This is a genomic window from Bradyrhizobium manausense (assembly GCF_018131105.1).
Lineage (GTDB): Bacteria > Pseudomonadota > Alphaproteobacteria > Rhizobiales > Xanthobacteraceae > Bradyrhizobium > Bradyrhizobium manausense_B.
On sequence record NZ_JAFCJI010000001.1, the window covers coordinates 2,765,549 to 2,880,322 of the forward strand.

The following is a 114,774-nucleotide window of genomic DNA, read 5'->3' on the forward strand; positions in this document are numbered from 1 at the left end:
CTGCGGGCAGAGGATCGAGACCTTGATGTTGTCGGCCTTGTGCGAGATCGCGAGGTTCTCGGCAAAGCCGACCGCGGCGTGCTTGGTGGTGGAATAGGCGGGGCTGCCGACCTGCGACAACAGGCCTGCGGCCGAGATCGTGTTGAGGAAATAGCCGCCGCCGCGCCTCTTCATGCGGGGGATGAGATGCCGCGCCGCATAGACATGCGCCATGACATGGATCGCCCAGCTGCGCTGCCATGGCTCATCGGAGGCGCCGCCCGCATTGACCGACATCGGATCGAAGCCGCCGCCGATGCCGGCATTGGAGCAGAACAATGCGATCGGGCCGAACTGTCGCTCGGTCTCCTCGATGACGTGAGAAATATCCTTTTCCTGTGCGACGTCGCATTTGAAGGCGGCACCATCGACCGTCGCGGCGACCGCCCTTGCATTGGCCGCGTCCATGTCTGCGACCACGACCTTGGCCGCGCCAGCCTTGTGAAAGGCCTCGCACAGCGCCTTGCCGATTCCGTTTGCGCCGCCCGTGACGACCACGACCTTGCCGGTCACCTGCATGCGACGTCTCCTCTTGTCTTATACCGCGCCGCTTGTCTCGCTGCGCGGAAGCTGCTCAGCTCAACACGAGGTCGAGCACCGCGGTATAATGGCATGCCGCGCCAGCCAAGACAAAGCCGTGCCAGATCGCATTCTGGAAGCGCAGCCGACGCCAGGCGTGGAAGATCACGCCAAAACTGTAGAGCAGTCCGCCGGCAAGGATGAACCCCAGCGCCAGCGCGGGCAACGCCCTGACCACGGGTCCGTAGAGCATCACGCCGCTCCAGCCCATCGCGAGATAGATTCCGACCGCGACACGGTCGAACCGCCCGGGACAGAGAAGCTTCAGCACGATGCCAAGGATAGCCACGCACCAGACGCCGGCGAGCAGCACCAGCGCGAAGACACTGTCCTTCACCTCCAGAATGAACGGCGTGTAGGTCGCCGCGATCAAGAGATAGATCGCGGAATGATCGAAGCGGCGCAGCAGCCATTTGGCGGGCGAGACCGGCCAGAGATTATAGGTCGCCGACAACACCAGCATCGACATCAGTCCGGCGACATAGACCGAGACACCGAGAACGTTGGTCGCATCGGCATAGACCGCCGTCAGCACCACCAGCACGGTCGCGGCGATGATGCCGGCAAGCACACCGATGCCATGGACGATGCCGTCGGCGATCAGTTCGGCGCGATCGTAATTCCAGCCGATCGCGTCGGCGGCGGCGTGGACGGAATTGGATGCAAGTTGCTTCAATCTGAAGACGGTCATGGCAATCCGCTCAACGTGGCAATGCCCTCGTGCATGGGTCTGTCGGGACCGGCGCGTCGTTCAATCCGCTGATTTGCCGACAAAGGCGGTGGAAGTATGAAGCTTGATTTTCCTCACGCAATTGCCACTTTTGTGAACGGCTTCACTGTTCCGCCCGCCCCGGATTAAATCACGTTCATATGGCATTCAGTTTCCAGGATATGGTCGAGGAGGCGCGCCTGTCGGCCCGGGCGCTGATCGACTATGGCGAGCACTTCTTCAACCCGACGGTGCGGCTTGGTGTCACCGGCCTGTCGCGGGCCGGTAAGACCGTATTCATCACCGCGCTGATCCACGGACTGACGCGCGGCGGCCGGTTTCCGGTGTTCGAGGCCTATGCCTCGGGCCGGATCGCGCGGGCGCATCTGGCGCCGCAGCCTGATGACGCCGTGCCGCGCTTTTCCTATGAGAGCCATCTGCGCGCGCTGATCGAGGAGCGGCGCTGGCCGAGCTCGACCGTCGACATCAGCGAGCTGCGCCTCGTCATCGATTACCAGCGCCTGAACGGCGCCGACCGCACACTGACGCTCGACATCGTCGACTATCCCGGCGAATGGCTGCTTGATTTGCCGCTGCTTCAGAAAAGCTACGAGCAATGGTCCGCCGAAAGCCTGGCGTTGTCACGCGAGGCGCCGCGCGCGCATCTTGCTGCGGACTGGCACGCGCATCTGGCGACACTCAAGCCCGAAGCCCGCGAGGACGAGCAGGCGACACTCACCGCCGCAAAGCTCTTCACCAGCTATTTGCGCGCCTGCCGCGACGAGCGGTTTGCCATGAGCCTGTTGCCGCCCGGCCGCTTCCTGATGCCCGGCAGTCTCGCCGACACGCCGGCGCTCACCTTCGCACCGCTCGACGTGCCCCCAGGCGGACAGGCGCCGGAGGGATCGTTGTGGGCGATGATGGTGCGCCGTTATGAGGCGTACAAGGATGTCGTGGTACGGCCGTTCTTCCGCGATCATTTCGCCCGGCTCGATCGCCAGATCGTGCTCGCCGATGCGCTCGCCGCATTCAATTCGGGACCCGAGGCGCTGCACGATCTCGAAGCGGCGCTATCAGGAATTCTGGATTGCTTTCGCATCGGCCGCAGCACGTTTCTCTCCAGCCTGTTCCGGCCACGCATCGACCGCATCCTGTTCGCGGCGACCAAAGCGGACCATCTTCATCATTCCAGCCACGACCGGCTCGAGGCCGTGCTGCGCCGCGCGGTCACCCGCGCTGTCGCGCGCGCCGACGACACCGGCGCGCAGATCGATGTCGTCGCGCTCGCTGCCGTCCGCGCCACGCGCGAGGCTCAGGTTGCGCATGGCCGCGACAAATTGCCCTCGATCCTGGGCACCCCGGCTGCCGGCGAAAGCGCGAACGGCGAGTTCTTTGACGGCACCACCGAGGTCGCAACCTTTCCGGGCGATCTGCCAGATGATCCCGAGCCGCTCTTTAACGGCACGGAGGCGTTCCGCGGGCTCTCCACCCAGGCCGCCGAGCGGAGCGATTTCCGCTTCCTGCGCTTCCGCCCGCCCAAGCTCGAACGCGAGGGAACGAACGAGCCCGCGTTGCCGCATATCCGCCTCGACCGTGCCTTGCAGTTCCTGATCGGAGACAAGCTCGCATGAACGACCGATCCCAACAGCGGCGGCCGGCAACGTTCCGGCTCGACAATCCCGATGTCGTCGTGACCGAAGCCGACGAAACCAGCCGGCTCAGCCGCGCCACCATTCAGATCACGCCGGAACACGATCCTCAGGCGCTGCCGGCGCCGATTGAAACAGCGCTCCCCGCACGGCGCGGCTTTCCCTGGGGCGCGCTGTTCTGGTCCGGCGTTGCCGGCCTGACGCTGCTCGGCACCGGGCTCGGCGTCGTGCATCTGATCGAGGATCTGTTTGCGCGCAGCGAGAGCCTCGGCTTCGTCGGGCTCGCACTCGCCCTGGTCACCACGCTGGCGCTCGCAGTCGTGATCGGGCGCGAGGCGTTTGGCCTCGCACGCCTCGCGACGATCGAGAAGCTGCATCGGCGGGCCGCCGAGGTACTCGCCAGCGATGATCGCAAGGAGAGCCGCGCCATCGTGCAGGACCTGATCGCGATCGCGCACCAGAACCCGCAGCTCGCGCGCGCCCGTGCCGCGCTCGAAAGCCACACCGGCGAGATCATCGACGGCGCCGACATGATCCGGCTCGCCGAGCGCGAATTGATGTCGCCGCTGGATGCGGAGGCGCGGCGGCTAGTGTCGTCGGCCGCGCAGCGGGTCTCGATCGTCACGGCAGTGTCGCCGCGCGCGCTGTTCGACGTGCTGTTCGTGTTCGTGGCTTCGCTGCGCCTGATCCGCCAGCTCGCCCGCCTCTATGGCGGCCGCCCCGGCGCGCTCGGCATGATCCGCCTGCTCCGCCACGTCATCGCCCATCTCGCCATCACCGGCGGCATGGCCGCGAGCGACAGCCTGGTGCAGCAGATGCTCGGGCACGGGATTGCAGCAAAGCTGTCGCAGCGGCTGGGTGAAGGCATGCTCAACGGACTGCTGACGGCGCGGCTTGGACTGGCCGCGATCGACGTCACCAGGCCGCTGCCGTTCGCAGCCCTGCCGCCGCCAAAACTGTCGGATCTCGCAACGGATCTGCTGCGGAAGAAAGAAGAAGAGGAGTAATCCTACGTGCGACACGCTTGCTGCACCCTCTCCCCTTGTGGGAGAGGGTGGCTCGCCGCAAAGCGGCGAGACGGGTGAGGGGTATCTCTCCGCGCACGCAGATTCTGCTGTGCGGATAGATACCCCTCATCCGGCGCTTCGCGCCACCTTCTCCCGCAAGGGGAGAAGGAAGAGGAGCCGCGCTAGGTGAGCGAGCGCTTCTCGAACTTGCCGGCCAGCACGCGCCACTGGAACAGCGGCGAGTCCTTTGGCGGGGAGAGCTCGGGGGTCCATCCGGTCAGCTTGTCGAGCGTGTAGGTATCGATCAGGACGCCGCGCCAGCGACGCTCGACCTGGCCGAGCGGCTCGCGCGTGGCGGGGATCTGCTCCCATAGCGGCGAATGATCGTCGGGCTGGCGACCGATATAGATGCCGGCGTGCCCCTCGATCCGGTCCATGCCTGGATCGCGGAAATCCTGGAAGCGGCCGCGCTCGTTGATTTCGACCACGGGCACCTTACCGCGGAACAGCCAGCGCATCATGGCGTAGGTGCGGTAATCCGTGGTCGCGATCCAGGTCGCGCCGGTCTCGTCCAGCGCGGCCTGTGCGCGCGCGGCGACCTGGTCGTAACCGGCCTCGGCGCCGATCGGATCCATCTTGCCGAGGAAATTCCAGGGTGCTGCGACATAATAGAGGAACACGATCACGACGAAGGCGATCCCCGACACCAGCGCCGTGTTCACCCAGAAGATGCTCGAGCGGATCGTCCGCGCCGACCAGCCTTCTTTCGGCAGCATCACCAGGTTCACGGCGGCGGCGGCGAAGCCAACCGGCCACATGAACATCGGCCAGGTGTCGCCGACCCTGAGCGTCAGCGACTTGAGGAAGAAGTAGAGGAACGGCACCAGCACCGCCGTCGACAGCAGGATCGCAACCGGCTCGCGCGAGCGATAGCCGCGCCACGCCGTCATGACGAGGCCCGACAGCACCACCGGCAGCATGACGAAGCCGACGAGGCCGAATTGCAGGCCGATATAGTCGCCGATGGTCCGCAGCGAGATGCCGTAATTGGCGGTGGCGCGGACGCCCTGGAATCGGAACGAGGCCCAATCGTGCTGCGCATTCCAGATCAGCACCGGCGAGAACGTTGCGATGGCGACCAATACCGCGAGATAAGGATAGGGGCTGCGCAGCCAGCGCCAGCGCCAATCCGGCACCAGCAGGAACGCGGCGACCGCAGGCGCAAACATGATCGCGGTGAATTTCGACAGCAGCGACAGGCCGGCGAACAGCCCGGCCGCAAGCCACCAGCGGCCGTCGCCGCTTTGCACGAGCCGCACCAGCGACCACATCATCGCCACCGCGAACGGGATCATCACGACGTCGGGCGCGACCTTGGCCATCAACAGGCCGTAATAGAGCGCGGCCTCCGGCATCAGCACCGCGACCACGATCGCGCGCACATCGTGAGTGAGGCGGCGGACGATGTCGGCGAGCAACAGCTGCGTCACCAGCATCGCGACGATGCCGCCGAAGCGGACGCCGAGCACGGTGTCGCCGAAGATCGCGGTACCAAATCGGATGAGCCAGGCGATGCCGGGCGGATGATCGAGGAAACTGAGCGTCGTCTCTTTTGACCAGGTCCAGTAATAGGCCTCGTCGGTACGAAGCTCGATTGCGGAGGCGTAGACGATACGCATCGCCGTCATCGCGGCGATCACCAGCACAGCCATGACGAGCAGCCGGCGCGAGGCGCCGTCGGGCTTTGCGGTGATGGCGGGAGCGATCGTCACGGCGGGCTTTTCCCTGACTTGGGAGGGGGAGTCAATGTGGGCCACCGTCGTCCCCCACGAGGCTTACCATTACGTAACCTTGCCGGTTATGTGATCCCGCAAGGCGTCTATCCGCGGAATTTAACTCTCCGCTGGCTGTTCTCATCAGTGAACTGATACAACCGAATCATGGCCGCGACCGCCCTTTCACGACTGCCCGAACTGATCCGCTCGACCAGCGCGCGGCAGGTCCGGCTGGTCTGCGGCGTCATCCTGTTCTCTTACGTGGTCAGCCATTTCCTCAACCATGCGCTCGGCAATATCTCGGTCGATGCCATGCAGATCGGGGTCTATTACCACACGGTGTTCTGGCAGTTCCTGCCCGTCGCGATCGTGTTTTATGGCGCGGCCCTGACCCATATGGGGCTCGGCGTCTACGCGCTGTATCAGCGCCGCCAGTTCCGCTGGCGGACGATCGAGCCGCTGCAACTCGTGCTGGGACTGAGCATCCCCGCGCTGGTGATGGCGCATGTGATCGGCGTGCGGCTCGGCCAGACGCTGTATGGGCACGAGAAGCTCTATCCGCAGGAGCTCTATCTGTTCTTCGTCGTGGCGCCCGGCCGGCTCTGGACGATGACGATCCTGCTCATCATCGCCTGGGTGCACGGCTGTATAGGCATCTTTTTCTGGCTCCGGCTGAAACCGTTCTTCACCCGCGCGGCGCCGTATTTGCTGGCAGCCGCCGTGCTGATCCCGACGCTGGCGCTGCTCGGCATCTACCAGGGTGGCCGCAGCGTCGCCGCCGAAAGCGATGACGGCGAGTGGCGCACGCATAATTTCACGCAAACTCAGGTCGGCACCGTCGCGGAAGCCGATACGCTCGATCGCATCACCGGCGCCCTCACCATCAGCTACATCGCCCTGCTCGGCCTGGTTCTGCTCGGACGCGGCGTGCGCGGCTGGCGCGAGCGGCGTGGCGGCATGATCGCGCTGTCCTACGGCAACGGCAAGACGGTGCGGGTGCCCAAGGGGCTGTCGGTGCTGGAAGCGAGCCTGCGCCACAACGTGCCGCATGCCAGCGTCTGCGGCGGCCGCGCCCGCTGCTCGACCTGCCGCATCCGCATCATCGGCGATCACGACGCCTTGCCCGCGCCGTCGCAGCGCGAGGCGTTCGTGCTGGCCCGCGTCGGCACCGCCGATCCCTCGATCCGGCTGGCCTGCCAGTTGCGGCCGAACGCCGATCTCTCCTTATTCCAGCTGTTCATGCCGCACATGCTGTCCGCCAATGCGCATGCGTCCTCGCCGGCGAGAATCGGCCAGGAGCGCTATCTCGTCAGCCTGTTCGTGGACATGCGCGGATCGACCCAGCTTGCCGAGAAGCGGCTGCCGTTCGACACCGTCTTCATCGTCAACCGTTTCCTCGGTGCGGTGTCGCAGGCCGTGATCGAGAATGGCGGCCAGCCGAACCAGTTCGTCGGCGACGGCATGCTGGCGCTGTTCGGTCTCGCCAGCGATCCGAAGGAAGCCTGCCGGCAGGCGCTGAAGGCGGTGGCCGGCATCGCGACCCATGTGGACGAGCTCAACGAACTCCTGAGCCACGACCTGCGCCAGCCGATCCGCTTCGGCATCGGCGTCCACGGCGGTGAGGTCATCATCGGCGACATCGGCTACCGCGACCATATCGTCTTCACTGCGCTCGGCGATGCCGTGAACGTCGCCGCCCGCCTCCAGGACATGACCAAGACGCTGGCCTGCGAGGCCATCGTCTCTGAGGAGGTCCGCCGCACGGCCGGCCTTCACGAGGATGCGCTGCCGAAGCAGGAGGTCGCGATCCGCGGCCGCGACGAGCCGATGGTCGTGCGCGTCATCACCGACACCAGGACATTGTCCGCCCTCATCGCCGGCAAAGAGCGCGTCGCGGCGTAAGCAGGGAGCCACGCGCAAGGCGCGCTCCCTCTCCGCTTGCGGGAGAGGTGAGGGAATCATTCCACGTAACACCGGCCTGTTGCAGCGCAACGGCATGGGTTTGCTGCGAAAGCACGAATTGACTTCAGCCAAATGGTTGAGACAGATGTGCGCAGGTCTCGCGGTGATGACCGCGAGCCAACGAAAAGCTCCGGGAGGAGACACCATGTTCGACCGACGCGACCTGCTCAAAGGAGCGGGCCTTGCCGCTATGGCGGCCACCCTGAATTCCACCAAAGCCCTGGCACTCGACACCGTCACCCTGCCCATCGGCAATGGCGAACGGCCGCTGGTGAAGTATCCGCAGAAGCGGCCGTTGATCGGGCTCACCAGCCGGCCGCCGCAGCTCGAGACGCCGTTTGCGGTGTTCAACGACGGTCCGATCACGCCGAACAATGCATTCTTCGTGCGCTATCACCTCGCCGACCTCCCCTACAATCTCGATCCCGACAAGTTCACGCTCGAGATCAAGGGCAAGGTCGACAAGCCGCTGAAGCTGTCGCTGAAGGACATCCGCAAGATGAAGGCGACCGAGATCGTCGCCGTCAACCAGTGCTCCGGCAACAGCCGCGGTTTCTTCGAACCACGCGTCGCCGGCGGTCAGCTCGCCAATGGCGCGATGGGCAATGCGCGCTGGCGCGGCGTGCCGCTGAAGGCGGTGCTGGAGATGGCGGGGGTGCAGGCCGGCGCCAAGCAGGTCGTGTTCGGCGGCATGGACGGCCCGGTCAGCGACAAGACGCCCGACTTCGCCAAGGCGCTCGACCTCGCCCATGCCACCGATGGCGAGGTGATGCTGGCCTACGGCATGAACGGCGAGGATTTGCCGTTCCTCAACGGCTTCCCGCTGCGCCTGATCGTTCCAGGCTATTACGGCACCTACTGGGTCAAGCATCTCAACGAGATCACCGTCGTCGATACCGTCTATGACGGCTTCTGGATGAAGTCGGCCTATCGTATTCCAGACACGCCGGACAATTCGATCGCGCCCGGCACCGCGCCGAAGGCGACGATCCCGATCAACCGCTTCACCATCCGCTCGTTCATCACCAGCGTGACTGATGGTGCCAAGCTGAAGGCGGGCCGCACGACGCTGCGCGGCTTCGCCTTCGACAGCGGCAAGGGCATCAAGGACGTCTCGGTCTCGACCGATGGCGGCAAGACCTGGACTTCCGCCAAGCTCGGCAAGGATCTCGGCAACTATTCGTTCCGCGAATGGAAGCTGCCGGTGAAGCTTGCGTCCGGGCAGATCGAACTCAAGGTCCGCGCCACCAGCAATTCCGGCGAGACGCAGCCGGACACGCCGCGCTGGAACCCGGCGGGCTATCTGCGCAACGTCGTCGAAACCGTCCGCGTCAGCGTGGCCTGAGGGAGAATGATCATGCAGCGCACCGTTCTCCTCGCCATCCCGCTTGCCGTCGCCGCGCTGATGGGGTCGGCCCTTGCCGCGCCGGTCAACTACAAGACGCCGGATGAGACAGCAGCCTTCAAGCCCGGGCCCAATCTCGAGGTCGTGCAGGGCAATTGCGCCGCCTGCCACTCGTCCGACTACATCGCCACGCAGCCGCCGATGAAGGACAAGAAAGCGTTCTGGCAGGCCGAGGTGACCAAGATGATCAAGGTCTATGGTGCGCCGATCGATGATGCCGACGTCTCCAAGATCGTGGACTATCTGGCCGCGACTTATTGACGGTGTCAGGGCCAATTGACCGCGAAACAGGCAAAACCGGCAAAAGCGCTGCGAAGTTGAGCGAATTTCGGCGAAATGCGGATGTGGTTTGATCTACCAAGCCCGCCGCATTCCGCGTATCCTGTTAGGACCGAACCGGCCGGTTGGCGGGGACTGGCGGTTCGTGATCTCGGAGGAAGACCCGCGGAGAAGTCGTGATGGCTAAAGGTACGGTCAAGTGGTTCAACCCGACCAAGGGTTATGGATTTATCCAGCCTGCGTCGGGCGGCAAGGATGTGTTCGTGCATATCTCGGCAGTGCAGAAAGCCGGTCTGTCATCCCTGAACGAAGGACAGACGGTGGAATACGAAGAGATCGCAAACCGGGGCAAGACCTCAGCAGAGAACCTCAAAGTATAAGCCCGCCAGCTTTTTGCTGCCTCCCGGATTGATCCGGGAGCGGGCCAAGAAAATTTTAGAAGACGGCCAGTGCATTCGACGACAGGCGTTGCGACTGCACACAGAGAGCTATTTTCCTGCGAAGACCGCTTGTTCAACGCCGCAGCAATGACAATCGCGACCGCATTTGGTCAGCCCACCGGCAACGGTGCGTCGCGCTTGATCTCTTCCATCACCGCATAGGTGCGCGTCTCGCGAACGCCAGGCATTGCCAGCAGGGTCTCGCCGAGAAAGCGCCGATACGCCGCCATGTCGGCCAGCCGCGCTTTCACCAGATAGTCGAAGCCGCCTGCAACCATGTGACACTCCAGCACTTCAGGTGCGAGTTTCACTGCGCGCGCAAAGCGTTCGAAATTGTCAGGCGTGGTCTTGTCGAGCAGCACCTCGACGAACACGAGCAAGCCCAGCCCAAGCCGGTGCGGGTTGAGCCGCGCCCCATAACCTTCGACAAAGCCTTCGCGTTGCAAGCGCTTCAGCCGCTCGCCGATCGAGGTCGGCGACAGCCCGATGCGCTCGGCGAGTTCGACATTGGCGATCCGCCCGTCTTCCTGCAAAATCGAGAGGATTTTCCGGTCGATGCGATCCAGTTCCATATTTTATGTGGCCATGCCATCAATAGTCTTCATTTTCTAAGGCAAATTTACTATCTTGTCTATCGAACTACGGTCATGCGGGCCTTATCCTGGCTTCAGCCACAGGACACGCCATGCCGAACATCCCGCCGCCCTTCTCTGCCCCCTACGCGCCCGATGATGCCGACATCGCCGCGCGGCTCGTTCCATCCGCGCGTCTCGCCCCGCCGCAGGAAGCACGGATCGATCGCACCGCGACGCGGCTGATCGAGGCGATCCGCAAGCGCGATGATCGGCTCGGCGGGGTCGAGGACATGCTGCGCGAGTTCGCACTCTCGACCAAGGAAGGCCTCGCGCTGATGGTGCTGGCGGAAGCGCTGCTGCGCGTGCCGGATGCCCGCACCGCCGACCAGTTCATCGAGGACAAGCTCGGCGAGGGCGACTTCATCCATCACGAGACCAAGTCCACGGCGTTCCTGGTCAACGCCTCTGCCTGGGCGCTCGGCCTGTCGGCGCGGGTGATCCAGCCCGGCGAGACGCCTGATGGCACCATCGGGCGGCTGGTGAAGCGGCTGGGCGCGCCCGCGGTGCGTACCGCGACGCGCCAGGCGATGCGGCTGATGGGCAATCATTTCGTGCTGGGCGAGACCATCGAGCAGGCACTGGAGCGAGGCAGGCCGCGCTCCGGCCAGCAGCCGCGCTATTCGTTCGACATGCTCGGCGAAGGCGCGCGCACGGCGGCGGATGCGAAGCGCTATTTCGACGCTTATGCGAGCGCCATCGAGACCATCGGCAAGGCCGCGGGCAATCACCCCCTGCCCGACCGGCCCGGCATCTCCGTCAAACTCTCGGCACTGCATCCCCGCTTCGAGGCGATCAGCCGCGACCGCGTGATGTCCGAGCTCGTGCCGCAACTGCTGGACCTCGCGCAGCGCGCCAAGGCGTATGATCTCAACTTCACCGTCGACGCGGAGGAGGCCGACCGACTCGAGCTGTCGCTCGACGTGATCGCGGCAACGCTCGCCGATCCCTCGCTCAAGGGCTGGGACGGCTTCGGGCTTGCGATCCAGGCCTATCAGAAGCGCGCGAGCGCCGTGATCGACTACATCCACGAGCTGGCGCGCGCACATGACCGCAAGCTGATGGTGCGGCTGGTCAAGGGCGCCTATTGGGACACCGAGATCAAGCGCGCACAGGAGCGCGGCCTCGACGGCTATCCCGTGTTCACCCGCAAGGCGATGACGGATTCGAACTACGTCGCCTGCGCCGCGAAGCTTCTGGGCCTGCGCCCGCGCATCTTCCCGCAATTTGCGACCCACAACGCCCTCACCGTCGCAACCGTGCTGGAGTTGGCCTCCGACAGCGGCGGCTTCGAATTCCAGCGTCTGCATGGCATGGGCGAAGCGCTCTACGAGCAGCTTGCCAAGGATCACCCCGAGATCGCCTACCGCACCTACGCGCCGGTCGGCAGCCATCGCGACCTGCTCGCCTATCTGGTGCGGCGGCTGCTCGAAAACGGCGCCAACTCGTCCTTCGTGGCGCAGGCGTCGGACTATCGCGTCCCGGTCCCGGCGCTGTTGAAGCGTCCGGTTGATCTCATCGTCCGTCCCGATCACGCGCATCACGCCAGGATTCCGTTGCCAGGCGATCTGTTTGCGCCGGAGCGGCACAATTCTGCCGGTATCGAGTTCGGCGAGCGCGCGGCGCTCGACCGGTTGCTGACTGAGGTCAAGGCTGCGACGCCCGATCTCAAGCCGGTAGCAGACGCAACGCCGGAGCAGACAGGCACGGCGATCACGGCAGCACGCGCGGGCTTTGCCGCCTGGAGCCGGACGCCGGCGGCGACACGCGCGGCAGCGTTGGAGCAGGCCGCGCATCTCCTCGAGATTCGAGGCGCGCATTTCATCGCGCTGCTTCAGCGCGAAGGCGGCAAGACGCTCGACGACGCGCTCTCGGAGCTGCGCGAGGCCGCCGATTTCTGCCGCTATTATGCCGCGCAGGGCCGAAAGCTTTTCGGCACCGAGACGACGATGCCGGGCCCGACCGGCGAGAGCAACGCGCTCGCCATGCGCGGCCGCGGCGTCTTCGTCGCGATCTCGCCGTGGAACTTTCCGCTGGCGATTTTCCTCGGCCAGGTCACAGCGGCGCTGATGGCCGGCAACAGCGTCGTCGCAAAGCCCGCCGAACAGACGCCGCGCATCGCCCGCGAGGCCATGGCCCTGCTGCACGAAGCCGGCATTCCCAACAGCGCGCTGCACCTCGTCACCGGCGACGGCCGCATCGGCGCCGCGCTGACCGCGCATCCTGACATTGCTGGCGTCGTCTTCACCGGCTCGACCGAGGTCGCGCGTCACATCAACCGGACGCTCGCCGCCAAGGACGGGCCAATCGTGCCGCTGATCGCCGAGACCGGCGGCATCAACGCCATGATTGCGGATGCCACCGCACTGCCCGAGCAGGTCGCAGACGACGTCGTGACCTCCGCGTTCCGTTCCGCCGGCCAGCGCTGCTCCGCGCTCCGGCTGCTGTTCGTGCAGGAGGACGTTGCCGACCGCATGATCGAGATGATCGCGGGCGCTGCGCGCGAGCTGACGATCGGCAATCCCGCAAACATCGCCACACATGTCGGCCCTGTCATCGACGTCGAGGCCAAGCAGCGGCTCGATGCGCATATTGCGCGAATGAAGGGCGAAGCGAAGCTGCACTTTGCCGGCACTGCGCCGGAGGGCTGCTTCGTCGCGCCCCACATCTTCGAGCTGAAGGATGCCAGCCAGCTCGCCGAGGAAGTGTTCGGACCGATCCTGCATGTCGTGCGCTACCGCGCCGAGAACCTCGAGCGCGTTTTGCAGGCAATCGAGCGAACCGGCTACGGCCTCACGCTCGGCGTGCACTCCCGCATCGACGACACGGTCGAAGCCATCATCGACCGCGTTCAGGTCGGCAACATCTACGTCAACCGCAACATGATCGGCGCCGTAGTCGGCGTGCAGCCGTTCGGCGGCAACCGCCTGTCCGGAACCGGACCCAAGGCCGGCGGCCCGCATTATCTCGCGCGCTTCGCCACCGAGCAGACCGTGACCATCAACACCGCAGCCGCCGGCGGCAACGCGGCGCTGCTCGCGGGCGAGGAATGAGGCTCGCCTCTACAGCCACCGCGCTGCAATGAGCCCTGCGCCCGGCGCCGTTGCATCCCGATGAAACATCGGTCTAATGCTGCCATGACTTGGCCTGCGCCAATTCCAGCGCGCGGGAAACGGCAAGAGCGAGGGAGCAACGCCGCGATGGAAAAAGGCATTTTTGCAGGGCTCAAGGTTCTGGACTGCGCGAGCTTCATCGCGGCGCCTGCGGCAGCGACCGTGCTGTCCGATTTCGGCGCCGACGTCATCAAGATCGAGCCGCCCGGCGCCGGCGATCCCTACCGCAATCTGCCCAACCTGCCCGGCTATCCCACCGGCGAGCACAATTTCGCCTGGCTGCTCGAGGCCCGCAACAAGAAGAGCCTCGCGCTCGATCTCTCCAAGCCCGAGGCGCAGGCCGTGCTCTACAAGCTGGTCGAAGAGGCCGACGTCTTCATCACCAACATGCCGCCGCCGGTGCGCGGCCGGCTCGGCATCACCTATGACCATCTCGCCCATCTCAACGACCGGCTGATCTACGCCTCCTTCACCGGCTATGGCGAGAAGGGCGAGGAAGCCAACAAGCCCGGCTTCGACAGCAATGCCTATTGGGCGCGCTCCGGCCTCATGGACCTGGTCCGCGCCGACACCGACACCACGCCAGCGCGCTCGGTCGCCGGCATGGGCGACCATCCCTGCGCCATGGCGCTGTACAGCGCGATCGTCACCGCGCTCTATCAGCGCGAGAAGACCGGCAAGGGCTCGCATGTCGCCTCCAACCTGATGGCCAACGGCGTGTGGGCGGCGAGCGTGCTGGCGCAGGCAAAGCTCTGCGGCGCCAAGTTCGGCGAGCGGCGCCCGCGCGAGCGCGCGCTCAATGCGGTCGCCAACCACTACCAATGCAAGGACGGCCGCTGGCTGATCCTCTCGCTGCTCAGCGAGGAGAAGCAGTGGCCGACGCTGGCCAAATGCCTCGGCCGCGAGGACCTGATCAACGATCCGCGCTTCGCCACCAAGCCGGACCGTCACGCCCGCTCGATCGAGCTGATCAAGATCTTCGACGAGACGTTTGCGACCAGGGATCTCGCCGAATGGCGCAAGATCCTCGACGGCAACGGGCTGGTGTTCGGCATCGTCGGCATTCTGGACGACATTCCGAACGACAAGCAGATGCTCGACAACGAGGTGCTGGTGCCGTTCGAGAACGACACCATGCTCACGATCTCCAGCCCGATCTGGATCGACGGCACCAAAAAGGTGCAGCCGCGCAAACCGCCCGGCGTCGGCGAGCACAGTGACGAGATTTTGCGTGGCGCGGGATACGACGAAGCCGCGATCAGGCAGCTGCGATCGAAGGGGGCGGTGGGGTAGAGCGGGCTGCGAGGTAAGAGGCGTATCGCGCGCCACATACACCGTGTCGTCCCGGCGATGGGGAAATAGCTCGCTCCAGCAGACGCATTGCTGGATTGCTTCGCTGCGCTCGCAATGACGAGGGGGAGCTAGCGCGGTATAACAATCGGCAAAACCCAATGCCGCGTGAGGTCCCATGCCCAGCTATCGCCTTCACTACTTCCCCGAATCCGGCAACAGCTACAAGCTGGCGCTGATGCTGACGCTCTGCGGCGAGACGTTCGAGCCGGTGTGGACCGATTTCGGCGGCGGCGTCACGCGTACGGCCGAATGGCGCAAGTCCGTGAACGAGATGGGCGAGATACCCGTGCTCGAGGTCGACGGCGCGAAGATGACGCAGACGGCCCCGCTCCTGCTGAAGCTCGCCGGGCAATACGGGCGCTTCGGCGCCGAGACGGAAGCCGATGAGTTCGAGCTGCTGCGCTGGCTGTTCTGGGACAACCACAAGCTCACCGGCTACATGGCGACCTATCGCTTCATGCGGGCCTTCACCGAGAAGAACGATCCGCAGGTGCTGAAGCATTTTCGCCGGCGGCTGGAGGACTTTCTCGGCATTCTCGACGGGCATCTCCGGCACAACGCCTTCGCGATCGGAGCCAGGCCGACGGTCGCCGATATCTCGATGATGGCCTATCTGCACTATCCGAGTGACGAGCACGGTTTTGATTTCGCGACGAGCCATCCAGCCATCCACGCGTGGCTCGGCCGCATGGCCGCACTGCCCGGATGGAAGCCGGCCTATGAGCTGCTCCCGGGAAAGCGGATGACGAACTACGCAAAGTAAAGGCGGCTCGCTACTTCAGCGCCAGCCAGCCGAGCGTGAACAGGATTCCGCCGATGATGACGACGACCGCGATGGCGGAGGCGCTGACGCGGATGCTGCCGGCGACCTGCTTGGCTTCCTCATTCTGCGCGATCTCGCGATTGCGCTCCTTGTCGGCGTCGCTGGTATCCGTCATGGATCATCCGAACCGGTTGCTGGCTGGCGCATGATCTTACCGGAAGACCGCTACACACTTTTCCGGATCATGCGCTAGCGCGTCTTGATGAAGCACATGCCAATGCGGCTCGAAGCCGCCGCAGGCTCACAGGTGAGACCTTTAGCACAGGTCCATGACGTAAAGCTCTTATCCGGTGCTCCTGATCCCGCAATTTGCAGGGAACAATGCGCGCCCCAGCCGTCCTGGTATTCGGTGCCGGCGAGCTCCTGGGCCCCGCGGGTTTGCGGCCGGCTGGCAAATCCGCGTGAGAAATCAGGGCGTTTGCCGGCAGCGAACGCAGTCAGGATGTCGCGGCGGCGGAGCTGGTCGCCGAAAAAGTGCGGCGAGGCCGGCACGATGGTGGAATTCGACGCCCCGTCCGTCAGCCAGTCCACACCCGGGAAATGGAAGCCGCCGATGCCGCGGGTCTGATGGCAGCCCGAACAGGTGACATCATTGAGGCGGCGCTGGAAGCCGGCGACCGAGCGGATGTTCTCCATGGTGATGCCTTGCGCGGACGCCTGCTTCAGCGCGCTGACCACATCGTCGTCGGCAAAGAGGGGCTCGCTCTTGCCCTCGCCCTTGTCTTCTCCTTGCACCATCCCGAACTCCGGCTGCAGCGTCGAGGCGTCGAGGCCCGCAGGCGTCGGCGCCACGGCAGCCCTGGCGAGATACTTCTCCGGGATCAGCACGGTGCCGCGATCGAACTCGCGAAGATTCGCGGGGGCAAGCAGCCAGGCCTTGAAGTCACGCCGGAGCGCCTCATCGGCAAGGATGCGGTCGCGATCGATCTGGTTTTCCAGCGTCGATTCCGCGAACGTCCTGGTGGCGGCGTCGTATTTGAACACCTTGAGCAGATAGTCGGAACGGAAATCGTGCAGTGCTGACTTCGGCGCTATCGAGATCTGAATGTTGGTCTCGATGCGATCGATCATCGCATCGTAAGGCGCGGAGCGACTGCCGATCAACCCTTGCCAGTCACCATTTTCGAGCCAGCGCCGCGCGACCTCGGCACAGGTGACCGGCTTGCCGTCCGCATCCGTTTGGCGCACATCGCGCGCCTTCATCACCAGATTGAACGTCATCGGCAGGCGCGTCGCGATGTTGCCGATATCTGGTTTTTGCTCGAACCGCGCCAGGCGATAGATCAGCCGTATCTCGCCGCAGGATTCTTCCGAGACATAGGCACGGTCCATGCGGTTGACGATGCCTGCCAGCACGAAGCGCGTGTTGGCGGATTTCAGACTGAAGCGATCGAACAGCCGGACGTCGAAACCGTCGCCGACGCCGATGGTCTCGCTCGGCGAGGCCTGCTTGTGCTGCACGATGTAGCGATCGAACTCCGCATCGATCGCCGGTAGGATATTCTTGAGCTGCGGCAGCGATGAGAACAGCTGATCGCTGCTCAGCGGACCCTTCGCGTTCCGCTCGGGCTGCAACAGGCGCGAGATTGACAGCGCATCGCTTTGGTCAAGCTTGCGCAGCAGATCGGGATCGGTGATCGCGGTGCCGCGGGTGAGCGGCGCGTCCTCCGCTGCCGAGACCGACATGACGCCACCTAACAACAGAATAGCAGCCAGGAGAATTCGCGGCGCGCGGCTCATTCCTCCACTAACACCGCTGACGACGGCCTATTCAAGAAAAAAGGCGCTTCACGCGGTGGTGAAGCGCCTCTTCGAAATCTGGATATCGGACGCTTAGCGCGCGACGATCAGGCCTTTGGCGGTGACGACGACCCAACGGCCGTCCTGGCGACGGATCGCATCGACGCGGCCGATGCCGGGGATGGGATCGCCGGCATAGACCTCGTACAGGCCATTCCGACCCTCGATCAGCGCGCCGCCATTGGCGACATCGCGCAGCCTCCAGCCCTCGATCGTCGGCAGGCGGCCGACCTCGGTCTTGGGCGCAGCTGGCGCGGGGGCCGCAGCGGCAGCGACCGCCTGGGCCGGGGCCGGCGCGATCGAGCCGGTGGTCTCCTTCGCGGGCGCCGCGGCGGCGGCCTGCACGGGAGCTGCCGGTGTCGTGGCGCGGAGCTTGTCGACGGTCTCGGACAGTTTTGCCAGCTTGGCCATCGGTTCGGCCTGCGCCTTCTCGAGCTTGTCGAGGCGGTCGTTGGCCCGATTGATCTGGCTGAGACCGTTCTTCGAGGTGTGCTCGACATTGGCCTTGAGCGCGACGACGTCGGCATCGATCCGAGCGACGGAGGCGTCCAGCGCGCTGGTATCGGCAACCTGGGCCGGTGCCGGGGTGGCGAAATGCATCATGCCGGCGGTTGCAAGCGCACCGCTGATGGCGCCCACGCAGGCCGCAATTGCCACGACTGCGGCCATCGCGGACAGGCGGCGCTTGCCGCCGGTGTCACGCACCTCGTCCGCCTTCACATGCGGGGCAAACTCTTCGCGGTCCCAGGACTGCTCCGAAGGCGCCATGACGATGAGCTTGCCGGGCTTCGCCTCTGCTTTGGGCTCGGGCCTGGGTTCGGCTTTCGCCTCTAACTTGGGGACCTCGATCCTTGAAGCCTCGACTTTTGGTAGCTCGACCTTCGGAGCATCCGCCTTGACCAGATCAGGTTTGGGCGGCGTCTCGTGGTCGGGGGCGATCGAAGGGGCCTCGATGCCGGCGGCGGCGTTGGCGGCAGTGTCCTGGCCGGCCAGTTCGGGCATGGATTCGCTCACGGCTCAAATACTCCAGTCTGGGTTGACCTTTTGGTAACTTTCATTGCTTGCGAATTCCTTACCTCGGGACCCGCTTACCGAAATTTTAGGAACTCGTCCGGGGCCGAATTGGGTCGGGAAAGTGGAACCGGCGTGGCGCCGTGCAACAAATCGTCAGCCGATGTTGCTCTGCGGTAGACGGCATCCTTAGCCGAAGGGGTTGTTTGCCCGTCATTGTTCCCCGGCTAACATGGGCCGTCCCGTCGGCCAGAAGGCGTTTGGGGGTGCCATGACGATCGAGAAATGCATCAACGCGTTTGATGTGGATGACGTCATCTTCGAGGAAGGCTCGACCGGCCGCGAGCTATTCGTCGTGCTCGACGGCGAGGTCGAGATCGCCAAACTCGACGGCCCGCGCAAGACCAGCATCATCAAGCTCGGCAAGGGCGAGTTCTTCGGCGAGATGGCCGTGATCGACGGCTCGGCCCGTTCGGCGACCGCGATCGCCTCGGCTCCCAACACGCGCGTGATGCGAATCAACCACGCCCGCTTCGTCTATCTCGTCAGCCAGCAGCCGGCGTTCGCGCTGATGGTGATGGACGCGCTGTCGAAACGCCTTCGCGCCTCCAACGCCGTCACCTACCGGGCGGCGCAATCATGAGCGAGCGCAAGCCGACCGCATTCCCGATCCTGATGAAGAACGACACCTGCTCTCTGATCCAGGCAGCCGACGACGTCTACCAGATCCGCTTCTCCAACCGCGCCGCCAATGCCTATCTCGTGCGCGGCTCCGCGCGCACCATCCTGATCGACGTCGGGCTGTCCTCGAACTATCCGGCAATGGTTGAATGTCTGAACTTCGCCGGCTGTCCGCCCGAGAAGATCGACATGGTGGTGCTGAGCCACGAGCATCTCGACCATATCGGCGCGGCCTGGCACTTCAACGAGCGCCGAACCTATGTCGCCGCCCATCGGCTCGCCGCCAACAAGATCATGCTGCGCGACGATTTCTCGATGCTGCGAAAAATGTTCAACGAGCCCAACGTCCCAATCAATATCGACATCTGGCTCGAGGAAGGCAATCTGATCGACCTCGGCAATTTCCGCCTCAACGTGATGTACACGCCGGGCCACACCTCGGCCTGTATCACCCTGTTCGATCAGGACAAGGGCCTGTTGTTCGCCGCCGACACCCTCATGCCCGGCGGCGTGATGGGCGGTGTGTTCGGCTCCGGCAGCATTGCCGACTACATCCAGTCGCTGGAGCGCATCAAGGGGCTGAATACGAAGATCCTGCTGTCAGGACACGGACGACTGTCGGATACGCCGCAGGACGACGTGCGCATCGCCATCGCGCGATCGCACAGTCTGCTGGAAGACACCGCACATTTGTTCGACGCGCTGGACGCACGCTCGAACTTCGAACCGATCATGCAGTCGGTGCGGGATTTGAACAAGCTGGATGATTGAGGCACTTCGTCATTGCGAGGGGCGAAGCGACGAAGCAATCCAGAATCTTTCCACTGAGGCAGTCTGGATTGCTTCGCTGCGCTCGCAATGACGACGGATAGAGCGGTGGACTACATCACCACCGGACTATCCGGCAGCTCGTTCGGATGCGGCCCGCCTGGCGGATAGTGCTTGGCCAGCTCCCGCGACACCGCCGCGATACCGTCGATCACGCCGCGCTCGAACTGGCCGGCGCTGAACTCGGCTTCCATCGCGCGGCAGATCGCCTCCCAGCCGGCGGCGCCAACCTTCGCATCGATGCCGCGATCGGCGATGATCTCGACGTCGCGGTCGGCGAGCAACAGATAGATCAGCACGCCATTGTTGTGCGCGGTGTCCCAGATCCGCAAATGTGAGAACACATCGAGCGCGCGTTCGCGGGCGAGTTGATTGCGGAACAGCGGACGGCCGTCGAGCGCGCCTTCGACGACGAAACGGACCTGGCCGGAATGCGTCGCCTCGCTCCGTCTGATCGCCTGCTCGATGCGGTCGAGCACCGCTTGCGGAAACACCTGCCGTGCGCGCCAATGGTGCTGGAGGAGATGCCTGGTGATACGCCCAATGCCCATGGTTACCAGCTCCCCGAGGCGCCGCCGCCACCAAAGCTGCCGCCGCCCCCGCTGAAGCTGCCGCCGGATGACGAACCGCTGCTCCAGCCGCCGGACGAGGAGCCGCTCGACCAGGACCCACCGCGCGACGATCCCGTCGATGCCGGAAACAGATCGGCGATGAATGACAGCACGAAGCCGATGATCCCGGCGAGCAGGGCCAGCGCGCCGGATCCGAGGATGAGCAACGCGACAAGGCCGATAGCGCCGCCGGTCGCGACCGAGCCCAGCAGCCGCCCCAACAACGCGCGCAGGAATCCGCCGACGACGAGCGAGGCGAACAGGACGACAGGGGCGAGCGGCCCGACGTCATCCAGATTGGCAAAATTCACGCTGCGCGAGGGAACCGGCAACGGCTCGCCGTCGATGACGCGCATCATCCGCTCGGCACCGGCCGAGATGCCGCCGGCGAAGTCGCCGTCGCGGAATTTCGGCGTGATGACCTCGTCGATGATCCGCCGCGATGTGACGTCGGTGAGCGCGCCTTCGAGGCCGTAGCCGACCTCGATGCGCAGATGCCGGTCGTTCTTGGCGACCACCAGGATCGCACCGTCGTCGACCTTCTTGCGGCCAATCTTCCAGGCTTCCGCGACGCGGATTGAGAATTGCTCGATGCTCTCCGGATCCGTCGTCGGCACGATCAGCACGACGATCTGGCTGCCCTTGCGCGTCTCGAAATCGCCGAGCTTCTGCGACAGCGCGGCGACGTCGCTGCTCGACAGCGTACCGGTCCGGTCGACCACGCGGCCGGTAAGCTGCGGCACCGCGACGTCAGCGGCGGCGGGGAAGGTGAAGAGGAGCGCCACCACGAGCCACACACCCAGTGTCATCGCCCGGCTCGTCCGGGCGATCCAGTATTCCAGAGACGCCAGCGAGGTACGGAGAAGCCGCGGCGTACTGGATCCCCCGCTTTCGCGGGGTATGACAGCGGTGGGTGGGGTGAAACCCATGCGTAAACGATGCGCTTACTTCGACGGTGCGGGCGCCGGCGCGTTGAAATCGACCTTCGGCGCGGTCGAGATTTCCTTCTCGTTCTCGACCGTGAAGTTCGCCTTCTCCTTGTAGCCGAACATCATCGCGGTGAGGTTGCTCGGGAACGAGCGGATGGTGACGTTATATTCCTGCACCGATTTGATGTAGCGGTTGCGCGCGACCGTGATGCGGTTTTCGGTGCCCTCGAGTTGCGACATCAGATCCTTGAAGAGCGCATCCGACTTGAGCTGCGGGTAGTTCTCCGTAACCACGAGCAGCCGCGATAGCGCGCTGGAGAGTTCGCCCTGGGCAGCCTGGAATTTCTGGAAGGCCGCGGGATCGTTCAGCACTTCGGGCGTTGCCTGGACGCTGCCGACCTTGGCGCGCGCATTGGTGACACCGAGCAGCACATCCTTTTCCTGCTGCGCAAAGCCCTTCACCGAGTTGACCAGATTGGGCACGAGATCGGCGCGGCGCTGATACTGGTTCACCACCTCGGACCAGTTGGCCTTGATCTGCTCATCCTGGCCCTGGATCGCGTTGTAGCCGCAATTGGTGAGGCTGAGCGAGGCCAGCGCCGCCAGCACGGTCAGGATCTTGCGCATCAAATTTCTCCCGGTGGAATCGAGCGCAAACTACCAGATCGAGTGCATATGACGCCAGATGTCCGGACGTCGCGAAAAGCAGCCGGCTGACGCAAGCCGCTTGCCTATCACCGGGCGACATAGTCAACTCGAGGCAAACAAGGCAAAAATGCAGGGAGGCGGCATGTCCTCGTTCGAGACCATCCTCGTGGAGCGGCCGGAGCCGGCGATCGCCCGGATCGTGATGAACCGGCCCGATGCGCGCAATGCGCAGAACCTGCAAATGACCTACGACCTCAACGCCGCTTTCGACGCGGCGGTGCAGGACGACGCGGTCAAGGTCATCATCCTCGCCGGCAACGGGCCACACTTCTCCTCTGGCCACGATCTGCGTCCCGGCGGCAAGAATGTCGCAGGCGTCGATTTTCCGCCGGTAGGAAATTGGGGCGGCTTTGCCGAGGCGAACGCGCACGGTCGCTTCGCGCGCGAACAGGAAATATACCTCCAGATCACGCGGCGCTGGCGCAATCTCGCCAAGCCGATGATTGCGGAAGTGCACGGCAAGTGCATCGCGGGCGGCTTGATGCTGGCCTGGGCCTGCGACCTCATCGTTGCCAGTGACGACGCGCAGTTCTGCGATCCCGTCGTTACCATGGGCGTCTGCGGCGTCGAATGGTTCGTACATCCCTGGGAGCTCGGTCCCCGCAAGGCCAAGGAGTTTCTGTTCACCGCCGACAGCTGGAGCGCGCAGGAGGCGCATCAGCTCGGCATGGTGAACCAGGTCGTGCCGCGCGCAGAGCTGTCATTGCGCGTGCTGGAGCTCGCGCGCCGGATCGCAGCAAAACCGTCCTTTGCGCTGAAGCTGACCAAGGAAGCCGTGAACCGCTCCGTCGACGTGATGGGGCAGCCCGCCGCAATCGACCAGGCCTTCGCCCTGCATCAGCTCTGTCACGCCCACAATCTTCAGGAGTTCGGCATGGTGGTCGATCCGTCCGGACTGCATCCCTCCGTGCGCAAGCCGGCAGCCGCGGAGTAGCCGCAATGGATCTCAATCTCAGTGACGAGCAGAGACTGCTGCGCGAGAGCGCGGAACGCTTCGTGGCCGAAAGCTACGATGCCGACCACCGCCGCAAGACCGCCAACGATCCGCTCGGTTTCAGCCCGGACGTGTGGAAGCAGTTCGCCGAGCTCGGCTGGCTGGCCCTGCCGATCCCGGAGGAGCTCGACGGTCTCGGCGGCGGCCCTGTCGAGATCGGCATCTTGATGGAAGCCTTTGGCCGCGGGCTGGTGTCGGAGCCGTATGTTGCGACCGTCGTGCTCGGGGCTGCGCTGATCGGCAAATGTGGCAGCACGGCGCAGAAGCAGGCGAGCCTGCCCAAGATCGCGGATGGATCGTTGAAGCTCGCCTTTGCGCATTCCGAGCGCGCCGCGCGGTTCGATCTTGCCAAGGTTACGACGTCGGCGACCAAGACCGCGCAAGGCTGGCGTCTCACCGGGAGCAAGATTGCCGTGCTCGACGGCCATGCCGCCGACGAGATCATCGTGTCAGCGCAACTGCATGATCATCAGGGACCATCGGGGCGGATCGCCCTGTTTCTGATGCCGGCAACGGCGCCGGGGCTTTCGATCTCCGACTATCAGCGGCTCGGTGGCGGGCGCGCCTGTAACATCGAGCTTTCCGACGTGCAGCTGCCGGATGACGCCCTGCTCGGCGACGGCAAGGACGCACTTCCCGCGATCGAATGGGCGATCGATCGGGCCATGGCCGCGCTCGGCGCGGAAGCCGTCGGCATCATGCAGGTGCTGCTCGACACCACGCTTGAGTATACCAGGATCCGCAAGCAATTCGGCCGGCCACTGTCTGCCAACCAGGTGATCCGCCATCGCCTCGCCGACATGGCGATCCAGCTCGACGAAGCCCGCTCGATGGCGCTGCGCGCCGCACTGAAGGCCGATAGCGCGCCGGTCGAACGCGCCCGCGCCGCGTCGGCGGCAAAGGCCAAGATCGGCAAATGCGCGCGCTTCGTCGGCGAGCAATCGATCCAGTTGCACGGCGGCATGGGCGTCACCGAGGAGCTCGAGGTCGGCGCCTATTTCAAGCGCCTCGTCGCCTTCGACACGCTGTTCGGCGGCACCGCGCATCACTATGCCCGCCATGCCCAGCTTGGCCGCACCACCCAACCCGCCTGACCACAGGAGCGCATCATGGACCTATCGTTCAATGCCGAAGAGCGCGCCTTCCAGAGCGAGGTGCGCGGCTTCATCGCAAAAAATCTCACCGACGAGATGAAGCGCGCGACGGCGCTGACGCCGTCTGTGTTCTCCGACCCTGACATCGGCATGGCCTGGCAGAGCGCGCTGCACAAGCAGGGCTGGGGCGCGCCGGGCTGGCCGGTCGATCACGGCGGCCCGGACTGGACGCCGGCGCAGCGCTGGATTTTCGAGAGCGAAAGCGCGCGGGCCGGCGTGCCTAATGTGAATGTGATGGGCGTGAAGATGGTCGGGCCCGTCATCATCGGATTCGGCAGCCCTGCGCAGAAGAATTTCTATCTGCCGCGCATTCTTTCCGGCGAGGACTATTGGTGCCAGGGCTATTCCGAGCCCGGCTCCGGCTCCGACCTCTCCTCGCTGAAGACGCGCGCCGTGCGCGACGGCGACGATTACATCATCAACGGCACCAAGATCTGGACCACGCATGCGCATCACGCCAACCGCATGTTCGCACTGGTTCGAACCAGCGACGGGCCGCGGCAGCAGGACGGCATCAGCTTCATCCTGATCGACATGAAGACGCCGGGCATCACCACGCGTCCGATCCTCACCATCGGTGGCGACCACGAGGTCAACCAGGTGTTCTTCGACGACGTGCGCGTGCCAGTTGCCAACCGCGTCGGCGACGAAGGCAAGGGCTGGACCTACGGCAAGTATCTGCTCGAGTTCGAGCGCGGCTCGGGCATCGCGTCAGCAAAGCTGCGCGAAGGGCTCCGCGCGATCACCGAGCTTGCGGAGTCCGATCTCACGGGGCGCGCCATCGACAGCCCCGATATCGCGACGCGCATCTCCGAGGTCGAGGTCGATATCGACGCACTTGAAATGACCGAGCTGCGCGTGCTCTCGGCGTTGCAGACCGGGCAGAATCCCGGCGCGGTGTCGTCAATCCTGAAGCTCCGCAACAGCGAGATTCGCCAGGCTGTGACGCGGCTCGGTGTCGATGTGATCGGGCACGATGCCCTCGCGGTCGAGCCGATGCGGCCGCTCTACAGGCTCAACCACGAGCCGGCGCTGCCGGAGGACATGCTGACGATGGTGCCGGAATATCTCAACGGCCGAGCCTACACGATCTTCGGCGGCACGTCGGAAATCCAGCGCGACATCATCGCGAAGATGATGCTGGGGATTTAGCGCTCGATCGCATCACACTCCGCCGTCGTCCCGGACAAGCGAAGCGCAGATCCGGGACCCATAACCACAGGGAGATGTGGTTAGGGGGACTCGGAGTTACCGGCTTCGCGCAAAACTCAGCCCTGTGGTTATGGGTCCCGGCGTTCGCCGGGACAGTTGAGTGTGTCGCGACAGCTAGCGTAACAACGCGCTGCGCTTAACCCGCATTCGCGTCCCTGATCGCCTTCCATATCTTCTGCGGCGTCAGCGGCGTGTTGAGCTGGGTGATGCCGAGCTCGGCGAGCGCATCCATCACGCCGTTGGTGACGCAAGGCGGGCCACCGATGGCGCCCGATTCGCCACAGCCCTTGGCGCCGAGCGGATTGGTGCGGCAGGGCGCGGAATCATCCAGCGTCACCACGATCGGCGGCACGTCGTCGGCGCGCGGGATGCAGTAGTCCTGATAGCTCGCGGTCAGAAGCTGACCGTCGGCATCGTACGACACGCCCTCATAGAGCGCCTGGCCGATTCCCTGCGCCACGCCGCCATGGATCTGGCCAGTGACCAGCATCGGGTTCACGGCGACACCGACGTCGTCGACGGTGGTGTAGCGCACGACCCTGGAGACACCGGTCTCCGGATCGATCTCGACCTCGCAGATATGCGTGCCGTTGGGCCAGCTCGGACCATCGACCTCCCCCTCGGAATCGACACTGAGCTTGGCGCCGGTCTCCTTCTCGGCGATGTCGAACAGGCTGATGCGGCGGTCGGTGCCGACCACGGTCAGCATGCCGCCCTGATATTCGATGTCCTCGACCGAGGTCTCCAGCACGTTCGCCGCCTTCTCGCGCGCCTTCTGGATCAGGTCATTGGAGGAGACTGCGACCGCAGTGCCGCCGACGAACAGCGAGCGCGAGCCGACGCTGCCGAAACCCATCGCCAAATCAGTGTCGCCCAGGACGACATCGATCTTGTCCATGGCGATGCCGAGCGTGTCGGAAATCATCTGCGTGTAGGTGGTCTGAAGCCCCTGCCCCATCGCCATGGTGCCGGAATGCAGCACCACACGGCCCTGCGAGGTCGCTTGCAGGGTGACCTTTTCAGTATGCGCGCGGCCGCCGGTCCATTCGATGTAGGAGGTGAGGCCGCGGCCGTAGAGCAGGCCCTTCTTCTTCGCCGCCTTCCTGCGCGCGGCAAAGCCATCCCAGTCGGCAAGCTTCACGGCGCGATCGAGCATGTGCGCGAAGGCGCCGGAATCGTAAACCTGTCCAGCCGCATTCGTGTAGGGCAGCTGCGCGGGCTTGATGTAGTTGGCCTTGCGGATCGCGCGCGGATCCATGCCGATCTTTCGTGCGGCGGCGTCGAACAGGCGCTCGACGATGAACACGGCTTCGGGGCGGCCGGCGCCACGATATGCGCCGACCGGCGCGGTGTTGGTCATCACCGACTTGACCTCGAAATGCACCAGCGGCAGATCGTAGACGCCGGTCTGCACGAACGGCCCGAGCACCAGCGGGATGATGTTGGCCGCGCCCGAGGAATAGGCGCCGGTGCAGCCGATCGAGGTGACGCGATAGGCGAGCACCTTGCCCTTCTCATCGAGCGCGAAGGACGCCGTCGAGGTGAGGTCGCGGCCATGGGTGCCGCCGACGAATTCGTCGGTACGGTCACCGCGCCAGCGGATTTTCCTGTTCAGCTTGGTCGCGACATAGGCGACGATGCCGTCTTCCGGATAGAGATTGGTCTTCTGGCCGAAACCGCCGCCGATGTCGCCAACCAGCACGCGCACGCTGTCCTTGGGACGCTTCAGCACGGCTTCTGCCAGCACGTCGCGGGTCGAGGCCGGGGTCTGCGACTGCACGTGCAGAAGCAGACGGCCGGTCTTCTTGTCGATCTCGGCAATGGTCGAGCGCGGCTCCATGGCCGAGGGCACCAGGCGCTGGCTGACGAGATCGAGCTCGACGGTATGCGCGGCCTTGGCAAAAGCCTCGTCCACTTTGGCGGCATCGCCATAGCTCATTGCGCCGACGATATTGTCGGGCGCCTCCGGCCACACCACGGGCGCGCCGGGTTTTACCGCTTCAACCGGGTCGACCACGGCGGGCTGCACGTCATATTCGATCACGATTGCTTCGGCCGCGGCCTGCGCTTCGGCACGCGACGAGGCCACCACCGCCGCCACGGCCTCGCCGGTGTAACGCACGACTTCATGCGCGAGAAGCCGCCGCGGCGGCACCGTCATCGGCTTGCCGTCGGGACGCTTGAAGATGCTGAGCGTCGGGATGGTGCCGACGTCGTCCTTGATCAGATCGGCGCCGGTGAAGATCGCGGTGACGCCGGGCATCGACGCAGCCGCGCCGGTGTCGATCGAGACCAACTTCGCATGCGCATGCGGCGAGCGCAGCACGTGCAACCACAGCGCGCCGTCCTCCGGCTTGTCGTCAATGAATTGCCCCTTCCCGGTGAGCAGCCGCTGGTCTTCCAAACGCTTGACGGGCTGGCCCGCTCCGAAACGCAAATTGCCGGGAAGAATGTTCATTCCGCTGGTCCTCTAAGCCTCAAAGTGCGGCCGCCTTTTAGCGGATCGAGACAGGCGAGACCAGCCGCGGTTTTGGGCGGAAATGCCGCGATTTCGGCATGGCAGGAGAGACTTAGGCCAGCTCCTTGAGCGCGGCTTCCACGACCTTCCGCGCCTCGGCCGTCAGCGGCGCCTGCGGCGGGACGGGATCGCCGACATCGTAGCCCTGGATCGCGAGGCCGGCCTTGATGCAGGCGGCGAGATTGAAGCGCGCAAAGGCCTCGTTGATCCGCCACAGCCTGCGCTGGAGCACCATGGCCTCGTCCCAGCGGCCGGCCTGGCAGAGGTCGTAGAGCGCCACGCTCTGGCGCGGGATGATGCAGGCCGGTCCCGCCATCCAGCCGAGCCCGCCGATCAGCATCACCGCCGCCGGAATGTGGGCAGAGGCCGAAAACACGCGCAAGCGATCGCCGCAACGGTTCATGATCGACAGCAGCCGCCCGGTGTTGGTCGAAGCGTCCTTGATGTAGCCGATGCGCGGATGTTCGGCGAGGCGTGCGATGACGTCGAGGGTCAGGTCCGAGCGCTGGAATTGCGGATTGGTGTAGATGACGACAGGAATGTCGACGGCATCCGCGATGCTGCGGAAATAGGATTCGATCTGCGCGTCCGCGAGCGGGAAGTAGGCCTCGAGGATCGCGAGGATGCCATTGGCGCCGAGCTTCTGATAGGCCCGTGCCTGCGCCACTGCATCGGCCGTCGAGGTCGACGCGACGCCCGCCACCACGGGCACGCGCTCCTTTGCCGCCTCGATCGTGATCTGCACCACCGCCATGCGCTGGGCGGCATTGAGATAGGCGAACTCGCCGGTCGAACCCAGCGGCGTCAGCCCATGCACGCCGGCGCTGATCAGATCGTCGCAGAGCTTTGCGAGCACGCCCGTTCGTACCGTTCCGTCAGCATCGACGGGCGAGACGAGATAGGGGAAAACACCGCGAAATTCCGACATGGCGGGAATAAATTCCGGGAAGCTTGAGTCTTGTTCGGCAGGCGTGCGATCCAGCGCGTGCTATCACGGGGCACTAGTGCCAGCAAGCGAACCTCGTTCGAGCAACGCATTTGTGGCTTTGGGTCTCCTCGCCGCCGCACTGTGCCCCGGCGTGGCCGAAGCCGGTGAATGCCCCTCACGCCAATCGGAGATCGCGACCGACCGCCCTGACGTGACCAATTCCAGCCTGGTCGTGCCTGATGGCAGCATCCAGATCGAGAACGGCCTCAACACATCGGGCCAGAGCGCCGGCAAGGGAATTGACGGCAGCAACAGCCGCCTCCGTTTTGGTCTCGCGCCCTGCCTCGAAGTGCTGGTCGATGCGCCGAGCTATGTCGGACGTCTCACCGGTACGGTCGACACCGGTTTCACCAATGTCACCCCCGGCGTGAAATGGCAGATCAGCGGCCTGCCTGAGCCGGCGAACCTCTCGGTGGTCGCAGGCGTCGGCCTGCCGACCGGCGCGCCCGCGATATCAGGCGCGGGCTATCAGCCCTATCTGCAATTTCCCTGGTCCTACGAGCTCGGCGGCGGCTGGGGCATCAGCGGCATGTTCACGAGTTTCTTCCGGCCATCGGATCTCGGCAACCACCAGACCAGCGAGGCAACTTTCGTGATCGAGCGGAAGGTGAGCGAGAGGCTGGCGCTGTTCGCCGAATATGTCGGCGACACTCCGTCGCGCGGGGCGAGCACGGCGCTGCTCAATGTCGGCGGCGGCTATCTCCTGAACCGAACCGAGCAAATCGACTTCCACCTGGCCATCGGCCTCAACAGGAACTCTCCGGATTACATCATCGGCGTCGGCTATTCCTATCGCTGGGACAATGTCCTCGGCCCGGCGACCAGACCGCTTCGCCACCCTTAGTCCAGGCCCGCGAGCAACGGCACCCGCGCGCCCCAAGAGATCGATTGTCTCGATGCCGTCTGGCGCGATTTGCGGATTCCTACACGTTCCCGTGAGCGGCTCCCGATCACATGTTCGTCGGCCGCGATCTCAAGGAGGACTGGCCACCCGGCCAGTTTCCTGATCGGCTCCGACATCCCAGATTGGAGGCAGCTTACAGGAGCCTTCCATGACCGACTTCACTCCTCTCACCTCGCTGTCGTCCGCGCTCGCGGATGTCGTGGCGCGCACCGCGCCCTCCATCGTTACCGTGCATTCGCATCGTTCCCGCTCGACCGGCTTCGTCTGGAAGCCGGGCCTGATCGTGACCGCGGACGAGGCACTGGCCGACGAGGGCGACGTCCAGATCGTCCTTGCCGACGGCAGTACGGCTGCCGCCACGATCGTCGGCCGCGACCATACGACCGACGTCGCGCTGCTGCGCGCCGATACCGCCATCGCTCCGGTCAAGCTGGCCGCGACGGTCCCTGCCCTCGGCGCGCTCTCCGTTGTGGTCGCGACCAATCGCGACACGCCGAGCGCAGCGCTCGGGATGGTGTCGGTTTCAGGCAAGGGCTGGCGTTCCCTGCGCGGCGGCGAGATCGATGCGCGGATCGAGCTCGATGTTCGCCTGCGGCCAAGCCAGGAAGGCGGGCTTGCTGTCGATGCCTCGGGCGGGGTCTTCGGCATGGCCGTGCTCGGGCCGCGGCGTGTGCTGGTGATCCCGACCGCGACGATCGAGCGCGTCGCGGCACAGCTCGAGACGCGCGGCCGTATCGCCCGCGGATATCTCGGACTCGGTCTCCAGCCGCTGAGGCTCGACGACGGCATCGGCGCGATGGTGATGAATGTCGACAAGGAAGGCCCCGCGGCCGCAGCCGGCATTCGCCAGGGCGACGTGATCGTGGCTGTCAACGACCAGAAGCTCTCCGGCGTCCGCGCGCTGTTGCGGACATTGGGCCCTGCCAGCGTCGGCCGGGTCGTCGATGTTGCGGTCCTCCGTGGCGGTGAGCCTGCAAGCTTCAGGGTCACTGTCGGCGAGAGGCCCGAGACGTGAGCGACGACAACACGCCAGAGATCGTGCTCTCGCTCGAGATCGACGATCCCGCTCTCGCCGAACGCCTCGCGACGCTGCTCGGCAGTGTCGCGGGGCTTCGTCTTGCTGCACCCGGCGAGATTGCCAATGCGACGATCGTCGCCCGTGATCCGCGCATCATGCCGGAGGACATTCCCCTGACGCAGCGCGAGCTCGACGTGCTGGCGTTGATGGCCGAGGGAGCCTCCAATAAGATGATCGCGCGCCAGCTCAACATCTCCGTGCATACCGTGAAATTCCACGTCGGCTCGCTGCTCGACAAGCTGGATGCCACCGGTCGCACCGATGCGGTCGCGCATGCGGCGCGCCGCGGCGTGATCGAGCTATAGCGCGCTGGGGAAGCTGAGCTGGACCGTCAGGCCCGGCCCGTTGTCGTGCAGCGAGATCTCCGCGCTGTGGAGGCGGGACACCGCGGCGACCAGGCTCAGGCCGAGGCCATTGCCCGGCGTATAGCGGCTCTGCTCGAGCCGATAAAAGCGCTTGAACACGTGATCGTGCTGATCGGCAGCAATGCCCGGGCCATCATCGACAATGGCAATCATCGCGCCCGCGCCGGCATTGCGGCAGGTCACGCTGACCTTCCCGCCCGGGCGACCGTGCTTGATCGCATTGTCGACGAGATTGGCGATCGCATCGAACAGCAGGTCGCGATCGCCGGTTACGGCAACCTCGCGGTCGCCTCCCAGGCTCAAACGCGTGGATACCTGTTCGGCGGCGGCGTCGTAGAGTTCGACCACCTCGCCGGCAATCTCGGCAAGGTTGAGCGCGCGAAACGCGCTGCGGCGGGCGCGGGTCTCGATCTCCGAGATCCGCGTGATGGAGGCGAACATGCCGAGCACGGCATCGAGGTCGACGATGGTGTCGCCGATCAGCACGGCGTCGGCCTCGCTGTTCCGCTCATGGTGATAGGCCTTTTCCAGCCGGCCCCGCATCCGCGTCAGGGGCGTGCGCAAATCATGGGCGACGTTGTCGCTGACCTGCTTCACCTCGCCCATCAGCGTCTCGATACGGTCCAGCATCAGGTTGAGGTTCTCGGCGACGCGGTCCCATTCGTCATGGCTGCCGCGCAAGGGAATACGCCGGTCGAGTCCCGAGAGCATGATGGCACGACTGGTGGCGTTGATCTCCTCGATGCGCCCGACCGTGCGCCGGGTCACCAGCACGGCGGCGACGCCAGCCAGCAGCACGAGCAGCACGGCGACCGCGATCATGGCGAGCTCGAGCATCGCAATGAAGCCGCTGTGATCGCCGGCATCGCCGACCCGGCTTCGCACGTAGGCAAGCGTGCCGAAGTAGACGTACGCCATGATCGCTGCGACGATCAGGCCGAAGATCGCAATTGCGATCAGCGCCAGACGGAAGGTCGATGAGCGAAGCGTGTCAGCCAGGAGCACGGAGGCAATATCCAATGCCGCGGATGGTGTGGATCAATGGATAGGCCTGGGTATCGTCGACCTTGCGGCGGACGCGGCCGACATAGACGTCGATGATGTTGGTGGAGGGATCGAAATGCAGGTCCCAGACGTGCTGGAGCAGCATCGCGCGCGAGACGACCCGGCCCTCGTTGCGCACGAGATATTCGAGCAGTTGAAACTCGCGCGGCAGCAGCGGAATCTTGCGGCCGCGGCGGCTGGCATTGCGCGCGATCAGGTCGACGGCGAGATCACCGACGCGCAAAATAGTTTCCTTGGCGATCGTCTCGCTACGGCGCCCGAGCGCCTCGAGCCGGGCGAGCAGCTCGACGAAGGAGAACGGCTTGACGAGATAATCGTCGCCGCCGGCGCGCAGGCCGCGGACGCGATCGTCGACCTCGCCGAGTGCCGAGATGATCAGGAACGGCGAGGCAATGCCGTCGTCGCGCAGTTGCCGCATCACGGTGATGCCGTCGATATCGGGCAGCATGCGGTCGATGGTGATCACGGCATAGTCGCGCGCAACGCCATGACTGAGGGCTTCACGTCCCGTGGCGGCGAGATCGACCTCGTAGCCTGACGTCGTCAGTTCCTCGGCAAGCTGGCCTGCGGTTTCCGGATCGTCCTCGACGACGAGGATGCGACGATGGCCTCCGGTCATGACAAACTCCGAGCGACAATCGCCACCAGATTATCCCGTTCCGGGGCTGAGCGGAACCACCCGGTGGCGATCGCGACAATGGTGCGGTACGGCGATGCGACTACCAATAGTCCCCGCACACATTGACCCATTGCCACCCATAGGGCGTCAAGCTCCTGCGCCAGCAGCCGTCGTCGTAATAGTTGGAATAGTAGTAGGGCGCGCCGAACACGGCGAAGCGGCGGAAATGATGATGGTGGGAGAAGTAGGCGTGCCGGCCGATGAAGGGCCCGCCGTGCCAGCCTGCACCTGCAAAGCGCGGCCCGATCGCCGCGTGGGCGAAGCGCGCACCTCCGAAGGCAGGTCCACCGACATGGGCGAAGGACGCGCGGCCCATGCCACCGACATGCATGCCGCCACCGAAGCCGCCGGCGTGCATTCCACCGCCACTGAAATGGCCGCCGCCACCCATGCCACCGCCGTGACCGCCGCCTCCGCCGCCGCCACCTCGGGCGAGCACTGGTGAAGCCAGCGCCATCGCTGCGGCGATCGCCACCGCAGTGAGGCCTTTGAGAAGCCTGTTGTTCATCGAAGCATCCTCCGTGCTGCGCGGCGATATGTCTGCCGCACCGGAGGGATCAGAGAGGAAGCAACAGGCCGCTTCAACTTACAAGCGCGCCAGATTCTGACGCCGAATTTAGGAAGTATGCTCTCTCCTCGTCATTGCGAGGAGCTCTTGCGACGAAGTAATCCACTGTTCCCCCCGGAGAGATTCTGGATTGCTTCGCTGCGCTCGCAATGACGACGTGGTTAGAACTCGCACCCCCACGTCGAGCTACTCAACCCTCACGCCCGCTTGCCGCCGTTCTTTTCGGCCGCCCTGCGCATGGCCTCGGCGAGGGCGCCGCCGCCACCGCCGGACGGCTCCTGCTTGCGCGGCGCCGACGAGGTCATTCGCGCCGGATTGCGCGTGTTGTTGTCGCGCTGCATGCCGGGGGCGTCCTTCTTGGCGCCGACCTCGTCGTCGAGACGGAGAGTCAGCGAGATGCGCTTGCGAGCGACCTCGAAGTCCAGCACCTTCACCTTGACGATGTCGCCGGGCTTCACCACCTCGCGCGGATCCTTGATGAAGGTCTTGGACATCGCCGAGATGTGCACGAGGCCGTCCTGGTGCACGCCGATGTCGACGAAGGCACCGAAGGCGGCGACGTTGGTCACCGTGCCTTCGAGGATCATGCCCTTCTGGAGGTGCTTGATCTCCTCGACGCCTTCCTTGAACACGGCGGCCTTGAATGCCGGACGCGGGTCGCGGCCCGGCTTCTCGAGCTCGCGCAGAATGTCGGTCACGGTCGGCAGTCCGAAGGTCTCATCGACGAAATCCTTCGGCTTCAGCGTACGCACGACCTCGCTGGAGCCGATCAACGCCTTGATGTCGCTCTTGGTGGCTTCGAGAATCCGGCGCACCACCGGATAGGCTTCCGGATGCACGCCGGAGGCATCGAGCGGATCCTCGCCGCCGAGGATGCGCAGGAAGCCGGCGCACTGCTCGAACGCCTTCGGTCCGAGCCGCGGCACCTCCTTGAGCGCCTTGCGCGACTTGAACGGGCCGTTGGCATCACGATGCGCCACGATGCTCTGCGCCAGGCCGGAGCCGACACCCGACACGCGCGCCAGCAGCGGCGCGGACGCCGTGTTGACGTCGACGCCGACCGCGTTCACGCAGTCTTCGACCACCGCATCGAGCGACTTGGCGAGCTTGGCCTGGCCGAGATCATGCTGATACTGGCCGACGCCGATCGCCTTGGGCTCGATCTTGACGAGCTCGGCGAGCGGATCCTGGAGACGGCGGGCGATCGAGACCGCGCCGCGCAGAGTAACGTCGAGGCCGGGCAATTCTTCCGAGGCGAATGCCGACGCCGAATAGACCGACGCGCCGGCTTCCGACACCACGATCTTCGACATCTTCAACTCGGCCAGGCCCTTGACGAGATCGCCCGCGAGCTTGTCGGTCTCGCGTGAAGCGGTACCGTTGCCGATCGCGATCAGCTCGACGTGATGCTTCATCGCGAGCCGGCCGAGGGTTGCGAGCGACTCGTTCCACTGCCGCTGCGGCTCGTGCGGATAGATCACGGCGGTGTCGACCACCTTGCCGGTCGCATCTGTGACCGCGACCTTGACGCCGGTGCGGTAGCCGGGATCGAGACCCATGGTGGCGCGGGTGCCGGCGGGCGCGGCCAGCAAGAGGTCGCGCAAATTGGAGGCAAACACGCGGACGGCCTCGGTCTCGGCCGCGTTCCACAGACGCATGCGCAGGTCGATGTTGAGATGCACCTGGATCTTGGTGCGCCAGGCCCAACGCACGGTGTCGATCAGCCAGCGGTCGCCGGCACGCTTGAGGTCGGCGATGCCGAACCGCTTCATGATCTTCAACTCATAGGCGCCCGGCACGCCCGCGGGCGGCACTTCGGCCTCGGCCTGGATCTGGAGGTCGAGAATTTCTTCCTTCTCGCCGCGGAACATCGCGAGGATGCGGTGCGATGGCAGCTTGGTGAGCGGCTCGGAGAACTCAAAGTAGTCGGCGAACTTTTCGCCCTCGGTCTTCTTGCCCTCGCGCACCTTGGAGGCCATGCGGGCATTGGTCCACATCTCCTCGCGCAGCACGCCGATCAAATCGGCGTCCTCGTCGAAGCGTTCGACCAGAATCGCGCGGGCACCGTCGAGCGCGGCAGCCGCATCCGCAACGCCCTTCTCGGCATTGATGAAACCTTCGGCGACGACCTTGGGATCGTTGCCGGACTCCGTCATCAGCTTGACGGCAAGCGGTTCGAGGCCGGCCTCCTTGGCGATCTCGGCCTTGGTGCGGCGCTTCGGCTTGAACGGCAGATAGATGTCTTCGAGGCGGGCCTTGCTGTCGGCGGCGAGAATGGAGGCCTCCAGCGCGGCATCGAGCTTGCCCTGCTCGCGGACTGATTCGAGGATCGCCTTGCGGCGGTCTTCGAGCTCGCGCAGATATACCAGGCGCTCCTCGAGGGTGCGCAATTGCGCGTCGTCGAGCGCACCGGTCGCTTCCTTGCGGTAGCGGGCGATGAAGGGAACCGTGGCGCCGCCATCAAGCAACGTCACCGTTGCCTCGACCTGCTCCGCCCGAACCCCAAGCTCCTGCGCAATTTTCTGGTTGATATTCGCCACGCGAGAATCCCTCTATTTCCCATCCCGCGACGCAAACCGAAACCCGGCCGCGGGACGCCGCTTATGGACCAACCAAGGTTGATTCATCAAGGTGCGGTACGCAACCGTCGACAGAGGATTTTTTTGTCGAACCGATGCGATCCCGCCACAATCGTGGGGATGTCGGCGGGTCCGATTGCCGAAGTTGGGATACCCGCCCCCTCCGCTCGTCGTTGCGAGGAGCCCTTGCGACGAAGCAATCTAGTCTGCCTCCGCGGAGAGACTCTGGATTGCTTCGCTGTACGCGCAATGACGGAGCAAGGGGTCGCACGGTATCCTCCAATGAACACTTCGCGTCGCGGACACAGCGTATCCTTCTCGCGGCGCCTTCCGCCCGAGCTTTGCTCTTCGCTTCGCGCCCTCTCGAATGAAAGGGCGCAGGGAAGGCCGGGTGCCGGCTGGCACCCACGGTCCGCTGTGCGCATGTAGCGCATAAGAACTGCACAGCGGCATACAGGTGAAGCCGAACACACGGCCTTCCCTGCGCAGTGGTTGGACGGCTTATGCCGTGCTCTCCCGGGAGCCGAATTCCTTCTGGCCTCCCTCACCCCGCGAAAGTCGCCGACATCGCGCCGGTTGGCGTCAATGTCGCATCCGCAAGACTTGACCGTAGCGACGACGGTCGGGACCACACGGTTTTGCCGTACGCAAGCCGACCCGCTTCGCCCCAAAGGGGCTTCGCAGGGCTTTGGCGCCGTTCGTACAACGCGGCTTGCGAGATGCTCACGGGGTTCGGCTCAATCCATCGCCCCGCCCTGCACTCACATCCGCGACGGCGCTGCCCACGTCCACCGCGACCCAATCCGCGGCTCGTGACGACGTACGACCGCCCCTTTTGCCGGATCAGGATGGAGGGCATATACGATAAATCCGAATTTCGGTAAAGTGGAATGTTTTTGACGGGCGGGATTGACACGCAGCGAAACAGGGACACTACACATTTGGTGTCGTCCCGGCGAAAGCTGGGGCTTGGCGCTTGACATCCGGCCCGCTTCCACGGCTGGGTGCCCCTTGCCGGACCACCGAACTTCCACGAGGACCATCCATGCGGACAACATCGGTCGGCGTCTTCAAGGTCGCCACCAAGGGCCCCGGCGACGTCTCCGGCCTCATGAGCCTGATCGATTCAGGTGCGATCGATCCCGCCTCCGTCCTGGCGATCCTCGGCAAGACCGAGGGCAATGGCGGCGTCAACGACTTCACCCGGGAATATGCCGTCGCAGCGCTGTGTACGGCGCTGGCGCCGAAACTCGGTCTGACGCCTGAAGAGGTCGAGCAGCGCATCGCCTTCGTGATGTCCGGCGGCACCGAGGGCGTGCTCAGCCCGCACATCACGGTGTTCACGCGCCGGGAGGTCGATCGGCGCCCGGCAGGCATCTCCGGCAAGCGCCTGAGCATCGGCATGGCGCAGACCCGCGATTTCCTGCCTGAAGAGCTCGGTCGTTCCGCACAGATCACCGAGACAGCCCGGGCGGTGCAGGCCGCGATGGAAGAAGCCGGCATCACTGACGCCACTGACGTCCATTTCGTCCAGATCAAGTGCCCGCTGCTCACCAGCGAGCGTGTCGAGGCAGCAGCCGCACGCGGCAACAAGACGGTGACGACCAGCGCCTACAACTCGATGGCCTATTCGCGTGGTGCTTCCGCGCTCGGGGTTGCGGTTGCGCTCGGTGAGGTCGTCTTCGACATCGGCGACGACGAGGTGCTGCGGCGCTACGATCTGTTCTCGAAGGTTGCCTCGACCTCATCAGGGATCGAGCTGATGCACAATGTCGTCATCGTGCTCGGCAATTCAGCGTCGTCGGCGAGCGAGTTCGAGATCGGGCATGCCGTGATGAGCGATGCGATCGATGCGCCTGCGGTCGTGTCGGCGCTGAAGCGCGTCGGCCTCGGCGTCGCGCCGCAAGCGACCGCAGGCCGCGAGCTCGTCAACATCTTCGCCAAGGCCGAGGCCTCGCCGAGCGGCACCGTGCGCGGCCTCCGCCATACCATGCTCGAGGACACCGACATCAGCTCGACACGCCATGCCCGCGCAGCGGTCGGCGGACTGATCGCCGGCCTTGCCGGCACCGCGGCTGTCTACGTTTCGGGCGGCGCAGAGCATCAGGGACCTGCAGGCGGCGGCCCGGTTGCGGTCATCGCGCGCCTGTCCTAATGACGCACCGACCTCTCCGCCCGGCGCAACCCTGCCCTTCGCGCCGGCTCAGTTGATTCACGCGGGCCCTTGCGAAAAAGGTGACGCGGCACCCCAGGGGATTTGGACTTCATGACTTTGCCGATGAGCTGGAACGAATGGACGCAGCATGATGGCGTCGGACTTGCGGCGCGTGTCCGCAAGGGCGAACTGACGGCGAAGGAACTGGCACGTCAGGCTGCGGCCGCGGTCGCAAAGGTCAATCCGACGCTGTCGGGCGTGGTCGAGCTGTTCGATGACGTCATCGCCGATCCCGCCAAGGACGGCGCCAATCTTGCCGGTCCGTTCGCCGGCCTGCCATTCCTGATGAAGGATCTGGGTCCGACCATGAAGGGCCGGCTCCAGGAAATGGGCTCGCTGCTGATGCGCGGCAATCGCGCCGAGGCCGATACGTTCCTCACCGGTAAATTCCGCCAGGCAGGCCTCAATTTGATCGGTCGCACGACGACGCCGGAATTCGGCGTGTGCAGCTCGGCTGATAATCCCGCTGTTTATGTTACCCGCAATCCCTGGAACACCGACTACACCACATGCGGCTCATCCGCAGGCAGCGCCGCGATGGTTGCGGCCGGCGTGGTGCCGATCGCGCATGCCACCGACGGCGGCGGCTCGATCCGCATTCCCGCCGGCGTCAACGGCAATATCGGCCTGAAGGTCTCGCGTGGCGTGTTCTCGCTCGCCCCGCACATGTCCGACCTCACGGGCCTCGTCTCGATCCAGGGCTGCCAATCGCGCACAGTGCGCGACACCGCGGCTTTCGTCGATCATGCTCGCGGCCCCGCACCCGGCGAGTTCATGCCGTTCTGGACCACCGCGCAGCCATATACGGAAATGATCAAGCGCGATCCGTCCAAGCTGCGCATCGCGCTATCACACACCTGGGGCGATTACACCGCGACGCCGGAAATCAAAGCCGAGCTGGAGAAGACCGGCCGCTTCCTCGAAGGCCTCGGGCATCATGTCGATTATGCGTTGCCCGAGCTCGACTTCCGCGCCGCCTTCGCGGCGCAGACCACCTGCTATATCTCGAACTTCTCCGTCGTGATCTCCAACATGCTCGCCGCGCGCGGCCTGGAGAAGCCGCCGGAAGATTTGATCGAGCCCATGAACATCCGGATCTGGGAAGCCGGACGTCACACCAGCTTCGCCGACCGCGCCAGGATGCAAGGAGTGTTCAACACGACTTCGCGCGGCTTCGGCAGCTTCTTCGAGCAATGGGACGTGATCCTGACGCCGATCACCGCGCTGCCGACGCCGAAGGTCGGCACCAGGGAATATCTCACCCTCTCCGACAACCCCGACGTGCTCGACTGGTTCGGCAATCTCTGGCGCTTCTTCGCCTTCACGCCGCTCGCCAATCTCTGCGGCATGCCGGCGATCTCGATGCCGATGGCAAGCCAGGATCACGGCCTGCCGCTCGGCATCCAGGCCATCGCGAAGCAGGCCAATGACGGGCTGCTGCTGCAACTCGCCGCCCAGATCGAGCGCGCGCTCGACGGCAAGTGGAACGACGGCAAGAAACCGAAGGTGCATGTCGGCTGAGGTTCGGCGATCACATTGAGATGCGACCGCATTCGATGAACCTCAGTTCTTCACCACCGGGATCTCTTCCGTCGGCTGCTGCTGACCGAGCTTGAGCATCGCCAGCGCCTTGTCGAGCGCTTCGCGCAAGGCGAGCGCTGCGGCCGGACTGCAGCGCAGATGGGCCGTCTGGACCACGTCGACCCTGACGGCGGCACCGACAGGCATCAGGAGATTGGCGGCAAGCTCGATCTGGATCGCGCCGTTGTGATGGCCGAAGCAGGATGCGCCGTCGAAATAGATGATCGGCGCCCGCTCGGAGCTGGAATTGGAAATGGTGACGGGCCCCTGGTTGGCGGCAGGTGTTTCGGGGTCAGCCATGGATACTCCTCGCGGGCAATGAAGCGCCCACCATCGTTGCTTCGGCCTGATCTGTCGAGGCCAAACCAGTCTCGCAAACCCGCCGTACGACGATGTAGGTGGGTTTTGCGCAGTCGCCGACACTGGTCTAGAACATCGAGATGACCAGCTCATCGACCACGTTGCCGTTCGAGGAACTCGCCGAGGCCATCAAGGGCCGCCGTTCCGATTATGGCCATATCAGCGGACTCCAGCTCGACCGCTTCGCACCGGGCGAGGCCTGGTCGAGCCTGCCCTACCGCCCCGTCTTCGTCGGCGACACCGAGACCGGCGTTCTCCATGGTGGTGTCGTCACCGCGATGCTGGACGAGAGCTGCGGCATGGCGGTGCAGCTTGCGCTCGACGGCACCAGCGCGATTGCCACACTCGATTTGCGCATCGACTACCAGAAGCCGGCGACGCCCGGGCTCGCCATCAAGGCGCACTCGGTGTGCTACCGCATCACGCGTTCGATCGCCTTCGTGCGCTCGACGGCTTACCAGGAGTCCGAGGACGATCCGGTGGCGACCGCCACCGCGTGCTTCATGATCGGCGCCAACCGCACCAACATGCTCGCGGACCGCCGGATGGACTCGCGCAGCATTCCGACGCTGGACGCGCCCGACGATCCGGACGGCCCGTTCGCCAACAGCCCGTTCGCGCGCTGCCTCGGCATTCGCGTCAATGACGACGGCACGCTGACGATGCCTTTCTCGCCAAGGATCATCGGCAACCCGATCCTGCCCGCCATCCATGGCGGCATGACCGGCGCCTTCCTCGAGACCACCGCGATCCTGGGCGTCAGGCGCGAGCTCGGGATCGCGACGCTGCCGAAGCCGATCGGGCTCACCGTCAATTACTTACGCTCCGGCCGTGCGCTGGACACCATTGCCAATGTCTCGATCGTGAAACAGGGCCGGCGTATCGTCGCTTTCGAAGCGCGGGCCTGGCAGGACGATCCTGACAAGCCGATCGCTTCCGCCTTCGGCCATTTCATGCTGCGCCCGACGCCCGGAAACGACGAGGAATAGGCGTATTTTACTTGACGGCCGGGGCCTGACGTCGAAGGCTTGAGACTCAACCATAACGCAATCCTGCGAGAGGTATTCGGTTGCGGCATCCGCTCGACATCATCGCCATGTTCGCCGCGCTATGGCTGCTGGCATCGATGGTGCTCGACGCGCTGACGCCGAAGGAATTGACGGCGATCATGATCGCGATTGCGATCGGACCCGCCATCGTCGTCACCGCCGTGTTCTACTACCTGCGCTGCCCACGGCTGGATTTTGCGGTGATGTTCGCAGCGCTCTGGCTGATCTCCGATATCGCCATGGCGTTCGTCTCGCAGACCCAGCTGCCGCACTTCCTGATCGTGCTCGGTTTCGTGCCGGCGGCGCTGATCGGCGGCGTCCTGCACTGGCAGCGCTTCCAGCGGCGCCACGAGCGCCTGCCCGCGCCTTCGGTCAAACGAAGCTAGCGCGACAGCAGGTTCGTCTTCGCGAGGTCGATGACTTCATCGCCACGGCCGCTCATCACTGCACGCAACACCCAAAGACTGAAGCCCTTGACCTGTTCGGCGGTGATGGTCGGCGGCATCGACAGCTCCTGCTTGGCGGTGACGACGTCGAGCAAAGCCGGGCCGTTATGGGCCAGCATCTCCTTCATGGCACCAGGGAGTTCGCCGGGATCCTCGACGCGCTTGGCAAAGATGCCCATCGCACGCGCCATCGCTGCGAAATCGGGATTCTCCAGATCGACATTGGTGTCGACGAAGCCGGCCGCCTTCATCTCCAGTGCGACGAAGCCGAGCACGCCGTTGTTGAAGATGACCACCTTCACCGGCAGCTTCATCTGCGTCAGCGTGATCAGGTCGCCCATCAGCATGGTGAAGCCGCCGTCGCCCGACAACGAGACCACCTGGCGGCCGGGCTGCGCTGCCTGGGCGCCGATCGCCTGCGGCATGGCGTTGGCCATCGAGCCATGCACGAAGGAGCCGATCAGCCGACGGCGTCCGTTCATGTCGAGATAGCGCGCGGCCCACACCGTGGGCGTGCCGACGTCGGCGGTGAAGACGGCATCGTCGGAGGCGTGATCGCTGATGACTTTTGCGAGGTACTGCGGATGAATGGGCTTGGCTCCCGGCGTGCCCTTCGCCAGCGAGTCCAGGCCTTCACGCGCCTTCCGGTAGTGCGCGAGGGCGTCGTCGAGATGCTTGCGCTGCGTCTTGGTCTTGAGCAGCGGCAGCAGCGCCTCGATGGTCAGCTTGACGTCGCCGACCAGGCCGAGATCGATCTTGCAGCGGCGACCGAGATTCTCGGGGCGGATGTCGATCTGCGCGACCTTCGCATCCACAGGGAAGAACTGCTTGTAGGGAAAGTCCGTGCCGAGCATCACCAGCACGTCGCAGGCATGCATGGCGGCGTAGCCCGAGGAGAATCCGATGAAGCCGGTCATGCCGACATCGTAGGGATTGTTGTATTCGACATGCTCCTTGCCGCCGAGCGCGTGCACGATCGGGCTCTTAAGGCTTTCTGCGAGCTGCATCAGCGGCGCGTGTGCGCCGGCGCAGCCGCGGCCACAGAACAGCGTGACGCGCTCCGAGCTGTTCAAGAGGTCGGCGAGTGCCTTGAGTTCTTCGGCCTGCGGCACGACTTTTGGCGCAGCGAGTGCAAGCCCGCGATTGGTCGACAGCGCGCGCTTCGGAGGGCTGCGGAACGCGACATCGCCGGGCATGGCGACGACGGCAACGCCGCGCAGGCCGACCGCCGCGCGGATCGCGTTCTCCAGCACGAAGGGCAACTGGCTCGGATCCGAGATCAGCTCGCAATAATGGCTGCATTCGCGAAACAGGTTTTGCGGATGAGTTTCCTGGAAATAGCCGCCGCCGATTTCCGCCGACGGGATTTGGGCAGCGATCGCGAGCACCGGCACACGGCTGCGATGCGCGTCGAACAGGCCGTTGATCAGATGCAGATTGCCGGGCCCGCAGGAGCCGGCGCAAACCGCAAGGCTGCCCGTCATCTCGGCTTCGCCGGCGGCCGCGAATGCCGCGACCTCCTCGTGGCGGACATGAATCCATTCGATGGTGCCGCGACGGCGCAGCGCCTCGGTGAGACCGTTCAGACTGTCACCGACGATGCCGTAGATGCGCTTGACGCCGGCCTGTTCGAGCGTTGCCACGAACAGATCGGCTATGTTGTTGATCGCCATGATGGTCTCCTGATCTCGCTGATGCAGCAAGATAGGACAACGCATGACCGTGACCGCATCACGGCTTGTTTATTGTTCGATCAGTCTTTCGCAATCGCCCGATCATAGGCCTCGATCGTCGCTTTCGCGCGCGCGGCGACATCGGCGGCCGACATGCCGGGCTTGTAGAGGCTGGAGCCGAGCCCGAACGCCGTCACACCGCCCTTGATGTACTCCGCAAAATTCTGGTCGGAGACGCCGCCGACGGCGGCGATCATCACACCGGCCGGCAGGATGGCGCGGATCGCGGCAATGCCTGATGCGCCGAGCACGCTCGCCGGAAAGAATTTCAGGCCGGATGCGCCAGAACGTGCCGCGAGCAGCGCTTCGGTCGGCGAGAACACGCCGGGCAACGTGATCATGGCGTACTGATGTGCACGCGCGAGCACCTGCGTATCCACGTTCGGCGAGACCATCAGCTTGCCACCGACGTCATTGAGGCGGTCGACATCCGCAGTGGCCAGCACCGTACCGGCGCCGATCAGCACGCCTGACGGCGCGAGCTTTGCAGCGGTGCCGATGGAGCGGAACGGATCCGGCGAGTTCAGCGGAATCTCGATCGCGGTCATGCCGGCCTCGATCAGCACGCCGACGATGGCCTCGGTCTCCTCCGGCTTGACGCCGCGCAGGATCGCGACCAGGGGCCGCTTCATCGGCGGAAAGGGAACGCTCATCTCAAGAATCCTTCCTAACTGGTCCAGATCGCGGCAGCGGCCATCGAAAGGCCGCGGCGCACCGCTTCATCGGCATCGATCGGGTTCACGATAACCGACAGCGCGTCGAACGCCTGCCGGTACAGAGAAGCCAACCGGCCCGACGCGATCAGCGTGATGCCGGCCTTTGGCATTGCGCCGGAAAGGCCTGCCGCGAGCTCCGCGCCGATCAACGTGCCCGACAGAGTCTCGCGCGCTGCGGCGGGCGTGCCGCCGAACAGCAGCTGACGTGACCTTGCGGTGAACAGGAGGTTTGCGGCGAACGCAGGCGCCTCGAACGCGGCTTTCACCGCCGCCTGGAAGCTCCTGGCATCCTGGGCCTCCTCGGCGCCGGCGATTGCGAGCGACAAGATCGTTTCGCGCGACACGACGCTGAAGAGCTCGCCGGTCATGAAGGTCGAGAAATGCGCGACCGTGCCGTCCTTGACCCGCACCCATTTCGAATGGGTGCCGGGCATGCAAACCAGCGCCTCGCCCGCAGCGTCGAGGCCGAGGGCGCCGAGCAATTGCGTCTCCTCGCCGCGCATCACGTCCGGCGACTTGGCGTCGCGTTGCGCGATGCCCGGCAGGATGCGGATGTCGCGCGCCGTGCCCGGCACGCGGGCGGCCTGCTCGAGGATCGCGGACAAGGGCGCTGGCGTGTCGACGTAGCCGGCCTCGACCCAGCCGGTCTTGGCCCCGGCCATGCCGCAGACCAGAACCGGCACATGAGCCGGCGCGCTGACGGCGGTGAGGTGCGATTGCAGCACGCCGGGGAAGCCGGCCTTGGCCGCCGCCAGCATGCCCTCATCGCTGCGGCGCTCGGCCAGCACCTGGCCGGCGCGATCGACCAGCCAGAGCCGGAAGCTGCTGGTGCCCCAGTCCACCGCGACGTAAGCGGGTTCGGTCATTTCCAATCGTATCCTTAGTCTCACCGCCAAGACACCGTCTCGCGACAATGAGACGGGGTTTTGCAAATCCGCCCCGGGATATCGGCAATTGCCGCCGCAAACCAGCGTTTTCTCGCGGGCCCGAGGCGAGGGGCGCGCTGGCACACCGCTTGCTGAAGCTGTCTCGTTTACGCCCCGGAACGCGCGGCAAGACGCGTCAACATCAGATGAGGAAATCCATGGAGATCGGCTATTTCACGATGCCTTCGCATCCGCCGGAGTGCGGCCTGAAGGAAGGACATGATTGGGACCTGCAGGTCCTGCGCTGGCTCGACGAGCTCGGCTACCAGGAGGCCTGGATCGGCGAGCACCACACCGCGCCGTGGGAACCCAATCCCACGCCGGACCTGCTGATCGCGCAAGCCCTGATGCAGACCAAGAATATTCGCATCGGACCAGGCGGCTTCCTGCTGCCCTATCACCACCCGGCCGAGCTGGCCAACCGCGTCGCGATGCTCGACCATCTCTCCGAGGGCCGGCTCAATTTCGGCGTCGCGGCGAGCGGCCTGCCGAGCGACTGGGCGATGTTCAACGTCGACGGCATGAGCGGGCAGAACCGCGACATGACCCGCGAGGCGCTGGAAATCATCCTCAAGCTCTGGACTGAACCTGCCCCCTTCACCCACAAAGGCAAATTCTGGACGGTGACCAAGCCGGACACGATGTTCGATTTCCTCAAGCCGCACATCAAGCCGCTGCAGGCGCCGCATCCGCCGATCGGCGTTGCCGGGCTCTCGAAGAATTCGGACACGCTGAAGCTTGCGGGCGAGCGCGGCTTCATCCCGATGAGCCTCAACCTCAACCCGGCCTATGTCTCCAGCCATTGGGATTCGGTCGAGATCGGCGCCGCGAAAACCGGCCGCAAGCCGAACCGGCAGGACTGGCGCCTGGTGCGCGAGGTCTTCGTCGCCGACACCGACGAGGAGGCCTGGAAGCTCTCCACCGGCGACATGATGGGCCGGATGATGAGTGAGTACTTCCTTCCGTTGCTCGGCCATTTCGGCTTCAAGGACTATCTGAAGCACGCGCCCGACGTGCCCGATAGCGACGTCACCGTCGAATATTGCGCCAAGCGGAACTGGATCGTCGGCTCGCCGGCCACCGTCGCCGAGAAGATCGAGAAGATCTACGACGAGGTCGGCGGCTTCGGCGTGCTCTGCGTGTTCGGCTTTGACTACAAGCACAAGCCGGAAGCCTGGCACCACTCGCTCTCGCTGCTCAAGAACGAGGTGATGCCGCGCCTGAAGCATCTCGGCTCCGCGCAGAAGGCGGCTTGACCCGCAGCGGGTGCGGCGCAATCGTGCCGCACCCGCCTCTATTTCGGAGATTTCCGCGTGACGGTCGATGCCAAGCCTCTCGACGCAAAGGATTTCAAGCAGGCGATGCGCCAATGCGCCGGCGCGGTTGCGCTGGTCACCGTCGGTGCCGAGCATGGCAAGCGCACCGGACTGACGGTGACCTCGGCCTGCTCGCTGTCGGACAATCCGCCGTCGCTGATCGTCTGCGTCAACCGCAACGCCAGTGCGCACACCCGCATCCGCGAGGAAGGCGCCTTCGCGATCAACTTCCTGCACGAGGATCACGCCCTGCTGGCGCTCACCTTCAGCGGCCAGAAGGGCGTCAACGGCGACGATCGTTTTGCCTTCGGCCAGTGGACGCGCGGTGAAACGGGCGCGCCGGTGCTGACCGATGCTGTCGCCGCGTTCGACTGCGTGCTGGCGCAAGAGTTCGAGACCAAGACGCACTCGATCTTCGTCGGCGAGGTACGTGGCGCGACACATTTGGCCACGGCGACGCCGCTGGTCTACTTGCGCAGCAGTTTCCACACGCCGCAGGAGATGCGCGAGACCGTTTCAGTCGGCGACCTCGATTCGCGGCATCTGAGCTGGACGGATTTTTCGTAAGGACGAGCTACAAGTTCGGTGCCCTTCCCTTCGCCCCTTGTGGGAAAGGGAAAGAGAGATCGCTACTGCGCTGTCTCGATCTTCAGCTGCTTGATCTTCCGGTACAGTGTCGCGCGGCTGAGCTTCAGCGCACGCGCTGCCTCCGTCACGCGGCCGCCGTGCTTGCGGAGTACCTCGATGATCGTGGCGCGCTCGGCCGCTTCGAGATCGGCCTGCGCTGTCCGGCCACCAAACGGCGGCAGATCGAGATCGGCATCCATGATCACGCCATCCTCCGCCGTGCAGCCGGCGAGCCGCAGTACATGGCGCAGTTGGCGCATGTTGCCGGGGTAGGGATAGGCCGCGAGTTGCGCCCAGGCCTCCTGTGAGAGGCGGCAGTTCGGCGCCTCCTCGCGCGCGATCTGGCGGATGATGTCATCCCGGTCCGCGCGCTCGCGCAAGGCCGGCAGCCGCACCTCCATGCCGCGCAGGCGGAAATAGAGGTCGGCGCGGAAAGCCCCCTCCTCCGCCATGCGGCCGAGATCGCGATGGGTGGCGCTGATCAAGCGGATATCCACCGGCACCGGCTTGAGCGCACCGAGCGGCCAGACCTCGCGGTTTTCGAGCACGCGCAAGAGCCGCGTCTGCAGCGCGATCGGCATGTCGCCGATCTCATCGAGGAACAGCGTGCCGCCGTCGGCCTGCACGATCAGACCCTTCGAGCCGTCGCGGCGCGCGCCGGTGAAGGCGCCGGCCTCGTAACCAAACAGCTCGGCATCGATCAGGCTCTCCGGCATCGCCGCGCAATTCAGCGCGACGTAGTTGTTGCGGGACCTGTTGCTCGCCGCATGAATCGCGCGCGCGAACACATCCTTGCCGACGCCGGTCTCGCCATGCAGCAGCACCGGCAAATTGTGATCGCCGATGCTCCGCAAGCGCTTCACGCTCTTGACCAGGCCCGGATCGCGGCCAGCGAGCCGATACAGCGCATCGAAGCGATCGACGGGCGCATCACGGCGTAGCGTGGCGGACTTGACGCGCTGCGGAGGGGAGACATGGCTTTGCCCGAGCGGACGGCCATCGGCGCGACGCAATTCGACGAACTCGTCCGCGTTGCGCGCATGGTCGAGCTTGATGTAGCGCGACAGATCGATGCCTGAAGCGATCAGTCCGTCGGTAAGGCCCAGCAAGGCGCGCGCCGAGCGGCAGGCGCCGACAATGCGGCGATCGTCGTCATAGGCGAGCAGGCCGCTGCCGCCATCGCCCGGCACGGTCGCGATCCAGGCGCTGCGGAAATGATCGCGGAAGATCGCGCCCTCCATCCGCCGCGTCGCTTCCATGGTCACCGAGAGCGCAAGCTGATGCGCGGCCCGCTCGAGATCCTCGCGGCACGAGGTGATGTTGATCGCACCGGCGAGACGCCCGGCCTGGTCGAACAGCGGCGCGACGGCGCAGGAGAACATGTGCCACTGGGCACGAAAATGCTCGTCGCGATGCACCAGGATCGGCTTCTGCTCCGCGAGGCAAGTCCCCAGCCCGTTGGTGCCTTCAAACGTCTCGGCGAAGTTCGAGCCGGTATAGATCTTCCAGTCCATGAACATCCGTGCGTCGGCCTCGGCCGGCAGCCGGCTGAACAGCATGGTCGCGTTCACGTCCGCCAGATTGACGCAATAGCCGGCGTCCCGCAGCACGCGGGCGAGATCGTCGAGCTCGGGCGTGAGCAGCCGGATGGTCTCCTCCAGCGGCTCAGCGACGTGACGGACCTCGGACTCGGTGAGCGTCTGCGGCGGCCCCTGCCGGGCGGGATCGAGCTTGTGGCTGATCAGGCAGCGCCGCCATGAGTTCTCGATACGCGAAGATGCATCGACGTCGGCCACGTGATTGGCCACGGACAAGACACGGGCGACATGGTTCGAGGCCGAAAGGCTGGCCATCGCGGACGTCTCCACCCTGCATTATGGTGCAAAGTCTGGCACCACAGGCGGGGATGTCAATCGGGAACCGGGATCGTGGATGGAGGCAGGCCGTACCCGCATCGTCATGCCCGGGCTTGTCCCGGGCATCCACGTTCTTTCGAACGCGCGGCAACGCGTGGATGGCCGGGACACGCCCGGCCATGACGACGCTGAGGCAGATTGCCTCAAGCAGCTCTGATTTGCTGCACCGCCCTCACCACGTATCGATGCACGGCCGCTTCTTTTCCGTCCGCGCCGGCGGTTTCGGCACCGAGCGGAGGCCCGCAGTGATCCAGCGCCGCGTCTCGGCGGGGTCGATGACATTGTCGATCTCGAACACCGAGGCGATCGAGACCGCCTTTCCGTTGGCATAGAGCTCGGCGACCTTGTTGCGGTAATAGGTCTCGCGCTCCTCGGGATCGGCGATCGCCTCCATCTCCTTGCGGAAGCCGAGGCGGACATAACCCTCCAGACCCATGCCGCCGAACTCGCCGGTCGGCCAGGCCGCGGTGAAGAAGGAGGCGTGGAAGCCGCCGCCGATCATCGACTGCGCGCCCAGTCCATAGCCCTTGCGCAGCACAATGCCGAACAGCGGCACGGTGAGGCTCGCGCCCGTGACAAACATGCGCGAGACGTGGCGCACGATCGCCGTCTTCTCGGCTTCCGGACCGACCATGAAGCCAGGCGTGTCGCAGAGCGAAACGATCGGCAGATCGAAGGCATCGCACAACTGAAGGAAGCGCGCGGCCTTGTCGCCGGCGTCGGCGTCGATCGCGCCGCCGAGATGACGCGGATTGTTGGCGATCAGGCCGAACGGCTTGCCCTCGATGCGGATCAGGGCGGTGATCATGCCGACGCCGTAATCGCGGCGCAGCTCCAGCACGCTGTCCTTGTCGGCGACGAGATCGATCACGCTGCGGATGTCGTAGACGCGCAGGCGATTCTCCGGGATGGCGCGGCGGAGCAGGCGTTGGTCCGCGGCCTCCCAGTCGCTGACCGCCCCCTGGAAGTAGGACAGATATTTCTGCGCGACAGAGGTCGCCTCTTCCTCATCCTCGACCACGATGTCGATGACGCCGTTCGGGGACTGGAAGGAGACCGGGCCGACCTCGGCCGGATGATAGACGCCGAGCCCGCCGCCTTCGATCATGGCGGGGCCGCCCATGCCGATCGAGGCGTTCCTGGTCGCGATGATGACGTCGCAGCAGCCGAGCATCGCCGCGTTGCCGGCGAAGCAATAACCGGAGACGATTCCAATGACAGGCACAAGACCGGAAAGCCTTGCGAACTGCACGAACGATGGCCCATCGAGGCCGGTCATGCCAAGCCGGTCGGTATCGCCCGGCCGCCCGCCGCCGCCCTCCGCGTAAAACACCAGCGGCACACGCCAGTCCTCCGCAAGCGTGAGCATGCGGTCGATCTTCTTGTGGTTCATGTGGCCCTGCGTGCCTGCGAGCACCGTGTAGTCATAGGCCACGACGATGCAGCGCGCGGCGTCGCCGCCGAACTTCTCGGCGTTGACGGTGGCGACGCCCATGACGAGGCCGTCGGCCGGCGTATTCTTGATGAGGTCGTCGAGCTTGCGCCGGCGCCGCTGGGCCGCGATCGCGAGGCTGCCATATTCCATGAATGAGCCGTCGTCGACCAGTTGGTCGACGTTCTCGCGCGCGCTGCGCTGGTTGGTGTTGCGGCGGCGCTCGACCGAGGCCGGGCGGTTCGCATCCAGCGTGTTGGCCTGGCGTGCGATCAGCTCGGCCAGATCAGGACGGATGTGGTCGAGATCGATGTCCGCTTCCGCCGCCACGTGATCGGCTGCGACGTCGAGCGGCTCCAGATACATGATCGGCTCACCATGCAGCAGCGTGACGCCGTCGCCGGCGATGAGTTTCGTCACGCGGCCACCCTGCTCGGCCATGACCAGATGCTCCATCTTCATGGACTCGATCACGGCGAGCTGCTGGCCGGGGCGCACGATCTCGCCTTCCCTGACCTGGATGGCGACGATGGTCCCTTGCAGAGGCGCAGCGACGGCTACCGCGCCTTCGGGCACGGCTTGCGCGACGTTTGCTTCAGCGGCGTGTGCGCCACCGCGTTCGACCGCTGCAAAGTAGAGCGGCTTGGCCGCACCGTCGGCGGCCTCGACGAGTTTTGCGATGTTGCGGTCGATGAAGTCGGTCGCGATGCGATTGGTCCTGAAGTCGGGATGCGCCAGCACCGCCTGGAGGAAAGCCATGTTGGTGATCACGCCGTCGATCCGGAATTCGCGCAAGGCGCGCGAGGCCTTCGCCACGACATCGTGCCAGGCCTCGCCCGGCGTGTGAACGACGACCTTGGCCAGCAGCGAGTCGAACGCCGCGCTGGTCTTGTAGCCCGCATAGCCAAAACTATCGACGCGGACGCCGGGGCCTGACGGCGGCTCGAACACCGCAAGCACGCCGCCGGTCGGATGCGTCGCGCCTGACACGTCCAGCGTCTCCATGTTGACGCGGAGCTGCATCGCATAGCCGCGCGGCTTCGGTATGGCGCCCTGCGCGAGGCCGAGGGAGGCCAGCGATGCGCCCCCGGCAATCGCGAGCTGGGCGCGGACGAGGTCGAGGCCGAGCACCTCTTCCGTCACGGTATGCTCGACCTGGAGCCGCGGATTGGCCTCGATGAAGGCAAAGCTGTCGTCGGCGGTGCCGTCGACCAGAAATTCGAAGGTGCCGAGATTGTCATACGACGCAGCCGTCGCGAGCTGCCTGGCAGCCTCGATGATGCGGCCGCGCAAGGCGTCGCCCAGCGAGGGGCTCGGCGCCACCTCGATCAGCTTCTGGTGCCGGCGCTGGATGGTGCACTCGCGCTCCCAGAGATGCGAGATCGCACCGTGATGATCGCCGATGATCTGCACCTCGATATGCCGCGCTTGGCGGATCAGACGTTCAGCGTAGACACCGTCGAAACCAAACGCCGCCTTGGCCTCGGACTGGCAGCGCGCATAAGCTTCCGCGATATCTGATGCGTTCTCGACGACGCGCATGCCGCGGCCGCCGCCGCCGGCCATCGCCTTGATCACGATCGCCGCGTTGTTGCCGAGCGAAGTGAAGAACGCCGCGATCTCGTCGAGCGACGACGGTCCGCTGGTGCCGGCAATGATCGGCACGCCGCAACGCCTTGCCAGTTGCCGCGCGGCGACCTTGTCGCCGAACAATTCCAGCGCGGCCGGCTTCGGCCCGACGAAGACGATGCCCGCATCTGCGCAGGCTTTTGCAAACGCCGCGTTCTCGCTGAGGAAGCCGTAGCCGGGATGCACGGCATCGCAACCGGCGCCCTTCGCCGCCTTCACCACAGCTTCGATGTCGAGATAGGCCCGCGCGCCACGGCCGGCGATCTCCACGGCGTCATCGGCGACGCGCACATGCAGCGACAACGCGTCGTCAGCCGGATGGATCGCAACCGTTGCGATGCCGGCGTCGGCCGCGGCGCGCGCAATGCGGATGGCAATCTCGCCGCGATTGGCGATCAGGAGCTTCTTGAACGGCATCGGTCTCTCACTCAGACTGAGGCAGGCTGGTTCGGGTTGAGGTCCTGCTTCTTTACCTTACCAGTCGCCGTCAGCGGCAACGCGTCGATGATGCGCACCTCCGGAACCTTGTAGACGGCCATGCGCTCGGCGCACCAGGCACGCAGGTCCTCGGCGGAGATGGTGCCGACCGCCTCCGGCTTGAGCTGGATATAGGCCACCGGCACCTGCCCCTTGTCGGGGTCGTCGCGCCCGACCACGCCCGAGCCCAGCACTTTCGGATGCTGGCCGAGCAGTGCCTCGATCTCCGGCGGAAACACGCTCATGCCTTTGACTTTCAGCATCTCCTTGCGACGGCCGAGGAAGTGCAGGAAACCGTCCTTGTCGATGTTGCCGATGTCGCCGGTGCGCAGCCAGCCGTCGATCAGCGACTCCGCGGTCGCCTCGGGCTTGTTCCAGTAGCTCTTGAGCAGCGACGGCGTCCGCACGCGGATCTCGCCTTCCGTGCCGAGCGGCAACAACGCGCCGGTTTCGAAATCGGTGATCTTGAACTCGGCGCCTGGGACCGGCAGCCCGACGAAGATCGGCTGATTGTTGAGATCGAAATCGTCGTCCTGGAAGCCCGCCGTAAAGGTGTTGGAGGTGTGGGTCTCCGTCATGCCCCAGGCCGCTTCCATCAGGATCGTGCCGGTGAGCTCCTTCCAGCGCTTGCGATAGTCGGCATTGAGCTTCTTGACGAAAGAGACCACGCGGACCTGCTTCAGCGACGACAGATCAAATTCGCTCCAGCGCGGATGGTCCATCAGCTCGACCGCACCGTCGACCGGCATCGCCGTGATCGTGACCTTGTATTTGTCGATCGCGGCCATTGCACCAACGGCGTCCCAGCGCGCCAGCAGGATCAGCGTCCCGCCGGAGAACAGTGGGAAGATCAGGCCGAAATTCTCGCCGGCAATCCAGAACTCCGGAAAGAACGACAGGAAGACGCTGCTCTCGTCCGACAGCACCGAGATGCCGTAATTGGCGGCGGCCGTATAGACCATGTCGCGATGGGTATGGACACAGCCCTTGGGCATGCCCGTGGTGCCGCCGGTGTAGTTGAGCGCGGCGATCTCATCGAGGCCGGGCGGCGGCAACGGGGCCACCGCGGACATTGCGGAGAGCGCCGGCAACAGGTCCGTCGCGCCGGAGATCGCGATGCGCGGCGTGCAGATCGATTCCGGGGTCGGGAATGCCGGCGTTGCCGGCACGACATCGGCAAAGCTCGTGACGATGATCTCGCGCAGACTGACCTCGCCCCTGACTTGCTCGACGACGGGGATGAGTTGGTCCAGTGCCACGATCACCTCGGCCTTGGTGTCGGTGAGCTCGTAGGCCAGCTCGAATGCACGCGACAGCGGGCTCACGGGAACATGAACCGCACCGAGCTTCAGAATGCCGAAGAACACGATGTGGAATTGCGGACAGTTCGGCAGGAAGACGGCGACACGATCGCCCTTGCGCACGCCCTTCTCTCGCAATAGCGCCGCAAAGCGATCGCTCTGCTGGTCGAGATCGGCATAAGTCGTGACGTGCCCGTAGAAGATCACCGCTGGACGCGCGGGGCTATGCTTCGCCCAGGCCCGCAGATATTCCGTGAGCGGCACTTCGCCGTGCAGATAGTTCGGCGAACGCGGCATACCCCTGGGCCAGGCCTTCTCCCACAGGCCGCGAAGGGTGGCGAGGTAGTCCTGTTCGTTGAGGCCTGCACTCATGACGTCATCCCGTGCTTTTCTTTTCGGGCACAGATGTGCCTTCGACCGACGTCATTACAGGTCGAGCACAGCGAACGTCATGTCAAGACAAACAGTTCGTCCGCGTCACGGACGATGCCGTGACGCGGAAAAACACCGAACAGGCGCGCCCGTCAGGCCGCCCGCACACCCGCAACGAAGGTGCTAACCTCGTTCTCGAGCGATTGCAGCTTCTCCGTCAGCCGGCCGCTCGATTGCAGCACGAGGCCCGCGGCCTGGCCGGTCTCCGCCGTCGCATCGGTGACGCCCGAGATGTTTTGGGAGACCTGATCAGTGCCGGAAGCTGCCTCCCGCACACTGTGCGCAATGGCCTGCGTCGCCGCGCCCTGCTCTTCGACCGCGGCTGCAATCGACGAGGAGATCTCGTTGACCTCCATGATGGTGGCGCGGATGCTCTCGATGTTGCCGACGACCTGGTTGGTCTCGGCCTGGATCGCGGTGATCTGCGCGCCGATCTCATCGGTCGCCTTCGCGGTCTGGCTCGCCAGCGACTTGACTTCGCTCGCGACCACGGCAAAGCCTTTGCCGGCCTCGCCGGCGCGGGCCGCCTCGATCGTGGCGTTGAGCGCGAGCAGATTGGTTTGCGAGGCGATCTGATTGATGAGGTCGATGACCTCGCCGATCTTGTGAGCGGCGGCAGCCAGCCCCTGCACGGTGTCGTTGGTGCGCTGGCCGTCGGCGGCCGCCTTGTCGGCGACCGTTGCGGCCTGCGCGACCCGCTGGCTGATCTCGGTGATGGAGGACGACAACTCGCCGGCGGCGGAGGCAACCGTCTGCACGTTGCTCGAGGCCTGCTGACAGGCGGTGGCGACAAAGGTGGCGCGGTCGGTCGCCTTGTTCGCGGTCTCCGACATGCCCTGGGCTGCCTGCTGCATCGCGCGTGCCTCGTCGAAGACGTCGCGGACGACGGCTTGAACGCTCGCCTCGAACTTGCCGGCGAGATCGGCCATGGTCTTGCGCTTCTCTTCGTCGGCCCGCTGCTTGGTTTCCTGCTGCTCGACATGCATCCGGCCCACCGCCGACGCATTTTCCTTGAACACGGCAAGCGCCTTGGCGAGCGCGCCGAGCTCATCGCGACGCTCCGTGTAGGGCACATCGAACGCGCTGTCGCCCCCTGCGAGACGATCGGTCAGCGTGGTGATTTTCGCCAGCGGCCGGGTGACACTGCGGCCGATCACGAAGGATGCGCCGAGCACGAGCACCAACACTGCGAGACAGACGAGACCGAAGGTCATCGCATCCTGACGGAAGACGGCGTCGACGTCGTCGAGATAGATACCGGTGCCGATGATCCAGCCCCAGGGCGCGAAGCCCTTCACATAGGAGATCTTTGCGACCGGCTGCTCGAAGCCCGGCTTCGGCCAGAGGTAGCCGTAGAAGCCCGCGCCCTGTTTCTTGACGACGTCAACGAAGCCGACGAACAGCGCGTTGCCGGAGGGATCCTTCATCCCGGCGAGATCCTTGCCGTCAAGCTCGGGCTTGATCGGGTGCATGATCATCTTCGGGGTCATGTCGTTGATCCAGAAATACTCGACCTTGTCGTAGCGAAGGCTCTTGATCTCGGCCATGGCGCCGGCCTGCGCCTGTTCGCGCGTGAGTTTTCCGTCGCTTTCGAGCTTCTGGTAATGCGCGAGGATACCGTAGCCGACATCGACCATGTGCTGCGTCTTGGCCTGGCGGTCGGCGATCATCTGGCTGCGCATTGTCGACAGCGCGATGGGCGCCAGTGCGATCATGCCGAGGAGGCTGATGCCGACAATGAGGACCAGCTTGAAACTGATGCGGGAGAAAATCATCGGTGCTCACAGGAATTGGCGGGGCTGATATACCATTTTACCCAGTCCCCCTTAGCAAAGCCTTAAGCATTCGGGTTCCCGCAAGCTCCGCAGGACTGCGAGGGAGGAGAGGCCTCAAGCATGCGGAGACGGACGGCTTGCGAGGTTGGCCGCGTCCAAGATGAAAGCTCTTCAAAACTAGAAGACCTCGATTTCGCCCATCCGAGCGTTGACTTGCAGAGAGCCCCGGCGGAACGATCGGTGCAGATCATCGGCGCCGGAAAGTGGCGTGAGCGCAGCCAGACGCGAGAAGCTCCATGCATCAACCGACATACACGAGGTCGCTCGACCTTCCCGCACTGTGCGCAGCCGAGCGGCTCCTCATCTGGGGATTTCGCGCCAAGGCGCGCAGCGGGACCGCCGTTCCCACCGCGGCCGACATTCAAGAGGTCTACGACCATTTTCGCGTCGGCGATGCCGTGCCCTCACTGGAGGCCATCGTCGAGATCTTTGCGTGCACGGCGCACACGGCCATCGAGGTGCATTGCCCCACATGCCCGAAGATGTCGGAGAGCGAGCACGGAATCTTGCACGCGATTGCAGCTGCGCAGGACGAGCGCATCGATGTCGCGCGCGAGCAGTTCGAGAGCTGGCTGCCGCCCGTCGGCGTCGATTGGGCGCTCGCGCCTGTCGGAGGACTTGCAACGATCTTCCGCATGGCCGGTCTCATCCTGCCGGATCGACAGGTCAGGACTCCTCACATTGCGCGGACCATGGCGATGAAGAGCTGGCTGGTCGGAAGCCCCACGTTGCACTGACGGGATCGTTCATATGCAGGACAAGCCACAAGGCGTCGAAGGCTGCGACGAATTCTGCCGCACGGCGCTGTCGTTGTTCCGGTTCATTGGCGCTGCCTATGCGACCGGCGCCTCCGATTGCTGGGAGGCCGCCTATCGCTTCGCCGACGAAGCGCCCGGCATTTCCGACAGCCCGCTGCTGGTCTCCCGCGTTGCCGCGCTGGTCAGAATCCTGCGCAGCGGGCGCCCCTGCGATCTGTGCTTCATGCCACCCTCGTGCCGCCGGCTCTCCAGGGACGAGGCGGACTTGATGCGGCTGCTGACCGTTGCGCGGCGGAGCGAGGCAGGTGAGCTCAAGATCGTCGTCGGCCAGCTGGTCGGGACCGAGAAAGAGAGTGCCGCCACGCAGGCGGTCAACGCGCTTGCGGTCTGCTGACGCCTAGCGATTGCCCTTGCCGAGCACGAGGTCGATGGTGTGGGCGGCGATCTTGCGCAGCTGCGGCTCGTCATCGAAGGCACGTTCGAGAACGGCAAGGCCGCGCGTCACCGTGATGATGTGCAACGCCGCAGTCGCCGGGTTGCCGCTGAACTCACCGCGCTCGGCGCCTGCGGACAACGCGTCCTGAACCAGAGCGGTGATGCGGGATACCAGGTTCGCAAAAGCCTTCCGCGCGTCTTCGTCGAGCCCTTCGCCTTCAGCCGCGCCAAGCTCCATCAGCCCGCGCGTCGTCGGACAGCCGCGCGGCGGCGAGCCCGAACGGAAGTTTGTGATGGTCAGGTCGAAGAACGCGGTAAGGCGCTTGCGCAACAAGCCCGTGCCGAGCGCTTTTTGCAGGGCGACGAGATAGTCGCCGGCATAGCGATCATAAGCATGGAGAAACAGCGCCTCCTTGCTGCCGAAGGCATTATAGAGGCTGCCCCGCTGGACTCCGGCGTCGCGCGCAATGTCCGACAGTGAGGTGCCGCGCACGCCCTTGCGCCAGAATTGGTCGAACGCGATGCGCAGGACGTCGTCGTGGTCGAATTCGCGCGGCCTCACAGCATGCTCCCGTACTTCGGCAGGTATTTGACACGACGTCAAAAACGTGTTTCTAGACATAGTGTCAAAAACTAATTGGGATTGATAGCCCATTCGTCAATGCCCGAACGGCCGGCGCTTGCATGCGCCTGGCCGCACGGCCCCGCATGCAAAGGGACCAGCCCATGCCGCTCCTTCACATCTCCATGCGCGCTGGAAAGCCCGTCGCATATCGGCAGGCGATCCTCGACGGCCTCTATTGCGCCATGCGCGAGGCGTTGAACGTGCCTGACGGCGACGAGTTCATGACCATCAGCGAGCTGTCGCCCACCAACTTCCGCTGCGGCAACGCCTATGGCGTCAACCGCAGCGACGACGCCGTGCTGATCCAGATCACGGTGTTCGCCTCGCGAACCCCGGAGCAGAAGAAGGCGCTGTATCGCCGGATCGCGGAATTGCTCGGCGACAACCCGGGCCTTCGCCCCGAGGACGTGTTCGTCAACGTGCTCGACGCCCCCGCGGAGAACTGGTCCGTCGGACGCGGCGTCGCACAATTCGCGTGAGCGTGCACGTCGAGCCAGGGATGGGTTGGCGGTGGAGGACCAAGACTCAGCCCTCCGCCTGCACGCCGTGGTGACGGTGATAGGCGCTCGGCGTCGGCCAGGTCCAGCCCTTCAGTGCCGCACGGTCCGGCTCGAAGATTTCGATCTTGAGCGGATGACACGCCGCGGCGTCGCTGGAATGGGTTGCGCTGCAATCCCCGCCGGGACAGGCCGACAACGCTCCGAGCAGGTCGATCTCCGCGAAAAACTCGATGAAGTCGCCGGGGCGGACCGGACTTGCCTTCATGAAATACTGATGCGTGTCCTGCGTGAATCCGGTGCACATGAAGACATTGAGCACATCGTGGACATGATGCTCCACTGCAGCGGGATCCATCTTCAATTCGGCGGCAAGCGCGCGGGACAGGTTGGAGTGGCAGCAGAAATCGTAAGTCGAGCCGTTCAGCAGCAGATTGGTGTAGGGATCGCAGCGCGTGCCGATGACATCGTGAATGCCGGCGCCATCAGCGTCGAAGCCGTACCAGCCCAGCGTATCGTGACTGATGGTCGCCATCGGCCGAAGACAAGGCATCGTGCTCCAGAGCCGGTCACCGAGGCCGACATGCGTGCCATGGAGCGCCCGCGTCTTGCCGCTGAAGAAGCGCTCGGCCAGATCGCCCGCGTTCCAGAGATTGAGATCTCCGACCTGAGCGCCTTCGATGCTGACGATGCGAAAGAACTGGCCGCGCGCCACACGAAAAGCACGGGCATCGCGGGGCGGCACGATCAGCTCGTGTGTCTTGACCATCGTCTGCCGCGCGGATTCGAGCGTAGCCATGTCAGGCCCGGGCATCGTCCCGGCCGGATAGACAATGGCGGGCCTGGCAGCGCGGCGCAGGGCCGCGTCGGCGGGAACGGAGGAGCTATTCCGGGGCATTGTAGGCCTCAAGATGACAGGTGGCGGCTGACATTGGGCGCGATCGACTCTATCGCCTCGCGTCAACCCGAAGCAACACAGCCGTCCATGAGCGCGTCGAGCTCGGCTTTCGAGAGCACACCGAGTTCGGCGATGAAGACGATCCGCGACCGCGGCACGCCTGGTGCGGGCGGATCGCCAGGGGCAAGCGTCGCCCGGCCGCCGGCGAACTGGAACACCATCTGACGCCCGGGCTGCTCGACCGCTTCGAACAGGCCTTTTGCGCGCGCCAGCTTCGGCGCCAAACGGCCGATCGCCTGCTGCAAGCGCGGCAGCGAGAGCGGCCGATCGGAGCTCCAGCTCAGCGTTTCGAAGCGATCTTCTGCCGGACGTTTCGGCCCCGGCTCGCGCGGCGCGGGCGTGCGGTCGCTCGCGGGAAACAGCAGCGCGGACGGAATCTCGCCGTGCTTCGCATCGACGATGACGGCCGGCACGCGCTGCGCGCGGATGGCCTCGCGCATCCGGGCGCCTGCGCCTTCGTCCGCCAGATCCAGCTTGCTGAGAGCCACGATATCGGCGACGCGCAGCTGCGAACGCTGGAGCGCATCGTCGAGGGCCGCCGGCGGCGTCGCCGCGTCCATCACGCAAAGCACCGTTTCCAGCGGCGCCTCGCGCAGGATCACGGGGTCCATCAGATTGCGGACGATGTCGGCGGGATCGGCAACGCCGCTGGTCTCGATGACGATATAGTCTGGCCTGGGATCACGCCGCAGCAAGGTCGAGAGCGTGCGCAAAAGATCGCCCTCGAGCGAGCAGCAGATGCAGCCATTGCTGAGACTGACCACGCCGTCGCTCGCGCCCGCGAGCAACTCCGCATCGATGTTGATCGCGCCAAAATCGTTGACGATGGCGGCAATGCGCCGCCCCTCAGCATTCGCCAGCAGATGGTTGACGACCGTGGTCTTGCCCGCCCCCAGAAAGCCCGTCACCAGGAGAACGGGGACCGGCATCGGTCAGCTCCCGACAACGGGGCGGCGCACGGGCCGGCCGGGCCGCGCATCGACGTCGAGCACGCCGTCGCTGATCAGCACCTGGCCGCTGACCACGAGATGCCGCACACCTTCCGACGCACGGTTCATCGCGGTGAAGGTCGCGCGATCCGACAACTTCTCATAGTCGAACACGACGATGTCGGCATCGGCGTCCTTTGCCAGCCGGCCCTTGCTGCGCATCGCGGGGGTACTCTGCGACAGGATTTCTGCGGGGATCAGCGCGCATTTGCGTACGCCTTCCAGGAGCGAGATCGCCTTGCGCTCGCGCACCCATTCGCGAATGAATTTGGTGAAGCAGCCGGCCGAGCGCGGATGCGAGGTGGCATCGTCGGGCAGCGGCCAGGCATCGCCCTTGTAGGTGCTGCCGTCCGCCAGCGTCCACGGCATCGCATCGGACGCGATCGCGCCGCCGGGATAGAGCACCGACATGTCGAGGAGATCGCGATGATGCGCATTGTTCTCGGTATCGAGGATGTGCCAGAGCACCAGCGAGGACGGCTCCTCGGCTTGCGCCTTCAAGAGCTCCTCGCGGTCGTGAAAGCGATAACCGTCGGTCACGCGCTGCACGGAATCGTAGCCGGTGCCGTTGCGCTCGACGAATTGCGGATCGCTGAAGAAGGCGGCTGCCAGCACGGTCGAGCCGGTGCCGTAAGGATAGGCCTCGACCGTGATGGGGAGCCCTTGCGCCTGCGCCTTCTCGATCAGCACGCGGCAGCGTTCGATGTCGGTCTTGCTCGACGAATTGAAGTGGCAGATGTGCATATGCGCGCCGGTGGCGCCGGCATAGCCGATCAGGCGGATATAGGCCTCCGCCGCACTCTCGGGGTCGACGCGCGACATGTAGGCGACGTGGGTGAAGGTCGGCACGTCCTGCTTCGCGGCGAGCTGGCACACCGCGGTCAGCTCCTGCACACCGGCGCCGGGCGCATAGGCATTCAAGATGCCGATGCCGATGCCGCCTTCGTTCAGGCCGCGCGCGAGGCGCTCGAGAATGCCCGCAACCTCCGCATCGCTCGCGACATTGTCCATCCAGCGGCGATCGCGCATGGCGTTGCCGAACGCCTCCAGCGAGCTTTCCGCGTTCGAGCCGGTCATCGCGCCGATACGCGCAAAGGCCCAGTTGGTGGCGGCGCCGTAGTTCAGCACGCGGCCTCGCCTCGCCTGGCGCTCATACCAGGACCCGACGGGCAGCACGCCGGCTTCGAGATCGAGTGTCGTCGTCACGCCGTCGAATGCCTGCATCCGGTCGGCAGGGATCGACTGGCCGTGGGCGTGCAAGTCGATGAAGCCGGGCGCGACCACGAGCCCGGACGCGTCGATCACCCGCTCGGCGCCGCCGAGCGAGGAGCCGACCGCGGCGATCTTGCCGTCGACCACCGCCACGTCGCCAACCGCGTCCATTCCGCTCGCGGGATCCACAACCCGACCGCCGGAGACCACCAAACCGCTCATATCGTCACACTCCTCCACGCTGGGAATCGTATCAAGGCAGATTCCGCGAGCGGCGACCACCTCCACCGAGGCGGGCGCATCATGCTCGCAGGGAAGGTCTTTGGCGCAAACATACATTCAGCGGTGCTTGGACCTCGAAACGACTGAGGAGGTGCTCGCACCGCGGAGTAGGAAGATCGCTGTCTTCCGAACAAATCAAGCTGCAGACCTTGTGGAATCATGCGGACCAAGGTCCCGGTTTTTGCGCCACTGTGCCGGCGTGATGCCCATGTGAGTCTTGAAGGCGCGCTGGAACGCGGCTTCGGATTGATACCCGACCGCTTCCGCCACGGCGCTGGTCGAAAGCGAAGATTTCCTCAGCTCATTCGCTGCGAGGGTCATGCGGATATCGGTCAGGAGATCTGCGGCGGAGCGCCCGAGCTTCTCCTGGAATTGCCGCGCGAGCGTGGCTCGCGACATGCCGCACAGACGCGCGAGCTCGGGCAGCGACCATGCGCGCGCCGGCTCGTTGAAGAGAGCGGCCACCGCCGGCGCAAGGCGCGGATAACCGGCCAAGGCAAGCAGACCGCGCGGCGCGTCGTCGGTGAGGCTGGCAAGCCGCAGCACCAGCGCGAACATCGCGCTCGATAGCGCGTTCAACATCGCGCGGCCGCCGAGACGATCCTCTGCGGACTCGCGGCGCATCAGGGCGACGAGGCCGGCGAGTTGACCCGCCGTGTCTCTTTCGCCGGCGTCAGCGCCGGCATGCACGACGAGACGCGGCGGCAAATAGCTGCGCAACAGGCGGTCGTGCGGCGGCGCGATGGCGAAATGTCCGCACAACAGATCGAGCCGTTGGTCCGAGCCGGGGTTTTCGCTGATCGTGAAATTGAGCGACGCGCGGTTGTGCGCCGGCAGCGGCGCGGCCCCGCTGCCGTCGTGCATGACGTGTCGGGGATTCCCGGGAAGCAGCAGGATGTCGCCGACCTCGAGTTTCAGCGGCCGGCCCCCTGTCGGATCGTCCAGCATCGCCGAGCCGGCAAGCACCGCGTGATACGGGATTTCGTTCGGCTCTCCCGGCCCCTGATCGATGCGCCAGGGCGCACCGTAATTGCAGCGCAGGTCGAGCCGTCCGCGCACCGGCATCATCTCGAACAGCCGGCTCAGCCAATCCATCACAGTCTCCCGATCGGTTTTGAGTTATTTGAGCATATAATCGAGACTTTATGGCATTTAAAGTATCAAATCGGAACCCTAATGTCACTCCGCAATCGCTCATCAACCTGAACCAAGGAGTGCGAACATGTCCCGTCTTTCCGTTCCTCATCTCGAATCCGCAACCGGCGCGACCGCTGAAATCTATGGCCAGATCAAGAAGGCGATCGGCAGTGTGCCCAACACCTTTGCCGCGATCGGCGCCCACGGGCCGGATGCGCTCAAGGCCGTCCTGCTTGCCGACAGCGTGCTCGCTTCGGGTTCGCTATCGAAGCGCGACCAGGAAACCATCAAGCTCGTTATCTCCGAGGTCGCCGGTTGCGACTATTGCGTGGCGGCGCACAGCCTGCTTGGCAAGCTCGCGGGACTGAAGCCCGAAGAGCTGCAGCGGATTCGCGAGCGCCGGGCGACCGGCGATGACAAGCGCGATGCGTTGGCCGGTTTCGTCCGCAAGCTCGCACAGTCCAGCGGCACCGTCAGCGACGCGGATTTCGCCGCGATCAAGGCCGCCGGCTACAGCGATGCTCAGCTCGTGGAGATCAGCCTCGCCTTCGCGACCACCGTCTTCACCAATGTCTTCAACCGTATCAACGACACCGAGATCGACTTCCCCCCGGTCGCGTGAAGCGACCGCGCCCGTCTGATCTCCATGAAAGGATCGCAGTCATGACCAGATTTTCCAACACCGCTGCGGTGTCCAACACCGCTCGAAAACCGTTTGTCCGCGCGCTGGAGAGTTCCGGCCTGCTGGCGGAGGATCTCGACTACAACGTCGTCCGGGCCTCCATGGTGATCATGTTTCTCTTCTTCGGCTACCAGAAGTGGTTTCCGTACGAGTTCGAAAGACTGGTCCCGTTCATCAGCAACGGCCCGCTGATCTGGTGGCTCTATCCGGTGTTCGGCCACGCCGGCGCCAGCTATTTCCTGGGGGCATCGGAGTGGACATTCGGCACCCTGCTGCTCGCGGGCTTCTGGGACAAGCGGCTCGGCATCCTCGGTGCGCTCGGTGCAACCGGCACCTTCATCGCGACGGTCACGATCATTCCGTTCATGCCGGACGGCTGGGACGTCGCCGCGGGAGGTTTCCCCGCGATGACCGGTGACGTGCCCTTCCTCATGAAGGACGTCGTCCTGCTTGCGGTCTCGTTCTATCTCCTGAGGCAGGACCTGGTCCGGCTGATCCGGCAATAATGTTTGGATCAACACGCAAAAACCTCCGGACCCTAAGGCCCGGAGGTTGCATTTCGGACCAGCCGTTCGTCCCGGTCATGAAGCGACAACCAACTATGGGGCCAACCTCTGCTCGGCGACGATGCGCACAGGCGGAAACACGACGCAATCCACCACATCAAACATCACTTCGATGCTACGATCGAACGCCCGTGCAAAGGCAATGGCATCATCGCGCCGTTCGTCGGCGATGCCGGTGCCGAGTGTACAATGCGGCGTCCACGCACCGGGCCGGTAATGAGGTCGACAATGCGCTGGATCGATAGTCGCGCTGACAGCGCGATGGATGCGAGCCAAGGCCTCGTCGACCGACGGCTCCGCCCAGAGCACAAGCGGAGACCCTTCGAACCAGCGGATTCGCTCGAACGCGATACGCAGTTGCGTTTCACCGGCTACGGCCGCCAGCATGGCAGTCCATGCGGTCTCTTCGTCGACCGCGGGCCCATCATAGATCGCAAATGTAAAATGCGGACGGTAGCGGAGCGCGCGCATCGATGGCGTGGCCTCGAACGCGCCGACCTGGTCCCACAACCGCTCGATCTCGTCTGCCGAACTGTTGTCGGCTCGGATGTTGATCGCCAATGCCACAGACTCACCCAGCGCGTTGAAACACCAAAATCGAAATAGCGGGAGGGTGACTTCAAGACATGTCCCTACGCCATCAATCGCTGCACGAGCGCCGATTCACTTGAGTACGTCAAAAGCGCTTCGTGAGTCGCCCGCGTCACCCCAACATAGGTCAGTCTCACACATTCCTCGATCTCCTCGCCGTGACGACCTAGCAGGCCCAGCCCCGCAATAGCGACGCACGGAAACTCGAGTCCTTTCGCTGTGTGCATGCTCAAGAAACGCACAGCGGCACGCTTCGTCGAAATTCTGTTCCTGTTGTTTTTGGCCATGTCGATTGGCACATCATGCTTGGCGAGGACCTGAGCGACCCGCTCCCCGATCCAGTGCTCCGGATAAAGGCAAGCCATTTGCGGCCACTCGTATCCGGCCTTCTTCCGCCCGAGAAACCACTCGGCGACGCAGTGAGCTTCTGCGTCGATGCTCACACACTGCCGCACGTCCGGCGCCAGTCCCTGCCGGCCCGCATCTTCCGGCAGCAGTACGGGGTGCTCATCATCGGCCGTCGTGCCGGGAGCACCGATCACGTCCGCAGCGAAGCGTCGCGCAAAGGCAACGATTTGCGCGGTGTTGCGGTAGTTGACTTTCAGCACCGTCGTCCGGCCGGTCGCTTCGATTCCAAGCTGTTTCCACACCGGCCGCTCACGCCCCTTGTAGATAGCTTGTATGTCGTCGTAGACGACCATCAGTGCCTTCGTGCGCGGGTTCACCATCTTGGCCGCCAGCGCGAGCCATTGCGGCTCGAAGTCGTGCGCCTCGTCGATCAGGACAGCGTCGTACTGTTCCATCGGGATGTGCCCCTGATCGACAGCCTTGACCACCTCTGAGACGCTCGCAGCCAGTCGCTGCGCGTAGTCCGGATAATCTCGCTCGGATGGAGCGGGAATCCCGTAGGTCCGCAGCATCCGGTAACACCAGCCATGAAAGGTGAGGACCTGAACACGGTGCTCCACGCCCCTCGCCTGCATGGCGTCTTCGAGCCGGCCCGCGATGCCATTGGCGTAACACAGGATGAGCACCGGCTTTGTCGCCCCGCGCGCCAGATACTCGGCGCGAAAGGCAAGGATCAGCGTTTTGCCCGATCCCGCCACGCCGCGAATGATCCGATGGCCCTCGCCGAGGCTGCGCGCGATCTGCTCCTGTTGCATGTCCATGACCGCGAGCGTCCGGTCGGACGGATCGGGCGCGGGGGCTTCGTCCAGCGGCAACGCAATCTGCCGAATGCGGATCTCGGGAAACATCAGCGCACGCAGCCGGTCGAACTGCGGCATCGACAGCGGCTCTCCGAAACGCGGAGCAACCATGCGCCACAATCTAGCGCGGAATCCTTCGGGGTCCGCGCCCTCGGTCATTTCATCCTTGAAGACACACAGGTGCTCGGCGAACACCTCCTTGAGTTCGGTCTGATCGAACTGCCGGCGCGTGATGTTCGTGAACACGGCCCCGAAGCCGAACGGAACGATGGATTTGCCCATGAAGCGATGACCTGACGGAAACAGCAATTGCCCATCCCGTTCCAGCGTGCGCACGACATCGAACGTATACTTGCGCGCCTGCTCCAGCGGATTGCTCTCACGCACCATGCCGCGAGCCGTCAGCAGTTCGACTTTTATCTTGTCGGCCGACACGATCGACTCCAGGCGCCAATCCTTCACCTCAAGCACGAGCAGGCCGTTCGCCGGGTGAACGATGATAAAGTCCGGATGCCGGCTGCGCGGGCCTACCGGCAGATTGTGCCAAACGACGGCATTCTCTTCGAGGAAGTCCTTGAGGCGCTCAGCGAGTCGCAGCTCGCCACGTGTGTCGAAGCGTGCGAAGCCGAGGCTAGGGATCAATGTCGCCATGTGCCTCCGAGAGGTTGAGAACCAACTCGGAGCCTAACACGACCCCAACACGCATTGGATCAAAGCGCGCGGGTCCACCCCTCCGCAACTTAAGCGCTATCCTAGTGGCGGTTTTCAGAGAAACGGTCGGGCCGGGGCAACTTCAACGCCCGGGCCTTCAGCGCATTGAAGGCGCTGGCGCTCCCTAGGGGAATCGAACCCCTGTTTCAGCCTTGAGAGGGCTGGGATTTTTTTATTTGCCCGTTCGCCGTCGTTCGTCACTATTCAATAAAATCAATGTCTTACGCAATCTGCGTCCGCCATTGTTCCCGGCCGCACGCCTATGTATATTTGACGGATATTTGACGACTTTTGGGACGGATGCCAATGGCGAAGACACTCACAGAGGCGCAGATCACGACGGCGAAGGCGCGCTCCAGGCTGGGCCTTGGCGTGCATTGGCGCCGGCTCGATACCGAGGCTCACCTCGGCTATCGCAGGGGCAAACGCAGCGGTGTGTGGCTGGTGCGCTGGCGCAATCACTTTGACGGTGCCGACTACCGGCAGGCGCCGATCGGCATCGCCAACGACATCAACGACAAGCCCGCCGAGGGGACACTGACTTTCGACCAGGCGACGAAGGAGGCGCGGGACTTCGTCACGCGGTCCAGAACGGAAGCTGCCGCGCAAGCTGCCGGTCCGGCGCCAACCGTGCAGACGGCGGTCGAGGCCTACATCAAAGAGCGTAATGCTCGCGATAGCCGAAGGTCGGGGCGTGAAGTTCGATCCGACGCCGGACATCGGCTGCGACGCTATGTTCTCGGCCAGGAGAAACGGGGTAATCAGAAAGCCATCGCGCCCGCCCCTCTTGCCGCTGTCGAGTTGCACGCGCTGAAGGAAGATGACCTTTTGACTTGGCGCGACGAACTGCCCGAAGAACTGAAAGCCACGACGAAGCATCGGCTCTCGAACGACCTCAAGGCTGCGCTGAATGCAGCATGGCCGCGGCTGTCCGCGGAGCAGAAGAAACTCAACCCTACCTTCCTCGCGATTGTGAAGGACGGCTTCAAGGCTGAGCGCATCGATGATGATGACGATGCATCCATCGCGCGGGACAACCAGATCCTCACCGACGCGCAGGTCGGCAATCTGCTTCGTGCGGCGGGCGAGATCGATGCGGAGCAGGACAGTGAGGGTGACCTTTACCGGCTCGTGATCTGCCTTGCCGCCACCGGCGCACGGTTTGCGCAGGTGCGGCGGATGCGCGTCAGCGATGCCCAACTCAAGGAGCGCCGCTTAATGATGCCGGGCTCCTACAAGGGACGCGGCGGCAACGGTGGCTCCGTTCCGATTCCGGTGGGCGACGACGTGATCGAGGTCCTGCTGCCGGCGATCGTAGGCCGCCCAAAAGAGGCCCCCCTGTTCGAGCGCTGGAGCTACGAGCAGCAGCCCCACAGCATCACTTGGAAGAGGTCAGAGCGCGGTCCTTGGAAAACCGCGGAACTGACGCGCCCGTGGCGCGCGATCCGCCACCGCGCCGAATTACCAGAGGTCATTCCCTATGCCCTGCGGCACACCAGCATTGTCCGCGGCCTGCGAAACGGCCTACCCATTCAGCAGGTTGCAAAACTCCACAATACGTCCGTGACGATGATCGAGCGGCATTACGCAAAATACATCGCCACGGCCTTAGAAGCTCTCGCCCGCGCGGCGGTCGTGCCGCTGGTGCCACCGCAGAGCGGGAATGTGGTTACGATGACGGGGCGCGGGTGAATACAGTTCTAGCGCTTCAAAGTGTCAGTTCGTGGAAGCGGCTGAGTGGCTCGCATGGTTGAGCAAGCAGCCGAAGAACAAGGTGAGAGATCGAGCAGCACTTGGTGTTCACCCGTGTCGCGGCACATTGCCCTTGTTGTGGAGCTGACCCACGGCTTGAATTGTCGGCGCGCGTTCCGCTTGACACGCGCTGGCTCGATTAAGCCCCACGAGCAGCAATGATGAGGACTCGAAATTGGATCCCGTTGAGCGACGCGTTCGATCTCGTTGCCGGGACCTCTCTGATGGAACTGAGGGCCAAGACAATATTGCTCCAACTACCTAGTGCTTGGAGCCTTTCCGACGCGATCGGCCTGGTGACCGAAGAAGGCATGAGCGAGGCAGCCAGAGTCGGGCACTTACAGTTCAGCGGCCTCAGAACGGAGTCAGCTAAAGCGCATGATCTCGTGCCGACGACGTGGTTTGAGGCGCGAGCTGGGAAGACGGTCGTGGCGCCTCGAGGATTTGATACTGACCACGATATGCTTTGCTTCACTCCCCTGCATCAGGTGCAGGACGAGGATTTTGATCTGGCGGCGGACTTCGAAATCAAGGACCGTGCCAAGCCATCGCGCTGGTACGATGTACTGACAGAGACGACCACTTTAGAGGCCTTTCTAGGAGTGCTTGGTGGCGGCATGCCGGCGCCACCGCCTATAAAACGTCGCCCAAGCACCGCAGCCATCAACGGCGCCATCGCCAAGCTTGGCACTGCCGGCGCGATTATAACCGAAAGCGCGGTTGTCCACGCGTTGCAAAATGAGGGTTACGCACCAACGCGCGAGCCCGTTCGTGAGGCCATCAAAAGGTCCGGCCAAGGCCGGAAAGCCGGCAGGCCGCCCCAATAATTCGCCGAAACCCTAAACGCCGCGAATTTTCGTCGTCGCCGGCGAATTTTCGTTCGTGGCACTTCGCAGCACGTCAAGCGCAATCGCGCGCATACGAAAGGACGTGCTGAATGTCTCCCCATCTTGCTGCTGATCTGAGTCAGTCGGTCATTCCCGGCGGCGCAATGACAATCGCCGAATTTTGCGCCTGGGCGCGCATCGGCAGGACCATGGCCTACGCAGAAATCAAAGCCGGCCGCCTCGCGCTGCGCAAGGCAGGTGCGAAGTCCCTGATTACCAGAGACGCCGCAGAAGCATGGCTTCGTTCGCTGCCCGTCGCCGGGACGGCAAGCTGATCTCCACAAAAGCGCTGCCCTAGCGGGCTTTTCCAAAAAAGCGGTCGGGCCGACACCAATCGGACACGGGCCTGTGAGGTTTCAAAATGAACAAATCCGCCATTCAATCCTGCGACCTCGCTCAAGAGGATTACGACCATCCTCTGCGAGTAACTGATCCGAAAATCCGCATCCTGCTTCAGTTTGCGGGGCTACGCTACATGATCACGCAGGGGCACTGGGTGATCAGTGAGGCCACCAGATTGGGGCTCGCTCTGAAAGAAGGTCGCATGACGTCCGCGGAGGTGGACGCAGAATTGGACGAGATGGGCGCACTTGATCTGGTTTACCCGGATCTCATGGCTGCCGCGATGAGACGGGGGTCGTGATGTCGAGCTCATTCTCCAATAGGGAGCTGGATGAACAAGCCCTTGCGAGCGGCCGCGTGGCCAGATGGTTACGCGATCAGAGTCCGTGCCAACATGGTTACGCGGTGTCCGATCGCGACCGCGTAAACACGACCAAGCTCGAGCAAGAGCCTTCGAATTGGGCGCCACTTCACCGCAAAGCGGCTCCCATCCTCACCCAAGCGGCTCTCGCCCTGTTCAGTAAGCAAGCTTGTCGTCTAGGCGCGAATGTGAGGCTCCGGCTCATTACCCATCGTGAAGCCGTCGAGATGCTGGAGGTCAAGGCAACCTACAAACAGCTCGTTCGAGCTCGCACGCTCGAGCTAGTCCAGCAAATGATGGCGGATGGCTTGAACCCAGGGAGGCCGGATGAACACCGTTGATGTTGATGGTCTCGACAATACCGCGCTAGATCGGATTGTGCTGCGCCAAGACCAGCAGCAGGAACGGAGCCGGGCTGGATTTCGCCACGAACTGATGTCGGAGTTCGGCCTCCACGCGTTGCGGAAAAACTGGATTTTGAAAGGGATCATCGCGAAGGGGGAGACGACCGCTTGGGTCGGCAAGCCCGGGTCGCTGAAATCGGCCCTCATGGCGGACCTCTGCCTTGCGGTGGCCGGCGGGAAGGATTGGCGCGGCAATCGCAGCAAGGCGGCCTGTGGCGTTGTCTACTTCGCGCTCGAGCGGGTGGATCTCGTCCGGCGCAGGCTTCGGGCCGGCTGGCCCCCAACCGAGAGCGATCCGCCGGTGGCCGTCGTGCCTGAAACCATGAACCTCATGGATGTCCGTACGGTCGGCAAGGTGATCGCCATCATCAAGGACGTCAACGAACGTATCCAGCCGTACCAGGTGGGCCTGATCGTGATCGACACCTTCGCCAAGGCCATCGCAGCCGGTGGTGGCGACGAAAACTCCGCCAAGGATCAGGGCGTCTGCTTTGCCAACCTTGCACGCATCAAGAATGCCACGGGGGTCCATGTCGCGATTGTGGGTCACACCGGCAAGGACGAAGCGCGGGGCATGCGCGGCTCCAATGCTAGCTATGGTGACGTGGACGTCATGGTGGAAATATCGGGCGAGCAGGTGAAGACCGCGACCGTAACCAAAGCTAACGATCGGCCCGAGGGCCCTCTGCTCTCCTTCCGGTCGGAAACCATCGAGCTCGGCGTTGATGAAGATGGCGACCCTGTGACGGTTAACATCGTGAGCCAGAAAACCGTCGAAATCGGGTCTGGCGGTTCAGATTCGGTTCGGCTGACGCCCAATCAGCAGACCTTCTACCGCATCCTGTACGACGCCAGCGATCGAGGCCTGACCCTTGAGGAATGGAATGAGCAGGCGCGACAGGCCGGATTAGGCGAACGGCGCAGGGCCGATTTGCTGGACCTGCGGAAGGCATTGCGCGATAAGCAGCTCGTCCGAGAAAGCGGCGGCCGGTGGCGCGTGGACCATACCTGACGCAGCGGCACGGAACGTTACGTTCGGTTCGTTTTCTCCATAGGGCCGTATCCGAACGTAACGTGTCATTGTTCGCGGCTATTCGCGACAGGGGTCTGGTGATGACCAACAAAGCACGGCGTGGCCGACCGACCAATTACAGCCCGGAAATCGGGAACGTCGTGTATCGCTTGATGTCTCAGGGCCTCTCCCTCACCGCCGCGGCCGGCGCAATGGATATCGCCCGCGCAACCGTTCACAACTGGATGAAGCGATACCCGGAATTTTTGGACTCTGTAGAGAGAGGCCAGGCCGCCCGCGTCTATAAGCTCGAAACCGATATGCTCAGCGCAAATGAAGCCCATATCATCCATGCGCGCCGTTTTGCCCTGATAAACGCTGCGCCCGCGGAATGGCGTCGGAATGGGTCGGGGAGCGCAGGGTGACCGTCGCGCCTCACAACCGCGGTCGTATGGCGGCAGCGTAACCAGCCTGCACGGCCATGTTTGCGCTGTGTCCTACAGATCGAGGAGCACGGAGTGGCGTTCTCACCCAATAGTCTCTTCAAAGGATCGCTGGCGACGCGGCAAAGCCTTGATCACCTCGTTGCAGCGAAATATCGTGCTTACACGCCCTTGGCCGGGTAGTTCCGCTCCGTAAGGACGGATGGCGCGGGAATTGGCCCCGGTAAGCATTAACACCCGGTCAGGGGCGTCTCTCGCGGACGACGCGTGGAGCTTTCACTGTTCTTGAGGGCCCAAAGCCTCGCTCGGCATGGCAGCTTTGCCGCTTGAGCCCGGTTCGCACTCCAGCAGACGCTCGGACGAGATGGTCCTATTTGTACCTCATTCAAACAGTGGTTACGCGTAACCAGACGATAAGCCTCGGCCGCGTCAAGCAAGAGCATTGTGAATGAAACTTCCGAACCCCTGCCCTTTTGAAAGGACCTCACCAAAACAAGGCTTTGGGATCGAACCACATCGCTTCGACTGTTGCCGGGTGCAATCGGACTTTCTCAGGGACGAACCGCCGATATGTCGGTTTCGAGAGACGAACTCCGAGGCTTATCGATTCCTCTGGACGAGTAGCTTCAATGGAGCTGCGTTTGTTCATATCGAGCGGCGAGGCGGCTTGGTTGAACTACGTTCCCGTGTTCTGGGCCGCTCACGCTTGTACCGTGAGGAGCCTGTTGTCTCAGGAACGCTGTCGCCAGACGGCTGGGAGAAGCTGCAGAGCGCTCTGACGATCTCGGGCTTTTGGGCACTTGATCCCACTGACGAGAGAATCGGACTTGACGGTACGCAATGGTTGATCGAAGGCCGGCGTGGCGACACGTACCATAGGGTGGACCATTGGTCTCCACGCGGAGCCGTTTATGACCTTGGTCGCTTAATCTTCGCTTTAGCCGAGCCGACGCTCGCGGGCATTAAATTGTACTGATTACAGCTCGCATTGGGCCCTGAACAAAATGGGCCAGCGGGTGGCTAGACAAACGGGTAACTGATGTCTCCCGTTGACACTCTTGGCTAGGCGCTGCTGCAGTAGGCTATTCTCGGTCCCTTGGGCTACTCCGTTTCGAAACCCTGATTATCGAATTTCAGGGTACGACTGTTCTCGATGACAGTGCGCACAAGCTGATCCGAGGCTCCGTTGGGGAGCTTGGCCTCGATCTCGATGGTTACAGTGACATCCGCCCCCATCTGTCCGGCGAGATGAGCGATCACCTCGTCAGCGATGCGGCTAGCATCACGCCCAACGCGAGTCGAATCCAACCGCACCGATCCATGAAAACGCCGAAGCTGCGGAGCGGCTGCCGGCGTAGGAATTGTTCCGCCCGGACCGGGACGAGGATCCGCTCCTCCACCGCTCGGGCCGGGAGTGGGACCCGGACCAGCCGGTGACGGCGTCTCAGCGTCCAATTGCTTGCTGGCTACGTCAGGCTTGATGAGGAAACCCGGACTGTCGGCCGAGATGTTGAGGCCGCGGCCACCGTTCAATCCGCGATAGCGAGACGCCGCCTCATCGTAGCTCTCTGCATAGCCGAACGTATCAGCACGCCAAGTCAGCAGCGCCAGCCCGTCCCGGATGGCCTGCACCAGAACCTCAGGACCAGCAAGACGAGGCAGATAGAGGTAGCGCGCGAAATCATCGATGAGCTGTTTCACAGCGACATGGTCGCCGCGCCACAACGGAACGTCATCGAGATGCTTGCGTAGAATTGTCGAGCCGAGGCTTGCGATCAGCAGCTCATCGCTGCGCAGCTTCTTGCTCGCCCTGACCGCTAATGCATCGCTGCCGGTGAGCCGGGAAGCCTGCCAAACGACCGACGCCTGCGGCGTCAATTGCTCTGGGACAAGGATCCATTGATAGGTTTCAGGCAGACGCGCCGTCACCGCGCCGTCGGCGGCCTGCTTCTGGGTTTCGGCCTGTCTTCTTTGGTGCTCATCGAGGTTTAGCTCTTTCACCTCGTCAACGATCGAAGACCAAGCCAGATACCTGCGCAGGGCCTCGTCGAGATCCTGTAGCCGCACTTTATCGGCGGCAAGAAAGACCAGCGTGTTCTGATAAAGCCGCGGCGCGTTGCCTCGCGACTCGATAATCGCCTTCGCCGCGATCTCGGCAGCATTGCCGCTCTCCTTGGTGTAGCCGTGTTCGGCCGGCAGAACCACAAGGCGCGCATCGTAATCGTCGGGCACGTCCGCGCCAGACCGGGGCATTGGATGGATGCGAGAGAAATCGCCGGTGCGCTTGAGGTCAGTGCGTAGCCGCGCCTCTATCTCCTCGGCGACCTTATCCGGGTCGCGCTTGAGCTGCTCGGCGCGGTCCTCCGCAAGCTTCGTCACTGTCGGCTGGGTGGCGTACCAAGCGCGCGGTCCATCCTGATAGAGATAGGTGGCGGTCGAAGCGAGCCGGCGCAGCGCATCGCCGAAAACAGCGGGGGTCTCGCCCGGCATTACGCAGCCGAGCTTGACGCGCCGATCCTCGAGCGCACGATGAGCGGCCGCTGTTGTCGGAGCCGAACCCAGATAGATCGTGCGCGCCACGCGCCGCGTCGCCGACAGCTTGCCGAGGTTAGGCACTTCGCCATCGATCCGCAGCGGGAGCGAATTGGGGCCGTCGACATCCTTTTCGATGATCGGCACCCAGTTGTCCGAGAGGTAGCGCGTCAGCTCAAACTGCACGCGGGGATCGTCGATCGGGATCGTCGACGGGAGGATAAGCGGGCTACGGTCGCCCTTCTCCCATAGGCTATGGATCACCGCTGCCATCAAGCGCAGCACGCCGCGCGTGCGCTGGAATTTCACAAGCGTCGACCAGTCAGTGTAAAGCCGGTCGAAAATCTCCGGGTGGATTGGATAAGCGGCCTGGATGCGCCGTTCGTAGTCGCCGGCCCGGCACTCCGGCGGGAACTCCGCCGCTTGCGCTTGATAGAGATCGGCGAAGGCCCTGGCAGTCAGATCGCGCTGCTTGAACATATCGCCCGCGATCGGCTCGAAGAGCCGACGCCGCACAATCTCAAAGCCTTCTTCCGCAGTCGCGGGCCGCCACGATGACTCGACACGTCCGACGACGTTGCGCAGGCGGTCGAGCGCCTCGCGGCCGCGAATGCCGCCGACCTCCACGTCGTCGGCTTGCGTGTTTGGCGAGCCAGCCGTGTCGGATGCCGGCAGAGAGACGACCAACAAGCAGTTCCTGGCGAGCTTTGCCGATTCGGTTAACGCCTGCGCAAAGGTGAACTGCGTCTCGAAACCGCCAGCCGGAAGATCGCTTTGGTCATGGAGCTGGCGCGCGTAGGCCACCCATTCGTCCACCAGCACGAGGCACGGCCCGTATTCAACGAACAGCTCCCGCAGCACGTCACCAGGGCTGGTCGCCTTCTCATCGTCCTTCGCGATGCGTGCAAAAGCTTTGGCGCCGCCGAGCTGATAGGCCAGCTCGCCCCATAGTGTCCGCACCACCGTGCCATCCGGCTTGGTGACGGGGTTGCCGGGCGAGATCTTGTTGCCAACAAGCACGACGCGCCGGGCCTTGGCAAGCGATTGCACACCCGCCTCGGCGAGCACCGCGTCGATCCCGGCAAGTTCACCAGGCGCCGCACCACTGAAGAGATGGTAGAGCGCCAGCATTGAGTGGGTTTTGCCGCCGCCGAAATTGGTCTGGAGCTGCACAACCGGATCGCCGCCCTCGCCGGACAGGCGCTGCACGCCGCCGACCAGAAGCTGTTTCAGACTCTCCGTCAGGAAGGTGCGGCGGAAGAACTCAGCCGGCTTGCGATATTCGTCACTCCCTTCGCCGAGATGCACCTGCCATAGGTCAGCAGCGAACTCAGCCTGCTGATAGCGGCCGCTGGCGACGTCGGCATGGGGCGTCACGACGTCTCGCCAGGGCTTCAGGTTGCCTGCCGCCGCGGGTTCAATCAGCGAGCCACCGGCCTTACGCTTTTCGCCACGCACCTGCTCGTCGAAGATGAGCCGGCGCAGCTCCATCTTCATCTTCCCGACCTCGTCGGCTTGGGGCGCTGAGACCGCCGCGAGCAATCGTCCCATTGAATCGAGCGCCCGGTCCGCATCGTCACTGGAGAACGGATTCTGGTGCGCCCATTTGTTGCGGACATTCCGCAACTCGCTCACCAAGCTGCGCTCGGCGAAACCCAGCGTGCGCTTGAATACGTCATTCCAGGTTTCCCACATCAACTTCAGCAGGCCAGCGACATCCCACTGCGGGATGGGCTTGTTGCCCAGCATCGGGTCTTCCGCGAAGCGCCGCACCGCATCCATCCGCACGGTTCCCGTCTTCACGGCGGATTGCACCTCACGCTCCACGAACGGGGCGAGGCCCGCTCGAAGGAGGTCCATCGCTTTGCCGACACGCTCCTGATTGGTCATGGCCATGGATCAGCGCTCCCCCACCTTGAAAAGGTCTGGTTCCACTGCCGGCGACTTGGTCCCCTCTTGAGCCAGGCGGACGATCTCGGGCCAGCTCTGAACCAAGCCGTTGTAGCTGAGCGCCTCAGTAGCGCGCTTCTTGCGCTCGCAGATCGTATAGAGCCGGTAGGCAAGCTCCCGCGCTGTCTCTGCGCGGGCGCCAAGCTTAGCGACCAACTCGGCTGCTGCCCTCTCGCCGCCACTACCAAGTACACGGATGAGATGATGCACCAGTTCCCAGGAGGTCAGGCGCGGGTCGGTCGCCGGATCCCAGTTGGCGGGCAATTCGTCCGGCCTCAGCAGCCGTACCTTGCCGCGCCGTGAGTCGAGGATGCCCGACGTGGCGAGACCGCCGACGGACGTGTTCTTTGCCTTGCTGAGCGTCTCGGCGACCCCGTATTCACCGTCGTTGAAGCCGACCTGCTCAAACCAGGCCAGCGCCCAACGGCTGTCGGCGTCGAAGTCCCCTTCCTGGTCGGCCAAGACCTCATCAAGCGTCTCGTTGACCAACGCGAGCGCCTCACGCACGGAAACAGATCTGCCTTCAGCGTCGAGCACTTTGGTATAGCGGGTATAGACAGCCATGCCGGGTCCGATTGCCGCCTGAGCGAGGTCAACGGGTGCGATGTTGCCCGCTTGGAGATGGCGCAGCGCCGCAGGCAACTCCGCTTTTAGGGCCGCAACGAACTCCCGGCGCGTGGCGGATGGTGCAGCGGCATCCCGTGGACGGCAGACAAGAACGATGCTCGAGGCCAACGCATTCGTCCCTGAACCAATCATGCGGCTGCTCAGCTCTGTGCGTATTGGCCAAGTGCCACTGATGCCAAACCCCGCTCGGATTACAGCGTCCAGGAAGGTCTCCCAGCCCGTGCTCGCCGTGCCCTCGGCGCTCTCGGTCTCCGATTGCTTGAAGGCATAGTAGATGGTGACGGGAAAGGCTGGATGAGCCTGTTCCGCGAGACGGTGCATCGCCTCGGTCATGCCGTCGAGGAAGAAGCTCTCTGCCTTTTCCTTTCCGCCATGCCGATACGGCGTGGCGACCAACTCCTCGGCCTTTGGCACCGCGAGCGTTGCGAAGAGATCGGGGAAAATTGGGCGTAACGATTGCCGGAGCCAAACGTAAAAGAAGTCCGATAGATCGGCGTACCCAATATTGTCATAGTAAGGCGGGTCACTGGAAACGACAGCATCCTTCGAGAATTCCTGGGATTGCGCGTCAGCTTGCTGAGCTTGCCCCTTACGTTGACTTGGCAATAAATACATCAGCGGTACACTAAGCGTCTTCAAAACAGTCTCGAGTCCACCGACAGACTCGCTGAAGAAGTTCACTTCTGCATAGTCCCACGTCATAGGCAGCGCGTGACGTCCAAAGGTAACCCGAACTGTCGCGACACGGGCTGATCGGCCTGACGCCGTGCGGTTTGAAGCAGGACCCGCATCCCACGTGCAAAGCGTCGATCCTTTGTCCGCCAACTTACTGACCAGGAAACCTAAATAGACGGCGACTGCATCGCCATAGGCGGCAGCTCCACTCCCCCCATCGCGCAGAGCCTTATTGTCATCGGATAAGCCGGCGGAGAGTGCGTCACGACGAACTTCGTCGCGTGCCTCAGCGACAAGCTGGGAGAAAGTTGCCAGGGCTACTAGCTGGCGATCGGTAAAAAGATCGCCGTAGGTGGTAAGGCCGTAGAGAGGTGGCGAGAACCAACGAGGGTTCTTGGGCATCGGAACATCGGGTTTCCAATCTGGTTTTGCCGTCAAAGCCACCACCTCGTGCTCTGGCGTTGGCCCCAAATAAACCCTTCCGCGCTCGCCCTCAGCAACTATAGCCATAAGCCGCGCGCCCATTCGACCGGCGTTCGCTTCACTATAGATGTAGTCAGGCGCAATCGGCGACCCCGACATCACGCAGCGAAAATTCGCTCCGCGCGAAAGCTTCGTCCCACTTTTTGCCGCTTCTGCATCTTTCAGTTTACCAACCTTCACGGTGAACCGATAGGAGCTACCTTCAATCACCGGCTCGACATAGGCTTCTTTGCCGGCCATCGGCGACAGAATGAAACTTGAAACGAGCGGCACCTCTACGTTCGAGAAGGCCGGGTTCGGGCTCTTCACCGTCCGCGCCCAGAGCCACGCCACGACGGTGAGTTTCTGGCCTACATACGACTTCAGATCTGGCCGCTCGATCGCCATTGCGGCGGTGATCTCGACCTTCGGATAGAGACTACCAATGCGCTTTTCGGCTTCGTTGCGTATCCACTGGCCGTAGTAGCGCACGTCTTCAGCGAGCCCGTGAGCGCCGGTCGCATTCCATCGACCGCCCCGCCCCAATTCCGCTCTTGCCACCGGGTTTACGGGCGACATCCCGGCGAATTTCGGCGGGATCTCGATCATGGCCTTGTTGATCAACACCGCCACCGGATTTAGATCGCTGGCGTAAGACTCCAGCCCCAGCCGTTGCGCCTCCAACGGCAAAGCGCCACCGCCGGCGAAAGGATCGTGAAAGGCGGGGAGCTTATGCCGGTCGAACAATTCGTGGGCACGCGGATCGTGGGCGTTGTCGGCGCAGGCGCGCCGCCAGCTCTGCCAGATTTCGTCCCGCGCCTTCTGAAGAATCGCGTCGTTGGTGGTGCTCTCCCACCTCACAAGTTCCTTGATGATTTCGAAGAGCCGATCACGCTCCTTCTCCTGCGCCTTCTCGGTCGGGAACAGGTCAGGAAAAGAGGAAGGATCGTCCACCATCTGCGCGAAGATCACGGCGCGCGCCGCCGCGAGCGGCCGTCTGGCCCACCACAGATGCAGCGTACTCGGATGCCCGTGCCGTATAGACTTCTCACGAGCCGAGGCAGCGTTGATCGCATCCAGCGGCAACGCGACTTCGATAAGCTTTCGTCTGGTACGCGTCATGGTTCGAGTATCTGCTTGGAAAGAGAGTAGAATTGCTTCAGCCGGTCATTCGCATCTGCCTGCAGATATTCTTGCCGGAGCCAATCGACCAAATCCTGATCCGGTTGATCGCCCAGAGTATCAATCAAATTCCGCGCGTGCGCGCGTCTACGGTCAGTAAGGCGGGAGCAGTCCAAGCCTAAATAGGCGATCAGGTAAGAGGCTTTGCTTGGATCTTTGTCCGTAGATTGAACGCTTCCATCCAGGAGATAATCGAACAACTCCGCGGTTTCAGGGTCGTGTGGTGGTAGAAAGCGCGTCGCATCCCAGGAACGACCCGACTTATTGTCCTTGTAATGGCCGCAGTGCTCGGTGTGCCCCCCGTTGCAGGAGATCGCGAGATTCGAATAGTCGTACGTCCGAGCCTGATTGCGACTGCGCGGTTCCATATGTTCGACATGCCCGTCGCCATCTTCGACCTCCGATTCGCAGTAGCAACAGAGACCTTTCTGCTCCTGCCGCAGGTTTTGGCGCAAATCGCCATGACACTGGGTCCGCATGAACGTGTACCAGTCTTGGCCATGAGGCTGGCCGGCAAGGCAAGCTGGCTCGGCAGAACGGATGATCGTCTTCATTTTTTTCCCAGCGCCTCAATCTGCCGAACTCGCAGGTCGGCGCGACGTAGATCAGGATCGCTCTTCCCGAGCGCATCTTCCAATTCCGCTCGCAAGGCGCGAGCCTCGTCGCCGTCTTGCTTGCGCTCTTCGACTAAACGCAGATAGCGCTGCAATTTCTGGGTAGTATCGACACTCGGTGGCCGCGCGTGGGTTCCGAACACTTCAGCGAGAACCCTCGAGTTTTCGGCGCCGTATGTGCCGACATCGTCCGGCAGGCTTTCGAACTCGTGCTCCGAGGTGAGGAGGTGAATATGTTCTCGGCGCACCGTCGTCAGCACAGCGGGACTGTGCGTGGTGATGATGAGCTGCGTGTTGGGAAAGGCGGACCTGAGGCTGGGAATAACGGTCTGCTGCCATCGGGGATGCAAGTGCAATTCGATCTCGTCGATGAGGAGAATACCGGGCGCCTCAAGCGGGTTGGGCCAAGTCGGATTAGCTTGCACGAGCCGGCGCGCAAAATCGAGGAATAATGCCAGAAGATTGCGATAGCCATCGCTGAGCTGGCCCAGCTCCATGGCTTGATGCTCGCCATCCTGCGACCCGAGATCTACCATCAAGCGCGGCGGGTTGCCGTCGAAATAGACGCGCTCCACGCCGGCGATCGACTTCTTCAACACCTCTCGGACAGCGTGGAGATCAGGAAGTTCGGCTGCCTTCGCGGCTTTATTGCTTGCGCGCGCTCGCAGCTCCTCATTTTCACGCAGATAGAGCCACTGACACATCGAGGCGAAACTCTCGCCCGCATCCATCGCGTTGACATACGCCTCGACTCTTCCTTGCGCACCTTTGAAAATTCCGCTGAGTTCCGGCATTCCGTTGATGCGACGGCGCGCGCGGTAATATGCAACTGCAGGAAGAGGGATGAGCGCTTGCGGACCGCTCGTATTTATTTCCTGCCACACGGCGCGGAAATATCTGGCCAACTGAGACAGCTGCTCCGAAGTGCTGGATGCATAGCTGAAACTATTTGGTGGAGTGAAAACGATGTGTTGAGACCATTCCAACATCGGTGCGGAATCGTCTGGGATGAGTGTTCGCGCCGCAAACTCGCCGACGGCATAGAAGTCCGTCGCTTGTGCGCGAACTTGCACAAAGGGCTTCCTGCCAACAGATGGATCCGCAGCATTCCGGTCGATATAAATGTCGGTCGGCTTGAGGGTAGCATTTTGCTGCGTCCGCTGGCGTTGACCGCCGGCGCCGTTCGCCGCAACGATCTCATAGAGAGCGATAGCGATCGCGTCGAGGACGCTGCTCTTGCCGGCCCCATTCGCTCCCACGATGATATTGACGTCCGGTTGCAGAGCAATCGGCAGCGACTCAAAGCAACGGAAGTGCGTGATTTCGACCCGTGAAAGTTTCATCGAGGCATCTCCGCACGCCTTAGCAATTCTGAGAATTCATAGTTGACGCTCGTCACTCCGAAATCCGGCTCTTGGCCAAACGGTCTCCGCAAATAGTGGACCTCGTGCGCCCCGTCTGCGCCGAACGCAACCATAGCCAGGATGAAATCGTCAGGTTTGTTGAGCGAATAAAGGATCTCGTTCTTCGTCACGGTAACGGTGTCCGCTCCCATGACGCGACCCTTCACCTCGATGAAGCGCAGGCGGCCCGTGCCGGGGATGGCGCTCTCGATGTCGTAGCCGAGCTTCTCGAACTCCCGATCAGTCGGGACGAAGCCGAGACCGCGCTCGATCTCCATCACGATCTCCCGGGCCCGCGCGGCCACAGCTTGGGTATCAACCACGACATGGACCGACATCTGCGGTTGCCCGCCCATCGCACAGATCAACCCGATAGGCGCCACCAGCAGGCCGCCGAGCACCACTGGCGGCAGCGGCGCCAACTGGCGCTCGCGTTTGATCTCTTCCGTGCGCTTTTGCAGGCGAGCCTGTAGCTCGTCCGCCCGCTTTCGCGCCTCACCCGAATTCAGCCGCGCATTGGCCTTGCCGGAGCGTTCCTGTTCCTTGAGCTGCTCGGCCCGGAAGTCCCAGTAGTTGATCTCTTTGGTCAAGCGGTCCTTGACTGCCGCCTCGGTCTTGTCGAGCAGCGCGAGTTTGCGGTCGCGGACCTCGGCCAAGTGCTCCGGCACCACTTGGGCAATGGCGTGCGCCTGTGCCTTGCTTTCGAGGTCGCGTCCAATCCATGAGGCCTCGGCGCGCGCGAGGATCACCTCTGCCGTCGGCTCGCCCTCGGCGAGCGGGCGATAGTCGAGATAGGGCGCATAGTTGAGATGCCGCGCTGTGCCCTTGGAGTCGATCTCCACGAACAGCAATCGCTTGGAGACGACGCGGCGTTCGCCGGACTTGGTGAGGCTCGCGTCCTGGATCGCGTGTTCGAGGAAAAACAGCACGCGCGGGCTTGTGTCTTGATCGCGCTCGTCAACGAGCACCGCGCCCCGCCGCAACAGGTCGCGGTAGCGTTCCAGGCTCATGTCGATGACGGCATTCAACAGCGGATGGCCCGGACAGACGAACGCCGCCAGAGGCTGTCCCTGCGGCGCCACCAGCGCCTTCTCAAAGGCGATGCGCTCATAGCGCGGCATCACCGGTTCACCGAAGCCGATCAAGCGATCGCGATTGCGCACCGGTGCCGGGACATGGGTGATCTCGTAGCGTCGGGGCTCACGCTGCCGAACGGCGCCACCCAGACGCTTGAAGGCTTCGAGGAAGAAGGACTCGACGTAGTGCGGCTGGAGCCGGCGCGCCTCGGCCCGCTCCATTTCCTCACGAATATGGTAGACGCGCGAGGCGTCCATGGAATCGTGTGCCAGCGCGCGGTCTTCGAGCAACTCCCGCAAGGAGTTCTTGTCGAAAGCGTTCTCGACCACCTTCGTCAGCCGCGCCCGGACCTCTGGCTGATCGCCGTAGCGGATCGCGTCTATCAGCAGTTCGCGGAGCGAGCGGCCTTCGAACTGCACTTTGCCGAGCACGTCGAAGACCTGGCCGCCGAGCGCGCTGCGCGCCTGCGCCAGCTTGTCCAACAGTTTGTGATAGACATCGCCCTCGCGGGTCTCTTCCGCCACCAGATTCCAGAGATGGCAGACCTCGGTCTGGCCGATACGATGAATGCGCCCAAAGCGCTGCTCCAACCGGTTCGGATTCCAGGGCAGATCGTAGTTCACCATCAGATGGGCGCGCTGAAGATTGATGCCTTCGCCAGCAGCGTCGGTCGCCAGCAGCACCTGGACTTCGGGATCGTGCCGAAAGGCTTCCTGCGCATTCATGCGCTCCTCTCGGCCCATGCCGCCGTGGATGGCGACGACCGCCTGAGCTCGTCCGAGCAGTGTCCCGATCCTTGATTGCAGGTAGTTCAGCGTGTCGCGATGCTCGGTGAAGATGACCAGCTTCTGATGCGGCGAGGGCGTCGGCTTCGGCGGCTCTGGCACACCCGCGTCGTAGGAACCGGCTTCTTCTGCGAGGTGGTTGCTGATCGAAGCAGGGGTGAAGATTTCGCCGAGCAGGGTCGCCAGCTCGCGCCACTTCTTGTCTTCGCCGCTCCGCCGGATCGACAGCGCGAGCGCTTCGAGGCGCTTCAGCGTCTCTATCTCGATGCGCAGCTCCTCTATCGAGCGCGCCGCCGTGGCCTGGTCGACAACCTGCTCCTCGGTCTCTTCCAGTTCGGCGTCGGGCGCGTCGTCTAGATCCTCCACCTCTTCGCGATCGAGCAAAGGCGTCCGGGTGTCGAACACGCCGCCGATCTGGCCACCGCGGTGCAGAACCTCCAGCTCCCGCAGCCGGCTTTCGAGCCGTTCTCGCCTGCGCCGCAGCGACTGATAGATCGCCTCCGGGGACGAGGCGAGACGGCGCTGAAGGATGGTCAGCGCGAAGCCGACCGTTCCTGCGCGCTTGTCGTTCTCCAGCGCCTCGGCGCGATTGAACTCTTCGCGCACGTAGTCGGTAACGGCCTTATAAAGCGCAGCCTCGGCGTCCGAGAGCCTATAGGGTACGGTGTAGGCGACGCGCTCGGGGAAGAGCGGCGTCGCGTCGAATTTCAGCAGATTCTCCTTCACCATGCGCCGCATCAGGTCTGAGACGTCGGCTACATGCACCCCGTCGCGGAACTTGCCCTCGAAGCGGTCGCCGTCGAGGAGCGCCATGAAGAGCTGGAAGTCCTCCTCCTTGCCGTTGTGCGGCGTCGCCGTCATCAGCAGGAAGTGGCGCGTGAGCTGCGAGAGGAGCTGCCCCAGCCGATAGCGCTTGGTGTACTTGACCTCGCCGCCGAAGAAGGTCGCCGAGAGCTTGTGCGCCTCATCGACCACGACGAGGTCCCAGCGACAATCGGGTGCCTGCAGCTTGAGCTGGACGTCCTCGTTACGGGCGAGCTTGTCGAGCCGCGCAATAGCAAGGTTGGTCTCAAGGAACCAGTTACCCGTGCGCGCCGCCTCCAGCTTGTCGTTGGTCAGGATATCGAACGGCAAGTTGAAGCGGCGATAAAGCTCGTCCTGCCACTGCTCAGCCAGACTCCCCGGGCAGACGACGAGACAACGTTGCAAGTCGCCACGGGCGATCAGCTCCTTGATGAGTAGCCCGGCCATGATCGTCTTGCCGGCGCCCGGATCGTCAGCAAGCAGGAATCGCAAGGGCTGACGAGGCAACATACTCTCGTAGACCGCCGTGATCTGGTGGGGCAGTGGCTCGACCACCGAGGTGTGAACCGCCAGCACCGGGTCGAACAGATGAGCGAGGTGGATGCGCTGAGCCTCGGACACCAGCCGGAACAGCGCTCCGTCCCCGTCGAAGCTCCAGGGCCGCCCTTCCTCGACAATTTCAAGATCGCTTTCGCGGTCCCGGTAGAGCAACTCGTTGCCGACCTTGCCCTCCGCGTCCTTGTAGGTTAGCTCGATCGCGTCCGATCCGAACCACTGGACGTTCACCACCGTCACTATACCGTTGGGTAAAACACCGCGGATCGACGCGCCGGGTTTAAGGTCTTCGAGGAGGCTCATTCAGCGCTCCTCCGTTCGGTCAAACGCGGTCGCTTGCCCCACCTGCATTAGCGCTCTCACAGAATCAAACCTGTTTCCTTCCGACATACAGCCTGACGTTCTTTGTCGCCATTGTCGTCGCAAATTCCACTCTTCGAAGTTCGGCTATGGTCTATAGGCAAAGCTATTGCGCGACCAAAGTGCAATTGGGCTTCTCAGCAGTCGATTTGACGGGCCAGCCGACATGGCGCGCAACGACATTGGTCTTCGGCCAGCCGGCTATAAAGACCGTTTGTCAAATTCTCCCCTGCGATGTGCCCGACACAGCACGGCGCTGAACTCCCTCTTCGTGAGGTGAGTCAGTGATTCAGCTAGACGCTGACAGCCTCTGGAGCGGGGATAGATGTCAGTGCAGGCCGGCGGCGTCAGGGGGCGGATCTCGGCAAGTGACCACAAACGTTCATAGCCGTCCGCAATCGCTTATTTGACGGATATTTGACGACTTTTGCCAAATCCTGCTAAGTCATTGATTTTATTGGCGCTCCCTAGGGGAATCGAACCCCTGTTTCAGCCTTGAGAGGGCCGCGTCCTAACCGCTAGACGAAGGGAGCGTGAGGGCTAGCCAATAGCCTCGAAATTTGTCGGCCGCAAGGACTGCGACCCGCCTTTTATGGCTCATTGGCAAATTTGAGCTTTCCAGCCGGCTTCAAGGTGTGGGCGTCGAAGGTGTGGATCTCGGTGACGCCGCCGATATCGAGCGTGACCACCAGCCGGTCGCCGGCGACGCCGGTGGAGACGATTTTGGCGCCCTTCGGGAGGGTGGCGGTGACGTCGCTCAACGGACCAGCCGCCCTTCCCTCCGACTTGAAAAGGCGGTAGCCCACCGCGATCAGGACGGCGCAGACGGCCAGCGCCGTGGTCAACCCCGCGATCAGCATCATCCGCCGCACCCGCGCGAACAGCGCGGCCTGCTCGGGGGTCTGTTCGGGAACAGCAGTGTCAGACGTCGTCATGGAAAGCCCAGGTTCAGCGCAAAGGTTGGAAGTCGTGGTCGAAGGCGACGAGGGCTCGGCCCGGCTCGACCGCGTGCTGGCAGCACGCCTGCCGGACCTGTCGCGATCAAGGCTCAAGGCCCTGATTCTGGCAGGCGCGGTGAGCCTCAAGGCGGCTGAGATCCGCGACCCCGCTTACCACGTCGCCTCAGGCGACACGATCATAATCGACGTGCCGGAGGCCGTCCCGCCCGAGCCCAAGGGCGAAAATATCGCACTGGATATCGTGTTCGAGGACGACGACATCATCGTCATCAACAAGCCCAAGGGCCTCGTGGTGCATCCCGCGGCCGGACACGAGACCGGCACCCTGGTGAACGCGCTGATCGCCCATTGCGGCACTTCGCTGTCGGGCATCGGCGGGGTGCGCCGGCCCGGCATCGTGCACCGGCTCGACAAGGACACCACCGGGCTGATGGTGGTCGCCAAGAACGATCTCGCGCACGCCTCGCTCACCGCTCAATTCGCCGATCACGGCCGCACCGGGCCGATGCGGCGCGGCTATATGGCGTTCGCCTGGGGACTGCCCGGCCGGCATCGCGGCACGGTCGATGCGCCGATCGACCGCCATCCACATGCGCGGGAGAAGATGGCGGTCCGCCAGGGCGGCCGCGAGGCGGTGACGCATTGGGAGCTTTTGGAGAGTTTTAATGGGCGCGACGGCAAGCCGGTGGCGGCGCTGCTCGCGTGCGAGCTCGAGACCGGGCGTACCCACCAGATCCGCGTCCACCTCTCCCATATCGGCCATCCTCTGATGGGCGACGCGGTCTATGGCCCGCATTTCAAGACCAAGGCGAACCAGCTCGGGCCCGACTCGCAGGCCGCTTTGACGGCGCTCGGACGGCAGGCCTTGCATGCTTATCTGCTGGTACTCGAGCACCCCAGGACCGGAGAACTTCTTCACTGGGAGGCGGGTCTGCCGGAGGATTTGCTTCTCCTGGAGAGCGCCCTGAAAGCGGCGCTATGACGCAGGGGCTTTGAGAAAAGCCTTACCTTACAAAAAGTTATAGCTGCCACACGGGGACGTGACGTCAGCAATCCTTCCCTTTTTGACCCCCCATGGGGTATATTGCGCCTGCGTTGGAAATGACCAACGGAACATCGCAGCCCGGCCGGCTTTGACAAAGCGGTCGTCTGCCTGGCCCGCCGCTATCGGGGGCCTGAACCTTTGGAGGGCTTATCAATGGCCCGTACCGCTGCTTTGCCGGTCCTCAATGGAGAATCCGGCCTCTCCCGCTACCTCGGCGAAATCCGCAAGTTCCCGATGCTGGAACCCCAGCAGGAATACATGCTCGCCAAGCGTTGGCGCGAACACGATGATCGCGACGCTGCACACCAACTCGTCACCAGCCATCTCCGGCTCGTGGCCAAGATCGCCATGGGCTATCGCGGCTACGGCTTGCCGATCTCCGAGGTCGTCTCGGAAGGCAATGTCGGCCTGATGCAGGCGGTGAAGCGTTTCGAGCCCGAGAAGGGCTTCCGTCTCGCCACCTACGCGATGTGGTGGATCAAGGCGTCGATTCAAGAGTACATCCTGCGTTCCTGGTCGCTCGTGAAGATGGGCACCACCGCGAACCAGAAGAAGCTGTTCTTCAACCTGCGCAAGGCGAAGAGCAAGATCAACGCGCTGGACGAAGGCGATCTCCGCCCCGACCAGGTGAAGATCATTGCCAAGCGCCTCGGCGTCACGGCCCAGGACGTGATCGACATGAACCGCCGCCTCGGTGGCGACGCGTCGCTCAACGCACCGATCCGCGACGACGGCGAGGCCGGCGAATGGCAGGATTGGCTGGTCGACAATTCGCCCAACCAGGAAGCCATGCTGGCCGAGCACGAGGAATATGATCACCGCCGCGACGCCCTCACGGGCGCCATGGGTGTGCTCAACCCGCGCGAACGCCGCATCTTCGAGGCCCGTCGCCTCGCCGATGAGCCGATGACGCTGGAAGACCTTGCCGCCGAGTTCGGCGTGTCGCGCGAGCGCGTCCGCCAGATCGAGGTCCGCGCCTTCGAGAAGGTGCAGTCCGCGGTCAAGGGCACGATTGCAAGGGCCGAACAGGCCGCGCTGGAAGCCGCGCACTGAGCCAAGGGCTTTCGCGGCCCGCGAATTGGCGGATCGACAAGAGACGAAAAGCCGGCGGCAACGCCGGCTTTTTTGTGTGAGCTGAAGCATGGTCGCGCGTGGCGTCGGCAGGCATCTTGAACGCAGGTGAAGGGTCAGCCGACAAACGATATCGGACTACCAGGGAACGGACGCGCGCCGTGTCGATCATCCTGCAATCCACCGTCGGCGGCTTCTCCGCCCAGTTCATGCGCAAGCTGCCGCTGGTCGAGCAGGCCATGCGGGATCACGGGCTCGATCCCACGGAGTTCGTCATCTCCAAGGACTATGCCTCGACCGCGACGATCCCGATCATGGGTCCGTTCTTCTTCAACTACAGCGTCTACTTCGGCGAGGAGGAATTCACCGTCACCGAGCCGAACGACATGGTGTTTCTGGATTACTTCCTCAAGCGCGTGCTGGCCGCCGACGGGCCGCCGGAATTGCCGGAGCAGCCGGGCTTGATCCGGCGTTTGTTCGGCTGGATGGGGCAGCCGGTGTAGGCTCTGCCGCTACTCGCCCCAGGTCCGCGCCAGTGTTGCGAGCCAGCAGCCTTCGCAATAGCGGGCGTCCTTGAAGTCGATCCAGTTATGCGCATAGACGTGGTCGAGCGGAATGCCGTAGCGCGCGCGCAGCACCTGGACCAGGATCTTCCACGCCGCGACCTGCGCCACGGTCGGACCTGTCGCGACATCGGGATAGTTGCCGGCGAACTCGACACCGATCGAATTGTCACGCACGACCTGATGATAGGTCGCGGTGTTGTCGATGTATTTGTTGTCGTTGCGGTTGGCGCCGTCGGTATGGGTCGGCACCAGATTATCGGCAACCGCCCAGTAGACCGTCCCGTCGGTCTCGACCCAGACCATCACGCCGCGCCGGGTCGGATTCCTGGACTGCGCCTCGGCGCCGCCCCGCGCCGAGCCCGATGGCCCCTCGGTCTGGTGCACGATGATGTTGCGCCAGGGGTGGGCGCTCGCAACATCGCCCCACGGCGCGAGCCAGACCATTTTCAGGCCGGGAATGTCGGGCGTGCCGGTGCTCCGCGCGAGCTTGCTGAGCTCGGCGTCCATTGCGGCGACCGGGGCGATCAGAAAGGCGGCGAGAACAGCCGCGACAAGGCGGGACAGCATCACAGGGATCCAACAGCGGACCCAGCGTAGCAGGATCTAGGCGAATTTGCGCGCGGCTTCGACCGGCTCGGGCGCGAGCGGCGGGGCCGGATCATAGACCGCGAAATCGTTCTTGCCGTTCTTCTTGGCGGCATAAAGGGCGTGGTCGGCGTGCGCGATCAGCCTGTCGGGGAATTGCCCGATGCCACGGTCCCATTCGGCAACGCCGATCGAGATCGCAATCGGGATGTCGTTGCCGGAGCAGCCGGCGGCATCCTGGCGACAGACCTCGAGAATACGGCGGGCGATCAGCGCCCCCTCGCGCAAGGAGGAGGACGGCAGCACGACGCAGAACTCGTCGCCGCCGGTGCGGGCGAGCATGTCGCCCGGCCGCAAACGCGTCTGCGCCATCAGCGTAAAATGCTGGAGGCAGGCATCGCCCGCGGCATGGCCATGGGTGTCGTTGATGGTCTTGAAGCCGTCGAGATCGATCACAAGCAGCGAGAACGCTTCGCCGCTGCGCTCCGAGCGAGCGCATTCTTCCGACAGCCGCTGCAACAGATGGCGGCGATTGGCGACGCCGGTGAGATCGTCGAGCAGTGCGAGGTCGGCGACTTCGTTGCGCAGGCGATCCATCGCCATCAGCAGGAAGCCGAAATTGAGCGTCATCGACAGGAAGAGCAGCACCAGCACCATCATGGCATGGGTCTGGCCACCCGCCCGCGCCGAGAAATCGTAACCGAGCAGATTGCCGCCGGTTCGGACTAGGAAGATCCCGATGATGGTGAGGATCACGATGCCGGACAGCCGCGCACCGGGACTGACGCGGCCTTCGGGCGGCGACAGCAACAGACGCAGCGACAGCACAAGCGGCAGGCCCTGGCCAATCGTGTAGCAGAGCATACGCAGCTGCATCTGATCGAAACCGACCATGAAGACCACGACGCCTGCGAGGCTCACGATGGCCGTCGCAAGGATAAGACGCAGATGGGCCGGCCGATCATAGAAGCGCTGAATGCCCATCGCGGCGAGGCAACTCGCCGCCATGATGCCGGCGGCGCCGAACAGCAGCGGCACAGGGGAATCGACGAACAGGCGGATCAGCGCCGCCATCGCACCGGCGGCGCCGACGAAGGCGGATGCCATCCAGTAACGTGCGGCCTCGAATTTCGGATAGGAGCGCGTCACATAGGCCCAGATCAGGCCGAGCGCCGAAAAATTGACGACGAAGACCATCCAAAGCGTCGGTACGTTCAGCATGGCGCCCGCAGCACGCGTAGCGTCCCGCCCCCTGTCTCCAGCAGAAGTTCGTCCATGACCCGTCCCCGTGTTCTTGCGGAGGATCATGCGCGGTTGCGCTTAACGGAACCTCACTGCAACAGTCGAAAGCGTGCCCTTGGTTTTGGATTCGTGAACGGCGCGTTTCGGTTATCAGATCGTTAGGCACGCCGCGATCGTCGACGTGCGATCGCGTCGAAGCTGACCGCGAAGCGGATTCGCGGACAAAAAGCACCCCAAAATGCATCTGAGCTGTGGATAACGGGATGACACAGATGTGACGGCACGGGGCAGAGACGCGCGAATCTGCTGAGTTTGTCATCGAGGATGTTGCGAGGCTGGCCCTCCGCCGAGCGTTCCTCGTGTCGCGTTTCACCATTAACCCTTAAGAGGATCCTATGGCTAAGAAAGCGAAGAAGGCGAAGAAGGCGACGAAGAAGAAGGCCAAGAAGGCCGCCAAGAAGAAGTAGCGCCGCATGTTCTTTGCCCGGGTGGAGCACGCTCCGCCCGGGCGTCGAGTAAGGCTAAGAGAGTTTGAAGACGGCGGGCGCAAGGCCCGCTTTTTGATTGGCTAGCGCTCGGCGAAGGCGAGCTTGGCGCCCAGCAGGGCAAAGCCGGCCGCAAAGGAGCGGCGCAGCCACGCCATCACGCCGGGCCGGGAGATGACGCGCTCGCGCACCGACGCCGCGCACAGCCCGTAGGCGACGAAGACCACAAAGGTCATGGCCATGAAGGCGCCGCTCAATTCCAGCATGCGCGCCAGCATATGCGCCTCGTCCGCCGCGATGAACTGCGGCAGGAAGGCAAGGAAGAAAATCGAGAGCTTCGGGTTGAGGATGTTGATCAGGAAGCCGGTCACGATGACCCGGCCGCTCGAGCGCTCCTTGATCTCACCCTCGACCGCCAGCGTCCCGGTCTCGCGCAGCGCCTGCCAGGACATGTAGAGCAGATAGGCCACGCCGCACCATTTCAGGGCGGCGAAGGCCAGCGCGCTGGTATGGAGCACAGCGGCAAGGCCAAGCATCGCCGCGACCATATGCGGCACGATCCCGAGCGTGCAGCCGAACGCCGCCGCGACACTGGCGCGCGAACCGCGGGTCAGCGCCGCAGCCAGGGTGTAGAGCACGCCGGTGCCGGGCGAGGCGACGACGATGAGCGAGGTGAGCAGGAAGGACCAGGACATGTCCTGTCCCTACCACCCTCGCCGCCTGTCGAGAAGTCACGACCCGGTCAGCGCGCCTCAGTTGAGCTGAGCGATCTCGGCTTCCCGCAGCACGTCGAGCGGCGCCCACGGCTTGGCCCAGAATTTTGCGCCGTCGGGCAAGGGCTGCATCAAGGGGCGGCCCGAGGTGACGACGACGTCGAGTTGCGGATTGCGATCCTTGGCGACGTGGGCGAGCTCGACGCCGCTCATGCGGCCGGCGAGTTGCACGTCGGTCAGCATCAGGCAGAGCGCGCCGGCATTCTTCTCCAGCACACGCTCGGCGGCTTCCGCGCTTTCGCACTGGATGACTTGGTACCCGCTTTCTTCGAGGAGGAGACACAACATCTCCCGCTGCATGAGGTCGTCTTCAACGATGAGTGCCGTTGCCGGAAATGGTTTTGATTGTCCCATTGGTGGCTCCAATGCTTGGCTTTGCCCAAGTAACCCATGTTAAAACTGGAACCGGACGAGGGTTCGGTTCATTTCTGAAAAAATGTACATCCGTGTTCCCCTCGCGGATCTTGACGGGAGGCATCATGACGGTGATTCGCGGCCCCGCCGCCATCACGGGAGCGGCGAGCGGCATTGGTCGCGCGCTCGCAATTGAACTGGCGCAGCGCGGCTGTGACCTCGCGCTGGCCGACCGCGACGAGGCCGGTCTGACATCGCTCGCCGCCGAGATCGGCGCGCGACGCAAGATCAGCGTGCATCGCGTCGACGTCGGCAAGGCCGATGACATCGCGCAGTTCGCAAGCGATGCCATCGCTGCGCATCCCGCGCTCAACATCGTCATCAACAATGCCGGCGTGGCGCTGATGGGGACGTTCGAGGAGATCGACCAGGCGCAGATGGACTGGCTGTTCGACATCAATTTCTGGGGCGTGGTGCACGGCACGCGCGCGTTCCTGCCGCACCTGAAGACGCAGGCAGAGGCGCATATCGTCAACGTCTCCTCGATCTTCGGCATCATCGCGCCGCCCGGCCAATCGGCCTACGCGGCGGCGAAGTTCGCGGTGCGCGGCTTTTCCGAGAGCGTGCGCCACGAGCTCGCGGTCGCGGGCAGCCCGGTCAAATTGTCGGTGGTGCATCCCGGCGGCGTCGCCACCAGCATCGCGCGCTCATCGCGCACCGGAGCTGGCGTCACCGACAACGCGCGCCGCGCGCAGATGATCGACCGGTTCGAGGCCGCGGCACGGACGACGCCGAAGGATGCGGCGCTGCGCATCATCAGGGGCATCGAGCGAAACGAGCCGCGCATCCTGATCGGCAACGACGCTCGCTTCATGGACATCCTGCAGCGCTTCCGTCCGGGAACGTATTGGGCGACGTTGCAGCGGCGGCTGGAGAAGATGGCGAAGGGGACGTGAGGGACGCAATGGCTTCACCTCACCCTCCGCTGCTGTAGGGTGGGCAAAGCGAAGCGTGCCCACGGCTTCCAGCAACGCTAGGATCTGTGGGCACGGCGCTTCGCGCCTTTGCCCACCCTACGAGACCAGCAGCCGCTCTACTGCCCCACCAGCCGGTCGGCAAAATACCCGATCGTCTTGCGGTAGATCACCGCCCTGTTCCACTCGCGCATCGCATCGAAATTCGCCGTGCCTTCGCCATAGGGCTGGCCCATCTTGAAGCCGTTCGAGTGCAGGAGGTTTGCGGTCGAGGCGAGCACGTCGGCGACGCTGTGGCGGAGGTCGACATGGCCGTCGCCGTCGAAATCGACGCCGTACTTGATGTAGGACGACGGCAGGAACTGGGTCTGGCCGATCTCGCCGGCATAGGCGCCGATGAGGTCGCGCAGCGGCAGGTCGCCGCGCTGCACGATCTTGAGCGCGGCGAGCAGCTCGCCCTGGAACAGCTCGGTGCGGCGGCAGTCATGCGCCAGCGTCGCGAGCGTGCGGATCACCGGCAGCTTGCCCATGTCGCCCTTGCCGAAATCGCTCTCCAGCCCCCAGATCGCGACCAGGATCTGCCGGGGCACGCCGAACTGCTGCTCGATGCGCGAGAGCAGCGCCGCATGGCGCTGGAGCAGCGCGCGGCCGCCATTGATGCGCCCGGGCCCGACGCGGGTCGAGACATACTGCTCAAAGCTCTTGTTGAAGGTGTAGCGCTGGCGCCGGTCGAAGGCGAGCACGGCGCCATCCTGGGTGATGCCGCCGAACGCCGCGCTGGTCACGCCCGCCGAGACGCCGGCGGCTTGCGCTTCCGCCGTCATGCTGGCGACGAAGCTGTTGAAGTCGCCGCCGCAGCGCGCGGCCTGCGCCGAGCCGCCGGCCAGCGTAACGATGATTGCGGCGGCGAAAAGCGATCTCAACATCCGAAACATTCCTCATGACGTGGGCGCGAAACGAGCTGCTGATCATGCCCGGGAACGGAACTCGCGTCAAAGCGACCAGACCGATCCATATCGGCTGCCCACGCCAACTGCACCGAAACAAAAACCGGAAAACAACCCCATGCACAGTAGGAATATGGCGGACAATCGATTGCGCCTTTTCCGAATCAACTTGACCCGTCGGGCAAAACAGGGGTATCGTGCCAGCATCGCAAACCTTCGACGTGGCGCCTGCCCGCGCCGCATCCCGAAAGCGTCATGCGATCCACCATCATGGCTGACGATACGGAGTGGCCGCTGCGCATGGTCGCGAGTCCCTGCAGCTCAGTGCCGGCCAGCACGCGCGTTCTCGCGACGCTGCGAGGCGCGGCAAGATGAACAACCATGTCGAAGATCCAGGCATTGCTTTTCGAAATTGCGGGAACCCGTGATGACATCAGCTGCATATCTGATGCGCTTGCTGCGACATCATCGCTGCGACGATTTACCTTGCCATCGCAACGCGCAGGCGATAGTCTTCTATCTCAGGTTGTTGCCCTGCCAGCCCCGGGCGACGCAAGACCAAAACAAGCGGCGGGCTTATCGGCCCGCCGTTTGTTTTGGTGACAGGCCGCTCGCAGGCACCAGGCCGCTGCTGGCCGAAAATGGGCGCAATGCAACAGCTCCGCCGGTATTCCGGTCTCGAGGGATGTCGACATCTGCGCGAAGTCATTTGACTGCGGCGCCCTGATCGACGACAAGCCGCCATGGCCAAAAAACCCGGAACCAACCCGAAGGGCGAGTTCGCCTTTTTCAACGTCTTCTATGAAGACGACACCCAACGCTCCAACCGCCGCGTCCCTGCCGAACTCCTCGGCGGCCTCGACGGCGACGAACCCGCGCGCAACTTCATCATGGAGCAGGACCGCGAGATCGCCGAAAAGGGCGGGCGACCGGCGATCGAGATCAAGCGGATCGAGCGGGTCGGTGCGAAGAAGAAGTAGATCGCGCGGCGCTCACCAGCGCCCGCACCATCTGTTCCAGGCAAACAGCAGATCGGCGAAACGATCGTAGAAGAAGCGCGTGAACGGCAGCGCCACGCGATTGCCTGATAGCGCCGCAAGCCATCCCTCGCGCGGCGTTAACAGCCACAGCGCAATCGCGACATCCGCACCGACGATGAGCCGACCGGCCTCATCGGTCGCATGCAGGCGCCGCCTGATGTCGTCGAGCGAGGCGCCAAACTGCGCCAGCGCATCGGGCTGCTCGTTGATATCCCTGAATTCGACCGTCCCCGCGCGCACCAGCGCCAGCAGCTTGTTGCGCTGCCAGTCGATGCCGGCATCGCAGACGGGGCAGCGGGTGTTGTACCAGACGGTGAGATGAGCCGGCATCGATGCGCCTTTCGCCTCGGAAGTATAGTCCGAGAGAAAGCCAGGTAAACGTCTTCGGCTGAAACTGACGATACGAAGGCTTTGGCCCGTACCGACGAAAACCAGTGATCGTCGAAACATCGGCTGTCGAGGGCAAACCGGAAATGATCGGCGTACTGCCAACTCGACGCTCATGACCCGAAGCAGGCATGATCTCCCACCGCCCGAACGCCTGTGCTAGTGTTGCGGTGGAGACAGTCGGACGCACGAAGGAAAGCATGCGACGTCGCGAGTTCATAAACCTTTTAGGTGGTGGCGCGGCGGCATGGCCCCTCTCGCTTCGGGCACAGAGGCCGATGTCGCCTCTTATCGGTGTGCTCAGTAGCGGACCAGCCAAATTGCGCGAGGATCAGTCCGGGGGCCTTCGTCGCGGGCTAAAGGAAGCCGGCTTCGTCGAAGGCGACAACTTGCGCATTCTGTACCGTGGGGCAGACGATCACTATGAACTCCTGCCAGCGCTGGCGGCTGAACTTGTTAGTCAATCAGTTTCGGTCATCGCAACGGCCGGAGGCCCTGTGGCGGCGCTTGCCGCCAAATCTGCCACCAGCACGATCCCAATCGTATTTGCCGCTGTCTCAGACCCAGTAAAGAGTGGCCTGGTAACAAGTCTCAATCGCCCCGGCGGCAATGTCACCGGAAACGCGGGGCTGACGATTGAGCTCGACGCCAAGCGTCTTGAGTTATTGAGTGAGCTCGTTCCAGCAGGCCGGCCATTCGGAGCGTTGATCAACGCCAATCGTCCCGGTGTTGATATCGAGGAGAACGATCTGCTTGCGGCGGCAAAGAATTTGGGTCGCGAGCTGGTGGTTCTTCGGACGAGTGACAGCGCCTCGATCGAAGCTGCCTTCGAGAAATTGGCCCAATTTGGAGTCACTGGCCTGGTCGTCGGCGCCGACGCGCTCTTCAACGATAACCGGCCGCGTGTTCTCTCGCTCGCAGCATACTACGCGATGGCCGGCGTCTATCCTTGGCGCGAATACGTGACCGCCGGTGGGCTCATCAGCTACGGGGCCAATTTGCTCGAGGGGTACAGGCTGTCGGGCGTATATGTCGGCCGTATCCTGAAAGGGGAAAATCCGGCAAATCTGCCTGTGGTCCAACCGGACAAGTTCGAATTTCTTATCAATCTTCGAACGGCGAAAGCACTCGGACTTGTCGTTCCGCCAGCGATAATTGCACGTGCCGATGAGGTTATCGAATAGCAAACGCCATCCCGCTTACATCGGCGCGGTGCAGACAAGGCAAGAAATTTCGACCAGCCTTCAATGCAGACCGTCAAAGCGGTGGAGGACAGGTCCACGAGGGGAGATAGATGAGCACAGTTAAAAGCGCCCTGGCCCAAAAGAGAGATGTTCTGATCCATGTTCGTTCCGGCGACAAGGTCGTCGAGGCCTTGCGCCAGATGCACGAGAATCGGGTCAGGTCGGTACTCGTCATCGACGACGACGTGCTGGTTGGTATCGTGACCCAGGGCGACTGTGCGATCAAAGTACTGCTGCCCGGGCTCGATGCGAAGCAGACGCCGGTGGGCCAAGTGATGACGGCCAACCCGGTGACCATCAAACCGGACGATCCGCTGGAAGGCTGCATGGCAATGATGGCTAAGCGCGGCTTTCGCCATCTGCCAGTGCTGAATGCCGGAAAGGTCGTGGGCGTGATCTCGATCGGAGACGTAGTCAAGAACATTATCCGGGATTTGGAGCACAACGTGGACGACCTGATGGGCTTCATCATGAGGGATGGCCCCGGGGGCTGACGGACGATTTGCGGCTACGCAATTTTGTCGCGAGCTCCTCGCAATGACGGGAGCGAGAGCCGGGTCAAAGAAAAACGGCGGGCTGTTGGCCCGCCGTTTTCGTTCTGATTGAAATTCGGATCAATTATCCAAGAAGCTCCGCAGCTTCCGCGACCGCGACGGATGCTTCAGCTTCCGCAACGCCTTCGCCTCGATCTGCCTGATGCGTTCGCGGGTCACGCTGAACTGCTGGCCGACTTCTTCCAGCGTGTGGTCGGTGTTCATGCCGATGCCGAAGCGCATGCGGAGCACGCGTTCTTCGCGCGGGGTGAGCGAGGCGAGCACGCGCGTGGTGGTCTCGCGCAGGTTCGACTGGATCGCGGCGTCGATCGGCAGGATCGCGTTCTTGTCCTCGATGAAATCGCCAAGATGCGAATCCTCCTCGTCACCGACGGGCGTTTCGAGCGAGAGCGGCTCTTTCGCGATCTTGAGGACTTTTCGCACTTTCTCGAGCGGCATGCCGAGCTTTTCCGCGAGCTCTTCCGGGGTCGGCTCGCGGCCGATCTCGTTGAGCATCTGGCGGCTCGTGCGCACGATCTTGTTGATCGTCTCGATCATGTGCACGGGGATGCGGATGGTGCGCGCCTGGTCGGCGATCGAGCGGGTGATCGCCTGCCGGATCCACCACGTCGCGTAGGTCGAGAACTTGTAGCCGCGGCGGTATTCGAACTTATCGACCGCCTTCATCAGGCCGATATTGCCTTCCTGGATCAGGTCGAGGAATTGCAGGCCGCGGTTGGTGTATTTCTTGGCGATCGAGATCACGAGACGGAGGTTGGCTTCCACCATCTCCTTCTTGGCCTGGCGGGCCTCGCGCTCGCCCTTCTGCACGGAGTGCACGATCTTGCGGAACTCGACGATCTCGAGGCCGGTCAGCGCGGCGAGCTGATGCACCTCGTGACGGAGGTCCTTGATGCGGTCCTTCTCGTGATGGACGAAGTTCTTCCAGCCCTTGGCCGAGAGTTTCGAGACGCGGTTGAGCCAGCGCGGATCGAGCTCCGAGCCGGTGTAGTTGCGCAGGAAGTCTTCGCGCGCGACGCCGTGGCTGTCGGCGAGGCGCATCAGGCGACCCTCATGCGAGACGAGGCGCTTGTTGATGTCGTAGAGCTGCTCGACGAGTGAATCGATACGGGCCTGGTTGAGGCGCAGCGACTTCACCTCGACGATGATCTCGTCCTTCAGCTTCTTGTACTTGCGCTCCTGGTGCGGCGAGAGCGACTCGTTCTGGAGCTGGTTCTGGATGTCCTGCTCCTGAAGCTTGCGCAGCTTCTTGTAGCTGTCGGCGATCTTGTCGAAGATCTCGACGACCTTGGGCTTGAGCTCGGCCTCGATGGCCGCAAGCGACATCTGGTTCTCGAACTCGTCGTCCTCGTCCATGTCCGCTTCGGCAGCGGCCTCGCCCGGATCCTTGGTCTCGCCGCCGGGGGCGGGCTGGGCTGCGCGGAACGGGGTCGGGGACGGCGGAGCTGCGGGCGGCGCGACATGCGACGGCGCACCGGCGGTTGCGGCCTGGCCGCCTTCGGCGGACGCTTCGCCATTTTCGCCGTTCGGACCCGCGATCATCGCGTTGTTCATGCCGGCCTTGGCATCGGGCCCGGCATAGGTCGCTTCGAGATCGATGATGTCGCGAAGGAAGATCTTTCCTTCGTTGAGCTCGTCGCGCCAGATGATGATGGCCTGGAAGGTCAGCGGGCTTTCGCAGAGGCCCGCGATCATCGCCTCGCGGCCGGCCTCGATGCGCTTCGCAATCGCGATTTCGCCTTCGCGGGAGAGCAGCTCGACCGTGCCCATCTCGCGCAGATACATACGCACGGGATCGTCGGTGCGCTCGCCCGGCTCGCTCTTCTTGACTTCGGTGACGGCCTTCTGGGTGACCTCGACGAGCTCGTTATCGGTCTCGTCCTCGCCGCCCTCGTCCTTGTCCTCTTCGCCTTCGCTATCGTCGGCTTCGGTGACGTTGATGCCCATGTCCGAGAGCATGGACATGATGTCCTCGATCTGCTCGGGCGAGGTCTGGTCGGACGGCAAAACTTCGTTGAGCTGATCGAAGGTCACGAAGCCGCGCTTCTTGGCCTGCTTGATCATCTTCTTCACTGCCGCGTCGGACAGATCGAGCAACGGCGACGGCGCGTCCTGGGAATCCTTCTCCGGAGCGTCCGCTGCCTTGTCGTCTTTTTCCTTGTCCTTCGCCTGCAGCGTCTTTGCCTTGGTGGCCATCCATTGCTCCTAAACGCGTTTCATGCGGGACGTTGCGCGCGCCCGCGTGAAATCACTTGAACTTGTTGCTCGACGCTCTCGCTTCGCCAGATCTCGACACGGAAAGGGCGGCGCGCACATATCTCGCCACCCCGACCTTCTCTCGCCGGATTTGCCTAACGCTTCGTGAGCCTCTTTGTCGCAGCGGATGCAGGTGAAGTGCCAACAGCTATTGCGCGGATTCATTCCTGACGCGTCTGTTCTGCCTGCGGCCGCCTGGGGGCCAAAGTGCTACAAGACCGTTAAGCCTCGATTAACCCTGTTTTTGCCGCCAAACCTAGGATTTGGCGAGTCTTTTAGCGGTACCTAGCCCGGCCGTCCGCATGATTCTTTCATCACACGCTCTTCTGGAACCGGCCCGACAGCTCGCCAAAACCCTCGATCAGGGCCTCGGTACCGTCGACCTCTCCTATCCGAGCCTTGACGTCACGCAGCCACGCCAAATTGGCCTCGCTGGGGTCCTCCCCCAAGGCCAGCTCGGCGTCCTTCAGCTCCCTAAGTAGTGAATGCCATTGCCGATGCAAGGTAACGAGCTGATGCCAGGTGGCGAGAACGTCGTCCCGTGCCGCGCCCTCGCGGGCGCCCCACACCGCCGCATTCGTGATGCCATTCTCAACTCTTTGAAGAAGCTGAGAAAATCCACCCTTCTCGATGTCAGACCGCATTTTCTCGGCCAGCTCGCCGGGGTCCGATGAGTGGTGATGGTCGTTGGCGAAGGCGGCGATGATGGCGGCCCGCAGCTTGTGGGCCTCGGGGTGGGCGAGCTCCAGGGCGGCCACCTCCTCGAGGTGATCATGCAACAGCCAGGGGTGGCTGATCAGGCATTGCAGGATCAGGGCCTCGCGGCGGGAGATCGCGCTTCTCTGTCCGCGCATGATCGGGCTGGCCGCGAGCTGGGGGCTCGCCGCCTGATAGGGGCCGGAGGGCAGCGGAATCGGCCCCGGCGGGCCGCCGCGGCGACCGCCAAACCCTTGTCCGAATCCCTGGCCACCGAATCGATTCGCCTGCCCGCCGCGGGGCTGGAACGAGCGGCCCCCGCCCCCCTGGCGGAAATTGCCCCGGCCGGCAAAGCCGCCGCGCCCGCCATCGGGAGAGAAGGTGCGCTGGAGCCGCTCGACGAAATCGTCGCGGTAATAGCGCCTGACAACCTCGTCACGGATGCCGTTGGACAATTCCTTGATGCGCGCTTCCAGCGCCGCGCGGCGCTCGGGCGTGGCGAAATTGCCGCCTTCGAGCTCGCGCGACCAGATCATGTCGGCCAGCGGACGCGCCGCCGCGATCACCTCCTCGATCGCGCCACGACCGCCGGAGCGCGCGAGATCGTCGGGGTCCTGCCCTTCGGGCAGCAGAGCAAAACGCAGGCTCTTGCCGGGCGCGAGGAAGGGAAGCGCGAGGTCCGCGGCGCGATACGCGGCCTTCTGCCCGGCGCGGTCGCCGTCGAAGCAGAGGATCGGCTCGTCGGCCATCTTCCAGAGTAGCGCGAGCTGGTTTTCGGTCAACGCAGTGCCGAGCGGCGCGACCGCGCCGGCAAAGCCCGCCGTCACCATCGCGATGACGTCGACATAGCCTTCGACCACGATCAGCGCGCTGCCATCATGGGTGGCTTTGCGCGCGGTCTGATGATTGTAGAGATTATCGCCCTTGTGGAAGAGCGGCGTCTCCGGCGAATTCAGGTATTTTGCCGGAACGTCCTTCTCCAGCGCGCGTCCGCCGAAGGCGATGACGCGGCCGCGCATATCCGTGATCGGAAACATCACGCGATCGCGGAAGCGATCGTAGGGCACGGGAATGTCGTCGCCGCCGATCAGAAGGCCGGTCTCGACCATGTCCTCGACCGAGACGCCGAGCTTGCCGAGATGCTCCTTCAGCGCGAAGCGCTCGGGCGGCGGCGGCGCATAGCCGAGACGGAACTGCAGTTGCGTCGCCGGCGAGATGGCGCGGTCGGCGAGATAGCCGCGCGCTTTTGCACCGACGCGCGACGCCAGCGTTTCCGCGAAGAACTTCGCGGCCAGCTCCATCACGTCATGCAGCGTGCGCCGACGCTGCTCGTGGCGTGCCGCATCCGGCGTCACCGCCGGCAACGGCAGGCCGGCCATGCCGGCGAGCCGCTCGACGGCTTCAGCAAACGGCAGGCCATCGGTCTCCATCATGAAACTGATGATGTCGCCGTGCTTGCCGGAGGAGAAGTCGTGGTAAAAACCCTTCTGGTCGTTGACGTAGAAGGACGGCGTCTTCTCCTGCTGGAACGGCGACAGCCCCTTCCACTCCCGCCCCGCCTTCTTCAGCTTGACGCGCTTGCCCACGACCTCGGAAACCGAAAGCCGGGCACGAAGCTCGTCGAGGAATTGGGGCGTGAAGCGCATGGCCATTGTGTAGCGCGAAACCGTCTGAGTCGGGCGAAGGGATCAGGGATATAGGTGCGGCATCGCCAAAGGCCAGATTTGTCCGGCTTATCCGCGCTGTTCACAGCCCCTTCCCTCATTCCGGGGCTCGCGCCAAGAGGCGCCCCGGAATGACTGAGAGAGACAAGGCTTGAACCCCACCCGGTTCCACGCTTCCATGGGCCATGTTCAGGACCTTTCGGGGTGGCCAGAGCGGGGGCTGGCGCGTGACCTCGATGTCGCCTGTGACGGGCGAGCCCCTGCCCTTCATGCCGGCGCTGTCGGTGACCGACGGCGACGCCGTTGCGCTGCCGCTGGTGCCATCGCGCAATGCCTGGCGCCTGGTCGGCGTGTCGAGCAGCCTGCGCTACACCGAGCGGCCCGAGAAGCAGCAGCTCGCGAGTGTGCAGTCCGACCTCGGCCGGCTGGAGGCGACCAGCGCGGCGCTGATCCCGATCCGCAAATCGCAGGCCTGGTGGGATCTCACGCAGGACGAGCGGCGCAAGATCTTTGAAGACAAGTCGCACCACATCGCGAGCAGCTTGCGCTTTCTGCCCGCGATCGCGCGCCAGCTCTATCACTGCCGCGACCTCGGCGAGCCCTTCGATTTCCTGACCTGGTTCGAATTCGCACCCGCCCACGCCCCGCTGTTCGAGGAGCTGGTCGGAATGCTCAGGCAAACCGAAGAGTGGACCTATGTCGAGCGCGAGGTCGACGTGCGCGTGGTGAAGGAAGTGCTGTCGGCCTAGTGGTCGAGAAAGCGGCCGGACTCGATGTGCGGCAGACCGTTGACGGGCCAGTTGTAGACATAGGTCCACGCCTTGTCCGTGACACCATCCGCGCCGGTCACGTCGACCAGTATGCGCAGATATTCGGTCGGCTCCGGAAAGCCCTCGCCGCAGGCCTCGTACATGTCGAGCTCGCGCAGGAGTTCATCGCCCGCACGCAGGTGAAAGAGTTCGCCATGCACGACATCCGATGACGCGTCGGACAGCAGCAATCCCGGATAATGCTTCACCAGGACGAGCCGGCCCCGGCAGCTCGCTTCACCCAGGAAATCCGCATGCTGCGCCAGCAGCCGCGCCATCGGATGGTCGAAGCCGCGCATCAGGGTGCCGTAGACGAAGAGACGATCGGAGGTCATGGGGGCTCTATAACCGGCAATGATACGGAACGACAGTGCCGCATATTCGCTGTCGTCCCGGCGACAGCGGTGGCTGTTTACAAAGCCTCGGCTTCCAGCGCCGCACCGCTGCGTTCCTCGGCCGCGACCACCCTGACGCTCACGTCCATGACATCGAAGGCGTCCCGGGTGCCGATATAGATGCCGTGCAGCGGGATGGCCTGGCGCGGGTCGCGGGCGACCGCGACGCGGATGAGATTGCGGGTGCCGACGATGCCGTTGGTCGGATCGAACTCGATCCAGCCGGCGCTCGGCAGGTACACCTGCACCCAGGCATGCGTCGAGCCACCACCGACATGGTGCTGCGCGACGTCTTCGGGCACGAAGATGTAGCCGGAGACAAAGCGCGCGGCGATGCCGAGGCGGCGCAGTGCCTCGATCATGAACAGCGCGTAGTCACGGCAGGTGCCGGTGCCCCATCGCAACGTATCGCTCGGGCGCTGCGTGCCCGGCTCGTGACGCCTTCGGTATCCGAACTGCTCGCGGATCGCATGCGTGATGCGGCTCAGGATTGCGAATGTCGGCGACGGTGCGTCCTCGTCAACAAAGGAGCGCGCCCATGCCGCGATCTTGCCCTCGGGATCGGGGTATTGCGGCGTGATGTACTGGACGAGATCGGGCAATTCCACGTCGTCATATGCGAAAGGATAGAAGTAGGCGGGATCGTCGGGCGTCAGCGCGAAGTCTTCGACCGGATCGTGCGCGACCGTGACGTGCCAGTCGAACACCAGCCTGTCGGCGCGCGTGTCGAAATCGACGATCGCGACTGAATTGCCTGATACGTCGTGGATCCAGCGCAGCGACATCGGCTTGGGCGAGATCTCGAGCCTGGAGTCGAGCACGCGCAGATCATGGCCGTCGCTCGGGCGCAGCATGAACCTGTGTTCGCCGAAGGCCACGGGGCTGATGTAGCGATATTCGGTCTTGTGGTGGATCGTCAGCAGCGGCATCGTCGGAAGATCATGGTGATTTTGGGCAGACCCGTTATTAACGATTGTTGCCCAATGTCCGGGGCGACCGCTTTTTCCATAGGCAATCAGGATGGCTTTCAACACAGCCGAGGCGACGGATCAACTCCTTGGCGAAGGCGATATTCCGCCAGTGCATGAGGTGAATGCGGAGGGGGCATCGCCCTTCCTGCTCACATCGGACCATTACGGCCGCATTCTGCCGCGCGCGCTCGGCGATCTCGGTGTGCCCGAGAGCGAGCTTGTCAGGCACATCGCCTGGGACATCGGCATCGCCGGCGTCGCCGAGCGGATGGCAAACATGCTCGGCGCGCATCTGATCGCGCAGCGCTATTCGCGGCTCGTGATCGACTGCAACCGCCCGCCGGGCGTGGCGAGCTCGATCCCCGTGATATCAGAGGCGACGGCAATCCCGCGCAACGAAGGAATCTCCGAAGGCGAACGCGCGGCCCGACGGCGCGAGATCTTCGAGCCCTATCATCACCGCATCGATGCCGCGATCGACAGCCGGCGACATGCAAAGCGGCCGACGGTGCTGGTGTCGCTGCACAGCTTCACGCCCGTCTATGCCGGCGTCTCACGCCCCTGGCACATCGGCGCACTCTACAATCGCGACACCGTGCTGCCGAAGCTGCTGCTAAGACACCTGCGCGCAGAAGGCGATCTCGTCGTCGGTGACAACGAGCCCTATGCCGTGAGCGATCTCAGCGACTATACCATCCCCGTGCATGGCGAGGCCCGCGGCCTCGTCAACACCGGCATCGAGATCCGCCAGGATCTGATTGCCGATCAATCCGGCCAGCAGCAATGGGCCGGGCGGCTGGCGCGGATCTTTGCGGAGATCGAGATGGAGCTGAAGCCGGCGCTGTTGGTTTGAGGCACACTGCGTTCCCTCCCCCCTTGCGGGGGAGGGTTAGGGAGAGGGGTACCACACAAGGACTCTCTCAATCGGCAGCGCGTCGTTTCGAAGACGGACAGATTTTTTGCTTGGCTACCCCTCTCCCCCGCCCTCCCCCGCAAGGGGGGAGGGAGCGCAGCGGAGTGTGCGGCCCGAGAATTTATCTCAACCGCCCCGCGTCGCGACGAACAGCGCGAGCGCGGCGAAGATCGCGGCGATACCCCAGAGCACATAGGCGATGCGTCCGTCGCCGCGGGCATCGAGCGTGGCTTCCGCAGGGTTGTCGGGATTGACGCGAACCTCGACGGCCGCGCCGTCCTGGTAGCGCGACATCAGCTTCTCCAGCATCTTGCTGGAGGCCGACGGCGTGTTGGCCGCGACCCTCGCGCATTCATTGGTGTAGCGAACGTTCTGATAGCTGTAGGTATAGGTCACGCGCTTGCCGAACATCTCGGCGCCGCGCGCTTCACCCGGCTCGCTCGCCTCGTGATATTCCTCCATTTCCGACAGCTTGATCGTGCCCGGCACCACCGGCCAGCGCGTCGCCATCGAGGCCTGCCGCTGCACGGCCCACGCCATCAGCGCGATGACGAGGCCGAATGCGCCGAAGCCCACGACCATGCCCGCGAGATCGGGCCGGCCGATGTGATGCGCGAGCCAGGCGTAGCTCTGGTTGAGGCCGAACGCCGAACCGAAGATGATGGCGACCACGATCGCCGAGCCGATGCCGAGACAGCCCCACAGTCCCTTGGGCAGGTCGCGCTCCAGCACGGCCTTTTCAGGATGGCGCGGATTGTAGAAGACGGTGACGATGCTGCCGGCGGGGTATTTCGCCAGCTTCTCTGCGACCTCGAAATTGCCGAGGTCCTCGCCGATCGAGATGCGGTTGCAGCTCAGCTTGCGACCGCCGACGGAATATTGGTAGGTGACGTTCGCAAAATTGCGGCTTTCCATGCGATAGCCGTCCTCGCGCTCGTCGTCGGAGACCCTGACCTCGCGCAACTCGGCAACCGAGCTGACGACCTTGCCTGACACCTGCGGCCAGCTCCGGGCCTCGCGGGCCTGCCAGCTCTTCACGATGGCGGCAATCAGGATCAGCGCGAGCGGCGCAAGCAGCATCGCGTAGACAAGCGGGGGCAAATTCGGCACGGCAATGATCCTGCGTCAGCGGCAATGCTTCGTTGGACGCAGCGCCGCGGACGAAGGTTCAACCGGCAGTCCCGCCTAACGGATCCTGCTCATTTGGCCCGGATCAGGGCCAGCCAGATGCCGCCACCGATCATGAAGCCGCCCGACACGCGCGACACCAGGCGGGTGCGACGCGCCGAGAAAAAGCCGCGGACCTGACCGGCCAGCAGCGCGTAGATTCCATCCGTCAGGCCGGCCAACACCATGAAGGTGACGCCGAGCACCACGACCTGGGACAGGTGATCCTTGCTCATGTCCATGAATTGCGGAATGAACGCGCCGAAGAACACCAGCAGCTTCGGGTTCGACAATGCGACGATGAAGCCCTGCAGGAGAAAGCCACCGCGCGGGGGCGGCGGCGGCTCGTCAGCGGAGACGCCCTCAACCGGAGAGCGGATCAGCTTGATGCCGAGCCAGACCAGATAGGCCGCGCCGGCAAAGCGCACCCAGTTGAACCAATAGCCCATCGTCGCCATCAGCGTGGTGAGACCGACCGCAAGGACGCCGATCACGATCAACAGCCCCATCTGCACGCCGAGAATGTTGGTGAGCGCCGCGCGGGTGCCGTGGCGCAGGCCGTTGGCGATGACGAGGGTGACGATCGGCCCCGGCAGCAGCGCGAGCGCAATGCAGGCGGCGACGAAGGCGAGATAGGCTTGCATGGACATCATGGGGAGGACTCGAGCTCGGGACGTTTGCGGGCATTAATGCATGGCACTCACTTTCCGTCCAGCGCCGCGACCACCCACGCTGTCATCTCCTGCGTCTCCAGGAATGCCAGCGCCGCATGCTGCATCGCGCTGGCGTCGCCCCGTCCCTGCGCCGCCGCGACGAAGAGATCGCAGCGTCGCGAGAGCGCAACACCGACCGCCGCGTGGCTCGCACCGTCGTGGATCGCGAGATCATAGCGCCGCACCCGGCCGCGCATCTCGCCCACATCCACCACCTCCCCCGGCGCAACAGGCGTGAAGCGCGGGGTGATCAGATCGACATCGGCAACGCGATCGACCTCGTCGTCGTCGGCGACGCCGCTGTCGCAATTGCAGAAGCCGCGCTTGGCGCGGACGTAGAGTTCCGCGCCATCGCAGGCTCCGCCCTCACAGCGAAACGCGCGGCCCGCGGGCCAGCCGTCGCGCGGGAACGGCCAGGCGAGCTCGCGCCAATGCGCAGACGTTGCCGCGGGCTCCGGCGCGAGCTGATACGCCCCGACGCCGGATGCGCCGAGCGCGATCACCGCCGCCGCAATTATCGCCGCGCGCCGCATCGTCAGTTCTTCGGCAGGCCGGCGACGGCCCGCGCCGGCCCGGTCAGCTCGAGGATGTGCAGGCCGGTGTTGGCGCGATCGACGATGTAGATATAGCCGCGCTCGTCGGTCTCGACATTATTGGTCTGGATCGCGACCTTGCAGCGCTCGCCGCCCTCCACCGGAATGCAGCGCTTGTCGGTCGCATTCGTGATCGCCGGAATGAAATAGCCGACCTCCTTGGGGTGATAGGGATCGCGGATGTCGAGCGCGCGCACGCCGGCATTGAAGAAGGCGATGAAGGCCATCTTCTTGTAGTAGACCGGCGCCATGCTCTCGTTCGAGGAATGTGAGCCGAAGCGGCCGCCGCGCTGGCAGAATTGCCCGCTCGCCTCCGGCACCGTGTAGCTCGAGATCATCATCGGCCGCGTCTCGGTGGTGACGTCGGCAAACCACACCATCTGCCGGGCCTCGCCGCATTCATTCAGGATCGCCTCGTCCACGATCATGACGATGTCGCGGGTCTTGCCGTCCTTGTCCTCGCCGAATTCGGCGACGGGCATGTCGAGCATGGGAAATGTGGTGTGAGCGCCGTTGAATGCGGACATCGGCAGCCGCGCGATCTCGGGAAAGCGCAGATTGTCCGGCGTCGGCTCCTTCGGCCCCGTCAGCAGCTTCTCGCGATCGACGATCTGCAGGATGCCGCCCTTGTTGGTGCCGTAGCCGAAATAGACGCGATTGCCGTTGGGCCCGGTCGAGATCGGCCCGTGCAACTCGGTCGGCACCGCGCCGGTCGAGCCTGGCTCCTGACCGGGCAGGCCGAAGTCGCGAATCTTTTGCGGGTGCGCGGGATCGGAGAGATCATAGATCTGCGTCATGCGCCGGGTTCGCCAGTCCGGCGCGCCGGAAACGAGATAGGCAATGCCGGTGTCGCATTCCCACCAGCTCTTGTGCGTGTCCTTCAATCCGCCGATGCGCGTGATCAGAGCGGGATTGGCGGGGTCGGCAACGTTCCAGATCTCGTGCGCCTCGCTGCCGAAGGTGCGCAGCATGTAGACCGCGTTGGGATCGCCTTTCGGCAAGGTCTTGCCGTCGCACACGCGCACCATCTGCGCGCCGCCGGATTCATACTTGCCCTCCTGCCCCGGCAGGTGCCTGAGGTATTTCGGATGCGCGGGATCGGTGACATCGACGATCGAGGTGCCGTTCGGCTCGGCCTTGCCTGTCAGCGGATTGACGGGCATCGGCACGTCGTCGGTGCCCCCGTGATGACCGATATAGGCGATCCAGCGGTCGCCCTGATGATGGATGGTCGGCTGATAGGCGCTGCGCGCCTGCAAATCGTTGGTGCCGACCAGCTTCATGTTGGACGCCTCAGGCGGCGCCCCGATGGTCTGCTGCTTCTGGGCGTGAACAGAAGTGCTGCCGGCGAAAAGGACGAGGGCGGCAGCAGTCAAGACGCAACGGAACATCAAGTCCTCCCGGAACCAATCTGCGTTGGCTGAGATGCAAGGCTAGCACAGCCGTTTGCGCGCGCCAAAGACACATCTTGACATGCAATCATTTAGTTGCCTATCATTCTCGCCATGGATGAAGTCTTCAAGGCGCTCGCCGATGCGTCGCGACGGTCGCTGCTGGACCGGCTCCACGCCAGGAATGGCCAGACGCTGAACGAGCTTTGCGAAGGCCTGGAGATGACGCGCCAGGCGGTGACAAAGCATCTGGTCATCCTGGAAGAGGCCCATCTGGTCACGACCATCAAGCATGGTCGCGAGAAGCTGCACTATCTCAACCCGGTGCCGATCCACCAGATCGGCGAGCGCTGGATCAGGAAATTCGAGCGCGGCAAGCTCGCCGCCCTCAGCGAGTTGAAACGCCAGTTGGAGAAGCGTAATGAGTAAGCCGCAATTCGTCTATGTCACCTATATCGAGACCACGCCGGAAAAGCTGTGGGAAGCGCTGACGTCGAGCGACTTCACGCGTCAGTACTGGTTCGGCGCCGAAGTTCGCTCCGACTGGAAGATCGGCTCGCCTTTCGCGCTGACGCTCGACGGGGAGGTCACCGATGCAGGTGAGATCCTGGAGGCCGATCCGCCGCGGCGCCTCTCCTATAGTTTCAAGCATCTCAAATATGAGGAACTGCGCGGCGAGCCGATCTCGCGCGTCGTCTTCACCATCGAACCGTTCGGCTCGCTCGTGCGTTTGACCGTGTTGCATGACGGCTTCGTCGAGGGCGGCAAATATCTCGGTGCCGTCTCCAACGGCTGGCCGGCGATCCTGTCCGGGCTCAAGAGCCTGCTGGAGCGAGGTCAGGTTCTCGCCATTCCGCGCACGGCGCTCAACAAGGGGTTCGACGCAAAATGAATCTCGATCAGTTCAAGCCGCTGACGGTCTACACCATCTACATCGCTTCGACGCCGGAGAAGGTGTGGGAAGCGCTGACATCGGCCGAGTTCAGCAAGCAATACTTCTTCGGCAACGCCGTGGAAGTCGAGCCGCGACTCGGCGGCGCCTTCATCCTGCGCACGCCCGACGGTGCCGTGCATATCAGTGGCGAGGTGCTCGCCTGCGCTCCGCCGCACAAGCTCGCGGTGACATTCAACGTCAACTGGCCCGAACTGATCGAGAAGCTGGGGCCGACCCTCGTCACCTACGACATCGAGCAGGTTGGAGACGCGGTCCGGCTGACGATGAGCGAGGGCCACGATCGCCCGCTCAGCGACGACATCCTGTCCGGCGGACGCTCGGGCTGGCCCGCGATCCTGTCGAGCCTCAAGAGCCTGCTCGAGACCGGCAAGCCGCTGGTCGTCAAGATGGGTCCGCCGCAACGGATGCTGGATGCGCTGAAGACGATGGGGATCAAGACGCCGTAGCTTCTGTCGTCTCGGGAGCGATCAGCAGCACCACGCCCCGCGCGATCTTTCCTTGCACGCAAACCGCGGTATTAGCCCCGCTGCGCGCACGCGCAACGTGGCGGCGAGAGTAAGATTGTAGTGGCGCCGCGATGCACGCGCCGCGAAATGTCGGCCGTCAGTACGATTTCCAGCCGATGCCTATGGACTGAGCGGAGGATCGTGCCGCAAATTGCTTCGCCGAACGAACACGCGCGAAGAGCGGACTCGCCCGACCGATGAGCCTGCGTACCCGGTTACTGATCCTCGTCATCGCGGCCATGCTGGTGCCGGCGATCCTCGTCGGCCTGCGCTTCGTGCAAAATCGAACCAGCGAGATCAATGCGGCCCTGGCCAATCTGGCTGCATCCGCCGACGACATTGCAGCCGACCTCGGCGAGAAGATCCAGGGCACCGCGCAGCTTCACTACGGCCTCGCCCGCGCCCGCGATCTCGACACGCGCGACAAGGCGGCATGCTCGGCGTTTCTGTCCGACGTGCGCGAAGAATATCCGCAGTTCACGGGCATCCTGACCATCGATCCCGACGGCAGCCTGTTCTGCGACTCGCTCCGGACCAACCGCACGCTCGACCTGAACGATCGCGCCTATTTCAAGCAGGCGAAGGTCTCGCAAGGCGTTGTCGCCGTGGAGCCCGTATTCGGGCGCCTGACCGGATTGTCGGTGCTCCAGATCGCCTATCCCGTGCGCTCGGATGCGGGAGCGCTGAGGTTCGTTCTGCTCGCCTCGTTCAACCTGAACAAATTCGCTGAATTTCACGACAAGCGTTTGCTCGCCCAAAAGGAGATCCTGCTGGTCGACAGCAAGGGCACCGTGCTGGTCGCTCCCAAGAGCGGTGGCTGGAACCACCCCGTCGGCGCGTCGATCGCGGGTTCCGAGCTGTTCCGCTTCGCGGCTTCCCCCGATGGCGAGGCGTCTCGCGAGGTGACCGACCGCGACGGTCCCACGCAGGTCTGGGCCGTCGCTCGCTCGCCGTCGATCCGCAAGGCCGGCCTCTATATCATGGTCGGACGGTCCAAGGACGGACTGGTCGCCGCCGCAAACCGCCGGCTTTACGAGGATATGGCCATCCTCGCGGTGGCATCGCTGCTGCTGCTCGCCGGCGTCTGGATTCTTGCGACCGTCAGCGTCGGGCGCCAGGTCGGCCGGCTCGCCACGATGGCGAAGCGGCTTGGGCTCGGCGATCTCAGCGCACGCATTCCCCCGCCGCATCCGCGCGGCGAGCTCGGCGGATTGATGATGCTGCTCAACGGCACCGCCGAGTCGCTCGAGCAGCAACGCGCCGCCATCGCGGATCTCAGCCACAAGCTCAGCCAGTCGCAGAAGATGGAAGCGATGGGTCAGCTCACCGGCGGCGTGGCGCACGACTTCAACAATCTTCTCACCGTCATTCTCGGCAACTCCGAGCATCTCGCCGACAGGCTGGCAAGCAACAGGGAATTGCACCGGATCGCCGGCGACATCGCGACTGCGGCCGAGCGCGGCTCCGACCTGACGCGGAGCCTGCTCGCCTTCGCGCGCAAGCAGCCCTTGAGGCCGCGCGAGATCGACATCGCCGAGAAGGTCGTCGGCATGGAGCAATTGTTGCGCCGGACGCTTGGCGAGCACATCGAGTGCAGTTTCGCCTTCGGCGCGGAACTGTGGCTGACCAGCGTCGATCCCGGCCAGATCGCAACCGCGCTGCTCAACCTCGTGCTCAACGCGCGCGACGCCATGCCCGATGGCGGCAGGTTGACGGTGGAGGTGTGCAACATTTCGCTCGGTCCGTCCGATCTCGACGTCAACGGGGAGCCGCGGCCCGGCGACTACGTCATGGTGGCCGTGACGGATACCGGCTGTGGCATGGCAGCGGAAGTCGCGAGCCGTGCGTTCGAGCCATTCTTCACCACCAAGGAGGTGGGCAAGGGCACGGGCCTCGGCCTCAGCATGGTCTACGGGTTCGCCCAGCAGTCCGGCGGACTCGTGCAATTGCAGTCCGAGCCGGGGCAAGGCAGCGTGGTCCGACTGTTCTTCCCGCGCATCGCTGCGACGCAGAACGAGGAGCCGACACCTGCAGAGCGGATTGCCGCACCGGCCGGAAGCGAGACCATTCTCGTCGCCGAGGACGACGACATGGTGCGAGCCTATGTCGAGAGTGAGCTGCGGACGCTGGGCTACCGCGTCATCGCGACCTCGAACGGGCCCGCGGCGCTGGAAGTGCTGCGCCAGTCCGCCGACATCGATCTGTTGTTCACCGACGTCGTGATGCCGGGCGGCATGTTCGGGCCGGAGCTTGCGCGGCAGGCAACCGCCTTACGGCCCGGTCTCAAAGTGCTCTTCACCTCCGGCTACAGCCAAAATCCCGTCAAGGCGCCCGACGGAATCGACGCCCGCATTCTGACAAAGCCGTTCAAGCGGCAGGATCTTGCCGCGATGCTGCGGTCCGCTCTTTCGACGACACCGCGCCAGCGTGGCAGGATACGCTAACCTCTCGCCCGCAGTTCGCGCCGCAACACCTTGCCCGTCGCCGTCATCGGCAAGGTCTCGGCGAACTCCACCAATCGCGGATATTCGTGCGCTGCAAGTTGCACCTTCACGAACTCCTGGATCTCGCGCGCGAGCGCATTGCCGGCCGCAAAACCCGGGCGCAGCACGATCCAGGCCTTGATTGATTCCGTGCGGATCTGATCGGGAATGCCGACCACGGCGGCCATCGCCACCGACGGGTGCTTCATCAGCGTATGCTCGATCTCGGATGGGCCCACACGATAGCCGGCGGTGGTGATGACATCGTCCTCGCGGCTGACGTACCAGAAATAGCCGTCCTCATCCTGCACGCCGAGATCGCCGGTCAGCAGGAACTCGCCGGCGTATTTCTTCGCCGTCGCCTCCGGATTGCGCCAGTATTCGATCATTGTGACCGGACACGGCTGGCGCACGCCAATGATGCCGCGCTGGCCGCGTGGCTGCTCCTCGCCCTTGTCGTTGACGACGCGGACGTCGAAACCCGGCGTCGCCTTGCCCATCGAGCCCGGGCGGATCGGAAACAGATTGGAGTTGCTGCCGATCACGAGATTGCACTCGGTCTGGCCGAACACTTCATGGGCGTCGACACCAAAGGTCTCTCGCACCCAGCCGAGCAATTCACCGCCAAGCGATTCACCGCCGGTAAAGATGCTCCGCAGCTTGACATCAGGATGTTTCACACCGGCCTGCCGCATCAGCTTCAGCGCGGTCGGCGGCAGAAATACGTTGCGCACACCGAGATCGGCCATCATCTGCATCGCCGCCTGAGGCTCGAATTTTCGCGCACGATGGCCGACCAGGGGAATGCCGTGATACCAGAACGCGAACAGACCGTTGACGAGACCGCCGATCCAGGCCCAGTCCGCCGGCGTCCACATGAGATCGCCGGGCCTCGGCAGGAAGTTGTGGCACATCTCGACGTTGGGGAGATGACCGAGCACGACGCGATGTGCATGCAGCGCGCCCTTGGGATTGCCCGTGGTGCCCGAGGTGTAGATGATCACAGCGGGATCATCGGCCGAGGTATCGACGCGCCTGAAGTCGGGCGATGCACTCTTCACCGCATCCCGGAACGATTTTGTGCCGGCAGGCGCATGGTCGCCAACAACGTAGACGTTCTTCAAATCCGGCAAGCGATCGCGGATCTTTGCGAGCTTCTCCCAACCGCCCTCGTCGGTGACAACGGCCCTGGCCTGCGAATTCGACAGGCGGAATTCCAGCGCATCCTCGCCGAACAGCGCGAATAGCGGGATCGAGATCATCGCCGAACGAAACGCCGCCATATGCACGATCGGCAATTCCAGCGATTGCGACAGGAACACCGCGACGCGATCGCCGCGCACGAGGCCATCCGCCTTCAGCACGTTGGCGAAGCGACGCGACATCTCCGCGACCTCGTCAAAGGAAGTACGCGTGGAGGCACCATTCTCATCGACGTAAACAAGTGCCAGCCGCCCGCTGCCGTCGGCATGACGATCGCAGCACGCCTCCGCTATGTTGAAGCGCGCCGGAATATCCCAACGGAAGTCGCGATAGAGTTCGTCATAGGTTGCGGCTTCGATCAGCATGGTCAGTCGTTTCCAAGGTCTCGGCGTCATGGCCGAACTTGTTCCGGCCATCCACGTTCTTTTGGCGGTCAGTCTAAGGCCGCGGATGCCCGGGACAAGCCCGGCATGACGGTGCAGGCGGCCTAGCGCACCGTCGCAAAGAATTTTCTGACGTCGCGCACG

The 114,774-nt window shown here is 64.0% G+C and carries 101 protein-coding genes and 2 tRNA genes (2 of these 103 only partly in view); 48 read left to right on the forward strand and 55 right to left on the reverse strand.

The genetic code is table 11. The annotated features are described in order from the left end of the window. A protein-coding gene (locus JQ631_RS13215) for an SDR family oxidoreductase (RefSeq protein ID WP_212326731.1) crosses the window boundary here: on the reverse strand, window positions 1-558 show its 5' portion. The gene continues 237 nt to the left of window position 1, outside the view; only the first 558 of its 795 coding nucleotides appear in the window; its start codon is at window positions 556-558; its stop codon lies off the left edge, out of view. 55 nt (window positions 559-613) lie between these two features. Next, window positions 614-1,309, reverse strand: a complete 696-nt coding sequence (gene trhA / locus JQ631_RS13220) for a PAQR family membrane homeostasis protein TrhA (protein ID WP_212326733.1) — start codon at window positions 1,307-1,309, stop codon at window positions 614-616. Between the two features lie 179 nt (window positions 1,310-1,488). Between trhA and JQ631_RS13225 the strand changes: the two genes are divergently transcribed. Further along, window positions 1,489-2,958, forward strand: coding sequence for a YcjX family GTP-binding protein (locus JQ631_RS13225; RefSeq protein ID WP_212326735.1), 1,470 nt, complete (start codon window positions 1,489-1,491; stop codon window positions 2,956-2,958). Continuing rightward, window positions 2,955-3,983 carry a YcjF family protein gene (locus JQ631_RS13230; protein WP_212326737.1) on the forward strand — a complete coding sequence of 343 codons (1,029 nt, stop codon included), beginning with the start codon at window positions 2,955-2,957 and terminating at the stop codon, window positions 3,981-3,983. Before JQ631_RS13225 ends, JQ631_RS13230 begins: the two co-directional genes overlap by 4 nt. Before the next feature lie 182 nt (window positions 3,984-4,165). On the opposite strand, the gene JQ631_RS13235 is transcribed toward JQ631_RS13230, so the two are convergent. Next, entirely contained in the window at window positions 4,166-5,695 is a 1,530-nt protein-coding gene (locus JQ631_RS13235) for a glycosyltransferase family 39 protein (RefSeq protein ID WP_212328596.1), read from the reverse strand. A 228-nt stretch (window positions 5,696-5,923) separates the two neighbouring features. On the opposite strand from JQ631_RS13235, the gene JQ631_RS13240 reads away from it, so the two are divergent. The 4 genes from JQ631_RS13240 (at window position 5,924) to JQ631_RS13255 (ending at window position 9,784) form a co-directional block, all read left to right on the forward strand. Next, window positions 5,924-7,660 carry an adenylate/guanylate cyclase domain-containing protein gene (locus tag JQ631_RS13240; protein ID WP_212326739.1) on the forward strand — a complete coding sequence of 579 codons (1,737 nt, stop codon included), beginning with the start codon at window positions 5,924-5,926 and terminating at the stop codon, window positions 7,658-7,660. Window positions 7,661-7,865: 205 nt separating this feature from the next. After that, complete coding sequence (gene sorA / locus JQ631_RS13245) at window positions 7,866-9,065, forward strand: SorA family sulfite dehydrogenase catalytic subunit (RefSeq protein WP_212326741.1); 1,200 nt, start codon at window positions 7,866-7,868, stop codon at window positions 9,063-9,065. A 12-nt stretch (window positions 9,066-9,077) separates the two neighbouring features. Next, the gene (gene sorB, locus JQ631_RS13250; RefSeq protein WP_212326743.1) at window positions 9,078-9,386 is read left to right on the forward strand and encodes a SorB family sulfite dehydrogenase c-type cytochrome subunit; all 309 of its coding nucleotides are present in this window, start codon (window positions 9,078-9,080) and stop codon (window positions 9,384-9,386) included. Between the two features lie 197 nt (window positions 9,387-9,583). Further along, window positions 9,584-9,784 carry a cold-shock protein gene (locus tag JQ631_RS13255; RefSeq protein ID WP_008134691.1) on the forward strand — a complete coding sequence of 67 codons (201 nt, stop codon included), beginning with the start codon at window positions 9,584-9,586 and terminating at the stop codon, window positions 9,782-9,784. Window positions 9,785-9,954: 170 nt separating this feature from the next. Here the strand turns inward: JQ631_RS13255 and JQ631_RS13260 are convergent, their stop codons facing one another. Beyond that, complete coding sequence (locus JQ631_RS13260; RefSeq protein ID WP_097657706.1) at window positions 9,955-10,416, reverse strand: Lrp/AsnC ligand binding domain-containing protein; 462 nt, start codon at window positions 10,414-10,416, stop codon at window positions 9,955-9,957. Between the two features lie 113 nt (window positions 10,417-10,529). On the opposite strand from JQ631_RS13260, the gene putA reads away from it, so the two are divergent. The 3 genes from putA to JQ631_RS13275 all read left to right on the forward strand — a co-directional run bounded on the left by putA (window position 10,530) and on the right by JQ631_RS13275 (window position 15,705). After that, window positions 10,530-13,529, forward strand: coding sequence for a bifunctional proline dehydrogenase/L-glutamate gamma-semialdehyde dehydrogenase PutA (gene putA / locus JQ631_RS13265; protein ID WP_212326745.1), 3,000 nt, complete (start codon window positions 10,530-10,532; stop codon window positions 13,527-13,529). A 147-nt stretch (window positions 13,530-13,676) separates the two neighbouring features. Next, window positions 13,677-14,882, forward strand: coding sequence for a CaiB/BaiF CoA transferase family protein (locus tag JQ631_RS13270; protein WP_212326747.1), 1,206 nt, complete (start codon window positions 13,677-13,679; stop codon window positions 14,880-14,882). 175 nt (window positions 14,883-15,057) lie between these two features. Further along, window positions 15,058-15,705, forward strand: coding sequence for a glutathione S-transferase family protein (locus tag JQ631_RS13275; RefSeq protein ID WP_212326749.1), 648 nt, complete (start codon window positions 15,058-15,060; stop codon window positions 15,703-15,705). Between the two features lie 10 nt (window positions 15,706-15,715). Here JQ631_RS13275 and JQ631_RS13280 read toward each other — a convergent pair whose 3' ends face one another. The 3 genes from JQ631_RS13280 to JQ631_RS13290 all read right to left on the reverse strand — a co-directional run bounded on the left by JQ631_RS13280 (window position 15,716) and on the right by JQ631_RS13290 (window position 18,567). Continuing rightward, window positions 15,716-15,880 (reverse strand): hypothetical protein, encoded by a 165-nt coding sequence (locus JQ631_RS13280; RefSeq protein ID WP_212326752.1) that lies wholly within the window; start codon window positions 15,878-15,880, stop codon window positions 15,716-15,718. A 74-nt stretch (window positions 15,881-15,954) separates the two neighbouring features. Further along, window positions 15,955-17,505 carry a hypothetical protein gene (locus JQ631_RS13285; protein ID WP_212326754.1) on the reverse strand — a complete coding sequence of 517 codons (1,551 nt, stop codon included), beginning with the start codon at window positions 17,503-17,505 and terminating at the stop codon, window positions 15,955-15,957. A gap of 93 nt (window positions 17,506-17,598) precedes the next feature. Next, window positions 17,599-18,567, reverse strand: coding sequence for a hypothetical protein (locus JQ631_RS13290; RefSeq protein ID WP_212328597.1), 969 nt, complete (start codon window positions 18,565-18,567; stop codon window positions 17,599-17,601). A 280-nt stretch (window positions 18,568-18,847) separates the two neighbouring features. Here JQ631_RS13290 and JQ631_RS13295 point away from each other — a divergent pair, with 280 nt between their 5' ends. Continuing rightward, window positions 18,848-19,219, forward strand: a complete 372-nt coding sequence (locus tag JQ631_RS13295; RefSeq protein ID WP_212326756.1) for a Crp/Fnr family transcriptional regulator — start codon at window positions 18,848-18,850, stop codon at window positions 19,217-19,219. After that, entirely contained in the window at window positions 19,216-20,028 is an 813-nt protein-coding gene (locus JQ631_RS13300; RefSeq protein ID WP_212326758.1) for an MBL fold metallo-hydrolase, read from the forward strand. The genes JQ631_RS13295 and JQ631_RS13300 overlap by 4 nt, the downstream gene beginning before the upstream one ends. 110 nt (window positions 20,029-20,138) lie before the next feature. Here JQ631_RS13300 and JQ631_RS13305 read toward each other — a convergent pair whose 3' ends face one another. From JQ631_RS13305 to JQ631_RS13315, 3 genes are all read right to left on the reverse strand, one after another. Continuing rightward, on the reverse strand, window positions 20,139-20,636 hold the full coding sequence (locus tag JQ631_RS13305; RefSeq protein ID WP_212326760.1) for a TPM domain-containing protein: 498 nt from the start codon (window positions 20,634-20,636) through the stop codon (window positions 20,139-20,141). A 2-nt stretch (window positions 20,637-20,638) separates the two neighbouring features. Beyond that, window positions 20,639-21,505 carry a TPM domain-containing protein gene (locus JQ631_RS13310; RefSeq protein ID WP_212326762.1) on the reverse strand — a complete coding sequence of 289 codons (867 nt, stop codon included), beginning with the start codon at window positions 21,503-21,505 and terminating at the stop codon, window positions 20,639-20,641. A gap of 135 nt (window positions 21,506-21,640) precedes the next feature. Further along, window positions 21,641-22,252 (reverse strand): LemA family protein, encoded by a 612-nt coding sequence (locus JQ631_RS13315; RefSeq protein WP_212326764.1) that lies wholly within the window; start codon window positions 22,250-22,252, stop codon window positions 21,641-21,643. Between the two features lie 163 nt (window positions 22,253-22,415). Here JQ631_RS13315 and JQ631_RS13320 point away from each other — a divergent pair, with 163 nt between their 5' ends. The 3 genes from JQ631_RS13320 to JQ631_RS13330 are packed head-to-tail and all read left to right on the forward strand — an operon-like array spanning window position 22,416 to window position 25,633. Next, complete coding sequence (locus tag JQ631_RS13320; protein WP_212326766.1) at window positions 22,416-23,267, forward strand: enoyl-CoA hydratase; 852 nt, start codon at window positions 22,416-22,418, stop codon at window positions 23,265-23,267. A gap of 5 nt (window positions 23,268-23,272) precedes the next feature. Next, entirely contained in the window at window positions 23,273-24,421 is a 1,149-nt protein-coding gene (locus JQ631_RS13325) for an acyl-CoA dehydrogenase family protein (protein ID WP_212326769.1), read from the forward strand. 15 nt (window positions 24,422-24,436) lie between these two features. Next, the gene (locus tag JQ631_RS13330) at window positions 24,437-25,633 is read left to right on the forward strand and encodes an acyl-CoA dehydrogenase family protein (protein ID WP_212326771.1); all 1,197 of its coding nucleotides are present in this window, start codon (window positions 24,437-24,439) and stop codon (window positions 25,631-25,633) included. A gap of 196 nt (window positions 25,634-25,829) precedes the next feature. On the opposite strand, the gene JQ631_RS13335 is transcribed toward JQ631_RS13330, so the two are convergent. Further along, entirely contained in the window at window positions 25,830-28,151 is a 2,322-nt protein-coding gene (locus JQ631_RS13335; RefSeq protein WP_212326773.1) for a xanthine dehydrogenase family protein molybdopterin-binding subunit, read from the reverse strand. 112 nt (window positions 28,152-28,263) lie between these two features. Continuing rightward, a complete protein-coding gene (locus JQ631_RS13340) occupies window positions 28,264-29,139 on the reverse strand; it encodes a dihydrodipicolinate synthase family protein (RefSeq protein ID WP_212326775.1) in 876 nt (291 codons plus the stop codon). Window positions 29,140-29,251: 112 nt separating this feature from the next. Here JQ631_RS13340 and JQ631_RS13345 point away from each other — a divergent pair, with 112 nt between their 5' ends. The 3 genes from JQ631_RS13345 (at window position 29,252) to JQ631_RS13355 (ending at window position 31,486) form a co-directional block, all read left to right on the forward strand. Next, a complete protein-coding gene (locus JQ631_RS13345) occupies window positions 29,252-30,043 on the forward strand; it encodes a transporter (protein ID WP_349644979.1) in 792 nt (263 codons plus the stop codon). A gap of 208 nt (window positions 30,044-30,251) precedes the next feature. Then, window positions 30,252-31,118 carry a S1C family serine protease gene (locus JQ631_RS13350; RefSeq protein ID WP_212326779.1) on the forward strand — a complete coding sequence of 289 codons (867 nt, stop codon included), beginning with the start codon at window positions 30,252-30,254 and terminating at the stop codon, window positions 31,116-31,118. Continuing rightward, on the forward strand, window positions 31,115-31,486 hold the full coding sequence (locus JQ631_RS13355) for a response regulator transcription factor (RefSeq protein WP_212326781.1): 372 nt from the start codon (window positions 31,115-31,117) through the stop codon (window positions 31,484-31,486). The genes JQ631_RS13350 and JQ631_RS13355 overlap by 4 nt, the downstream gene beginning before the upstream one ends. On the opposite strand, the gene JQ631_RS13360 is transcribed toward JQ631_RS13355, so the two are convergent. The 4 genes from JQ631_RS13360 to JQ631_RS13375 all read right to left on the reverse strand — a co-directional run bounded on the left by JQ631_RS13360 (window position 31,481) and on the right by JQ631_RS13375 (window position 36,398). Beyond that, on the reverse strand, window positions 31,481-32,551 hold the full coding sequence (locus tag JQ631_RS13360) for a sensor histidine kinase (protein ID WP_212326783.1): 1,071 nt from the start codon (window positions 32,549-32,551) through the stop codon (window positions 31,481-31,483). The two genes, JQ631_RS13355 and JQ631_RS13360, sit on opposite strands and share 6 nt — an antisense overlap. Continuing rightward, the gene (locus JQ631_RS13365) at window positions 32,538-33,230 is read right to left on the reverse strand and encodes a response regulator transcription factor (protein ID WP_212326785.1); all 693 of its coding nucleotides are present in this window, start codon (window positions 33,228-33,230) and stop codon (window positions 32,538-32,540) included. Before JQ631_RS13365 ends, JQ631_RS13360 begins: the two co-directional genes overlap by 14 nt. 100 nt (window positions 33,231-33,330) lie before the next feature. Continuing rightward, entirely contained in the window at window positions 33,331-33,798 is a 468-nt protein-coding gene (locus JQ631_RS13370; RefSeq protein ID WP_212326786.1) for a hypothetical protein, read from the reverse strand. A 257-nt stretch (window positions 33,799-34,055) separates the two neighbouring features. Further along, a complete protein-coding gene (locus JQ631_RS13375; protein WP_212326787.1) occupies window positions 34,056-36,398 on the reverse strand; it encodes a Tex family protein in 2,343 nt (780 codons plus the stop codon). A gap of 1,084 nt (window positions 36,399-37,482) precedes the next feature. Between JQ631_RS13375 and atzD the strand changes: the two genes are divergently transcribed. Then, window positions 37,483-38,592, forward strand: coding sequence for a cyanuric acid amidohydrolase (gene atzD, locus JQ631_RS13380; RefSeq protein WP_212326788.1), 1,110 nt, complete (start codon window positions 37,483-37,485; stop codon window positions 38,590-38,592). Between the two features lie 111 nt (window positions 38,593-38,703). Beyond that, window positions 38,704-40,173: an amidase gene (locus JQ631_RS13385; RefSeq protein ID WP_212326789.1), complete on the forward strand. Its 1,470-nt coding sequence runs from the start codon at window positions 38,704-38,706 to the stop codon at window positions 40,171-40,173. A gap of 42 nt (window positions 40,174-40,215) precedes the next feature. On the opposite strand, the gene JQ631_RS13390 is transcribed toward JQ631_RS13385, so the two are convergent. After that, window positions 40,216-40,533, reverse strand: coding sequence for a hypothetical protein (locus JQ631_RS13390; protein WP_212326790.1), 318 nt, complete (start codon window positions 40,531-40,533; stop codon window positions 40,216-40,218). A gap of 140 nt (window positions 40,534-40,673) precedes the next feature. Between JQ631_RS13390 and JQ631_RS13395 the strand changes: the two genes are divergently transcribed. Further along, window positions 40,674-41,582: a PaaI family thioesterase gene (locus JQ631_RS13395; protein ID WP_212326791.1), complete on the forward strand. Its 909-nt coding sequence runs from the start codon at window positions 40,674-40,676 to the stop codon at window positions 41,580-41,582. 80 nt (window positions 41,583-41,662) lie between these two features. Further along, window positions 41,663-42,028, forward strand: a complete 366-nt coding sequence (locus JQ631_RS13400) for a hypothetical protein (protein ID WP_212326792.1) — start codon at window positions 41,663-41,665, stop codon at window positions 42,026-42,028. On the opposite strand, the gene poxB is transcribed toward JQ631_RS13400, so the two are convergent. From poxB to JQ631_RS13415, 3 genes are all read right to left on the reverse strand, one after another. After that, on the reverse strand, window positions 42,025-43,761 hold the full coding sequence (poxB, locus tag JQ631_RS13405; RefSeq protein ID WP_212326794.1) for a ubiquinone-dependent pyruvate dehydrogenase: 1,737 nt from the start codon (window positions 43,759-43,761) through the stop codon (window positions 42,025-42,027). The two genes, JQ631_RS13400 and poxB, sit on opposite strands and share 4 nt — an antisense overlap. 80 nt (window positions 43,762-43,841) lie before the next feature. Beyond that, entirely contained in the window at window positions 43,842-44,474 is a 633-nt protein-coding gene (locus tag JQ631_RS13410) for a 2-dehydro-3-deoxy-6-phosphogalactonate aldolase (protein WP_212326796.1), read from the reverse strand. A 14-nt stretch (window positions 44,475-44,488) separates the two neighbouring features. After that, a complete protein-coding gene (locus JQ631_RS13415; protein WP_212326798.1) occupies window positions 44,489-45,403 on the reverse strand; it encodes a 2-dehydro-3-deoxygalactonokinase in 915 nt (304 codons plus the stop codon). A gap of 218 nt (window positions 45,404-45,621) precedes the next feature. Between JQ631_RS13415 and JQ631_RS13420 the strand changes: the two genes are divergently transcribed. Then, window positions 45,622-46,719, forward strand: coding sequence for an LLM class flavin-dependent oxidoreductase (locus JQ631_RS13420; protein ID WP_212328598.1), 1,098 nt, complete (start codon window positions 45,622-45,624; stop codon window positions 46,717-46,719). A gap of 57 nt (window positions 46,720-46,776) precedes the next feature. Continuing rightward, window positions 46,777-47,346 carry a flavin reductase family protein gene (locus JQ631_RS13425; protein ID WP_212326800.1) on the forward strand — a complete coding sequence of 190 codons (570 nt, stop codon included), beginning with the start codon at window positions 46,777-46,779 and terminating at the stop codon, window positions 47,344-47,346. Window positions 47,347-47,408: 62 nt separating this feature from the next. Here JQ631_RS13425 and JQ631_RS13430 read toward each other — a convergent pair whose 3' ends face one another. The 4 genes from JQ631_RS13430 to JQ631_RS13445 all read right to left on the reverse strand — a co-directional run bounded on the left by JQ631_RS13430 (window position 47,409) and on the right by JQ631_RS13445 (window position 56,368). Continuing rightward, window positions 47,409-49,259, reverse strand: coding sequence for a sigma-54-dependent Fis family transcriptional regulator (locus JQ631_RS13430; protein ID WP_212326803.1), 1,851 nt, complete (start codon window positions 49,257-49,259; stop codon window positions 47,409-47,411). A gap of 235 nt (window positions 49,260-49,494) precedes the next feature. Beyond that, on the reverse strand, window positions 49,495-52,800 hold the full coding sequence (locus JQ631_RS13435; RefSeq protein ID WP_212326805.1) for an acetyl-CoA carboxylase family protein: 3,306 nt from the start codon (window positions 52,798-52,800) through the stop codon (window positions 49,495-49,497). An 11-nt stretch (window positions 52,801-52,811) separates the two neighbouring features. Next, on the reverse strand, window positions 52,812-54,533 hold the full coding sequence (locus JQ631_RS13440) for an AMP-binding protein (protein WP_212326807.1): 1,722 nt from the start codon (window positions 54,531-54,533) through the stop codon (window positions 52,812-52,814). A gap of 152 nt (window positions 54,534-54,685) precedes the next feature. After that, window positions 54,686-56,368 carry a methyl-accepting chemotaxis protein gene (locus tag JQ631_RS13445; protein WP_212326809.1) on the reverse strand — a complete coding sequence of 561 codons (1,683 nt, stop codon included), beginning with the start codon at window positions 56,366-56,368 and terminating at the stop codon, window positions 54,686-54,688. A gap of 296 nt (window positions 56,369-56,664) precedes the next feature. Between JQ631_RS13445 and JQ631_RS13450 the strand changes: the two genes are divergently transcribed. Together JQ631_RS13450 and JQ631_RS13455 are read left to right on the forward strand one after the other, a co-directional pair. Next, a complete protein-coding gene (locus JQ631_RS13450; RefSeq protein WP_212326811.1) occupies window positions 56,665-57,165 on the forward strand; it encodes a hypothetical protein in 501 nt (166 codons plus the stop codon). Between the two features lie 13 nt (window positions 57,166-57,178). Continuing rightward, window positions 57,179-57,580, forward strand: coding sequence for a hypothetical protein (locus JQ631_RS13455; protein ID WP_249160274.1), 402 nt, complete (start codon window positions 57,179-57,181; stop codon window positions 57,578-57,580). Window positions 57,581-57,583: 3 nt separating this feature from the next. Here JQ631_RS13455 and JQ631_RS13460 read toward each other — a convergent pair whose 3' ends face one another. After that, window positions 57,584-58,183: a TetR/AcrR family transcriptional regulator gene (locus JQ631_RS13460; RefSeq protein WP_212326812.1), complete on the reverse strand. Its 600-nt coding sequence runs from the start codon at window positions 58,181-58,183 to the stop codon at window positions 57,584-57,586. Between the two features lie 164 nt (window positions 58,184-58,347). Between JQ631_RS13460 and JQ631_RS13465 the strand changes: the two genes are divergently transcribed. After that, window positions 58,348-58,725, forward strand: a complete 378-nt coding sequence (locus tag JQ631_RS13465) for a tautomerase family protein (protein WP_212326813.1) — start codon at window positions 58,348-58,350, stop codon at window positions 58,723-58,725. A 46-nt stretch (window positions 58,726-58,771) separates the two neighbouring features. Here the strand turns inward: JQ631_RS13465 and JQ631_RS13470 are convergent, their stop codons facing one another. From JQ631_RS13470 to JQ631_RS13485, 4 genes are all read right to left on the reverse strand, one after another. Next, window positions 58,772-59,641, reverse strand: coding sequence for an urea carboxylase-associated family protein (locus tag JQ631_RS13470; RefSeq protein WP_212326814.1), 870 nt, complete (start codon window positions 59,639-59,641; stop codon window positions 58,772-58,774). Between the two features lie 62 nt (window positions 59,642-59,703). Then, complete coding sequence (locus JQ631_RS13475) at window positions 59,704-60,630, reverse strand: CobW family GTP-binding protein (protein WP_212326815.1); 927 nt, start codon at window positions 60,628-60,630, stop codon at window positions 59,704-59,706. Between the two features lie 3 nt (window positions 60,631-60,633). Beyond that, window positions 60,634-62,241 carry an amidohydrolase family protein gene (locus tag JQ631_RS13480; protein ID WP_283841765.1) on the reverse strand — a complete coding sequence of 536 codons (1,608 nt, stop codon included), beginning with the start codon at window positions 62,239-62,241 and terminating at the stop codon, window positions 60,634-60,636. Between the two features lie 78 nt (window positions 62,242-62,319). Further along, window positions 62,320-63,279 carry an AraC family transcriptional regulator gene (locus JQ631_RS13485; RefSeq protein WP_212326817.1) on the reverse strand — a complete coding sequence of 320 codons (960 nt, stop codon included), beginning with the start codon at window positions 63,277-63,279 and terminating at the stop codon, window positions 62,320-62,322. Window positions 63,280-63,406: 127 nt separating this feature from the next. Here JQ631_RS13485 and JQ631_RS13490 point away from each other — a divergent pair, with 127 nt between their 5' ends. Next, entirely contained in the window at window positions 63,407-63,943 is a 537-nt protein-coding gene (locus tag JQ631_RS13490; RefSeq protein ID WP_212326819.1) for a carboxymuconolactone decarboxylase family protein, read from the forward strand. A gap of 41 nt (window positions 63,944-63,984) precedes the next feature. Beyond that, window positions 63,985-64,509, forward strand: a complete 525-nt coding sequence (locus JQ631_RS13495) for a YkgB family protein (RefSeq protein WP_212326821.1) — start codon at window positions 63,985-63,987, stop codon at window positions 64,507-64,509. Between the two features lie 93 nt (window positions 64,510-64,602). Here the strand turns inward: JQ631_RS13495 and JQ631_RS13500 are convergent, their stop codons facing one another. From JQ631_RS13500 to JQ631_RS13510, 3 genes are all read right to left on the reverse strand, one after another. Then, window positions 64,603-65,136 (reverse strand): 2'-5' RNA ligase family protein, encoded by a 534-nt coding sequence (locus JQ631_RS13500; RefSeq protein ID WP_212326823.1) that lies wholly within the window; start codon window positions 65,134-65,136, stop codon window positions 64,603-64,605. A gap of 65 nt (window positions 65,137-65,201) precedes the next feature. Next, a complete protein-coding gene (locus JQ631_RS13505; RefSeq protein WP_212326825.1) occupies window positions 65,202-67,019 on the reverse strand; it encodes a DEAD/DEAH box helicase in 1,818 nt (605 codons plus the stop codon). A gap of 175 nt (window positions 67,020-67,194) precedes the next feature. Continuing rightward, window positions 67,195-67,257: transfer RNA gene (locus JQ631_RS13510), tRNA-Glu, on the reverse strand. Between the two features lie 128 nt (window positions 67,258-67,385). Between JQ631_RS13510 and JQ631_RS13515 the strand changes: the two genes are divergently transcribed. From JQ631_RS13515 to JQ631_RS13540, 6 genes are all read left to right on the forward strand, one after another. Beyond that, window positions 67,386-68,771 carry a tyrosine-type recombinase/integrase gene (locus JQ631_RS13515; protein ID WP_212326827.1) on the forward strand — a complete coding sequence of 462 codons (1,386 nt, stop codon included), beginning with the start codon at window positions 67,386-67,388 and terminating at the stop codon, window positions 68,769-68,771. Between the two features lie 245 nt (window positions 68,772-69,016). Next, window positions 69,017-69,658, forward strand: coding sequence for a hypothetical protein (locus JQ631_RS13520; protein WP_212326828.1), 642 nt, complete (start codon window positions 69,017-69,019; stop codon window positions 69,656-69,658). A 110-nt stretch (window positions 69,659-69,768) separates the two neighbouring features. Continuing rightward, entirely contained in the window at window positions 69,769-69,993 is a 225-nt protein-coding gene (locus JQ631_RS13525; RefSeq protein ID WP_249160277.1) for a MerR family transcriptional regulator, read from the forward strand. A gap of 86 nt (window positions 69,994-70,079) precedes the next feature. Beyond that, on the forward strand, window positions 70,080-70,361 hold the full coding sequence (locus JQ631_RS13530) for a hypothetical protein (RefSeq protein ID WP_212326830.1): 282 nt from the start codon (window positions 70,080-70,082) through the stop codon (window positions 70,359-70,361). A gap of 387 nt (window positions 70,362-70,748) precedes the next feature. After that, a complete protein-coding gene (locus JQ631_RS13535; protein WP_212326832.1) occupies window positions 70,749-71,837 on the forward strand; it encodes an AAA family ATPase in 1,089 nt (362 codons plus the stop codon). 101 nt (window positions 71,838-71,938) lie between these two features. Further along, window positions 71,939-72,262, forward strand: a complete 324-nt coding sequence (locus tag JQ631_RS13540) for a hypothetical protein (RefSeq protein WP_212326834.1) — start codon at window positions 71,939-71,941, stop codon at window positions 72,260-72,262. A gap of 1,119 nt (window positions 72,263-73,381) precedes the next feature. Here the strand turns inward: JQ631_RS13540 and JQ631_RS13545 are convergent. From JQ631_RS13545 to JQ631_RS13575, 7 genes are all read right to left on the reverse strand, one after another. Beyond that, window positions 73,382-76,708 carry a Swt1 family HEPN domain-containing protein gene (locus JQ631_RS13545; protein ID WP_212326836.1) on the reverse strand — a complete coding sequence of 1,109 codons (3,327 nt, stop codon included), beginning with the start codon at window positions 76,706-76,708 and terminating at the stop codon, window positions 73,382-73,384. A gap of 3 nt (window positions 76,709-76,711) precedes the next feature. After that, window positions 76,712-79,648 carry a DUF1156 domain-containing protein gene (locus tag JQ631_RS13550; protein ID WP_212326838.1) on the reverse strand — a complete coding sequence of 979 codons (2,937 nt, stop codon included), beginning with the start codon at window positions 79,646-79,648 and terminating at the stop codon, window positions 76,712-76,714. Continuing rightward, a complete protein-coding gene (locus JQ631_RS13555) occupies window positions 79,645-80,262 on the reverse strand; it encodes a retron system putative HNH endonuclease (protein WP_212326839.1) in 618 nt (205 codons plus the stop codon). The genes JQ631_RS13550 and JQ631_RS13555 overlap by 4 nt, the downstream gene beginning before the upstream one ends. Further along, entirely contained in the window at window positions 80,259-81,665 is a 1,407-nt protein-coding gene (locus JQ631_RS13560; RefSeq protein WP_212326840.1) for an AAA family ATPase, read from the reverse strand. Before JQ631_RS13560 ends, JQ631_RS13555 begins: the two co-directional genes overlap by 4 nt. Continuing rightward, on the reverse strand, window positions 81,662-85,249 hold the full coding sequence (locus JQ631_RS13565) for a DUF8742 domain-containing protein (RefSeq protein WP_212326841.1): 3,588 nt from the start codon (window positions 85,247-85,249) through the stop codon (window positions 81,662-81,664). The genes JQ631_RS13560 and JQ631_RS13565 overlap by 4 nt, the downstream gene beginning before the upstream one ends. A gap of 515 nt (window positions 85,250-85,764) precedes the next feature. Continuing rightward, a tRNA-Glu gene (locus JQ631_RS13570) sits at window positions 85,765-85,839 on the reverse strand. 57 nt (window positions 85,840-85,896) lie between these two features. Next, window positions 85,897-86,241: a hypothetical protein gene (locus JQ631_RS13575; protein WP_212326842.1), complete on the reverse strand. Its 345-nt coding sequence runs from the start codon at window positions 86,239-86,241 to the stop codon at window positions 85,897-85,899. Between JQ631_RS13575 and JQ631_RS13580 the strand changes: the two genes are divergently transcribed. The 3 genes from JQ631_RS13580 to JQ631_RS13590 all read left to right on the forward strand — a co-directional run bounded on the left by JQ631_RS13580 (window position 86,240) and on the right by JQ631_RS13590 (window position 88,884). Then, window positions 86,240-87,247 carry an RluA family pseudouridine synthase gene (locus JQ631_RS13580; RefSeq protein ID WP_212326843.1) on the forward strand — a complete coding sequence of 336 codons (1,008 nt, stop codon included), beginning with the start codon at window positions 86,240-86,242 and terminating at the stop codon, window positions 87,245-87,247. The two genes, JQ631_RS13575 and JQ631_RS13580, sit on opposite strands and share 2 nt — an antisense overlap. A gap of 216 nt (window positions 87,248-87,463) precedes the next feature. Beyond that, window positions 87,464-88,363 (forward strand): RNA polymerase sigma factor RpoH, encoded by a 900-nt coding sequence (gene rpoH, locus JQ631_RS13585; protein ID WP_212326845.1) that lies wholly within the window; start codon window positions 87,464-87,466, stop codon window positions 88,361-88,363. Window positions 88,364-88,542: 179 nt separating this feature from the next. Further along, window positions 88,543-88,884 (forward strand): hypothetical protein, encoded by a 342-nt coding sequence (locus JQ631_RS13590; RefSeq protein ID WP_212326847.1) that lies wholly within the window; start codon window positions 88,543-88,545, stop codon window positions 88,882-88,884. A 9-nt stretch (window positions 88,885-88,893) separates the two neighbouring features. On the opposite strand, the gene JQ631_RS13595 is transcribed toward JQ631_RS13590, so the two are convergent. The 4 genes from JQ631_RS13595 to JQ631_RS13610 all read right to left on the reverse strand — a co-directional run bounded on the left by JQ631_RS13595 (window position 88,894) and on the right by JQ631_RS13610 (window position 92,386). Next, a complete protein-coding gene (locus tag JQ631_RS13595; RefSeq protein ID WP_349644980.1) occupies window positions 88,894-89,517 on the reverse strand; it encodes a peptidoglycan recognition protein family protein in 624 nt (207 codons plus the stop codon). A gap of 33 nt (window positions 89,518-89,550) precedes the next feature. After that, window positions 89,551-90,753 (reverse strand): GGDEF domain-containing protein, encoded by a 1,203-nt coding sequence (locus JQ631_RS13600; RefSeq protein WP_212326849.1) that lies wholly within the window; start codon window positions 90,751-90,753, stop codon window positions 89,551-89,553. A 589-nt stretch (window positions 90,754-91,342) separates the two neighbouring features. Beyond that, window positions 91,343-91,954 carry a LysE family translocator gene (locus JQ631_RS13605; RefSeq protein WP_212326850.1) on the reverse strand — a complete coding sequence of 204 codons (612 nt, stop codon included), beginning with the start codon at window positions 91,952-91,954 and terminating at the stop codon, window positions 91,343-91,345. Window positions 91,955-92,011: 57 nt separating this feature from the next. Beyond that, window positions 92,012-92,386, reverse strand: a complete 375-nt coding sequence (locus JQ631_RS13610; RefSeq protein ID WP_212326851.1) for a response regulator — start codon at window positions 92,384-92,386, stop codon at window positions 92,012-92,014. Between the two features lie 125 nt (window positions 92,387-92,511). On the opposite strand from JQ631_RS13610, the gene JQ631_RS13615 reads away from it, so the two are divergent. Beyond that, window positions 92,512-93,342, forward strand: coding sequence for an SDR family NAD(P)-dependent oxidoreductase (locus JQ631_RS13615; RefSeq protein WP_212326852.1), 831 nt, complete (start codon window positions 92,512-92,514; stop codon window positions 93,340-93,342). Window positions 93,343-93,479: 137 nt separating this feature from the next. On the opposite strand, the gene JQ631_RS13620 is transcribed toward JQ631_RS13615, so the two are convergent. Beyond that, a complete protein-coding gene (locus tag JQ631_RS13620) occupies window positions 93,480-94,286 on the reverse strand; it encodes a lytic murein transglycosylase (protein WP_212326853.1) in 807 nt (268 codons plus the stop codon). A 402-nt stretch (window positions 94,287-94,688) separates the two neighbouring features. Here JQ631_RS13620 and JQ631_RS13625 point away from each other — a divergent pair, with 402 nt between their 5' ends. Continuing rightward, complete coding sequence (locus JQ631_RS13625) at window positions 94,689-94,910, forward strand: hypothetical protein (RefSeq protein ID WP_212326855.1); 222 nt, start codon at window positions 94,689-94,691, stop codon at window positions 94,908-94,910. Between the two features lie 140 nt (window positions 94,911-95,050). Continuing rightward, window positions 95,051-95,287, forward strand: coding sequence for a hypothetical protein (locus JQ631_RS13630; protein ID WP_212326857.1), 237 nt, complete (start codon window positions 95,051-95,053; stop codon window positions 95,285-95,287). A gap of 12 nt (window positions 95,288-95,299) precedes the next feature. Here the strand turns inward: JQ631_RS13630 and JQ631_RS13635 are convergent, their stop codons facing one another. Beyond that, window positions 95,300-95,677: a thiol-disulfide oxidoreductase DCC family protein gene (locus JQ631_RS13635; protein WP_212326859.1), complete on the reverse strand. Its 378-nt coding sequence runs from the start codon at window positions 95,675-95,677 to the stop codon at window positions 95,300-95,302. A 335-nt stretch (window positions 95,678-96,012) separates the two neighbouring features. On the opposite strand from JQ631_RS13635, the gene JQ631_RS13640 reads away from it, so the two are divergent. Then, entirely contained in the window at window positions 96,013-96,918 is a 906-nt protein-coding gene (locus JQ631_RS13640; RefSeq protein WP_212326860.1) for an ABC transporter substrate-binding protein, read from the forward strand. 110 nt (window positions 96,919-97,028) lie between these two features. Further along, complete coding sequence (locus JQ631_RS13645) at window positions 97,029-97,472, forward strand: CBS domain-containing protein (protein ID WP_212326861.1); 444 nt, start codon at window positions 97,029-97,031, stop codon at window positions 97,470-97,472. Window positions 97,473-97,592: 120 nt separating this feature from the next. On the opposite strand, the gene rpoD is transcribed toward JQ631_RS13645, so the two are convergent. After that, window positions 97,593-99,728 (reverse strand): RNA polymerase sigma factor RpoD, encoded by a 2,136-nt coding sequence (rpoD, locus tag JQ631_RS13650; protein WP_212326862.1) that lies wholly within the window; start codon window positions 99,726-99,728, stop codon window positions 97,593-97,595. Window positions 99,729-100,102: 374 nt separating this feature from the next. Then, window positions 100,103-102,130 (reverse strand): DNA primase, encoded by a 2,028-nt coding sequence (gene dnaG, locus JQ631_RS13655; RefSeq protein ID WP_212328600.1) that lies wholly within the window; start codon window positions 102,128-102,130, stop codon window positions 100,103-100,105. Between the two features lie 203 nt (window positions 102,131-102,333). Here dnaG and JQ631_RS13660 point away from each other — a divergent pair, with 203 nt between their 5' ends. Then, the gene (locus JQ631_RS13660; RefSeq protein ID WP_212326863.1) at window positions 102,334-102,897 is read left to right on the forward strand and encodes a chlorite dismutase family protein; all 564 of its coding nucleotides are present in this window, start codon (window positions 102,334-102,336) and stop codon (window positions 102,895-102,897) included. Here JQ631_RS13660 and JQ631_RS13665 read toward each other — a convergent pair. Together JQ631_RS13665 and JQ631_RS13670 are read right to left on the reverse strand one after the other, a co-directional pair. Continuing rightward, the gene (locus JQ631_RS13665; protein ID WP_212326864.1) at window positions 102,894-103,292 is read right to left on the reverse strand and encodes a gamma-glutamylcyclotransferase family protein; all 399 of its coding nucleotides are present in this window, start codon (window positions 103,290-103,292) and stop codon (window positions 102,894-102,896) included. The two genes, JQ631_RS13660 and JQ631_RS13665, sit on opposite strands and share 4 nt — an antisense overlap. A 77-nt stretch (window positions 103,293-103,369) precedes the next feature. Beyond that, a complete protein-coding gene (locus JQ631_RS13670; protein ID WP_212326865.1) occupies window positions 103,370-104,281 on the reverse strand; it encodes a transglutaminase family protein in 912 nt (303 codons plus the stop codon). A gap of 91 nt (window positions 104,282-104,372) precedes the next feature. On the opposite strand from JQ631_RS13670, the gene JQ631_RS13675 reads away from it, so the two are divergent. Continuing rightward, window positions 104,373-105,176: an N-formylglutamate amidohydrolase gene (locus JQ631_RS13675; RefSeq protein WP_212326866.1), complete on the forward strand. Its 804-nt coding sequence runs from the start codon at window positions 104,373-104,375 to the stop codon at window positions 105,174-105,176. Window positions 105,177-105,362: 186 nt separating this feature from the next. Here JQ631_RS13675 and JQ631_RS13680 read toward each other — a convergent pair whose 3' ends face one another. From JQ631_RS13680 to JQ631_RS13695, 4 genes are all read right to left on the reverse strand, one after another. Beyond that, on the reverse strand, window positions 105,363-106,346 hold the full coding sequence (locus tag JQ631_RS13680; RefSeq protein ID WP_212326868.1) for a DUF3592 domain-containing protein: 984 nt from the start codon (window positions 106,344-106,346) through the stop codon (window positions 105,363-105,365). Between the two features lie 89 nt (window positions 106,347-106,435). Further along, complete coding sequence (locus JQ631_RS13685; RefSeq protein WP_212328601.1) at window positions 106,436-107,053, reverse strand: LysE family translocator; 618 nt, start codon at window positions 107,051-107,053, stop codon at window positions 106,436-106,438. A gap of 50 nt (window positions 107,054-107,103) precedes the next feature. Continuing rightward, a complete protein-coding gene (locus JQ631_RS13690) occupies window positions 107,104-107,649 on the reverse strand; it encodes a hypothetical protein (RefSeq protein ID WP_212326869.1) in 546 nt (181 codons plus the stop codon). A 2-nt stretch (window positions 107,650-107,651) separates the two neighbouring features. Beyond that, window positions 107,652-109,100: an LVIVD repeat-containing protein gene (locus JQ631_RS13695; protein ID WP_212326870.1), complete on the reverse strand. Its 1,449-nt coding sequence runs from the start codon at window positions 109,098-109,100 to the stop codon at window positions 107,652-107,654. A gap of 114 nt (window positions 109,101-109,214) precedes the next feature. On the opposite strand from JQ631_RS13695, the gene JQ631_RS13700 reads away from it, so the two are divergent. From JQ631_RS13700 to JQ631_RS13715, 4 genes are all read left to right on the forward strand, one after another. Next, the gene (locus tag JQ631_RS13700; protein ID WP_212326871.1) at window positions 109,215-109,529 is read left to right on the forward strand and encodes an ArsR/SmtB family transcription factor; all 315 of its coding nucleotides are present in this window, start codon (window positions 109,215-109,217) and stop codon (window positions 109,527-109,529) included. Then, a complete protein-coding gene (locus tag JQ631_RS13705) occupies window positions 109,522-109,992 on the forward strand; it encodes an SRPBCC family protein (protein WP_212326872.1) in 471 nt (156 codons plus the stop codon). The genes JQ631_RS13700 and JQ631_RS13705 overlap by 8 nt, the downstream gene beginning before the upstream one ends. Next, on the forward strand, window positions 109,989-110,501 hold the full coding sequence (locus tag JQ631_RS13710; protein ID WP_212326873.1) for an SRPBCC family protein: 513 nt from the start codon (window positions 109,989-109,991) through the stop codon (window positions 110,499-110,501). Before JQ631_RS13705 ends, JQ631_RS13710 begins: the two co-directional genes overlap by 4 nt. Before the next feature lie 257 nt (window positions 110,502-110,758). After that, window positions 110,759-113,005 carry an ATP-binding protein gene (locus JQ631_RS13715; protein WP_212326874.1) on the forward strand — a complete coding sequence of 749 codons (2,247 nt, stop codon included), beginning with the start codon at window positions 110,759-110,761 and terminating at the stop codon, window positions 113,003-113,005. Here the strand turns inward: JQ631_RS13715 and JQ631_RS13720 are convergent. After that, on the reverse strand, window positions 113,002-114,612 hold the full coding sequence (locus JQ631_RS13720; RefSeq protein WP_212326876.1) for an acyl-CoA synthetase: 1,611 nt from the start codon (window positions 114,610-114,612) through the stop codon (window positions 113,002-113,004). The two genes, JQ631_RS13715 and JQ631_RS13720, sit on opposite strands and share 4 nt — an antisense overlap. A 122-nt stretch (window positions 114,613-114,734) precedes the next feature. Next, on the reverse strand, window positions 114,735-114,774 hold the final stretch of the coding sequence (locus tag JQ631_RS13725) for an epoxide hydrolase family protein (protein ID WP_212326877.1). 1,097 nt of this gene lie beyond the right edge of the window; only the last 40 of its 1,137 coding nucleotides appear in the window; its start codon lies off the right edge, out of view; the stop codon is at window positions 114,735-114,737.

Bases quoted from the DNA above. Each gene is read 5' to 3' on its own strand.
- trhA (WP_212326733.1), bottom strand. From the start codon at position 1,309: ATGACCGTCTTCAGATTGAAGCAACTTGCATCCAATTCCGTCCACGCC.
- JQ631_RS13225 (WP_212326735.1), top strand. From the start codon at position 1,489: ATGGCATTCAGTTTCCAGGATATGGTCGAGGAGGCGCGCCTGTCGGCC.
- JQ631_RS13230 (WP_212326737.1), top strand. From the start codon at position 2,955: ATGAACGACCGATCCCAACAGCGGCGGCCGGCAACGTTCCGGCTCGAC.
- JQ631_RS13235 (WP_212328596.1), bottom strand. From the start codon at position 5,695: ATGGCTGTGCTGGTGATCGCCGCGATGACGGCGATGCGTATCGTCTAC.
- JQ631_RS13240 (WP_212326739.1), top strand. From the start codon at position 5,924: ATGGCCGCGACCGCCCTTTCACGACTGCCCGAACTGATCCGCTCGACC.
- sorA (WP_212326741.1), top strand. From the start codon at position 7,866: ATGTTCGACCGACGCGACCTGCTCAAAGGAGCGGGCCTTGCCGCTATG.
- sorB (WP_212326743.1), top strand. From the start codon at position 9,078: ATGCAGCGCACCGTTCTCCTCGCCATCCCGCTTGCCGTCGCCGCGCTG.
- JQ631_RS13255 (WP_008134691.1), top strand. From the start codon at position 9,584: ATGGCTAAAGGTACGGTCAAGTGGTTCAACCCGACCAAGGGTTATGGA.
- JQ631_RS13260 (WP_097657706.1), bottom strand. From the start codon at position 10,416: ATGGAACTGGATCGCATCGACCGGAAAATCCTCTCGATTTTGCAGGAA.
- putA (WP_212326745.1), top strand. From the start codon at position 10,530: ATGCCGAACATCCCGCCGCCCTTCTCTGCCCCCTACGCGCCCGATGAT.
- JQ631_RS13270 (WP_212326747.1), top strand. From the start codon at position 13,677: ATGGAAAAAGGCATTTTTGCAGGGCTCAAGGTTCTGGACTGCGCGAGC.
- JQ631_RS13275 (WP_212326749.1), top strand. From the start codon at position 15,058: ATGCCCAGCTATCGCCTTCACTACTTCCCCGAATCCGGCAACAGCTAC.
- JQ631_RS13280 (WP_212326752.1), bottom strand. From the start codon at position 15,880: ATGACGGATACCAGCGACGCCGACAAGGAGCGCAATCGCGAGATCGCG.
- JQ631_RS13285 (WP_212326754.1), bottom strand. From the start codon at position 17,505: ATGAGCCGCGCGCCGCGAATTCTCCTGGCTGCTATTCTGTTGTTAGGT.
- JQ631_RS13290 (WP_212328597.1), bottom strand. From the start codon at position 18,567: ATGCCCGAACTGGCCGGCCAGGACACTGCCGCCAACGCCGCCGCCGGC.
- JQ631_RS13295 (WP_212326756.1), top strand. From the start codon at position 18,848: ATGACGATCGAGAAATGCATCAACGCGTTTGATGTGGATGACGTCATC.
- JQ631_RS13300 (WP_212326758.1), top strand. From the start codon at position 19,216: ATGAGCGAGCGCAAGCCGACCGCATTCCCGATCCTGATGAAGAACGAC.
- JQ631_RS13305 (WP_212326760.1), bottom strand. From the start codon at position 20,636: ATGGGCATTGGGCGTATCACCAGGCATCTCCTCCAGCACCATTGGCGC.
- JQ631_RS13310 (WP_212326762.1), bottom strand. From the start codon at position 21,505: ATGACACTGGGTGTGTGGCTCGTGGTGGCGCTCCTCTTCACCTTCCCC.
- JQ631_RS13315 (WP_212326764.1), bottom strand. From the start codon at position 22,252: ATGCGCAAGATCCTGACCGTGCTGGCGGCGCTGGCCTCGCTCAGCCTC.
- JQ631_RS13320 (WP_212326766.1), top strand. From the start codon at position 22,416: ATGTCCTCGTTCGAGACCATCCTCGTGGAGCGGCCGGAGCCGGCGATC.
- JQ631_RS13325 (WP_212326769.1), top strand. From the start codon at position 23,273: ATGGATCTCAATCTCAGTGACGAGCAGAGACTGCTGCGCGAGAGCGCG.
- JQ631_RS13330 (WP_212326771.1), top strand. From the start codon at position 24,437: ATGGACCTATCGTTCAATGCCGAAGAGCGCGCCTTCCAGAGCGAGGTG.
- JQ631_RS13335 (WP_212326773.1), bottom strand. From the start codon at position 28,151: ATGAACATTCTTCCCGGCAATTTGCGTTTCGGAGCGGGCCAGCCCGTC.
- JQ631_RS13340 (WP_212326775.1), bottom strand. From the start codon at position 29,139: ATGTCGGAATTTCGCGGTGTTTTCCCCTATCTCGTCTCGCCCGTCGAT.
- JQ631_RS13350 (WP_212326779.1), top strand. From the start codon at position 30,252: ATGACCGACTTCACTCCTCTCACCTCGCTGTCGTCCGCGCTCGCGGAT.
- JQ631_RS13365 (WP_212326785.1), bottom strand. From the start codon at position 33,230: ATGACCGGAGGCCATCGTCGCATCCTCGTCGTCGAGGACGATCCGGAA.
- JQ631_RS13370 (WP_212326786.1), bottom strand. From the start codon at position 33,798: ATGAACAACAGGCTTCTCAAAGGCCTCACTGCGGTGGCGATCGCCGCA.
- atzD (WP_212326788.1), top strand. From the start codon at position 37,483: ATGCGGACAACATCGGTCGGCGTCTTCAAGGTCGCCACCAAGGGCCCC.
- JQ631_RS13385 (WP_212326789.1), top strand. From the start codon at position 38,704: ATGACTTTGCCGATGAGCTGGAACGAATGGACGCAGCATGATGGCGTC.
- JQ631_RS13390 (WP_212326790.1), bottom strand. From the start codon at position 40,533: ATGGCTGACCCCGAAACACCTGCCGCCAACCAGGGGCCCGTCACCATT.
- JQ631_RS13395 (WP_212326791.1), top strand. From the start codon at position 40,674: ATGACCAGCTCATCGACCACGTTGCCGTTCGAGGAACTCGCCGAGGCC.
- poxB (WP_212326794.1), bottom strand. From the start codon at position 43,761: ATGGCGATCAACAACATAGCCGATCTGTTCGTGGCAACGCTCGAACAG.
- JQ631_RS13410 (WP_212326796.1), bottom strand. From the start codon at position 44,474: ATGAGCGTTCCCTTTCCGCCGATGAAGCGGCCCCTGGTCGCGATCCTG.
- JQ631_RS13415 (WP_212326798.1), bottom strand. From the start codon at position 45,403: ATGACCGAACCCGCTTACGTCGCGGTGGACTGGGGCACCAGCAGCTTC.
- JQ631_RS13420 (WP_212328598.1), top strand. From the start codon at position 45,622: ATGGAGATCGGCTATTTCACGATGCCTTCGCATCCGCCGGAGTGCGGC.
- JQ631_RS13430 (WP_212326803.1), bottom strand. From the start codon at position 49,259: ATGGCCAGCCTTTCGGCCTCGAACCATGTCGCCCGTGTCTTGTCCGTG.
- JQ631_RS13435 (WP_212326805.1), bottom strand. From the start codon at position 52,800: ATGCCGTTCAAGAAGCTCCTGATCGCCAATCGCGGCGAGATTGCCATC.
- JQ631_RS13440 (WP_212326807.1), bottom strand. From the start codon at position 54,533: ATGAGTGCAGGCCTCAACGAACAGGACTACCTCGCCACCCTTCGCGGC.
- JQ631_RS13445 (WP_212326809.1), bottom strand. From the start codon at position 56,368: ATGATTTTCTCCCGCATCAGTTTCAAGCTGGTCCTCATTGTCGGCATC.
- JQ631_RS13450 (WP_212326811.1), top strand. From the start codon at position 56,665: ATGCATCAACCGACATACACGAGGTCGCTCGACCTTCCCGCACTGTGC.
- JQ631_RS13455 (WP_249160274.1), top strand. From the start codon at position 57,179: ATGCAGGACAAGCCACAAGGCGTCGAAGGCTGCGACGAATTCTGCCGC.
- JQ631_RS13465 (WP_212326813.1), top strand. From the start codon at position 58,348: ATGCCGCTCCTTCACATCTCCATGCGCGCTGGAAAGCCCGTCGCATAT.
- JQ631_RS13470 (WP_212326814.1), bottom strand. From the start codon at position 59,641: ATGCCCCGGAATAGCTCCTCCGTTCCCGCCGACGCGGCCCTGCGCCGC.
- JQ631_RS13475 (WP_212326815.1), bottom strand. From the start codon at position 60,630: ATGCCGGTCCCCGTTCTCCTGGTGACGGGCTTTCTGGGGGCGGGCAAG.
- JQ631_RS13480 (WP_283841765.1), bottom strand. From the start codon at position 62,241: ATGTATGTTTGCGCCAAAGACCTTCCCTGCGAGCATGATGCGCCCGCC.
- JQ631_RS13485 (WP_212326817.1), bottom strand. From the start codon at position 63,279: ATGGATTGGCTGAGCCGGCTGTTCGAGATGATGCCGGTGCGCGGACGG.
- JQ631_RS13490 (WP_212326819.1), top strand. From the start codon at position 63,407: ATGTCCCGTCTTTCCGTTCCTCATCTCGAATCCGCAACCGGCGCGACC.
- JQ631_RS13495 (WP_212326821.1), top strand. From the start codon at position 63,985: ATGACCAGATTTTCCAACACCGCTGCGGTGTCCAACACCGCTCGAAAA.
- JQ631_RS13505 (WP_212326825.1), bottom strand. From the start codon at position 67,019: ATGGCGACATTGATCCCTAGCCTCGGCTTCGCACGCTTCGACACACGT.
- JQ631_RS13515 (WP_212326827.1), top strand. From the start codon at position 67,386: ATGGCGAAGACACTCACAGAGGCGCAGATCACGACGGCGAAGGCGCGC.
- JQ631_RS13525 (WP_249160277.1), top strand. From the start codon at position 69,769: ATGTCTCCCCATCTTGCTGCTGATCTGAGTCAGTCGGTCATTCCCGGC.
- JQ631_RS13530 (WP_212326830.1), top strand. From the start codon at position 70,080: ATGAACAAATCCGCCATTCAATCCTGCGACCTCGCTCAAGAGGATTAC.
- JQ631_RS13535 (WP_212326832.1), top strand. From the start codon at position 70,749: ATGAACACCGTTGATGTTGATGGTCTCGACAATACCGCGCTAGATCGG.
- JQ631_RS13540 (WP_212326834.1), top strand. From the start codon at position 71,939: ATGACCAACAAAGCACGGCGTGGCCGACCGACCAATTACAGCCCGGAA.
- JQ631_RS13545 (WP_212326836.1), bottom strand. From the start codon at position 76,708: ATGGCCATGACCAATCAGGAGCGTGTCGGCAAAGCGATGGACCTCCTT.
- JQ631_RS13550 (WP_212326838.1), bottom strand. From the start codon at position 79,648: ATGACGCGTACCAGACGAAAGCTTATCGAAGTCGCGTTGCCGCTGGAT.
- JQ631_RS13555 (WP_212326839.1), bottom strand. From the start codon at position 80,262: ATGAAGACGATCATCCGTTCTGCCGAGCCAGCTTGCCTTGCCGGCCAG.
- JQ631_RS13560 (WP_212326840.1), bottom strand. From the start codon at position 81,665: ATGAAACTTTCACGGGTCGAAATCACGCACTTCCGTTGCTTTGAGTCG.
- JQ631_RS13565 (WP_212326841.1), bottom strand. From the start codon at position 85,249: ATGAGCCTCCTCGAAGACCTTAAACCCGGCGCGTCGATCCGCGGTGTT.
- JQ631_RS13580 (WP_212326843.1), top strand. From the start codon at position 86,240: ATGGAAAGCCCAGGTTCAGCGCAAAGGTTGGAAGTCGTGGTCGAAGGC.
- JQ631_RS13575 (WP_212326842.1), bottom strand. From the start codon at position 86,241: ATGACGACGTCTGACACTGCTGTTCCCGAACAGACCCCCGAGCAGGCC.
- rpoH (WP_212326845.1), top strand. From the start codon at position 87,464: ATGGCCCGTACCGCTGCTTTGCCGGTCCTCAATGGAGAATCCGGCCTC.
- JQ631_RS13600 (WP_212326849.1), bottom strand. From the start codon at position 90,753: ATGCTGAACGTACCGACGCTTTGGATGGTCTTCGTCGTCAATTTTTCG.
- JQ631_RS13605 (WP_212326850.1), bottom strand. From the start codon at position 91,954: ATGTCCTGGTCCTTCCTGCTCACCTCGCTCATCGTCGTCGCCTCGCCC.
- JQ631_RS13610 (WP_212326851.1), bottom strand. From the start codon at position 92,386: ATGGGACAATCAAAACCATTTCCGGCAACGGCACTCATCGTTGAAGAC.
- JQ631_RS13615 (WP_212326852.1), top strand. From the start codon at position 92,512: ATGACGGTGATTCGCGGCCCCGCCGCCATCACGGGAGCGGCGAGCGGC.
- JQ631_RS13620 (WP_212326853.1), bottom strand. From the start codon at position 94,286: ATGTTGAGATCGCTTTTCGCCGCCGCAATCATCGTTACGCTGGCCGGC.
- JQ631_RS13625 (WP_212326855.1), top strand. From the start codon at position 94,689: ATGTCGAAGATCCAGGCATTGCTTTTCGAAATTGCGGGAACCCGTGAT.
- JQ631_RS13630 (WP_212326857.1), top strand. From the start codon at position 95,051: ATGGCCAAAAAACCCGGAACCAACCCGAAGGGCGAGTTCGCCTTTTTC.
- JQ631_RS13635 (WP_212326859.1), bottom strand. From the start codon at position 95,677: ATGCCGGCTCATCTCACCGTCTGGTACAACACCCGCTGCCCCGTCTGC.
- JQ631_RS13640 (WP_212326860.1), top strand. From the start codon at position 96,013: ATGTCGCCTCTTATCGGTGTGCTCAGTAGCGGACCAGCCAAATTGCGC.
- JQ631_RS13645 (WP_212326861.1), top strand. From the start codon at position 97,029: ATGAGCACAGTTAAAAGCGCCCTGGCCCAAAAGAGAGATGTTCTGATC.
- rpoD (WP_212326862.1), bottom strand. From the start codon at position 99,728: ATGGCCACCAAGGCAAAGACGCTGCAGGCGAAGGACAAGGAAAAAGAC.
- dnaG (WP_212328600.1), bottom strand. From the start codon at position 102,130: ATGCGCTTCACGCCCCAATTCCTCGACGAGCTTCGTGCCCGGCTTTCG.
- JQ631_RS13660 (WP_212326863.1), top strand. From the start codon at position 102,334: ATGTTCAGGACCTTTCGGGGTGGCCAGAGCGGGGGCTGGCGCGTGACC.
- JQ631_RS13665 (WP_212326864.1), bottom strand. From the start codon at position 103,292: ATGACCTCCGATCGTCTCTTCGTCTACGGCACCCTGATGCGCGGCTTC.
- JQ631_RS13670 (WP_212326865.1), bottom strand. From the start codon at position 104,281: ATGCCGCTGCTGACGATCCACCACAAGACCGAATATCGCTACATCAGC.
- JQ631_RS13675 (WP_212326866.1), top strand. From the start codon at position 104,373: ATGGCTTTCAACACAGCCGAGGCGACGGATCAACTCCTTGGCGAAGGC.
- JQ631_RS13685 (WP_212328601.1), bottom strand. From the start codon at position 107,053: ATGTCCATGCAAGCCTATCTCGCCTTCGTCGCCGCCTGCATTGCGCTC.
- JQ631_RS13690 (WP_212326869.1), bottom strand. From the start codon at position 107,649: ATGCGGCGCGCGGCGATAATTGCGGCGGCGGTGATCGCGCTCGGCGCA.
- JQ631_RS13695 (WP_212326870.1), bottom strand. From the start codon at position 109,100: ATGTTCCGTTGCGTCTTGACTGCTGCCGCCCTCGTCCTTTTCGCCGGC.
- JQ631_RS13700 (WP_212326871.1), top strand. From the start codon at position 109,215: ATGGATGAAGTCTTCAAGGCGCTCGCCGATGCGTCGCGACGGTCGCTG.
- JQ631_RS13705 (WP_212326872.1), top strand. From the start codon at position 109,522: ATGAGTAAGCCGCAATTCGTCTATGTCACCTATATCGAGACCACGCCG.
- JQ631_RS13710 (WP_212326873.1), top strand. From the start codon at position 109,989: ATGAATCTCGATCAGTTCAAGCCGCTGACGGTCTACACCATCTACATC.
- JQ631_RS13715 (WP_212326874.1), top strand. From the start codon at position 110,759: ATGAGCCTGCGTACCCGGTTACTGATCCTCGTCATCGCGGCCATGCTG.
- JQ631_RS13720 (WP_212326876.1), bottom strand. From the start codon at position 114,612: ATGCTGATCGAAGCCGCAACCTATGACGAACTCTATCGCGACTTCCGT.